The 82,184-nt window shown below is 49.3% G+C and carries 57 protein-coding genes and 2 pseudogenes (1 of these 59 only partly in view); 43 read left to right on the top strand and 16 right to left on the bottom strand.

The features are described from left to right. Window positions 1-563: 563 nt before the first annotated feature. From T500_RS0104735 to T500_RS0104695, 9 genes are all read left to right on the top strand, one after another. The gene (locus tag T500_RS0104735) at window positions 564-932 is read left to right on the top strand and encodes a YccF domain-containing protein (RefSeq protein WP_028907154.1); all 369 of its coding nucleotides are present in this window, start codon (window positions 564-566) and stop codon (window positions 930-932) included. 96 nt (window positions 933-1,028) lie between these two features. Further along, the gene (locus T500_RS15185) at window positions 1,029-1,604 is read left to right on the top strand and encodes a TlpA family protein disulfide reductase (RefSeq protein WP_051611874.1); all 576 of its coding nucleotides are present in this window, start codon (window positions 1,029-1,031) and stop codon (window positions 1,602-1,604) included. A gap of 312 nt (window positions 1,605-1,916) precedes the next feature. After that, entirely contained in the window at window positions 1,917-2,327 is a 411-nt protein-coding gene (locus tag T500_RS0104725) for an Hsp20/alpha crystallin family protein (protein WP_230580845.1), read from the top strand. Window positions 2,328-2,757: 430 nt separating this feature from the next. Continuing rightward, on the top strand, window positions 2,758-3,183 hold the full coding sequence (locus T500_RS0104720; RefSeq protein WP_028907152.1) for a hypothetical protein: 426 nt from the start codon (window positions 2,758-2,760) through the stop codon (window positions 3,181-3,183). Window positions 3,184-3,499: 316 nt separating this feature from the next. Beyond that, on the top strand, window positions 3,500-4,342 hold the full coding sequence (locus T500_RS0104715) for a prephenate dehydratase (protein WP_028907151.1): 843 nt from the start codon (window positions 3,500-3,502) through the stop codon (window positions 4,340-4,342). A 63-nt stretch (window positions 4,343-4,405) separates the two neighbouring features. After that, window positions 4,406-5,572, top strand: coding sequence for a pyridoxal phosphate-dependent aminotransferase (locus T500_RS0104710; protein ID WP_080694794.1), 1,167 nt, complete (start codon window positions 4,406-4,408; stop codon window positions 5,570-5,572). Between the two features lie 24 nt (window positions 5,573-5,596). Further along, a complete protein-coding gene (locus T500_RS0104705; RefSeq protein ID WP_028907149.1) occupies window positions 5,597-6,661 on the top strand; it encodes a bifunctional 3-deoxy-7-phosphoheptulonate synthase/chorismate mutase type II in 1,065 nt (354 codons plus the stop codon). Between the two features lie 18 nt (window positions 6,662-6,679). Continuing rightward, a complete protein-coding gene (locus T500_RS0104700; protein ID WP_013063524.1) occupies window positions 6,680-7,474 on the top strand; it encodes a prephenate dehydrogenase in 795 nt (264 codons plus the stop codon). 114 nt (window positions 7,475-7,588) lie between these two features. Continuing rightward, window positions 7,589-9,895: a transglutaminase domain-containing protein gene (locus T500_RS0104695; RefSeq protein ID WP_410543876.1), complete on the top strand. Its 2,307-nt coding sequence runs from the start codon at window positions 7,589-7,591 to the stop codon at window positions 9,893-9,895. Here the strand turns inward: T500_RS0104695 and T500_RS0104690 are convergent. The 6 genes from T500_RS0104690 to T500_RS0104665 are packed head-to-tail and all read right to left on the bottom strand — an operon-like array spanning window position 9,879 to window position 20,578. Continuing rightward, the gene (locus tag T500_RS0104690; RefSeq protein WP_028907147.1) at window positions 9,879-10,550 is read right to left on the bottom strand and encodes a copper homeostasis protein CutC; all 672 of its coding nucleotides are present in this window, start codon (window positions 10,548-10,550) and stop codon (window positions 9,879-9,881) included. The two genes, T500_RS0104695 and T500_RS0104690, sit on opposite strands and share 17 nt — an antisense overlap. A gap of 14 nt (window positions 10,551-10,564) precedes the next feature. Next, window positions 10,565-12,736 (bottom strand): GH92 family glycosyl hydrolase, encoded by a 2,172-nt coding sequence (locus T500_RS0104685; RefSeq protein ID WP_028907146.1) that lies wholly within the window; start codon window positions 12,734-12,736, stop codon window positions 10,565-10,567. Continuing rightward, window positions 12,737-15,085 carry a glycoside hydrolase family 3 N-terminal domain-containing protein gene (locus tag T500_RS0104680; protein ID WP_028907145.1) on the bottom strand — a complete coding sequence of 783 codons (2,349 nt, stop codon included), beginning with the start codon at window positions 15,083-15,085 and terminating at the stop codon, window positions 12,737-12,739. A 2-nt stretch (window positions 15,086-15,087) separates the two neighbouring features. After that, a complete protein-coding gene (locus T500_RS0104675) occupies window positions 15,088-16,893 on the bottom strand; it encodes an alpha-L-fucosidase (protein WP_028907144.1) in 1,806 nt (601 codons plus the stop codon). A gap of 11 nt (window positions 16,894-16,904) precedes the next feature. Beyond that, complete coding sequence (locus tag T500_RS0104670) at window positions 16,905-19,181, bottom strand: GH92 family glycosyl hydrolase (RefSeq protein WP_036908451.1); 2,277 nt, start codon at window positions 19,179-19,181, stop codon at window positions 16,905-16,907. Between the two features lie 26 nt (window positions 19,182-19,207). Beyond that, on the bottom strand, window positions 19,208-20,578 hold the full coding sequence (locus tag T500_RS0104665) for an alpha-L-fucosidase (RefSeq protein WP_028907142.1): 1,371 nt from the start codon (window positions 20,576-20,578) through the stop codon (window positions 19,208-19,210). Between the two features lie 115 nt (window positions 20,579-20,693). Here T500_RS0104665 and T500_RS15180 point away from each other — a divergent pair, with 115 nt between their 5' ends. After that, window positions 20,694-24,215, top strand: coding sequence for a glycosyl hydrolase 2 galactose-binding domain-containing protein (locus T500_RS15180; RefSeq protein ID WP_230580844.1), 3,522 nt, complete (start codon window positions 20,694-20,696; stop codon window positions 24,213-24,215). A 54-nt stretch (window positions 24,216-24,269) separates the two neighbouring features. Here the strand turns inward: T500_RS15180 and T500_RS0104655 are convergent, their stop codons facing one another. The 3 genes from T500_RS0104655 to T500_RS0104645 all read right to left on the bottom strand — a co-directional run bounded on the left by T500_RS0104655 (window position 24,270) and on the right by T500_RS0104645 (window position 33,016). After that, the gene (locus tag T500_RS0104655; RefSeq protein ID WP_230580843.1) at window positions 24,270-27,797 is read right to left on the bottom strand and encodes a family 78 glycoside hydrolase catalytic domain; all 3,528 of its coding nucleotides are present in this window, start codon (window positions 27,795-27,797) and stop codon (window positions 24,270-24,272) included. Window positions 27,798-27,882: 85 nt separating this feature from the next. Beyond that, window positions 27,883-29,598, bottom strand: a complete 1,716-nt coding sequence (locus T500_RS0104650; protein ID WP_028907140.1) for a SusD/RagB family nutrient-binding outer membrane lipoprotein — start codon at window positions 29,596-29,598, stop codon at window positions 27,883-27,885. Window positions 29,599-29,647: 49 nt separating this feature from the next. Next, window positions 29,648-33,016: a SusC/RagA family TonB-linked outer membrane protein gene (locus tag T500_RS0104645; RefSeq protein WP_028907139.1), complete on the bottom strand. Its 3,369-nt coding sequence runs from the start codon at window positions 33,014-33,016 to the stop codon at window positions 29,648-29,650. Between the two features lie 236 nt (window positions 33,017-33,252). On the opposite strand from T500_RS0104645, the gene T500_RS0104640 reads away from it, so the two are divergent. Beyond that, window positions 33,253-35,430, top strand: coding sequence for a GH92 family glycosyl hydrolase (locus T500_RS0104640; protein WP_028907138.1), 2,178 nt, complete (start codon window positions 33,253-33,255; stop codon window positions 35,428-35,430). 5 nt (window positions 35,431-35,435) lie between these two features. Then, window positions 35,436-36,893, top strand: coding sequence for a glycoside hydrolase family 125 protein (locus tag T500_RS0104635; RefSeq protein ID WP_028907137.1), 1,458 nt, complete (start codon window positions 35,436-35,438; stop codon window positions 36,891-36,893). A 40-nt stretch (window positions 36,894-36,933) separates the two neighbouring features. Here the strand turns inward: T500_RS0104635 and T500_RS0104630 are convergent, their stop codons facing one another. The 3 genes and pseudogenes from T500_RS0104630 to T500_RS15175 all read right to left on the bottom strand — a co-directional run. Beyond that, window positions 36,934-39,183: a family 20 glycosylhydrolase gene (locus T500_RS0104630; protein WP_028907136.1), complete on the bottom strand. Its 2,250-nt coding sequence runs from the start codon at window positions 39,181-39,183 to the stop codon at window positions 36,934-36,936. Window positions 39,184-39,211: 28 nt separating this feature from the next. Next, window positions 39,212-40,849 (bottom strand): family 20 glycosylhydrolase, encoded by a 1,638-nt coding sequence (locus T500_RS0104625; protein WP_036908445.1) that lies wholly within the window; start codon window positions 40,847-40,849, stop codon window positions 39,212-39,214. Window positions 40,850-40,874: 25 nt separating this feature from the next. Further along, window positions 40,875-41,999: pseudogene (locus T500_RS15175) on the bottom strand (PIG-L family deacetylase); the annotation flags it as partial. Between the two features lie 125 nt (window positions 42,000-42,124). On the opposite strand from T500_RS15175, the gene T500_RS0104615 reads away from it, so the two are divergent. From T500_RS0104615 to T500_RS17465, 10 genes and pseudogenes are all read left to right on the top strand, one after another. Beyond that, complete coding sequence (locus T500_RS0104615; protein ID WP_036908444.1) at window positions 42,125-42,736, top strand: epoxyqueuosine reductase QueH; 612 nt, start codon at window positions 42,125-42,127, stop codon at window positions 42,734-42,736. A gap of 57 nt (window positions 42,737-42,793) precedes the next feature. Continuing rightward, a complete protein-coding gene (gene ffh, locus T500_RS0104610; protein WP_028907133.1) occupies window positions 42,794-44,155 on the top strand; it encodes a signal recognition particle protein in 1,362 nt (453 codons plus the stop codon). An 11-nt stretch (window positions 44,156-44,166) separates the two neighbouring features. Next, window positions 44,167-45,045, top strand: coding sequence for a bifunctional methylenetetrahydrofolate dehydrogenase/methenyltetrahydrofolate cyclohydrolase FolD (gene folD / locus T500_RS0104605; protein ID WP_028907132.1), 879 nt, complete (start codon window positions 44,167-44,169; stop codon window positions 45,043-45,045). 30 nt (window positions 45,046-45,075) lie between these two features. Beyond that, the gene (locus T500_RS0104600) at window positions 45,076-45,255 is read left to right on the top strand and encodes a tetratricopeptide repeat protein (RefSeq protein WP_013065546.1); all 180 of its coding nucleotides are present in this window, start codon (window positions 45,076-45,078) and stop codon (window positions 45,253-45,255) included. Window positions 45,256-45,268: 13 nt separating this feature from the next. Further along, complete coding sequence (locus T500_RS0104595) at window positions 45,269-45,499, top strand: ferredoxin family protein (protein WP_028907131.1); 231 nt, start codon at window positions 45,269-45,271, stop codon at window positions 45,497-45,499. A 2-nt stretch (window positions 45,500-45,501) separates the two neighbouring features. Further along, window positions 45,502-46,584: a 3-methyl-2-oxobutanoate dehydrogenase subunit VorB gene (locus T500_RS0104590; protein ID WP_028907130.1), complete on the top strand. Its 1,083-nt coding sequence runs from the start codon at window positions 45,502-45,504 to the stop codon at window positions 46,582-46,584. A 33-nt stretch (window positions 46,585-46,617) separates the two neighbouring features. Further along, on the top strand, window positions 46,618-47,388 hold the full coding sequence (locus T500_RS0104585; protein WP_028907129.1) for a thiamine pyrophosphate-dependent enzyme: 771 nt from the start codon (window positions 46,618-46,620) through the stop codon (window positions 47,386-47,388). Window positions 47,389-47,465: 77 nt separating this feature from the next. Further along, window positions 47,466-48,011 carry a 2-oxoacid:acceptor oxidoreductase family protein gene (locus tag T500_RS0104580; RefSeq protein WP_013063811.1) on the top strand — a complete coding sequence of 182 codons (546 nt, stop codon included), beginning with the start codon at window positions 47,466-47,468 and terminating at the stop codon, window positions 48,009-48,011. Beyond that, a pseudogene (locus T500_RS17470) lies at window positions 48,012-48,797 on the top strand (inositol monophosphatase family protein); the annotation flags it as partial. Beyond that, on the top strand, window positions 48,771-49,388 hold the full coding sequence (locus T500_RS17465) for an HD domain-containing protein (RefSeq protein ID WP_410543875.1): 618 nt from the start codon (window positions 48,771-48,773) through the stop codon (window positions 49,386-49,388). The pseudogene T500_RS17470 and the gene T500_RS17465, both read left to right, overlap by 27 nt. A 1-nt stretch (window position 49,389) precedes the next feature. Here the strand turns inward: T500_RS17465 and T500_RS0104570 are convergent, their stop codons facing one another. Then, the gene (locus T500_RS0104570) at window positions 49,390-50,784 is read right to left on the bottom strand and encodes an ammonium transporter (RefSeq protein ID WP_230580842.1); all 1,395 of its coding nucleotides are present in this window, start codon (window positions 50,782-50,784) and stop codon (window positions 49,390-49,392) included. A 216-nt stretch (window positions 50,785-51,000) separates the two neighbouring features. Between T500_RS0104570 and T500_RS16845 the strand changes: the two genes are divergently transcribed. The 12 genes from T500_RS16845 to T500_RS0104515 all read left to right on the top strand — a co-directional run bounded on the left by T500_RS16845 (window position 51,001) and on the right by T500_RS0104515 (window position 67,697). Next, window positions 51,001-51,138: a hypothetical protein gene (locus T500_RS16845; RefSeq protein WP_155267432.1), complete on the top strand. Its 138-nt coding sequence runs from the start codon at window positions 51,001-51,003 to the stop codon at window positions 51,136-51,138. Window positions 51,139-51,169: 31 nt separating this feature from the next. Further along, window positions 51,170-51,583: a DUF4890 domain-containing protein gene (locus T500_RS0104565; protein ID WP_028907127.1), complete on the top strand. Its 414-nt coding sequence runs from the start codon at window positions 51,170-51,172 to the stop codon at window positions 51,581-51,583. Window positions 51,584-51,714: 131 nt separating this feature from the next. After that, on the top strand, window positions 51,715-52,110 hold the full coding sequence (locus T500_RS0104560) for a hypothetical protein (protein WP_028907126.1): 396 nt from the start codon (window positions 51,715-51,717) through the stop codon (window positions 52,108-52,110). Window positions 52,111-52,273: 163 nt separating this feature from the next. Further along, on the top strand, window positions 52,274-56,137 hold the full coding sequence (locus T500_RS0104555; protein ID WP_028907125.1) for a two-component regulator propeller domain-containing protein: 3,864 nt from the start codon (window positions 52,274-52,276) through the stop codon (window positions 56,135-56,137). A 197-nt stretch (window positions 56,138-56,334) separates the two neighbouring features. After that, entirely contained in the window at window positions 56,335-59,382 is a 3,048-nt protein-coding gene (locus T500_RS0104550) for a SusC/RagA family TonB-linked outer membrane protein (protein WP_410543874.1), read from the top strand. Window positions 59,383-59,421: 39 nt separating this feature from the next. Next, complete coding sequence (locus T500_RS0104545) at window positions 59,422-61,371, top strand: RagB/SusD family nutrient uptake outer membrane protein (RefSeq protein ID WP_028907123.1); 1,950 nt, start codon at window positions 59,422-59,424, stop codon at window positions 61,369-61,371. 95 nt (window positions 61,372-61,466) lie between these two features. Further along, window positions 61,467-64,028 carry a glycosyl hydrolase 115 family protein gene (locus tag T500_RS15165; RefSeq protein ID WP_230580841.1) on the top strand — a complete coding sequence of 854 codons (2,562 nt, stop codon included), beginning with the start codon at window positions 61,467-61,469 and terminating at the stop codon, window positions 64,026-64,028. A 201-nt stretch (window positions 64,029-64,229) separates the two neighbouring features. Then, entirely contained in the window at window positions 64,230-65,186 is a 957-nt protein-coding gene (locus tag T500_RS0104535) for a glycoside hydrolase family 43 protein (RefSeq protein WP_410543873.1), read from the top strand. A 1-nt stretch (window position 65,187) separates the two neighbouring features. Next, the gene (locus tag T500_RS0104530; RefSeq protein WP_155267431.1) at window positions 65,188-65,469 is read left to right on the top strand and encodes a hypothetical protein; all 282 of its coding nucleotides are present in this window, start codon (window positions 65,188-65,190) and stop codon (window positions 65,467-65,469) included. A gap of 196 nt (window positions 65,470-65,665) precedes the next feature. Continuing rightward, entirely contained in the window at window positions 65,666-65,959 is a 294-nt protein-coding gene (locus T500_RS0104525) for a nucleotidyltransferase family protein (RefSeq protein ID WP_028907120.1), read from the top strand. Further along, entirely contained in the window at window positions 65,952-66,350 is a 399-nt protein-coding gene (locus T500_RS0104520) for a DUF86 domain-containing protein (RefSeq protein ID WP_028907119.1), read from the top strand. Before T500_RS0104525 ends, T500_RS0104520 begins: the two co-directional genes overlap by 8 nt. A 267-nt stretch (window positions 66,351-66,617) precedes the next feature. Further along, window positions 66,618-67,697 (top strand): hypothetical protein, encoded by a 1,080-nt coding sequence (locus T500_RS0104515; RefSeq protein WP_028907118.1) that lies wholly within the window; start codon window positions 66,618-66,620, stop codon window positions 67,695-67,697. A 98-nt stretch (window positions 67,698-67,795) separates the two neighbouring features. Here the strand turns inward: T500_RS0104515 and T500_RS0104510 are convergent, their stop codons facing one another. Next, entirely contained in the window at window positions 67,796-70,561 is a 2,766-nt protein-coding gene (locus tag T500_RS0104510) for a DNA methyltransferase (protein WP_028907117.1), read from the bottom strand. A 649-nt stretch (window positions 70,562-71,210) separates the two neighbouring features. Here T500_RS0104510 and T500_RS0104505 point away from each other — a divergent pair. From T500_RS0104505 to T500_RS0104495, 3 genes are all read left to right on the top strand, one after another. Next, window positions 71,211-71,651, top strand: a complete 441-nt coding sequence (locus T500_RS0104505) for a hypothetical protein (RefSeq protein ID WP_028907116.1) — start codon at window positions 71,211-71,213, stop codon at window positions 71,649-71,651. Continuing rightward, entirely contained in the window at window positions 71,593-73,368 is a 1,776-nt protein-coding gene (locus T500_RS15160) for a VapE domain-containing protein (RefSeq protein WP_080694791.1), read from the top strand. Before T500_RS0104505 ends, T500_RS15160 begins: the two co-directional genes overlap by 59 nt. 95 nt (window positions 73,369-73,463) lie before the next feature. Beyond that, entirely contained in the window at window positions 73,464-73,679 is a 216-nt protein-coding gene (locus T500_RS0104495) for a DUF4248 domain-containing protein (protein ID WP_028907115.1), read from the top strand. 29 nt (window positions 73,680-73,708) lie between these two features. Here the strand turns inward: T500_RS0104495 and T500_RS0104490 are convergent, their stop codons facing one another. Then, a complete protein-coding gene (locus T500_RS0104490) occupies window positions 73,709-74,602 on the bottom strand; it encodes a helix-turn-helix domain-containing protein (protein WP_028907114.1) in 894 nt (297 codons plus the stop codon). 142 nt (window positions 74,603-74,744) lie between these two features. Here T500_RS0104490 and T500_RS15155 point away from each other — a divergent pair, with 142 nt between their 5' ends. Both T500_RS15155 and T500_RS0104480 read left to right on the top strand, forming a co-directional pair. Next, window positions 74,745-75,551: an MBL fold metallo-hydrolase gene (locus T500_RS15155; RefSeq protein WP_051611871.1), complete on the top strand. Its 807-nt coding sequence runs from the start codon at window positions 74,745-74,747 to the stop codon at window positions 75,549-75,551. Then, the gene (locus T500_RS0104480; protein WP_028907113.1) at window positions 75,538-76,404 is read left to right on the top strand and encodes a radical SAM mobile pair protein B; all 867 of its coding nucleotides are present in this window, start codon (window positions 75,538-75,540) and stop codon (window positions 76,402-76,404) included. The genes T500_RS15155 and T500_RS0104480 overlap by 14 nt, the downstream gene beginning before the upstream one ends. A gap of 50 nt (window positions 76,405-76,454) precedes the next feature. On the opposite strand, the gene T500_RS0104475 is transcribed toward T500_RS0104480, so the two are convergent. Then, window positions 76,455-77,801, bottom strand: a complete 1,347-nt coding sequence (locus T500_RS0104475; protein ID WP_028907112.1) for an anaerobic C4-dicarboxylate transporter family protein — start codon at window positions 77,799-77,801, stop codon at window positions 76,455-76,457. 395 nt (window positions 77,802-78,196) lie between these two features. Between T500_RS0104475 and T500_RS16300 the strand changes: the two genes are divergently transcribed. The 4 genes from T500_RS16300 to T500_RS0104455 all read left to right on the top strand — a co-directional run. Further along, complete coding sequence (locus T500_RS16300) at window positions 78,197-78,787, top strand: hypothetical protein (RefSeq protein WP_051611870.1); 591 nt, start codon at window positions 78,197-78,199, stop codon at window positions 78,785-78,787. Between the two features lie 114 nt (window positions 78,788-78,901). Next, window positions 78,902-79,327, top strand: coding sequence for an N-acetylmuramoyl-L-alanine amidase (locus tag T500_RS0104465; protein WP_028907111.1), 426 nt, complete (start codon window positions 78,902-78,904; stop codon window positions 79,325-79,327). Window positions 79,328-79,471: 144 nt separating this feature from the next. Then, entirely contained in the window at window positions 79,472-81,862 is a 2,391-nt protein-coding gene (locus T500_RS0104460) for a DUF3943 domain-containing protein (RefSeq protein WP_028907110.1), read from the top strand. A 48-nt stretch (window positions 81,863-81,910) separates the two neighbouring features. After that, window positions 81,911-82,184 carry the beginning of a DapH/DapD/GlmU-related protein gene (locus T500_RS0104455; RefSeq protein WP_036908436.1) on the top strand. The gene runs 293 nt beyond the window's last position, so the window shows 274 of its 567 coding nt (coding positions 1-274); the start codon lies at window positions 81,911-81,913; the stop codon falls past the right edge of the window.

Here is an 82,184-nt window from a genome sequence, read left to right as displayed (position 1 = left end):
CCTTCTTTCTCTTTGTCAAACTTAAGCAGTCGCTCAACTGCCTTAACTTTAAGTGCCATAATTTTGTTTTAAATAAAAGGGTTTGTTAAAATCTTTCCTTTTCCTTAAAACCTCTTCCTTAGTCGTGTTTGAGCGGGTGTAGCCATCAATAATTTTCTGGTAGGCCTACGGAAAATTCTTCTCTGGCTTGAGCGCTCTTTTTTGTTGCCTTTCAACAACATTGCAAAGGTACAAAAAATATTTGAATTGTGCAAATATTTTGGTAGTTATTTTAGTCCACAAAGCTACTTTTTTTTATCTGATGATGGTTTTGCGCTTTTGCACTTTTGCAAACTTGACATTAAGGTATTGGATATTTCAGTAAAGTATCTCTATTATTATATAATATATATATTATATAATAATAGGCTTAGTATTATAGATTTCTAAAAACCTTTAAGTCAAGTTTGCAAAACCGCAAAACTGCAAAAGTTATTCCGCTTCAGAAATTTATTTTCGTATCTCATGCAACTTTTCTGCCATTTCATACGTCTAAAAGTTGAAGACTTTTAAAATATTGGAATATGAAAATATTAGGAAACATTATCTGGCTCATCTTCGGTGGCATTAATATTGCCCTCGAGTACTTCATTGCAGGACTTATCCTGATGCTCACCATCGTAGGCATACCGTTCGGTTTGCAAAGCTTCAAACTTGGCATACTTGCTTTGTGGCCTTTCGGCACCAAGGTAGAATGGATGCAGTCGCAACCAGGTTGCCTGAGCACCTTTATGAACGTACTATGGTTCTTTGTTGGTGGAATCTGGATTTTCCTCACACATATATTCTATGGCTTTATCCTCTGCATCACCATCATCGGTATCCCATTCGGAAAAATGCACTTCCGCCTGGCCAAATTAGCCCTCTCGCCATTTGGTAGAGTGGTTATCTAATAACAAAGTGCCGGAATGATAGAATTTTGACTGAAAAGTTTGGAGTTTACGATATTTTCCTTATCTTTGCACCGAAAAAATAAAAATGCTTATTAAATGAAAACAATCATTCTCCTGGTAGCGCTGACATTATCATTAAGTGCTTCCGCCCAAGATATTGAGCGGGATTCTGTTGTTCAGCATTTCCTAAATCTTTCAGCCAAGCTGAAATCTGCCACGCGAATTGGTGTAAAATCCGACGGCTCATTCTATTGGCCCAAGACAGGTGAAAAGTTTCCGGCTTTCTCTGATAAAGATATTGATGGCAACATCTGGAACTCCGATAGTATTCGTGGTCGCGTTGCTGTATTTAATCTATGGTACTCTGGTTGTGGACCTTGTCTAGCTGAAATGCCGATTCTTTCGGAATGGAAACAGCAGCTGCCCGAAGTATTGTTCTTTTCTGCAACATTTCATGATGCCGCTACCACGAAACGTATCACCGACAAGCGTCAATTTAACTGGATTCATCTTGTTGAAGATAAGACCATGATGCCATGGATTGGTACCAAGGGCTTTCCCTTCACGATAGTAGTCGACAAGCAGGGTATTGTAAGGTATGCCGTTCACGGTACCTCTGAGCAGAAGCGCGCTGAAATCCTTGATGCTATCAAAGCTTCCATCGCAGAATAAATTCATTTTTTATCCAATTTCATAATTATTGGATATTTTAATTATTGGTTATTATATCAATGGCTGGCTGTGAAGCTCGCCATTTTTTTTGTATTATCTTCAAAAACCAATGTTTAAACGAGTTTAAAGAATTGGCAGTAATGTTTATCATGGTTTAAAATCAGTGCCATCCTGTCTATCAATAAATGTCAATTTGGCACTGGGCACGTATATTGCATTTTGATATGTGAGCGCTGGAGCTAAGAAGCAAAGGTACTCATAACATTGTTGAACTAAAAGTATAATTAGGAGGTATTGATTATGTTACCAGTAATGTTTAAAAACAGTTGGTTCCCAACAGTATTTGACGATTTCTTGAACACTGATTTTATGCCTCGTGCCAACAGTACAGCACCCGCAGTCAATGTCAAGGAGAGTGAGAAGGCCTACACCATGGAACTTGCAGCTCCAGGCATTAAGAAAGAATATTGCCGTGTAGCCATCAACGACGAGGGCAACCTCACCATCGCCATTGAAAACAAGGCTGAACACAAACATGAGGACAAACACCATCACTATCTGCGCCGCGAGTTTAGCTACTCGAACTACGAGCAGAACTACACGCTGCCTGATGATGTGGTAAAGGATAAGATTTCTGCTAAGGTTGAGGACGGCATCCTAACCATTACGATGCCAAAGACTGAGCCTAAGGAGAAAGTTACGAAAGCTATCGAGGTTTCATAAAGTGATTACGTGGCATCTTAAACTATTGGGAGCAACATCCATCAGTGGTGTTGCTCCCTTTTTTTCGTTGGCAATATTTTCCAAGAATTATTGGATAAATTCTTTGTATCTTTGCATTTGGTTTTAGGCCGTGGGCATTTTGCCCATACCCATTCATCCCCTGTGAAGGGCAAGAATGCGCGAGTGCAGGTTTTATTCCTGCCTCGGGGTTATTAATATTTTAAATTTTAGTAATGGCTAGCTGCGAAGCTCGCCATTTTTTTTGCGCTTTTGGAAAATCCCATGTTTTAGGTATTGCAAATGTCGGAGAATCACCGTACCTTTGTACCCACAATATTTTAGCCAAAGTATCTACATGTTTGAATAACTTCCAATTGAAGAGCCTGTCGTGATGACAGGCTTTATTCATTTTCTATACAGATACTTCCAGATGTCAATAGCATCGTCGCTGAAGCGTATCCCATACTACGGTATCGGCATCTCGTTGCCCTTTATCCTGATGCGCCATTGGAACGAGTGGCAGGAGCACCACACACTATCCATGGATGAGACAGATAAGCGTTTTTGTCGTGTGGTGATGGACATTCAGTATCAGTCTCAGAAGTTCTTCTTCGGCGAGATGGCGTTTAACTATTTTGCCGATCAGAACAAGGAGTTTATTCAGCGCCGTCGCACCACCCGTTATGAGGAATGTTTCTACAAGCTACCCGACGAATTCAAAACACAGCAGTTTAAGGACTGTTTTGGTACGAGTGATGCAGCCACATCGCGAGCCTTAAAACGTTTGAAAGAGGATGGTGTGATCGAGAAAGTTAGTTATGGCGTTTATCGTAAAAATTTAAAAGTACTACCATAAATATATAGGTAAAAGCACGAAAAATAACAATTTGTGGCAGAAATTGCAAAATTTCTGCCATTTTATTTGTTTATTTCGCAAAAATACTATACTTTTGCAGCCGTAAACAAAAAAACGAGAGAATTATGTCAATGTTGAATGCGTGGTTTTACGGTTATTATTTTTACTTTGCAGGACACTGTGAAGCGGGAAGTTGCGTGTAAAGTTCAACTTATGACAATGGAAGATAAAACAACAAGGTCCCGCTTCACAAACAAGTGATAGCGGGACTTGCTTTTTTAAAGTGTAAAAATTAGAAAATGTAAAAATTGAGATAATGAAGAGAATTGCAATACAAGGATTAATCGGGTCGTTCCACGATATCGCGGCGCACCTTTACTTCGAGGGAGAACAGATACAGCTGATTTGCTGCTCAACCTTCGAACAGGTGTTCCAGGAGATGCAGAAGGATCCTACCGCCATAGGTATGCTGGCTATCGAGAATACCATTGCGGGTAGTCTGCTGCATAACTACGAGTTACTGCGTGATAGCGGTACTGCCATCGTGGGCGAGCATAAGCTGCACATCACCCACAGTATCTGCTGTTTGCCTGAGGACGATTGGGACACCATCACCGAGGTACACTCGCACCCCGTGGCCCTGATGCAGTGCCGTAACTTCCTGGCACAGCACCCACAGCTTAAGAATGTGGAAGCCGAGGATACCGCCGGTAGTGCCAAGATGATAGCCGAGGGCAAGAAGCGTGGATGGGCTGCCATCTGTCATGCCGAGGCTGCCAAGCTGTACGGACTGAAGGTGCTTGAGGATCATATCGAGGACAACAAGCATAACTTTACCCGATTCCTGGTAGTGAGCAATCCTAACAAGGCCGATATGATGCGTCCGCTTACCGAGACCAACAAGAGCAGCATGGTATTCTCGCTGCCTCACGAGCAGGGCTCGCTGGCACACGTACTGGCCATCCTCTCGTTCTATCACATCAATCTCACAAAAATCCAGTCGTTGCCTATCATCGGTAAGGAGTGGGAGTACCTGTTCTATGTAGATGTGATGTACGATGATCTGACACGTTACCGTCAGGCAGTGGATGCCATCATCCCGCTGACAAAAGCACTGAAGATTCTGGGTGAGTACAGAGACGGAAAGCAGACGAATTGATTGATAATTCTTGCTTAGGCAAGCGTACTAAAGAAACGATTAGACAATTGATAATTGAGAATTATGATACAACCAGCAGATAGATTAAGTTTGGTACAGGAGTACTACTTTAGCAGAAAACTGAAGGAGGTGGCGCAGATGAACGCCGAGGGTAAGGATATTATCTCATTGGCTATCGGTAGTCCCGACATGCCACCATCGGAGCGCACCATTAACACATTGTGCGAGGTGGCTAAACAGCCCGATGCGCACGGTTACCAGATAACAGTAGGTACACCCGAGCTGCGCGAGGCAATGGCCAACTTCTACAAGCGTTGGTACAACGTGGATCTCGACTGGAAGACCGAGGTACTGCCACTGATTGGTTCGAAAGAGGGTATTCTGCACGTAACCCTGGCCTTTGTAAACCCTGGCGACGAGGTGCTGGTGCCCAATCCAGGCTATCCCACCTACACATCGCTCAGCAAGATTCTGGGTGCTAAAATCGTGAACTACAACCTGCGCGAGGACAACGGTTGGCAGCCTGATTTTGACGAGCTGGAGAAGATGGACCTCTCGAAAGTGAAGCTGATGTGGACCAACTATCCCAATATGCCTACAGGCGGACGTGCCCGTATGGAAACCTACGAGCGACTGGTGAAATTTGCCCAGGATCATAATATTGTGGTGGTGAACGATAACCCTTACTCGTTTATCCTGAGCGAGGAGCATATGAGCATTATGCAGGTGCCAGGCGCCAAGGATTGCTGTATTGAGTTCAACTCAATGTCGAAGAGTCATAACATGCCCGGCTGGCGTGTAGGTATGTGCTTGTCGAACCCACAGTTTATCCAGTGGATACTGAAAGTACAGAGTAACATTGAGAGTGGTACCTTCCGTGGCATTCAGCTGGCTGCTGCCGAGGCACTGAACAACAACGACGAGACTTGGCATCGCGAGTTCAACATCGATAACTACAAGCGTCGCCGCCAGTGGGCCGAGAAGATTATGGATGTGCTGGGTTGTACCTACGATAAGAATCAGGTGGGTATGTTCCTGTGGGGAAAGATTCCCGCTGATATCCAGAACGTTGAGGACCTGACAGAGCGTGTACTTCACGAGGCCCGCGTGTTTATCACCCCAGGCTTTATCTTCGGTAGCAACGGCGAGCGCTATATCCGCATCTCGCTCTGTGCCAAGGAGGAGAAAATCAAAGCCGCTCTGGAGCGCATTGAGAATATCGTAAATTAGTGAAATAATAAAAAATATATAGTCATGGAATTAGAATTATCACCATTGAATTTACCAAGTGACAACGAACGTCCCTTCGTGATTGCAGGCCCATGTAGTGCCGAAACCGAGGAACAAGTGATGACAACCGCTAAGCAGCTGGCTATGAAGGGCTGCCATAACTTCCGCGCTGGTGTGTGGAAGCCTCGTACCAAGCCCGGTGGCTTTGAGGGTCACGGCGAGCCTGCTCTGGTATGGCTGGAGCAGGTGAAGAAGGAAACCAAGATGCTGGTTTCTACCGAGGTGGCTACACCTGAGCACGTAGAGTTGTGCCTGAAGCACGGCGTAGATATCTTGTGGATTGGTGCCCGTACATCGGCTAACCCATTTGCCATGCAGGCCATTGCCGACTCGCTGAAGGGTGTGGATATTCCTGTGTTTGTAAAGAACCCCGTGAACCCCGATCTGGAGCTCTGGATTGGTGCGCTTGAGCGTATCAACCAGGCTGGCGTAAAGCGCCTTGGTGCTATCCATCGCGGTTTCTCAAGTTACGAACAAAAGATTTATCGTAACGCACCTATGTGGCAGATACCCATCGAGTTACGTCGTCGTATTCCTGAACTGCCTATCATCAGCGACCCCTCACATATCGGTGGACGTCGTGAGCTGGTAGCCCCCCTGTGTCAGCAGGCTATGGACCTTGGTTTCGACGGTCTGATTGTGGAGAGCCACTGCGATCCTGACAAGGCCTGGAGCGATGCCAAGCAGCAGGTAACACCTGATGTGCTCGACTACATCCTGAGCCTGTTGGTAATCCGCGACGAGAAGACCACTACCGAGGGTATTACCCAGTTGCGTAAGCAGATTGACGAGCTGGATAACCAGCTGATGGATCTGTTGGCTAAGCGCATGCGTGTGTGCCGTGAGATTGGTCAGTACAAGAAGGAGCACAACATGACAGTACTGCAGGCTAACCGCTACAACGAAATCCTGAATAAGCGTGGTGCCCAGGGCTCACTCTGTGGCATGGATCCCGAGTTCGTAGCACATGTGTTTGAGAACATACACGAGGAGAGTGTTCGCCAGCAGATTGAAATCATTAACAAATAAAGCATAAAACCAAGTTTTATGAAGATATTAGTAATGGGCGCAGGAAAGATGGGATCGTTCTTCATCGACCTGCTGAGTTTCGACCACGAAGTGGCTGTGTTTGAGAGAGATGCCAAACGCATGCGATTTACATACAACTGTCAGCGTTTCACCACATACGATGAGATTAAGGCCTTTGAGCCCGAACTGCTCATCAATGCGGTAACGCTGAAATATACCATCCCTGTGTTTAAAGAGGTGATACCTTACCTGCCTAAGGAGTGCATTATCAGCGATATCGCCAGCGTAAAAACCGATCTGAAGGACTTTTACGAGCAGACCGGTATGCGCTTCGTATCTACGCACCCTATGTTTGGTCCTACCTTTGCCAATCTGCAACAGCTGAGCGAAGAGAACGCCATCATTATCCAGGAGGGCGATTGCATGGGTCGTTGCTTCTTTAAGGAGCTGTATCGCAAGCTGGGCTTGAACATCTACGAGTACACCTTCGAGGAGCACGATAAAACGGTGGCTTACTCGCTGAGTATTCCATTCGTTTCTACGTTTGTATTCGCTGCTGTGATGAAGCATCAGGATGCACCAGGTACCACTTTTAAGCGCCATATGCGTATTGCCAAGGGTGTGCTGAATGAGGACGACTACCTGCTGCAGGAAATTCTGTTCAACCCTTACACGCACGACCAGGTGGCACAGATACGTACCGAGCTGAAGGAGCTGCTGGAGATTATCGACCAGAAGGATGCCGCCGGTATGAAAGGCTATCTGACGAAGATTCGCAACAACGTAAAGAACGACATAGAGATTAAACGCTAACTAGATATATACATGTACAAAACGCTAACTATTTTCACCATTCTGCTGAGCAGCCTGTGCCTACAGAGTCATGCTCAGACTCGCTATGGCTATGTGGACTTCCTTTACCAGTTTATGCCACAGCCCGACAAGACTGATTACACACGCGAGTTCTACCAGCAGAACGTTGCCCTGTCGCTCAAAGCACGCGCTGAGATGCCATGGGGCAAAACCATTCCAGAGCGCGAGTTCCGCCACTTTGTGGTGCCCGTGCGAGTTAACAACGAGAATCTCGACAACAGTCGTGAGGTGTTCTACAAGGCCCTCAAGCCCCGCGTTGAGAAACTGAGTATGAAAGAGGCTATCCTCGAGGTAAACCACTGGTGCCACGAGCATGTAACGTACCGTCCGTCGGATGGCAGAACAAGCAGTCCGCTGGCAACGCTCCGTACGGCTTATGGACGCTGTGGCGAGCAGAGCACCTTTACGGTGGCAGCCCTGCGTGCCGTGGGTATTCCTGCCCGACAGGTGTACACCCCGCGTTGGGCACATACCGACGATAACCATGCGTGGGTAGAAGCCTGGGCCGATGGCAAGTGGTACTTTCTGGGTGCCTGCGAGCCTGAGCCCGTGCTGAACCTGGGCTGGTTTAACGAGAGTGCTTCGCGTGGTATGCTGATGCACACCAAGGCTTTTGGTAACTACGACGGACCCGAGGAGGTGATGAGCCTGACGCCTTGTTACACCGAGATCAACGTGGTAGATAACTATGCACCTACCGCCCAGGTTAACGTGCAGGTGGTAAATGCCAAAGGTAAGCCTGTTTCAGGTGCCCGTGTGGAGTTTAAGCTGTATAATTATGCCGAGTTCTACACCGTGGCCAACAAGACTACCGACAAGCTGGGCCATGCTTCGCTGACTGCCGGTAAGGGCGACATGCTGCTGTGGGTATCGAAAGGTGGCTTGGTGGCTACCCGTAAGGTATCGTTCGGTAAGGACAAGCAGGTGAAAATCGTGCTGAATAGCAAGGAATTGCCTGATTTGGTGGATCTCGACATCGTGCCTCCACCCGTAAGTGCGCAGCTGCCTTTGGTAACACCCGAGCAGCGAGCCGAGAACAACCGCCGTTCGGCTTACGAGGACAGTATCCGTCATGCCTACGAGGCTACTATGCCGGTTGAGGACTGGCGCGGTAACCACCGTACCATCCAGCAGTTTCTGGGCGAGGCGCCCAACAAGCTGATGGCTCAGAAACTGCTTGGCGTACTGGCTAAGAAAGATCTGCGTGATATCGAACTGGCTGTGCTGAAGGATAACCAGGTGGCTGCTGTGGATACATCGGATATCTATCTGAAGTATGTGCTGTGCCCCCGTGTAGAGTTGGAGTGGCTTACACCTTACAAGACTTTCTTCCGTGAGCACATGGGTAGCATCAAGAATCCTGCTCAGTTGGAGGCCTGGTGCAACCAGAACATCCGTATCGACAACGATCACAACCCACAGGGCCTGCGTATGCAGCCTATGAGTGTGTATCGCGAAAAGCTGACCGACGATCTGGGACGTAACATCTTCTTTGTATCGGTGGCTCGCAGCTTAGGCATGCCAGCCCGTATCAATGAGGTGAACGGTAAGCCCCAGTACTATGCTGATGGCAGATGGATAGATGTGTTTGCCAAGGCCCAGAACGCCAAACAGGCTAACACCGCTAAGTTGAAGCTGGATTACAAGCTGTCGGCTCACAACGATAATCCTAAGTATTACATCCATTTTACGCTGAGCAAGGTGGTGGATGGACAGCTGCAGTTGCAGACCTTCCCCGAGGAGGCAACCCAGCAGGATTTCGTGAACGGACAGGAGTTGGATAAGGGCGAGTATATCCTTACTACTGGTGTACGTATGGCCAGCGGTAAGGTGCTGGCTCGTATGCAGCGCTTCACGCTCACCGGCGACACTACCATCAGCTACGCCTTGCGCGAGAATCAGGAGGATGTACAGGTGATTGGTTCGCTGAATGCCGAAGATATCTATCACGATAAGGCTACTGATAGTGATAAGAGTCTGCTCTCTACTACTGGTCGCGGGTATTATGTGCTGGCTATTGTGGCACCTAACCAGGAGCCTACCAACCACGCCATGCGCGATATCTCGGTTTACAAGCAGCAGTTTGAGGAGTGGGGTAGAAAGATGATTTTCCTGTTCCAGAACGACGACGAGGCACAGCGCTTTAACTTTGCCGAGTTCGACAAGCTGCCTAACACCGTGGTATGGGGAACCGATGTAGAGGGTAAAATAAAACAGGAAGTGTGGCAGCAGATGAAACTGCAGAGCCCAGCACTCCCTGTGTTCCTGATTTGCGATTCGTTTAACCGCGTGGTATTTGTTCAGCAGGGCTACACCATCAACTTAGGTGAGCAGCTGATCAAGGTTATTCGTCAATTGTAGAAAGCACGTATTTCACGTCGTCGGCACTGGTAACACCACTGCCAGCCGAGAATGAACCGTGAATTTCCATACAGCCCGTCTGGTCGATGATCAGGCGGGCATTTTTTGTAGTAACGCCACCGCCTGGCATGATGATGATACGTCCAGCTGCCTGTTCTACGAGTTTACGCAGCAAGGGGATACCCTTTTCGGCTGATGGCTCATGACCTGAGGTAAGGATGCGGGCACAACCGGCAGCGATAATCTGCTCGAGGGCCTTCTCAGGCTCACGACAACGGTCGAAAGCACGGTGGAAGGTAAAAGGTTTGTTGCCCGAAGCCTCAACCATCAGCTTCAGTGCCTCTACGTCGATATCGCCATCGGCAGTGAGGGCGCCGCACACGATACCATCGCAGTAAGGCAACGACAGACGGATATCCTCGAGCATCGCCTCGATATCTGCCTTGTTATACACAAAATCGCCCTCGCGTGAACGGATGAGTACCTGAATCTTGAGTTCGGGATACTGCTGGCGAATCCACTTCATCATACCTATGGTGGGGGTTACACCGCCTAATGCCAAAGCTGTACACAGTTCGATGCGCTCGGCACCGCCCTCTGCAGCTGCAATCACACTGGCCATATTGCCAGTACATACTTCTAATGTTCGTTTCATATAAAAATTAATGTTTAATCTACCAATTCGCTATGCGAGATGCGATGTTTCTTGAGTGGTTTGGTGCCATCGATAATGATGTCGCCCTTGGGGTAATAACGCTTGTCGAGATGTAGCGTTACCTTATCGAATACCGGTTTGGTAAGTGCATAGCTGGGTGTGCCAGGACAATCAGGATACAAGCCCATCATCGAGAAGATGAGCCATGTTGACATGGTGCCGCAATCGTCGTTGCCTGGAATACCGTTGGGCTGATCGTTAAAGTACTTGTTAATCAGGCTGGTAACAATCTTCTCGGTGCGCCATTCCTCGCCCTTAAAGTAGGTAAACAGGTAAGGATAGGCAATGTCGGGTTCGTTGGCTGGGTCGTACAATCCCTCGTCGAACACGCGCTGCAGCTTCTGTACAAATTTCTTGTCGCCACCCATCAGACGTGCCAGTCCCTTGATATCGTGGGGCACATAGAAGGTATAGTTCCAGGCGCTGCCTTCGTGGAATCCGGGGGCATTCGAGAAGTCGGCACCATCCTTAGGATCGAAAGGTGTGAGGAACGTGCCATCCTGATTGATGGGGCGCAGCGTACCCGACTCCTTAGAATAGTAATGACGGTAGCCCAGACTCTGCTGACGGAAACGCTTGGCATCGGCTTTCTTACCCAGAGCCTCGGCCAGGTTAGCCAGCGAGGCATCGGCAATATAGTACTCCAAGGCGTGCGATACCGAGTTGTCGCCCGACATATCAGCGGCATATTCGCCCATCGGCACGTAGCCGCGCTTGTAGTAGTTATCTACATCGGGACGCATCTTGTTATCCTTGCCAGGCAGCGTAGCCGACTTATAGAAAGCCTCGTAGGCGGTGTCGATATCGAAATCGCGCAAGCCCTTCAGCCAGGTGTCGGCAATAAAGGGGATGGCAGGATCGCCCTCCATCGTCCAGGTTTCGCGACTATACAGTTCCCACTTCGGCATCCAGCCCCATTCCTTGTACATGCCAATCATAGAGCGTACCATATCCAACTGCTTGTCGGGGTAGAGCAGCGTCATCAGCTGACCCACGTTACGGTAGGTATCCCAGAGTGAGAATACGGTGTAGCGGTTACCCTTGGTGGTGCCAATCTTAAAGCTCTCCATTTCGGGGTACTGGCCGTTTGCATCCTGTAGGATGTTGGGGTGAATCTGGGTGTGATACAAGGCGGTATAGAACATGCGGCGCTGGGCCTCGGTGCCACCATCGACAGTAACACGGTTCAGCGTCTCGGCCCAAGTCTGACGGGCCTGCTTGCGGGTGTTGTCGAAAGCAAACTGGGGCTGTTCGGTGTTCAGGTTCTGTCGGGCATTCTCGATGGATACAAACGATACGCCCATCTGCACCTCAATCTGTTCGCCTTCAGCACAATCGTAGTTGAAATAGTAGCCCACTTCATCGCCTGCCAACTCTTTGCCGTAGGTGGTGTAGAGTTTGTATTTACCCTGGTCGGGATCCCAGTCCTTCTCGGGACCGTCCATCGGTGGCTGCTTTTTCCAGTAACCTGCCGAGGCGGGCTGCTTGTTTACTCGCATCACAAAGTAGATGGGGAATACGGCCTGCGGGTTATAGCAGAAGGTGCCCACCAGGCGATAACCCTCAATCTCGGTATCGCTGACACGGCGCACCATGCCACCCACCTCGTTGGTGAGTCCGTTACCCAGATTCAGCAGGATATGGCCCTCGCCTTGAGGGAAGGTGAAACGCTCAGCTGAACAACGGGTGGTGGCACTTACCTCGCAACGGATGCCGTACTTCTTCAGACTTACGGCATAGTAACCAGGTGTGGCCTGCTCATTGCTGTATTCCGAACCGTAGTGGCGGTAATCCACATCCAGCTTGCCGGTGGTAGGCATGGTGAGCATCGTGCCCAGTTCTGGACAGCCTACACCACTTAGCGTTACATGGGCAAAGCCGGTGAAATACTTGTTGTTATACTCGTAAGGCGCCGACCACCAGCGCTTATCTTTATCGTACATGTTCAGGTCGCTCCCCATCACGTTAAAGGGTACCACACTCATCATGCCATTGGGGCATACGGCACCCGGATTGCACACGCTGTAGTTGGTGGTGCCGATGAAGGGATCGACGTAATCCACGGGCTGCTGGGCAGCAGTGAATAGTGAACAGTGAATAGTGAATAGTAAAATGTACTTTTTCATTTAATTCTGGGTAAATGTGGCTTTAAGAATAATGTTATCCGAGCTGGGACCTACCATCACGGTAAAGTCGCCAGTCTCAACAACGTGGTTCATCTCTTGATCTACAATCTCCAGGTCCTCGGCTTCGAGGGTGAACTCAACCTGCTTGGTCTCGCCCTTGGGGATGAAGATACGACTGAACTTCTTGAGCTGCATCATAGGCTGGGCGGTAGAGGCAAACTCGTCGTGCAGATACAGCTGCACCACCTCGTCGCCATCCATATCACCGGTGTTGGTAACGGTAAAGGTTACCTTAAACTGGGTGTCGCCAGTCTCTTCGATATTCAGGTTATCGTATTTGAATGTGGTGTACGACAGACCGTAGCCAAAGGCATACAGCGGACGGGCACTCATCTCTACATAATCGTGTGGCATAGGTGGCTTCTTGTTGTAGTAAACAGGAATCTGACCTACGTTGGCGGGTACCGATACGGGCATGCGTCCGGCTGGGTTGTAATCGCCAAACAGCACATCGGCAATGGCGGTACCACCTTCCTGTCCGGGATAGTAAGCCGTAAGCAGGGCATCGGCATGCTGGGCAGCCCAACTCTTATCCATGGGGCGCCCTTCGATATACACCACTACCAGTGGCTTGCCGGTTGCCTTGAGGGCCTTGAGCAGCTGCATCTGGTGTCCTAGTGGGGTGAGGGTGGCACGGTCGAATCCTTCGCCGCAATCCATATCGCTGATAGTCTTGCTGTCTGTCACAGCCGCTCCTGTCTCCTTATAGCTGGTCTTGAAGTCGCGAGCACTCGAGCCACCTACAGCTACCACGATGACATCAGCCTCTTTGGCTGCAGCTACAGCCTCGGCAATATTCGAGGTAGTGGTGTCGCGTACGGCACAACCTTTCACGTAGGTTACCTGACTGGCAGGCAGTTTGGCGCGGATACCTGTGAGGATGGTTTTTACGTTGCCTTCTTCCTGTGGGGCGGTATAGTCGCCCAGCATGTTATATACGTTGTCGGCGTTAGGTCCGCACACCAGCACCTTCTGGGTTTTGCTGAGTGGCAGCACGTGGTTCTGGTTCTTTAGTAGAGTGATGACCTCGCGGGCAACCTGCAGGGCTACAGCCTTGTTGTTATCGCAGCGTACCAGCTGCTTGGCCTGAGCTACATCGACGTAGGGATGCTCGAACAGGCCCATCTCGAACTTCATCTTCAGGATGCGCTTCAGGGCTACGTCTATCTCGGCCTCACTTACCATGCCTTTCTCCACGGCATCTTCCAGTCTGCCGAAAGCCAGAGCGCCCAGGTCGGCATCAACACCCGCCTGCAGCGCCATTACACCTGCCTCCTGCTTGGTCTGGGCCACACGGTGTGTGCCCTGGATACCGTCGATGCTATACAGGTCGCTCACTACAAATCCGTTGAATCCCCACTGGGTACGCAACAGATCGGTAAGTAGCGCCTTGCTGCAGGTGCTGGGGATACCATCCAGCGAGTTATAGCTGGTCATCACCGACAGAGCGCCGGCATTAATGGCTTTCTTGAATGGGGGCAGGAAACTCTCCTGTAACTCACGTGGACCGGCAATGGTGATACCGCCGTTCTGTCCGGCTTCGGTGGTGCCGTAGCCGATAAAATGCTTCAGTGTGGCAATGGTGCTATAGGGCTTTGATAAATCGCCGCCACCCAGACCTTTTACCATGGCAGCACCTAACTCGCCTGCCAGAACAGGATCTTCACCCATCGTCTCCTCGACACGTGACCAACGGGGTTCGCGGGCCAGATCCAATACCGGACCGTAGCTGATGTGTCCGCCCTGCAATCGGATTTCCTGACCTATCACCTCGCCGGTTTTCTCAATCAGGGCAGGGTTCCATGTAGCAGCCATACCGAATCCGGTAGGGAATACGGTGGTACCGATAGCCATGTGTCCATGTGGTGCTTCTTCGGCTAAGAACAGGGGGATACCCAGGCGGGTGTGCTCCATCACGTACTTCTGCAGGGCATTACCTGCTTTGGCAGCCATTTCGGGGGTGAGGCCGTTCTCGAGCGACTTCTGTGTCCAGGGGTCGGCACGGTAGGTGCCCCAGAGCATACCTATCTGTCCCTCGGCAATATCTTTCTTAAACAGCTCCGAGGGTTCTACATTCTTTCCTTTGATGGTGTAGTAGTTCCATGCCAAGGTGCAGCGTAGCTGTCCCACTTTCTCCTGAAGAGTCATACGACTAACCAGATCGTTTACACGTTGTTCTACCGAGAGTTTCGGGTTCTGGTAGGGTAGCAGCTCCTTAGCTTTCTTTTTGGCGGCTGACAGGCTCAGGGCCATGCAGCAAGCCATTGTTGATATCAGTATTCGTTTCATGTTTACAGTATGATGAGTTTATCGTAAGATGCTGATTCAGATTCGTTCACCAGGTGTACGGCTTTGAGCTGTACGTAACGGCAGTCGGCGGGTGCGAAATACACATCCTGCATAATGGGGTTGTTGCGGATGTTTGAGAACTCGCCGGCGGCAATACACTTCATGTTGTCGGGGGTGTTGCCAGCCCATATCTCGTAGTGCGAAATCATACCAGTTGTGGTGGGCTTGTAATGCAGCGAACGTATCTGACGGGTGCGACCCAGGTCGAGGGTGATGGTGTTGGCATCCTGTTGCTGGATGGTGTAATCGATGCCTTTCACATCCAGTTCCTTCTGCTGGTAGCTCTCCAAAGCCTTAGGAGCATAGTAGGCGCCGATGCCGTTGATGCAGAGTGGACCGCGAGCCTCATCGAAGCATACACGCAGCTTCTTGGCAGTAATCGCCTGGAAGCGGAGCAGGCGCTTATAACCGATGGTGGTGGTAGCCTCCTTGATACTGATGGGCTGCCATTTGCCACCGTTAAAGTACTCTAAGTGGAATTTGCTAACACGCTGGCCCAGAGGAATATACTCCTGCAGCATGATGCGGTTAATCTTCTGTGTTCCCTTGAGAGCAATCTCGAGTGTGGCGGTGGTAACACCATCCTCGGTAGCCCAGTAGGTATCGTAGTTGTCATCGGTCAGGTTTGCCGTTCCATACAGTTTTTTATCACGTACGTTCGAAGCTTTGATACTGACTTTACGCAGCAGATTGTTACTCAGTTCGGCAGCTACCTGCTGGTGGTAGTTTACGGCATTAGCCGAGTCGATGGGGTGAATGAGTCCTTCCTTATCCACGGGGAAGTTAAGCAGGAACGTGCCGTTATGACCCACGCTACGGTAGTATAGGTCGGTAAGCTGTGGGATGCTTTTCACACGTGTGTCCTCACTCTCGTGGTAGAACCAGCCCGGACGGATACTGGTGTTGCACTCTGAGGGTACCCAGGTGTCGCCATCGGCATGTCCGCTGGTCAACTCGTAATATTTGTCGTAACCAGGATAAACCTCGTTGATTCGCAGGAACGACCAGTTAGTGGCATCGGCATAGCCCTCCTCGTTACCAACCCAACGGCAACCGGGGCCGCCGTCGCTAAAGATAATGGCCTGGGGCTGATGCTTGTACACCAGCTTGTGGGCACGGGGGAAATCATAGTAGGTGCGACGATTAATCTTGCGCTGTTCCTTGGCACCGCCATACCAGCCATCGCCACCGTTGGCACCATCAAACCACACCTCGAAAAGCTCGCCATATTGGGTGAGCAACTCCTCGAGCTGGGCATAGAAATACTCTACGTAGAGTGGGGTGCTGTAGAATGCCTGATGGCGATCCCATGGCGAGAGGTACAAACCCAGTTTCAAGCCGTACTTCTTACAGGCGGCTGCCAACTCGCCTACAATATCACCCTTACCATTTTTGTAAGGCGTATTGCGTACACTGTAGTCGGTGTACTTGGTGGGCCACAGACAGAAGCCGTCGTGGTGCTTGGCGGTGAGTATCACACCTTTCATGCCAGCTGCCTTGACGGTCTTAGCCCACTGCTCGGTATCAAGCTTGGTGGGGTTGAAATCACTCAGTGGCGCATCGCCATAGCCCCACTCACGATCGCCAAAGGTGTTGGGACCGAAGTGGATAAAAGCATAAGTCTCTAACTTCTGCCATGCCACCTGATGGGCTGTTGGCAGAGGTGCAACCGGTGCGGGTGCCTGCTTCTGGGCAAAAGTAGGGAGTAGTAGAAAGTTAAAACTGAATAGTAAAAAAAGCTGTTTCATATTTTGTGTTATTATTGTATATTCGTAAACGAATAGGGGGCATCCTCGGGGTGAGTACCGCGCTGTTTGTTGGCGGTGGTTCCCATACCGAAACGGATGGTAGCACCCTGCATCAGCAGGTTGTGATCCAGGTAGTTATGCTGGTAGTCGGTACCATTCAATGTCATCTGCTGGATATAGCAGCCTTCGCCCTCGGCACCGATAGATAGCGTGTTGCCGTTCTCCAGGTGTACGATGGCCTGCTTGAAATACGGTGTGCCAATCACATACTGGTTGCTGCCGGGACAAACGGGATAGAAACCCAAGGCCGAGAACACATACCAGGCCGAAGTCTGTCCGTTGTCCTCATCGCCGCAATAACCATCGGGGTTGGCATTGTACATACGCTTCATTGTCTGGTTAATCCAATACTGGGTCTTCCAAGGCTCGCCGCTGTAGCCATACAGGTAAATCATGTGCTGTATGGGCTGGTTACCATGGGCATAGTTGCCCATATTCATAATCTGCATCTCACGGATTTCGTGAATGGTAAAGCCATAGTAGCTGTCGTCGAATACAGGTGGCAGGGCAAATACCGAGTCGAGCATCTGATTGAACGCAGCCTTACCGCCCATCAGGTTGATGAGTCCCTGAGGGTCGTGGAATACCGACCAGGTGTAATGCCATGAGTTACCTTCGGTAAAGGCGTCGCCCCATTTCAAGGGGTTGAAGGGCTTCATGAACTCGCCATTCTTCAGGCGTCCTCGCATCAACTTGGTCTCGGCATCAAACAGGTTCTTATAGTTCATGGCGCGCTTGGCAAACACGTCGATCTCCTTTTTCTTTTTTCCTAAGGCTTTGCCCAACTGATAGATGCACCAGTCGTCGTAAGCGTACTCCAAGGTGCGGGCGGCATTCTCATTAATCTTCACATCGTAGGGTACATAGCCTAATTTGTTGTAGTACTCGTAGCCCAATCTACCCGTGCTGCTCACCTCGGGGTGTACAGTCTGGGTGCCGTGCACCACAGCTTCCCAAAGCTTGTTGATATCGTAGCCACGTAGCCCCTTCAGGTAGGCATCGGCAACAATCGAGGCAGAGTTGTTACCCACCATGCAGCCACGATGCCCGGGACTGGCCCACTCGGGTAGGAAGCCGCTCTCCAGATAGGCATTTACCAGTCCCTCCTGAATTTTGACATTCATCGAGGGATAAACCAGGTTGAGCAGCGGGAACAGACAGCGGAAGGTATCCCAGAACCCCGTATCAGTAAACATATAACCCTTACGAACCTCGCCGTTGTAAGGACTGTAGTGGATGGGCTCGCCCTGGGCGTTGAGCTCGTAGAAACTACGTGGGAAGAGCACGGAGCGGTACAAGCAGCTATAGAAAGTGCGCAGGTGGTCGATATCGTTATCTTCGATCTCGATACGTCCCAAAACCTCGTTCCAGCGTTGGCTGCCTGCAACTTTTACCTGCTCCAAAGAACGTTTGCCAATCTCGTTCAGGTTCTGCTCAGCCTGCTCCAGACTGATAAACGATGATGCCACACGGGCACATACCTTCTCGCCTTTACGTGTCTTGAACGATACGATGGCACCGGCATGATTGGCTGTCATCTCCTGCTGTTTGGTAAAAATGCTATCCTGCACCGTTACGCAGTTGGCGAATGGCTTATCGAACACCATCACAAACCAGTTCTTGAAGTTCTCGGGTACACCGCCGCTGTTCCTGGTGGTGTAGCCTATCACCTTATTCTCGGTGGGGATGATTTTTACGTACGAACCGTTATCAAAGGCATCAATCACCACGTTGGCCTCATCAGTCTCGGGGAAGGTAAACTGCATCACGGCGGCTCGCTCGGTAGGAGCCACCTCGGCAGTTACATCGTAATCGGCCAGATACACGCTGTAATAATAGGGTGTGGCTATCTCGGCCTTATGCGAGAACCAGCTGGCACGCTTGTTTTCGTTGAATACCTTCGGCCCCACCGTTGGCATTAGCGAAAACTGTCCGTAATCGTTAATCCAAGGACTGGGCTGGTGGGTTTGTTTCAAGCCACGAATCTTGTTGGCGGTATAGGTGTACTGCCAGCCATCTCCATTCTTACCGGTCTGTGCCACCCAGAAGTTCATACCCCAAGGCATGGCAACGGCAGGGTAGGTGTTACCTGTTGAGAGGTTGTAGTTCGACTCAGTACCTACCAAGGTACTCACGTAATCGACGGGCTGCAACTTGGCAGTTGCTGTCGACTGGCATGCTATGAGCAACAAGGCTGCAAATGCCTTTTGGATGCGATGTATCCTCATAAGTTCAGGGTTTAGTTCAACCTGCGTTATTCGATTTCAAGTGCAACCGACTGCTGTGGCAGCTGCTTGGGCAGATATACAGTTACCTGGTTGCCCTGCAGTTTGTATTTTACACGTTTGCCATTGCTTACCAATCGGATGGATTTCTTCGGCAGATTCTGACTCCAGGTGATGCTGGTGGGCAGCTTCTCGCCATCGTTTAAACGGTAGATGGCGTAATAGCGACTGCTGTCCTTGGCCTTGGTGAACCATACGTTACCCTCGTTGTAATAGGGGGTGATGGTGGTGTTGTAGATGGCCTTGCCGTTTTGTTTGAGCCAGGCACCGATGGCATTCAGGCGTTTTACACTCTCGGGCTCAATCAGTCCCTCTGGAGTAGGACCAACACCTAACACCAGGTTACCACCCTTGGCTACAATCTCGATGAGAGTACCAATTACTTTCTCAGGACTCTTGAAACGTGGGCGTGGTACCCAGCCCCAGTCATCGCTCAAGGGGATACAGCTCTCCCAAGGGAAATCCAACTGTGTTTCGGGGATGGTGCGCTCGGGTGTCTGGTAGTTCTCGTAAGGACCATGGATGGTACGGTCTACGATGATGATGCCAGGCTGATTCTTACGGGCGATACGGGCCACCTCGGGCATATCCAGATCCTGACCGCGGTTTTCCTTAGCTACCCAGCCGCCATCGAGCCACAGGATATCTACCTTACCGTAACGTGACAGAATTTCGTTCATCTGATTGTGGGTGAACTTCTTGAACTGCTGCCAGCGCCAGGGGTGCTGATCAACGGGATAGTTCACGTTGCGACCTTTCTTGGCATATACATCCCACCAGTAGTACTGCGAGTGCCAATCGGGCTTTGAAAAGTAGGTACCGATGGTAAACTGCTTCTGGCGGAAGGCATCCAGCACATGCTTCAGCACATCGCGACGTGGATCGTCCTTAAAGGCGTGCTTGGCAATTGTAAAATCGGTTTCCTGTGAGTCCCACATACAGAAACCATCGTGGTGCTTGGTGGTGAAAATCATATATTTCATACCCGCATTGCTGCAGGCCTCGGCCCACTGGGTAGGATCAAACTTGGTGGGTTTCAGCTCATCGGCCAGTCCGAAGTACCAGTCCATATACTGCTGATAGGTGCGTGTAGAGTCGCGGGTAATCCAATTCTCGTCGCAGATAGCCCATGATTCTACCATGCCAGGTACGGCATACAATCCCCAATGAAACAGCACGCCGAACTTCAGGTCCTGCCATGCTTTAAGATTCTTTACTACCAGCTGGTCGGTTGGCCACTCGTAGGTTTCGGAACGCTGATGAATTTCGTTATCCTGTGCGCCTACCGTCAGGCACACTGCCAGCCCTAAGGCCAGACATATCTTTCTAGTTTTTTGCATGAAATGAAATTGTTTATTAGTTATGGGTGCAAAGATAGCAAAAAAATGACGAAAGTTTAGTATGGTATCCATTTTTTTTGTACTTTTGCCCACAAAAATCAGAAACTACGACAATATGAAGTATCTTACAGCAATTTTTTCGTGTATCGGCATGTGCGCTGTGGCTGCACCTCAACCAACTGATTACACGCGTGGCATCGGACAGTATCCGGGTGCCAAGAGTGAGTATTACGCACCCACACTGAGCTGGGTGGAGAATGGCCAGACATTAACAAATGTAGCACGCCACCGTGCGGCTTGGGCTTCGTCGGCTATCGACTACAACCTGACGGCACATCTGGTAACAGATGGCATCTGCGACACAGCCGAACCCATCATGCTCAAGGTATCAACACAGGATGGTGTGCTGCCACGTAAGGAGGCAGAGTGGGCTATCGATGGCGGTGCCTATTCGAAGAACATCCTGATGGGTGAGAAGACCTGGCTGCAGTACGATTACAGCGGTGCCATGAAGGTAAAGACTGCTGGGGTACGTGTGGTAGGTATGATGGCCTATAACGACCAGCTGGCTACCGAGGGCTACAGCATTCGATGCGAGGCTTCGGAAAACGGAAAAGACTGGCAGGTGGTTGGTGAGTTGAAGGGCGTCAAACTGCCTGGTAAGCCACTGTACTATAAGTTACATTCCGACCCCAACAAACAGACCGAGGAGAGTCTGTTGCCAGCCCGTCAGTTGGATGAACTCATCAAATTCAAGACACCTGTAAACACCCAGCATCTGCGTGTGGTAATGGATATGACTGGTGCTGCCCACTGGGACGTGTACGAGTTGCAGTTCCAGAATGCCATCGGCGAGTATGTAGAGTTGTTGCCTTCGCAGCAGTTCAGTAGCTTGTGGATGAGCGATGGTGGCGGCGAGCAGTGGATATACACCGACTTAGGAAAGAGTCTGCCTATCGAGCAGATTGCGCTGGATTGGCTCTATGCTCCTAAAAAGGGTATCATCCAGGTATCAGACGATGCTAAAACCTGGACAAAGGTGGCTGATATTGCCGATCGCGTGAATGTAAAGGCTACAGCGCGCTACGTGCGTTTGTTGCTGCAGGAGCCTGGTGAGGCAGGTTGTTATGCGCTGCGTGAGCTGGAGGTTCTGTCGAAGCAGAAGCAGGTTTACACCCCACATGCTGTGGCTGGTATGAAGAATGGACGCTACGAGTTGAGTGGCGGCATGTGGCAGTTGCAGCGTGCCTCGGAGGTAGATGCCCGTGGCGAGCAGATTGCATCGGCCGACTATGATAGCAAGAGCTGGATTGCTGCTACCGTACCTGGTACCATACTGGCTTCGTATATGAATATCGGCGCTGTACCCGATCCAAACTATGCTGATGATATCAATCAGATTTCAGAATCATATTTCCGTTCGAACTTCTGGTACCGTCAGGAGTTCAATGTAGAGCGTATCGATGGTGAGCAGCAGTGGCTCAACTTCGATGGTATCAACTGGAAGGCTAACGTATATCTGAACGGACAGCGTTTGGGACGTATCGAGGGTGCCTTTATGCGTGGCAAGTTCAACGTAACCGGACTGCTGCATACCGGTAAGAACTACCTGGCAGTAGAGGTGGAGTGCAATAAGTACTTTGGTGCTGTGAAGGAGAAGGACCGCAACACCACCCAGCTGAATGGTGGACTGCTTGGTGCCGATAATCCTACCTTCCATGCTACGATTGGTTGGGACTGGATTACGACTGTACGTGGACGCGAGGTTGGTATCTGGAACGAGGTTTATCTCACCTCAACAGGTAATGTTACCGTAAGCGATCCATACGTAAAGACCAAATTGGCTGCCGATGGAATAACAGCCAGCGTAAAGCCTGCTGTGTTTGTACGCAACAACGATAACAAGCCCGTATCCGGTACCCTGAAGGGCTGGATTGGCGATGTGAAGTTTGAAAAGAAGATGACGCTACCTGCCAACACTGAGCAGGAGGTAAGCTTCTGTCCTCATTGCAACAAGCAGTTGACCAGCAGCGACTTCAAACTGTGGTGGCCTAATGGTTATGGCGAGCCCAATCTGTACGAGGCTGGCTTTACCTTCACACCTGATAACGGCGTGGCTACCACTATCAACTATAAGGCAGGTATCCGTGAGATGAAATACGAGGGACTGAAGGATTCGCTCATCATGTATATCAATGGTCGACGCTTTATTCCACTGGGTGGTAACTGGGGTTTCGACGAGCACAATCTGCTGTACCGTTCACGTGAGTACGATATTGCGGTGGGTTACCACAAGCAAATGAACTGCACCATGATTCGTAACTGGGTAGGCCAGATAGGCGACGAGGCTTTCTACGAGGCTTGCGATAAGCATGGTATCATGGTATGGCAGGACTTCTGGTTGGCTAACCCTGCCGACGGACCCGATCCTCATGATGATTTGCTGTTCCTGAGCAATGCACAGGATTACCTGCGTCGTATTCGCAGTCATGCCAGCATAGGTATCTGGGTAGGACGTAACGAAGGATTCCCTCCCGAAGCTATCGATCGCAAGTTGCGTGAGTATGTACACACCCTGTCGCCAGGTCTGGAGTTTATCTCAAGCTCAGCTGATGATGGTGTGAGTGGTCACGGTCCATACTGGGCACTGCCTATGAAAGAGTACTTCTCTCGTCAGAGTGGTAAGATTCACACCGAGCGTGGTATGCCTAACGTAATGAATATCGAGAGTCTGAAGCGTACGTTGAGTCCCGATTCACTCTGGCCGCAGAGCGTACAGTGGGGTATGCACGATTACACCCTGTTAGGTGCCCAGCGTGCCCGCGAGTTTAATGGACTGGTTGAAGAGGGTCTTGGCAAGGCTAGCAGCGCCGATGAGTTTACCCGTTGGGCTCAGCTCATTAACTATAATGGCTATCGTGGTATGTATGAGAGCACGAGCAAGAGTCGTGCAGGACTGTTGATCTGGATGAGTCATGCATGCTGGCCCTCGATGGTTTGGCAGACTTACGATTACTATTTCGATCCCACAGCGGCTTACTTTGGTGTGAAGAAGGCTTGTGAGCCATTGCATATCCAGTATAACGCCCTGACAGACAGCGTTGAGGTGGTTAACCATTCGGCTGGTAACGTGGCAGGTATCACCGCTACCGTTGCTGTTTATGATCTGAACGGTAAAAAAGTGCGTCAGCAGAAGTTCCGTCTGAATAGCAACGAGGATACCACCAAGGCCATCCTTAAGTTGGCTAAGTTGCAGGCTCAAGCTCCATCGGATGTATGGTTCCTGCGTTTGACACTTGCCGATAAGCGTGGCTTGATTTCGGAGAACGAGTATATTATGGGTCGCGAGGAAAATAATTACCGTGCCCTGAATACCCTGCCAAAAACAGCATTGCAGCAGAACGTACGAGTTACTGGTACCAAGGCTGTTGTGACAGTGAAGAACACTGGTAAGTCGGTTGCTCCATTCCTCCGCATCAATCTGAAGGGTGCTGATGGCGAGCAGATTCTGCCAGTTATCTATAGCGATAACTACTTTACCTTGATGCCTGGCGAACAGAAGGTGGTTACCATCGAATGGAAAGCCGAGGATGGTAGAGGACAGAGTCCTGTAATCGAGGTGACACCGATTAACTAATCAGATAACCAAAAAGAAAGCCGCTCTTCAATTTGCTGAAGGGCGGCTTTTTTGTTAGAGTTTCTTTTGTAAGTGGTAAGTACCACTTGGATATGTCTTTGAGGTTGTATCGCCGGGTAGGGTAACGATGGCGGTGGCACCTTCGGGAACAGTGAAGTTCCACAGCCACAGGTCGCCCTCGTATTTCCATTCGCTCTTGATCAAACCGGCAGCCGACTGGTATTCGGCTACCATAAAGCCTAAGCGCTTATCAGGGATAGGTTTCATGATTATCTGTTTAAAGCCTGGCACCTGGGTATCGGTGGCGATTCCGGCAGCAGTCTCCCAAATCCACTCGCATACGGCACCGTAGGCATAGTGGTTAAAACTGTTCATGCCGTTAGGTCCTAAGCCATTATCGCGGCGGTAGCTGTTCCAGCGTTCCCAGATAGTGGTGGCACCGTTGTCGATAGAGTAAATCCAACTGGGGTTCTTACGCTGGAAGAGCAGCTCATAAGCAATATCTACCATGCCGTTCTCGGTGAGTGTAGCCATCAGGATGCTGGTGCCTAAGAAACCGGTCTGCAAGCAGTTACCATGCTCCACAAAGTTCTGGCGTAGGCGCTGAATCGTACGCTCCTTAGCAGCACCCTCAACCAGACGGTTCTTCAACGCAAAGAGGGCAGGGGTTTGCATGGTGTTCAGCACGGCAGTCTTAAAGGTACCATCCTGATTCAGGAACTGCTGTTTCAGATAATTCTGGGCAGCCTCTGCCATCTGCTGGTATTTTGTGGCATCGCGACCTGTTGCCAGTGCCATGTCACGCATCATCTCGGCATCAATCTGCCAGTAGCAAGCACTCAGGTAATTCCAGTAGGCGATGGCATCAGGACGTGGCTTCCAGTTCTCGTCGAAAGCCAGGTTGATACATGTTTCCAATGCCTCACAGCTCAGCCAGTCGGCCCATTGGTAGTTACCATTCTCTTTTACGAGTGCCTCGTGGTTGTATTTCACCTCATTGATGTGGTTCATGAAGCGTTCCATCGCCTCCCAGTTCTCATCCACGATGGCTTTGTCGCCAAACTGCTTCCATACCGTCCAAGGCACAATCACACCGGCATCGGCCCAACCCAAACGCATCATCTCATTACCATACTGGGCAGTAGGCGATACACCTGGGAATCCACCTGCGGCACTCTGTGAGTCGCGTACGTCGCGGGTCCATTTATGGAAGAATCCGTCGGTATTAGCAAAGAATGAACCTGCCTCTGTAAATACTTGAGTATCAGCCATCCAACCTAATCGTTCATCACGCTGTGGACAGTCGGTAGGTACCGAGAGATAGTTAGAACGCTGGCCCCAAACAGTGTTCGAAATCAGCTTGTTAATCAGGTCGTTACCTGTGGTGATTTTTCCTATTTCCAGACCTTTGGCAATACTGGTTACAGGCAACGATTCCACGCGTTGAATCTCCACCTTATCGGTAGCGGTTACCGAGATGTAACGGTAGCCAAAGAACGTGCAGTGGGGATAGTAGCTTACAAAGCTTGGGTTGTTGGCAAAGGTGTAATCGATGCGAATACCTGTGTTCTGGATACGCAGGTTGCGACGATGTACACTACCTTCAGGCCCATCCATACCACGACGCTCGGCACCGTTGCCATCGTTCAGAATCTCTGCAGGCAAGCAGGTCAGTGTGGTACCTTCATTCGCTTTAAAGCTAAAGAACGGTACACCCGATGTGTTCTGTCCGAAATCCACAATCAGCGTTTCGCCAGGATTCAGAGTGATGGTTTCGCCCAGGGCATAGTTTCGTTTGATGATAACCTTACCATATTCGATATCCTTCTTGTCGGCAGCTTTTTTCTCGCCGGTAACGCCTTGCCAGATATAGGTGCTGACGGGACGTAATGCCAAGTCGCGACGCAGATAAACCTCTGCACCCTCTGATGGAACTATCTCACCTGTAAACTCGGTGTTTACTTCGGGAGTTGTGAGTTTTTCGATAGTAGCAAACCCAGGCAATTCGCGGGCATCAAAAGCTTCGCCATCAAAGATACCGGCATGCTTTACCGGACCTGCAATACCTGCTTTCCAATCCTTGCAGTTGGTACCGTAGTACTGTTTGGTACCATCGGCAAATGTCAGCTCCAGCACACCACGGAAGGCGCATTTCTTACCAATCATACCTTCGTGATCACCAGGGGTGATAATCTTGTCGGCCCACCAGCCCGGAGTTACCTGAGCCGAGAGCACATTCTCGTTACCTGTCTGCTTCTGGAAAGCATCGGTGATATCATAGGTAAACGAACGCTTGGTCTTGGCGTAATGCGTAAATCCTGGCTTCAGGATTTCCTCGCCTACAGGTTGTCCGTTCAGGTAAAGCTCAAACACACCTAATCCCGTTGTCATCCATTTGGCTTGTGTAACGGGCTTTTCGTTTTTGATGGTAGATACAAACCAACTGGCACCATCGGCAGCACGAATCACCTTATCGGCACGTCCTGTTACTACGGGGGCGTTCACTACCGAAATCCATTCGGCATTCTGCCAGGCTGATGCGTTGAGAGCTGTGGTTTTATGGCCTACCGTGGTGGGCTGCTCCAACAACATTTTACTCAGCAGCGAACTGAATTCACCAGTTCGGTCGTTCGAGTATTCCCAGTACATACCGCCACGCAGGTTGTTTTCAAGGATATACTGACAGATGGCGCCTAAGGAACGGGTTGTTTCGTAGGCCCATACAAACTCGCCTTTTTCGTTGGCAATATAATCGGCTTGGGCCACATCGCTCCATTGACGTGTGTAGCCAACGGGCAGGATACCCGTACGCAGGTATTCGTCAACACCAGCATCCTGTCTTCTGCCTTTTTGGTAGAAGGGCATACCCATTACCAGTTTCTCCTTGGGTACACCTGCCTTCAGGTGTGCCTCGACAGCTTCAGAGCCAGTGCAGTAACCTGAGATAGGCGAGGGGTAGAGGGCTGCATGGTGTGCCTTGTTGGGATCACTCATGTCGTACGACATTACATTCACCAAGTCGAGATAAGGCAGACATTTCTTAAAGTCGATATACTTTGCGGTGCAGATGGTGGCGATGGTAAGCAGCTTCTGTTTACCTAACACGCGGCGCAGTTCCTTCATCAGCAGCGTAAAGTTATCGATATCGTCGGGTGACGACGAGATACCAGCCTCGCTGGATGACGGGTATTCCCAGTCGATATCGATACCATCCAGTCCGAACTCATCTACAATGCGTTTGCAGTCCTTAGCAAAGGCAGCGCGGTTCTGTTTGGTGGCAGCCATTTCGCTGAATCGTCCTGCTGTCCATCCACCAATCGACAGCAGCACCTTCAGTTCCGGGTTCTGCTGTTTCAAACCAGCAATCACCCTTAGGCGTTCTGGCTTTTGGATATCTACACCATTAAATGTTTTGTTAACTGTTCCGAACGCATAGTTGATGTGTGTCATCAACGTAGGATCGGGAATCTCTGTTGTACCTGCGGTAACATAAGCTACCACTACACGATTTGTTACCTGCTTTCCGGCATAACTATGCCAGAAAACGCATAATGCGACAATTAGTAATAGAAGTCTTTTCATTTCAGTTTTGGGTTTGTTGGGTTTTAATAAAAATCCCGAAACCCGCAAAGGGTCTCGGGATAATTATTGTGTTTCAATCTATTTTTTAATAGAGTGAATAGTAGGTCTGCTTAGCCCAGAACAGGTTAGTGTAGTAACCAGTGCTTTCTGAGTAGTTGATAGCCTTAGCAGCCTCGCAGTTGTCCTTGTTGAAGTTCAACTCGTCGCTTGGGTAAGGCAGACGGTTTGGAGGAGTAGGATAGTCAGCCATCTGGGTATCCTTAGCAAACTTCACGTTGGGGAATCCAGTACGACGGTTCACGTTCCAAGCCTCCAGCTCGTTCAGGTAGGCGAAGTTCAGCCAGAGCTGAGTAGCAACGCACTCCTGAGTAGCCTTCCAGATCTTGTTGGCATATGCCTCGAAGTCGGCTGATGTAGGAACGGTCAGTGCACGGAAACCGCTGTATGAGTCGTTACCCTCCTTGTACAGTGAAGAAGTAGTCTTCATGTTCCAGTAGTATTCGTTAGAGAGTACTACACCCTTGATGAAGTTCTCCTTAGCTGTTGCCTCGTTAGCAGCTACACCGTAACCCATCAGGTAAGCCTCGGCCTTGCTCAGAGCTACCTCAGCAGCGTTGATCCAAGTACCATTCAGGTTAGCGTTGCCCTGATAAGCAGCCCAACCAGCGAAGGCGATGGTATCGATACGACAATAGTAATTTGAAGAGGTGATACCACGCTCCACATACTCCTTGTTCTTCTCATCGGCGATATTGTCAATCTCGCTGCTGGTGAGTGAGTTGTCGTAAGCAATGTACTCGTTGTCGGGGTTGCAATCGTAAATAGCAGCCAGACGTGGGTCGGTATTCTCATCGGGGATACCATTTGCAGGAACGTTCATAGCGTCGAGCATAGCCTGAGAACCAGCTGCCATAGAACTACCAGCCAGAGCCTGAGAAACACCCTTACCATAGTTGAAGTGGTCGGTAGCTGTATCACCGTTTACACCGATGTTCTGATCGTTGCTCTCAATCAGAGGATACTGTGTTGGGTTGCTCAGAATCTCCTGGATAGCGCTCTTAGCGTCGGCAGTCAGGTCACCATTGGTAGCCAGATGCAGAGCGATGCGCAGACGGAGTGAGTTAACATAACGCTGCCAGATGTCGGTAGAACCAGCGGCAGAAGTATAGTCCTGACGCTTCAGTGCGCTGACACCAGCTGCATTCAAGTTGCCAGCGGCGAAGTAATCGCCAACTTCCTTCAGGTCGGCCAGAATCTGCTTGTAGATCTGTACGTCGTCGTCGTATGTAGCTGCTGTCTTAGCGGCATCGTAGTTACCGGTCTTCCACAGAGTTCCTGCACCAGAGTAGGGAGCATCGCCCCAGATAGAGATAACCTCGTGGAGCTGAGCCTGCATCAAGGTACGACCAAGATAGAAGAAAATCTTGTTAGCAGCCTTCTCGTCGTCAGAGAGGTTGTTATAGGTATCCTCCAGCACACGGAACTGAGTCAGCATGTTGTAGAAATCCTGCCAACGGATATTGAAGTAACCCTCGCTGGCTCCACGGAAACGACCGCGGCCGTTAGCGTTACCGATTACACCCGAGAAGCAACCTGATGTGGTTGACTGGGTGTAATAGCGCCAATAATCCAGGTTCATCCAACGGTTACCTGCATCAAGCACGCCGGTGAACACCTGTGGAACGCCTACTGTTGTAGTCTTTGATGGGTCAGCATACTTCTCGTCAAAGTCTGAATTAGAACAAGATACGAGAGACATCATTCCCACTGCAGCAAAGACTGTAAAAAATATCTTTTTCATAAATCTTATAATCTTTTAGTTAGTTTCAAATGTTCTATTGCACCATCTATTAGAAGCTTGCACGGAGTGAAACACCGAATGTGCGTGCGCTGGCAGTTGAACCACCAACCTGTGCCTGATAGATCCAGTTAGTTCCATCGGTAGTCTCTGAATCGAACAGCTTCAGTGTACGATAGAGATAGAATGGGTTACGTGCAAATGCAGATACTGTGAGGTTGCTGCATCCGAAACGCTTGGTCCACTGTGTAGGCAGCTGATATGACAGGCTGATCTCACGGCACTTCACGTAGCTGTTCTTCTGGATAGCCTCCTGATAGCTCTGAGTAGCGCTGGTACCCCAACCGTACTGCATATCGTTGATAGCAAACTGAGTGGTGATGATGTCGTTAGGAGTTCCGTCCTCCTTAACACCTGGCTGGATAACACCGTTATCCCATACATAGTGACCGTCGATCATGGTTACACCACGCTGGTAGTTAGGAACCTGTGAAGGATCAACACGTACGATGCTAGCCTTATCGTCAACACTTCCTGTTGTGCTGTAATAGAACAGACCGCCTGAGAGGTAGTCACGAGCACCAACAGCATCCTTGATGATACCAGTATCCATATAGTACTGCCAAGGCTGGTTGATAACGTCGCCACCGATACGGTAGTCGAAACTCATATCCAGTGTGAAGTTCTTGTAGCTTACCGAAGCAGCGAATCCACCAACGGCATCAGGCATAGCGTTACCTACCTTGTGACGCTCAGAAGTATCGGTGATGTACAAACCATCCTCGCCTACGATACGGTTACCGTTCTCGTCGGTCTTCCAAGTGTATGTGTAGAAGTCACCCATAGGCTCACCAACGTGTGACTCAAGGGTAGCTGCACCGTTATCCCAGTTAGCGTGTGAAAGAACATCCAGACCATCGGCCAGTTTCTTTACCTTATTCTTATTAACGGCGATGTTAGCACGCAGGTCAACACGCCAGTCCTTATTCTCGAATGGAGTACCATAGATACTGAACTCAGCACCTGAGTTAGTCAGCTCACCTACGTTCATCAGCATGCTCTGAGCACCCATAGAGTAGGCAGAAGTTGTCTGCAGAATCTGGTCCTTGATATCATTGTGGTAGTAAGAGAACTCGAAACCTAAGCGGTTGTTGAAGAACTTACTCTCGAGACCAATCTCGAACTCGTACTTCTTCTCAGGCTTGATGCTCTCGTTACCTACAGATGTACTCATGTAGTTGTAGATGTAAGTATCACCGTGCTGCAGGTTGCCCTGGCTGTATGCCAAGTTAGCGCGGTAGATCTCAGGAGCGTTACCTACGATACCGTAAGAAGCGCGAATCTTACCATAGTCGTACCAAGCTGGCTTGTTGTCCTTCATCAGCTCTGTGAACAGAATGCTGGCACTGGCTGATGGATACCAGAATGAGTTGTTGCCCTTCTTCAGGGTAGAGGTCTTCTCGTTACGGATAGTACCCTCGATGTATGCCCAGTTATCGTAGCCGTAGCTAGCGGTGAGGAACATACCTGTGCGAAGCATATCCTGCTTGTTCATGTTGGCGTTCTTGGTTCCTACAGAAGCTGCGAGGTTAAACCAGTTCTCCTGGCTCAGACCCTGACTGGTGCTAACGCTTGACATGTAGTATGTCTCCTGACGGGCGTTGTAACCGAAGTTAGCCTGTACGTTGTGAACATCAGCAAATGTCTTGTCGAAGCTCAGCATTACGTCACCGTAAACAATCTCGTACTTGCTGTTCTCGAGTGCGTATGCATCGCTGTACTGACCGTTAGAAGAGAAGATATGTGCATTCTCTGCACGGTTCTTATTCTCAATCTTATCTGATGTCAGGTCGGTAGCAATACGTGCACCAAGTGTCAGACCAGGGATAATCTCCCATGTTGGGTTGATACTGCCGATGAAACGCTGGTGATCCTCAAGCTGCTCCTTACCAAGGATGTTCCAGAAGTACTCGCTGATCAATGAGGTAGAACCCATTGGGCTGTACAGGAACTGCTCGTCGGGAGTCAGAGTATTGGTAGTACCACCGTTTGCAGCATATACGCTGTTCAGATAACCGAGACTTGTCATAGTGTGCTCACGGATGTACTTAACATCGGTGAAGCTACCGAACATACCAGAGTAGTTCTGGACGATACGGCTGATACGATAAGGACGGTTCTTAATGAACTGCTTCTGATAAGTAGCGGTATAGTTCAACTTAATGGTGTTGGTAATATCAAACGAACCATTTACATTAAAGTTGTGCTTGTGGTTAGCAGAGTTGAACTGCATGGGCTTCACATCGTTGAAGTTGTATGAGAAGCGGATGTTGCTACGCTCAGAACTGTTAGTGATAGCAACATTGTAGTTCTGGTTGAAACCTGTGCGGAATACCTCGTTCCACTGGTTGCCACCGATAGGCGAGTAAGGACGCTTGGTGCCATCGAAATAGGTTATCTCTCTGCCATTGTAGCGGGGGCCATATGAATAGTAACGTGGCTGAGCTGGTGTTACGATGGTATTGCCATTGCGATCAAACATAGTCTGCTTGAAACCTGTAAGACAGTCCATATTATCGTCTGAACCATAGGCCCAGTTGTCGAAACCAGGACCGAACTCTGTCTGCATGTCAGGCATGTAGGCAATCTTATCCCAGCTTACGTTAGCGCTGAAGTTTACACGTGTACCAGTACCCTTGGCAGCCTTCTTGGTGGTAATCATTACAACACCGTTGGCAGCCTCAGATCCGTACAGTGCAGAAGCGGCAGCACCCTTCAGGATTGAGATGTTCTCGATATCCTCTGGGTTGATATCAACCAAACCGTTTGAACGGATACGCTGGTTGTCCCAGTAGCCTTCGTTATTGGTATTACCGTTGTGGATGGGCACACCGTCCATAACGATCAGAGGCTGGGTGTTACCAGTGATTGATGACATACCACGTACCGAGATAGATACAGCAGATGTGTTACCACCAGGGGCTGACTGGATGCGAACACCAGGAGCCTTACCATACAGGGCTGATGCGAAGTTAGAAGCACCAGTCTTGATCAGCTCGTCGCTGTTGATCGAGCTGATGGCGTAACCCAGTTTCTTCTGGTCTTTCTTGATACCAAGAGCTGTTACAACCACCTCGTTCAGGGTAGTAGCTTCTTCCTCAAGAACAATTTTGAGAACTTTGCCTGTCTCGGCTTTTACCTGTTTTGGGGCAAAGCCAATGTAGCTGACATTAAGCGTAGCTCCATTGCGACAAGAGATGGTGAAGTCGCCATCGTAGTTAGTAACCGTTCCGGCTTGGGCGCCTTCGACCTTAATAGTGGCTCCAATAATGGGGTCACCCTTAGTGTCGAGAACACTTCCCTTAACCGTAACATTCTGTGCATTGACAACTGCTGCAAAAAGCAGACAAATGGCCATCATACACGCTCTCATGTGAGAGCTAAGAAAGTAATTTCCCATTTTCATGTTGTTGGTTTTAATTAATTGAATAGTAATTATAGTTATAAAAACGGTGCAAATCTAAACATAATTATACAAACTAGCAAGACTTTTAGGTTAATTTAGGTTAAATTCATATAATAATCTTGCATTTTGTTCTGTTATCGTGCACTATTTTATAATTTTGTAAGCGAATTGCTAATATACCTATTTAAATTATGAAATGCTTAAATAAATTTATTCTGGCGTTGACCATGACTGCAGTGTCTGGTCAGGTTATGGCGGCAGATGCTTGCCAACACAAAAACGAGTTTACTAATTATGTTAATCCCTGGATTGGTACCGGAGGTCACGGTCACGTATTCCTGGGTGCAAATGTGCCCTTTGGCGTGGTACAGCTTGGCCCCACAGAGCACACCCACGGATGGGACTGGTGTTCGGGCTATCACATCAGCGATTCGGTACTGGTAGGTTTTGGTCATACCCACCTGAGTGGTACGGGTATCGGCGATCTGGGTGATATCGGTTTCCTGCCAGTGGCTCATTGCAGCGCTACCGAGACTAAGTTCTCACATGCCAACGAGTCGGTTCGTCCAGGCTACTATGCCATCCGTTTGCAGCAGCCTAATGTTTTTGTTGAGCTCACTGCTACAAAACGCGTTGGTTTCCACCGTTATACATTCGGTGCCGACAATCATAAAGGTATGCTGCGTATCGATTTGCGACAGGGTACCGGTTGGGACAACTGGCGTAAGAGCGGTTTTTCTGTAGAGAGTCCTACCATGGTTACCGGCTTCCGTCAGTCGTCGGGTTGGGCCCGTAATCAGCATGTGTTCTTTGCAGCCGAGTTCTCAACCCCTGTAAAAGTGAAGAAGCAGGTAGGCGACTCTATCATGGTGCTTACCTTCGAGGATATCTCAAAGCCTGTGATGGTAAAATGTGCCATCTCGGCAGTAAGTGTCGAGGATGCCAAGGCTAACCTCAAGGCCGAGCTGCCAGGTTGGGATTTCAGGGCTACCGTAGCTGCTGCTAATCAGGCATGGAACGACGAGTTGGGTAAGATTGATGTAGATACCGACGATGAGACCGTTCGTACCATCTTCTATACAGCCCTTTATCACACTATGACCGCACCATCGGTGTTCAGCGATGTTACAGGCAACTACCGTGGTGCCGATGGTAAGGTGCATCATGGCGACTTTACCAACTATACCACCTTCTCGCTCTGGGATACCTATCGTGCAGCTCATCCTTTGATGACACTGATTCATCCTGAGAAGCAGAAGGATATGGCTGCCACTTTCCTGCACATCTTTGAGCAGCAGGGCAAGCTGCCTGTATGGCACCTGATGGGTAACGAGACCGACTGTATGGTGGGTAATCCCGGTGCTGCTGTGCTGGCCGATATGGTACTGAAAGGTTTTGTTGCCGATAAGGAGGCTGCCTTTAATGCCATGAAGACATCGGCTATGCTTGATGAGCGCAGTATGGATCTGCTCAAAAAGTATGGCTATCTGCCTTACGATAAGGATTCTACTTTCCAGACGGTGGCTAAGGGCTTGGAGTATGCACTGGCTGACGACTGTATCGCTAAGGTAGCTAAGCTGTTGGGTAAGAAGGCTGATTACAAGTACTTCTACAACCGCAGTCGTGGCTATAAGCATTATTTCGATCGCAAGACGTTGTTTATGCGTGGACGTGGTAGCGATGGTAGTTTCCACGAGCCATTCAATCCATTCAAGAGTGTACACACCGCCGACGACTATACCGAGGGTAATGCTTGGCAGTACACCTGGCTGGTACCTCACGATGTACACGGACTGGTTAGTTTGTTCCCCAGCGAGAAGCGTTTTGTTGAGAAGTTCGACTCACTCTTCATCGTCAGTGGCGATATGGGTGCCGAGGCTTCGCCCGATATCTCTGGTTTGATTGGACAGTATGCACATGGCAACGAGCCTAGTCACCACATATTATATATGTATAACTACGTAGGTCAGCCTTGGAAGGCAGCCAAGTTGCTGCGTCAGACCATGAGCGAACTCTACTTCAACGATTTCGACGGTCTGTCGGGTAACGAGGATGTAGGTCAGATGTCGGCTTGGTATGTCATGTCGTCGTTAGGTCTGTATCAGGTAGAGCCAGCAGGTGGTAAGTACATCATCGGCAGTCCACTCTTCAACGAGGCTAAGGTTAACGTAGGTGGCGGTAAGACATTTACTGTTAAGGCTCATAACAATAGCAAGGAGAATATCTACGTACAGAGTGCCAAGTTGAACGGCAAGCCTTATGCTAAGTCGTATCTGATGTTCCAGGATATCGTGAAGGGTGGTGTACTCGAACTCGAGATGGGTAACCAGCCTTCAGCATGGGGTACTCAGATTAAGAACCGTCCTTAATGCTTATGCGTAAAAGTTTGATAGTATGGTGCTGCATGCTTTCGATGGCTGCAGCAGCGCAGGAAAACGCAGAGGTTAGTGTCAGCAATCGATACACCTCTGTGGTTTCCGATAATACGAAGGTGTATGCTTCCAAGCGTCCACCAGTAGCCGAGCGCCTCTTTACGTCGGATGCCGTAGAGGCTAAGATCCGCGAGGTGCAGAAACTGCTGAGTGGCAATCCCCGTCTGGCTTGGATGTTTGCCAACTGCTTTCCAAACACCTTGGAATCTACCGTGCATTACCGTGTGGTAGATGGCGAGGATGATACCTTTGTATATACCGGCGATATTCCTGCTATGTGGCTGCGCGATTCGGGTGCTCAGGTATGGCCTTACGTGCAGTTGTGTGCCAAGGATAAGAAACTCAGAAAAATGCTGCGTGGTGTGATTCTGCGCCAGCTGAAGTGTATTAATATAGATAGGTACGCGAATGCCTTTAACGATGGTCCTACCGGTGCCGGTTGGCAGAAGGATGTGACCAAAATGACTAAGGATGTGTTTGAGCGCAAGTACGAGATCGACTCACTGTGCTATCCCGTGCGTCTGGCTTATTGGTATTGGCTGGTAACGGGCGATGCCACTATCTTTGGCGACATCTGGCTTCAGGCAGTAGATAACATCGTAAAAACCTTCCGCGAGCAGCAGCGTAAGGATGGACATGGTCCATACCAATTCTTCCGTATGACCGATCGTACTTACGATACCGTAGGTTGGAATGGCTATGGCGCCCCTGTAAAGCCCGTTGGCCTGATAGCCTCGGTGTTCCGTCCTTCCGACGATCGCACCTCATTGCCTTTCCTGGTGCCTTCTAACTTCATGGCAGTGTCATCACTTAAAAAGATGGCCGAGATTTTGACCAAGGTTAACGCCCAGACTGAGAAAGCCGCCGAGTGCAAGGCATTGGCCAGTGAGGTAGAAACCGCTCTGAAGCAGTATGCGGTGGTTAGTCATCCCAAGTACGGACCTGTTTATGCGTACGAAGTGGATGGTTTTGGCAATCATCTGCTGATGGACGATGCCAACGTGCCCAGTCTGTTAGGTATGGGATATTTGGGTGATGTGCCGATGGACGATCCCATCTATCAGAACACCCGTCGTTTTGTATGGAGCGAGGATAACCCCTGGTTCTTCCGTGGCAAGGCAGGCGAGGGTATAGGTGGTCCGCATATCGGCTACGATATGGTATGGCCTATGTCGATTATGATGAAGTGCTTTACCGCAACCGATGACGACGAGATTCGCTGGTGCATGCGAACCTTGTTAGCTACCGATGCAGGTACAGGTTTTATTCACGAGAGTTTTAATAAGGATAATGCCAACGATTACACCCGTCCGTGGTTTGCTTGGCAGAACACACTCTTTGGCGAGTTGGTATTAAAACTCATAGCTGATGGCAAAACCGAGTTATTGAATAATCTATAAAAAGAATCCCGCTTCAAACAAACTGAAGCGGGATTTCTTTTTATTTAAAGTATATGTCGGCAGGTTGCATCTTTTGGCCTTTGGTATCAAATACCCAGAGGCGTAGCATACCACCGTTGCTATCAAAATAGCGAACTTCAATCTTGTGCAGACCGGCTTTCAGTGCCTGCTGACTTACTTCCTCGTGAGGACTCTGTGGACGGTCGTTATCAACCACCATGTTGCCATCAATCTTCAGCCAGCTACCGTCGTCGCTCATCAGCGAGAAGGTATAAACACCATCCTCGGGCACACGCAGGTAACCGGTAATAATCAGTCCGATGTTACCCTTTACGCCCTCGGGAATTACCACGTCGTTAGCGGGATAGTTGCCGTTGAAGGGTGCCTTGTGGATCTCACGACATTTCTCACCGCGATAGTTATACCAGGATGCGTTCAGTCCCTGTGTCAGCTTGCTGGCATCTGCCTTTACAGGCTCCAGCAATCCCTGCTTCAGGAAGTCGGCCTTCAGCATCTCCCCAGCCTGTCCGTTAGGTGCAAAGGTACGCAGAATAAAGTGCGTGGTCTCATCAACCTTAACCGGTCCGTTATACAGCTGCGAGTTCTTATTGGGGAAACTTCCATCGGTGGTGTAACGTACCGTTGCCAATGGGTCGGCACAGCTCACTGCCATAGTACCCTCGTTAGTAAAGGCATTTACGTGGTAAACACCATCCAGACTAGGTGTACGGAAAGGCACATTCAGCTTGTGCAGCATGGCAAACTGTTTGGGCAGGCGACTGTAGAACTGATCGTAATCCTTCAGCTCGGGCTTGGTCCATGCCAGCTCCGAGAGTGCTAAGATACGAGGGAAATACTGGAACAGCACACGCTCGCGGGTAGGGATATACTCGCACCACATATTGCCCTGCACGCCAATCACGTGCTGCTTCTGCTTGGCGTTCATGTTCTTTGGCATGATGTCGTATTCATAGATGCTACGCATGCTGGTTTTCTCTTCAGCCTGCGAGAAATACATGGGTGCACCAGGACAGAACACCACGTCGTTTCCCTGAGCTGTTACCTGCAGTGGAGCGTCGGGCACCCAAGTGCGCCACCAGGTGACGGTAGCGGTCTTCGAGAGTCCACCCTCCAGGATTTCGTCCCAGCCCATCATCTTCTTACCGTTCTTGTTGATGAAAGCCTCCATCTGATGGATAAACCACGACTGCAGTTCCTCCTCGTTCTTCAGATGGTTATCCTTGATACGCTTCTGACAGTCGGGACATTCCTTCCAGGTATCCTTACGCACCTCGTCGCCACCTACGTGTACATACTCGTAGGGGAACAGCTTGAAAATCTCGCTCCAGATATCCTTGCAGAAATCTAGCACCTTCTGTTTACCGGGACAGAGTGGGGTGGTAAAGTACTGGCCCCAGCCGATGGTGGGGAAGCACGACAGTCCCTCGTAGTTCTCGATGGCACTCAGGAAATGACCTGGCATGTCAATCTCGGGCACAATCTCGATACCGCGCTGCTTGGCATAGGCCACCACGTCGCGAATCTGATCCTGTGTGTAATAGCCACCATACAGGGTGTCGCCGTTCTCCACGCGGGTATTCTTCTTCGGAATCAGCAGATCGGGATTGTCATCGCGGGCAGCCAGCTGCATGCAGGCGGTGTCCTGGTTGTTGTAGATACGCCAGGCACCCTTCTCAGTGAGCAATGGGTACTTCTTAATCTCGATGCGCCAGCCCTGATCGTCGGTCAGATGCCAGTGGAATCGGTTCAACTTGTACAGCGCCATCAGGTCGATGATCTCCTTCACCTCATCCACGGTAAAGAAGTGACGTGATACATCCAGATGGAATCCGCGCCAGTTAAAGCGTGGAGCATCGGTAACCGCAACTGCAGGGATGGCAGCTTTGCCGTCGTTCTGCAGCAGCAACTGGTTCAAGGTGGCAATGGCCGACAGGGTTCCGCTGTAGTTGGCAGCGTTGATGTCGATACCGTTGGCCTTTACACTCAGCTGATAGCCATCCTTGGCTATACCTTTTTGGGTAGTCAGGCGGATGTCGCCCTGTTTGCCGGCAACCAGCGTGGTGTTTACCTTTGCATAGCGTTGCAGACAAACCTGCAGGTACTCAGCAGCAGGCTTCAGTGCTGCCGATGAGTAGGCAATGGTAGTGCCTGGTGCTAGGTTAAACTCGCCTGTGCCAACAGTTACTTTCTGTGGTGCAGGTACCAAGTTAACCTGAGCCTGGATGCCCAGACTCAGGATACTAAATAGCAGTAAAATGATTTTCTTCATAAAAGTGTTGGTAGATGTTTTGAATTTGTTAGAATTGCCAGCGACTGGGCAGCTGACGCTCTGGCCACAGATGCTTGGCATATTTGTAGTTGTAGAACTCGAACAGCTTCGTGAATCGTGTCAAACGCTCCTTAAAGGCGTCGTAGTTCTTCAGCTCGGGCTGTGTCCACTGTACCTCCGACAGGGCCGACATACGTGGCAGGGCCTGATACTCCACCAGTCCCTCGGTGAGCAGATACTCCGACCAGAGGTTTGCCTGTGCACCCAGGATGTGCTTCTTGGCTTCGGCCGAGAACGACTCGGGAGCAGGCTCCAGCGAATATACTTTCTCTACAGGGATGAATCCACCGCAACGCGAAGGTTCGAAACGTGCATCTTCCGACTGCAGATAGTCGAAATAGCAGTGCGATGTTGGTGTCATCACCACATCGTGTCCGGCCTCGGCAGCCTTGGCACCAGGCTCGCTACCACGCCACGACATAATCATGGCATCCTGTGGACAGCCATCCAGAATCTCGTCCCAACCCAGGGCACGGCGCTGATGGGCTGTCAGGTAGTCGAACACCTTCTGTGTAAAGTGGGCCTGCAGCTTATCCTTGCTTAAACCGAGGGCCTGACACTTAGGACAAGCCTCCCATTTTACGGTTGGAGTCTCGTCGCCACCTATATGGATCACCTCCGATGGGAAGATATCCATTATTTCGGCCAGCACACCCTCTACAAACTCGTAAACCTTAGGATTGCCTACGCACAGCACATCGGTATAAACACCCCAGTAGTGCCCCACCTCGTACGGACCGCCTGTGCAACCCAGTTCGGGATAGCAAGCCAGTGCAGCCAGCATGTGGCCGGGCATGTCAATCTCGGGGATGATAGTGATGTGGCGCTCCTGAGCATATTTTACAATGTCGCGAGCCTCCTGCTGGGTGTAGAAACCACCGTGGGGAATGCCATCGTCCAAATCGGAGTTGGTGCCGAGAATCGTACCCGAACGCTGCGAACCGATTGTGGTAAGCTTAGGATACTTCTTGATCTCGATACGCCAGCCCTGGTCGTCGGTCAGATGCCAGTGGAAGATGTTCATGTTGTGCATGGCCAACAGGTCGATGAACTTCTTTACGAAATCCACGCTCCAGAAGTGGCGCGAGCAGTCGAGGTGCATGCCGCGATAGCCAAAGCGTGGTGCATCGGTAATCGTTGCGGCAGGTAGACTTCCTCCTTTATGCTTACCGCACTTGCAGGCGATAGGCAGTGATTTGCGCAGGGTCTGGATACCATAGAACACACCAGCAGCAGTACCACCCTGGATGGTAACACCCTTCTGGTTGATATTCATCACATAACCCTCCTTGGCAGTCACCTTAGGCGATACGGCCAGTTCGATGTAGCGCACTTTCTTGGCACGCTTGTTCACGATGCTCAGGTCGATCTTGGTTAGTTCTGTGATGTACTGCTTCAGGAATTCTGCCTCGTTCTGCAATTCGGCAGGTGCCAGTATCTGCACGTTACCGTCAAGTTCGAAGGCAGCGCCTTTCGCCATCTGGATGGATTGTGGCAATGGAACCACGTTGTAGTTGGCAGGTCCGCCAGCTGTAGCTGTGGTCGAACCTAAAGAGATGAGTGCTGTCAACACCATTCCTTTAAAATACTTGTTAATAGTCTTCATATTGTTATTCAGTTTGGATCGTTGTCTAGAATTTGTATTCCACGAAAGCCTCCATGGCCTCGTAGCAAGCCAGTCCGAGGTTGTCGTAGCGCTTGGCTGTTTCGCGGTTGCGATCCTCGGCGCGCTGCCAGAACAGGCGCTCGTCGTTACCCAGGAATGGGGCACTCTCCATCTGGCTCTGGTGGCGCAGGATGGCATTTCGCTTCTCGCGCAGCTCCTCAGGACTCATTGGTACGCACATCTCGATATCAGCAACATCCCATTCAGCCCAAGCACCACGGTACATCCATACGCGGCAGTCCTTCAGCCACTCGGCGCCAGCCTTCTTGCTTTCGTCGATGGCAGCCAGCACAGCATCGGTACACTTACGGTGTGTGCCGTGTGGGTCGGCCAGGTCGGCAGCCACATAAATCTGGTGAGGCTTAATTTCGTTAATCAGCTCGATGATGGGTGTAACGTCGGCCTCGGTCATAGGCAGTTTTTCAATCTTACCGCTCTCGTAGAAAGGCAGGTCGAGGAAGTGGATATGCTTACTGTCGATACCGCTGTACTCGCAAGCCAAACGGGCCTCGCCACGACGAATCAGACCCTTCAGACGCAGAATCTGCTCGTTGTCCAGATCACCTGGCTTCTTACCTTTGATAAAGGCCTTTACTGCCTGGTATGAGTGTTTAATCACTTCGTCGCTACCATTGGCAAAAATGGTATTAAAACCATTGATGAAGTGCATGAAACGGCGTACCTCTTCGTCGCCTACAGCAATATTACCAGATGTTTCGTAAGCCACGTGTACATCGTGATGCTGCTGCATCAGTCGGCGAATGGTTCCACCCATCGAAATTACATCGTCGTCGGGGTGGGGCGAGAATACGATCACACGCTTGGGGTAGGGGTTTGCGCGCTCGGGACGGGTGCTATCATCTACATTGGGTTTGCCGCCTGGCCATCCAGTGATGGTATGCTGCAACTCGTTAAATACTTCGATGTTAACTAGACCGGCCTGTCCGTCAAACTGCTCAACCAGGTGGCCCAGTCCATTCTCAACATAGTCCTTGGTAGAAAGCTTAAGCAGTGGCTTCTCTACCTTTTCACACAGTTCGATTACCTGACGTCTAAGCTCGTGGTTAGGCATCTTAATACTGTTAGTTAGATTTAAATTCATCATTGTTATATTAATGTAGTAAAGTAAAAATTTTCCGCGAAATTACACATTTTGCGCGAAATAAACGCATATTTTATGAAGATTAACAATAATAATGTGTAATTTTGCACCCGATGAAACAACCAGCTATTCAAAAACCCGAGGGATTGAGCCGCGTGCTGCTGCATGCTTGCTGCGCCCCATGTTCGAGTGCCATTGTCGAGTGGATGATGGCCAACGGTGTTATACCTGTTATTTATTATTTTAATCCAAATATCTGGCCCCGAGAGGAATACGAGATTCGTAAACAGGAGAGTAAGCGTCATGCTGAGAGCTTAGGACTGCGATGGATTGATGGCGATTATAACCACGATGAGTGGTTGGGTGGCGTATGCGGACTGGAGGCCGAGCCCGAACGCGGGCGCCGTTGCGAACGCTGTTTTACATTGCGCCTGATTGCCGCTGCCAAGCAGGCCAAGGCGTTAGGTATTAAGTATTTTACCACCACGCTGGCATCGAGCCGTTGGAAAAGTTTGGAGCAGATAGAATGTGCCGGCCATGCTGCCGAAGAGGCCGTTGAGGGCGCATACTTTTGGGCGCAGAACTGGCGTAAGGGTGGTTTGTACGAACGTCGCAACCAACTGCTGAAGGAGTATCAGTTCTATAATCAGCAGTATTGCGGCTGCGAGTTCAGCATGCGGCCAAAATCAACAGAAATAAAAGAAAACGAAAAAAACGACGAGTAAAATTTGGGTGTGTCGTTTTTTTATTGTAACTTTGCGCCCTAAAAATAGATTAGTAATATGTTTGAGAATTTAAGTGATAGACTAGAACGCTCGTTTAAGATACTGAAGGGTGAGGGTAAAATCACCGAGATTAACGTAGCCGAAACGCTGAAAGATGTACGTCGAGCCTTGTTGGATGCCGACGTAAACTATAAGGTAGCCAAAAGCTTTACCGATACCGTTAAGCAGAAAGCTTTAGGTATGAACGTGCTTACAGCCGTTAAGCCAAGTCAGCTGATGGTGAAGATTGTTCACGATGAGCTGGCCGAACTGATGGGTGGTAAGGCTGCCGAGCTGAAGGTTGAGGGCCGTGCCGGTGCACCTGCCATCATTCTGATGTCGGGTCTGCAGGGTTCTGGTAAGACTACTTTCAGTGGTAAGCTGGCTAAGATGCTGAAGGAGCGCAACCACAAGAAGCCTTTGCTGGTAGCCTGCGACGTATATCGTCCTGCTGCTATCGAGCAGCTCAAGGTAGTGGGTGAGACTGTAGGTGTTCCCGTATATTCCGAGCCTGATAATAAAAATGTGGTGGAGATTGCCAACCATGCTATCCAGGAGGCCAAGTCAAAGGCCAACGACGTGGTGATTATCGATACCGCCGGTCGTCTGGCTGTCGACGAGGAGATGATGCAGGAGATCGAGACCCTGAAGAAGGCCGTTAATCCTAACGAGACTCTGTTCGTAGTTGATTCAATGACCGGTCAGGATGCCGTTAACACCGCTAAGGAATTCAACGATCGTCTGGATTTCGATGGTGTGATCCTTACCAAGCTCGATGGTGACACCCGTGGTGGTGCTGCCCTTTCAATCCGCACCGTAGTTACCAAGCCTATTAAGTTTGTAGGTACGGGCGAAAAGATGGAGGCTATCGATGTGTTCTATCCCGAGCGTATGGCCGACCGTATCCTCGGTATGGGTGATATTGTTTCTCTGGTTGAGCGTGCCCAGCAGCAGTTCGACGAGGAGGAAGCAAAGAAACTTGAAAAGAAAATCCGCAAGAATAAGTTCGACTTCGACGACTTCATGGGTCAGATACAGCAGATTAAGAAGATGGGTAACATCAAGGATCTGGCTGCTATGATTCCAGGTGTTGGCAAGCAGATTAAGGATCTGGATATCGACGATAATGCCTTTAAGGGTATCGAGGCTATCATCAACTCGATGACACCAAAGGAGCGCGCCAATCCCGATATCATCAACCAGAGCCGTCGCCGTCGTATCGCAGCTGGTTCGGGTACCAAATTGGACGATGTGAACCGACTGATGAAACAGTTCGAGCAGACTCGCAAGATGATGAAGATGGTTACCGGCCTCAATTCGTCGAAAATGGCTCAGATGGCTGCAGCCATGAAGATGCGAGGTGGTATGCCCAAGTTCTAAATACAACACATATGCAACTGATTGATGGAAAAGCAACAGCGGCGGCTATCAAGGCCGAAATCGCTGAGGAGGTAAAAGAGATTGTTGCCCAAGGAGGCAAACAACCCCATCTGGCCGCCGTCTTGGTGGGTCACGATGGGGGATCGGAGACTTATGTAAAAAATAAGGTGCTGGCCTGCGAGGCTTGTGGCTTTAAGAGTACGCTCATCCGTTTCGAGGATAATATCTCGGAGGATGAGCTTTTATGTTGCGTCGACAAGCTCAACAAGGACGACGATGTAGATGGTTTCATCGTACAGTTGCCCTTGCCAAAGCATATCGATGAGCAGAAGATTATCGAGGCAATCGACTACCGTAAGGATGTCGACGGTTTCCACCCCATTAACGTGGGTCGTATGGCTATCGGTCTGCCTTGCTTCATCTCGGCCACACCCCTTGGTATCATCACTCTGCTTAAGCGCTATGGTATCGAAACCAGCGGTAAGAAGTGTGTCATCCTGGGTCGTTCAAACATCGTAGGTAAGCCAATGGCTCAGCTGATGATGCAGAAGCAGTATGGCGACGCTACCGTTACCGTATGCCACTCGCGTTCTAAAACCCTGAAGGAGGAGTGCCGTGCCGCCGATATTATTATCGCTGCCATCGGTCAGCCCGACTTTGTTACCGCCGACATGGTAAAAGAGGGTGCTGTGATTGTGGATGTAGGTACCACCCGCGTACCCGATGCTACCCGTAAGAGCGGATTCCGTCTGAATGGCGACGTGAAGTTCGACGAGGTTGCACATAAGTGCTCGTATATTACACCTGTTCCTGGTGGCGTAGGTCCCATGACCATCTGTTCGCTCATGAAGAATACCTTAGCCGCAGGTAAAAAAGAGTACTATAAATAATTGACAATTGATAGTTGATAATTGACAATTATGACGGCACAAGAGTATTACGAACAAGGCAATGAGGCCCGCAAGCGCGGTCAGTGGCACGAGGCTATCAACAGCTATATCCAGGCTATTGAGCTCGACCCTGAGAGTCCCGCTGTGGAGGCCAAGCGTATGCTCGACGACATCATGGCTTTCTATTGTAAAGATATGTATAATCCATAAACAAATACTGAATATGGCAAAAATGAAAGGCGCTATTGAGGTGAATACCGAGAGGTGTAAGGGATGCAGCCTCTGCATCGTTGCTTGCCCTCAGAAGGTTATCGCCCTTGCCAACAAAGTTAATCTGCACGGCTACCCCTACGTGGAGGCTGTCAACGAAGAGGCCTGCGTAGGCTGTGCTTCGTGTGGCATCGTCTGCCCCGATGGTTGTATCACCGTGTATCGTAAAAAAGTGGAGGAGTAATTATGGAAAAAGAGAAAGAAGTTGTATTGATGAAAGGCAACGAGGCTATTGCCCACGCTGCTATTCGATGCGGATGCGACGGCTATTTCGGCTATCCTATTACTCCGCAGAGTGAAGTGATCGAGACATTGGCTGAGCTGAAGCCTTGGGAGACTACCGGTATGCAGGTAGTTCAGGCCGAGAGCGAGCTGGCCAGTATCTACATGGTTTATGGTGCTGCCGGTGCCGGTAAGCGTGCCATGACCTCATCTTCGTCTCCTGGTATCGCACTGATGCAGGAGGGAATCACTTACATGGCTGGTGCCGAGGTGCCGGGTGTGTTTGTCAATGTTCAGCGTGGAGGTCCCGGTCTGGGTACCATCCAGCCATCGCAGGGCGACTATTTCCAGGCTACCCGTGGTGGTGGTAATGGCGACTACAAGGTTATCGTACTGGCTCCATCGTCAGTTCAGGAGATGGCCGATTTCGTAGATCTGGCTTTCGAGCTGGCATTCAAGTATCGTAACCCTGCCATGATTCTGAGCGATGGTGTTATCGGTCAGATGATGGAGAAGGTAGTTCTGCCTCCATTCAAGCCCCGTCGTACCGACGAGGAGGTGATTAAGGAGTGTCCTTGGGCTTCAACAGGTAAGCCAAAGAACCGCGAGCGTGTGGTGATTACATCACTCGAACTCAAGCCTGAGATTATGGAGCAGCGCAACCTGGCTCTGCAGGAGAAGTATCGCAAGATTCAGGAGAACGAGGTACGCTTTGAGCAGCAGCAGCTGGACGATGCCGAGTATGCTATCGTAGCATTCGGTAGTGCCGCCCGTATTGCAGAGAAGAGCGTAGAGATTGCCCGCGAGCAGGGTATCAAGGTAGGTCTGTTCCGTCCTATCACACTGTTCCCATTCCCCGAGAAGCAGATTGCCGAGCTTTCAAAGAAGGTAAAGGGTATCCTGGTAGCCGAGATCAATGCTGGTCAGATGGTACAGGATGTTCGCCTGGCTGCCAACGGCGCAGTGCCCGTAGAGCAGTTCGGTCGTCTGGGAGGTATCGTTCCCGATCCGGAAGAGATTGTTGAAGCGTTAAAGAAATTAATCTAGAAGTACTTGAAGTACTAGAAATACTAGAGAAATATGGATAGAAATCAAATAGTTCAACCAGAGAACATCGTCTGCAAGAAGCCGACGCTGATGAACGACAACAATATGCACTACTGCCCAGGCTGTAGCCACGGTGTAGTACATAAGCTCATTGCCGAAGTCATCGAAGAGATGGGTATGGAAGACAAGACCGTAGGTGTATCACCTGTAGGTTGCGCTGTCTTCGCCTATAATTATATTGATATCGACTGGCAGGAGGCTGCCCATGGTCGTGCACCCGCACTGGCCACAGGTATCAAGCGCACCTGGCCCGATCGCCTGGTATTCACCTATCAGGGCGATGGCGACCTGGCTTGTATCGGTACCTGCGAAACCATCCACGCACTGAACCGTGGCGAGAACATCGTGATTATCTTCGTTAACAATGCCATTTATGGTATGACGGGTGGTCAGATGGCTCCAACCACACTGATTGGTCAGAAAACCTCTACCTGTCCTTACGGTCGTGATCCTGAGATTCACGGTTATCCATTGAAGATGGCCGATATCGCTGCTCAGCTCGAGGGTACCTGCTATGTTACCCGTCAGAGTGTAGAGAGCGTGGCCTCTATCAACAAGGCTAAGAAGGCTCTGCGTAAGGCTTTCGAGGCTTCGATGGCTGGTAAGGGTTCATCGCTGGTAGAGTTTGTTTCAACCTGTAACAGCGGTTGGAAGCTTTCGCCCGCTAAGGCTAACGAATGGATGAAGGAGAATATGTTCCCCTTCTATCCCAAAGGTGACTTAAAAGATACGACAAATAAATAATGAATTATCGTGCAAACCGAATGCAGAGAGTTTACTCTTTGCTGAGGTGCAGCCGATGATGCATAAAACGTAGTTTTATGAAGAAAGAAATAATTATTTCAGGTTTCGGAGGTCAGGGCGTGCTCTCTATGGGTAAGATTCTGGCCTATAGTGGACTGATGGAGGATAAGGAGGTAACATGGATGCCTGCTTACGGTCCTGAGCAGCGTGGTGGTACAGCCAACGTTACTGTGATCGTTAGTGACGAGCGCATCTCTTCGCCTATCCTCAGCAAGTACGACATCGCTGTGGTACTTAATCAGCCCTCACTCGAGAAGTTTGAGCCCAAAATCAAGCCCGGTGGCATTCTGATTTACGATGGCTTCGGTATCATCAACAAGCCAACCCGTAAGGATATCACCGTATACGAGATCAATGCGATGGACAAGGCAGCCGAGATGAAGAACGGTAAGGTGTTCAACATGATTGTTTTGGGTGGACTCTTAAAGGTAGCCCCTGTGGTAAGCGACAAGGGTGTAGAGAAGGCTCTCTACAAAACTCTGCCTGAGCGCCACCACGGACTGATTCCTCTGAATATGGAAGCCCTGAAAGAGGGTGCTAAGATTATCCAGGAAATCAAATAAATGGAGTTAAAACAATTAACAAGCGCCGTCTGCCAGATTGCTAGGCAGGCGGGCGCTTATATTAGGAACGAACGAAGCAAGTTCTCGCTAGAGAGCGTGGAGCGCAAGCATGCGCACGATTACGTGTCGTATGTCGACAAGGGCTCCGAGCAACTGATTGTAACCGCATTGCGCCAGTTACTGCCCGAGGCAGGTTTTATTACCGAGGAAGGTTTGGCTGGTCACGATCAGGAGCAGCTTTTATGGGTGGTCGATCCGCTTGATGGTACCACCAACTTTATTCATCAGTATGCACCTTACGCCGTTAGCATAGCCCTGCTACAAGGTAGCGAGGTATTGTTAGGTGTGGTTTACGAGGTTTGTCACGACGAGTGTTTTTACGCCTGGCAGGGTGGGGGCGCCTATAGGGACGGCCAACTGCTACACGTAAGTACACAGAAAATCAACGATGCTTTACTCTGCTTGCAACTGCCTTATAACAGCGATGCTTATAAGCCGGTTATCAAGCGCTTAATCGATGAGCTTTACGGTCATGTAGGTAGCATCCGCATGTGCGGTTCGGCTGCCATGGCATTGTGCTATGTGGCTGCAGGCCGATACGACGGTTATGCCGAGCAGTACATCGGTCAGTGGGATTTCATGGCTGGTGCGTTGATAGTAAAAGAGGCAGGCGGCACCGTTACCAATTACGATGGCGAGGCCGACTTTACCCAGGGCAATAGTGTGGTGGCTACCAATGGTATCATCCAGCACGATTTGTTGTCGCACCTTACCAACGAGAAACCTCACGATAAGAAAAAGCAGACCATCGATTCCAGTCTGGTTGATCGTGCTATCTGTTTTGCCACTAAGGCCCATTCAGGCGTCGTTCGTAAGGGTACTAAAATCCCTTACATTGCGCATCCCCTCGAGGCTATGGCTATCGTGGGTTCTATTACCGACGATCAGGAATTGTTGGCAGCAGCCGTACTGCACGATGTGGTTGAGGATGCCGGTGTAAATGTGGCCGATATCCGTACCGAGTTCGGCCCTCGTGTAGCTGCTCTGGTTGATTCCGAGACCGACAGCGAGGTGCCCGGCATGAGTCATATCGACAGCTGGCAGATACGCAAACAGGCTGCTATCGATCATATCGCAGCAGCTAGTCGCGATGTTAAGATTGTGGCGCTTGGCGATAAACTGTCAAACATGCGTGCCATGCTCCTTCATTATCATGAGCAGGGCGAGCAGGTATGGCAGCGCTTTAATCAGAAAGATCCAGCGTGCCACGCCTGGTATTATCGCCAATTGGTAAAAAGTCTTTCGTCGCTCAGCGACACCGATGCTTTCCAAGAATTCGCAGCTCTGGTAGATCAGGTATTTTCTAGATACGCCTGATTTACTGGGCTTTGTATTTCTCACGAATATGCTCTTCGTACTCGGCTAACTCACGTTCACCAATGTGGGCTAGTCCGTAGTGCTCGTCGTGCTGCGAGAAGTCGAGTCCTACCTTCTCACTGTAGGCTGATACACGCATAGGAATCAGATGATCAATCAACTTGTAGCCCAACCAACTCATAATAAATGTATAAACAAAAACTATGACAATGGCTAGCAGGTGATACAGGAAGATGACGAAACCTTCCCAGGTACCGGCAATCAGACCCTCTTGAATAAAAATACCCGTCAGCACTGTACCAAAGATACCACCGGTTCCGTGTGTTGGGAATACATCGAGTGCATCGTCGATGCTGGTACGTGAGCGCCAGTACACGGCAATATTACAAATCAGTGTGATAACAAATGCAATAAAGATGCTCTGTCCTACGGTTACATAACCGGCCGATGGTGTGATGGCTACCAAACCAACTACACAACCCACGGCAGCGCCCATGGCCGATGGCTTACGACCGCGCAGACAGTCGAAGAAAATCCAGGTCATCATCGCAGTGGCCGATGCGGTGTTGGTATTCAGAAATGCCTTTACAGCTATACCATCAGCATGGAGCGACGATCCTGCGTTAAAGCCGAACCATCCCAGCCACAACATGGCAGCACCCAGCAGCACAAAGGGGATGTTGGCTGGCTCGCTCTTACGTGTCTCAGCCTTGCGGCGACCTAAGAAGATAGCACCTGCCAGTGCGGCAACACCACTCGATGCGTGTACCACGATACCACCGGCAAAGTCAACCACGCCCCAGCGCATAAACAGTCCCTCGGGATGCCACGTCATGTGTGCCAGCGGACAGTAGATGACGAAGAAAAAGAACATCATAAAGAACATGTAGGCCGAAAAGCGTACACGCTCGGCAAACGATCCCGTAATCAGCGATGGGGTGATGATGGCAAACTTCATCTGGAACAGTGCAAACAGTGCCAAAGGAATGGTAGCGCCACCTAATATATTACCTGCAGGTGTGGTATAAACCTCGCCACCTACACCCTGGAACATCAGGAACGTGAGCGGGTTACCGATAATACCACCGATGTCGTCGCCAAAACACAGCGAGAAACCTACTACTACCCACAGCACCGAAATCAGTCCCATGGCAATAAACGACTGCAGCATGGTAGAAATCACATTCTTAGCGCCTACCATACCACCATAAAAGAACGAGAGTCCTGGCGTCATCATCAACACAAAGATGGTAGCAGTAATAATCCACGCTACATCAGCTGCCGATATCACACGCCAGTCGCACTCAAATGTGGGTTCGCCCACAAACACACCCATGGCAGCAATCAGTGTCATTGCTGTCATCAGGATAATCCAACGTTTTTTTACCTTCATCATATTTATGTTGTTTGAAATTTCCGCCCGCAAAGGTACAAACATTCAAAATGATACAAGCATAAATCTTTCAGTTTGATTATAAAAACTCTTTCAAACTAACAATCTGTAATATAATACGCTTTAAAACGTGTACTTTTGAAATAAATTATAATTATAACCCCTACATTTTGTTACGATTTGTAACCAGTACCTAATGAATCCTAAAAAGATAACGGCATGACGGTAGCTCTGAACACCAGCACCGACAAGCAAGTGCTTGCTGAAGAAAAATACGGGTTGGCTGAAATTATTTGGCTGGTATTGAGTATATTACTATCTTTGCAGCGTCGAAATACAAACATCGACAATTATTGATAGTAATAACAATTATAAAAACTTAGAAACAATGAAGAAGATTATTGTAATGATGGTAGCTCTCCTGTCGATGACTACAGCGATGGCTCAGCCATCGGACCGAAAGGCACCTAAGAAGATGACGCATCAGGAGATGACAACCCAGATGACCAGTAAGCTGAAGCTGAACGATACACAGAAAAGCAAAGTGGCTGCGCTGAACAAGGAGTACCAGGATATTCTGATGCCACCAAAGCCACCTAAGATGGCTGATGGCAGCAGACCAGAACCACCCAAGATGGATGGCAACAAGGCTATGCCAAAGAAACCCGACAGTAAGCATATGGCTAAGCGTCAGGAATACGAGAAGAAGCTGAAGCAGATTCTTACCGACGAGCAGTATAAGTCTTACCAGAAGATGCAGCCACCACACGGCAAGCGCCCTGAAATGAAGGATAACAAATAAATAAAAACAGCGAAACGGCCGCCACCTGATGAGGGTAGCGGTCGTTTTTTTGCACCATTGTTTGATTTTTTGTTTCCATTCTTTTGATATTCCAAAACAAAATTGTACATTTGCCCTCAAAATATAAGTGTATGATATCAGCAAAAGGATTCTTTACATCTTTAATAGCGCTATTGTTGGTGACTCCTGTTGCAGGCTTGGCACAGAGCTTAACAGCCGAGATGCATCATGTCGACTCTGTGATGGTGGAGTTGCAGGCGAAGTACGATCCGTATCATTTGCTGCGTATCGAATCCGAGCATCAACAGTCGTTGCTTGTTAATCGCTATGGCCATCTTAAAGCCAATCCCAATGCCTTCAAAATCCCCGGCGTTGTATGGGTACCCGACCAGAAAGGTCTTTTTGAAGACCAGGAAGAACGCCAGGAGTGGTATGAAGATTACTCCTTTGGTGATGTCCTTCTCGACACCACCCTTAACATCATCTCCGAGCTCTTCACCCCCAAAAGAAAAACCAAGAAGAAATAATCTTAATGTATTTTAATACGAACTCTATCTTAAAGTTGCAACTATTTTCCTTTATTTTTATGATTGATGCTACTTTGTGTGTGTTAAAATTGAAAGAAAATGTGTCAAATAGAAAAGGTCAATTAAGTTTTTTATTGTAACTTTGCACCCAAATAAATAACTAATGAAGCGTGTAAGGTTTTCGATGATTGTTCTATTGATTCTGTTCTGGCTGCAACCAGAGCAGAGTGTGGCATGGCGTATCTTTACGGCCGAACAATTGTCGAGTACTACCATTTCGGCAGCCTCGGTTTGTCAGGATGCCGAGGGTTATATCTGGGTAGGAACCGAATATGGACTTAACAGATATGATGGTTATCATTTTGTGAGTTTCCTGAATAATCCTGCCGACCCTGGCAGTATCGCCAATAATCTGGTATCTACCGTTTTCTGCGAGCCAACGGGCGAGGTTTGGATAGGCACAGGTAAAGGACTTGATTTGTATAACCCATCAGCGCGTAATTTCTTGCATTTCAGATTCCCTGATGGTTTGAAACCCCGCGTCACCAAGATACTGCGCCTCACCAGTGGCGAGTTGATGGTTGGCACAGCAGGCTATGGCCTGTATAAAGCCGACAAGCATACCCTTACCTTGACGCGTGAAAAGGGGTTTACTACAGCCGATGACGACGAGTTTTATTCTAACCTGTTTGAGGATAGCATGGGCCGACTTTGGAAATGTGATGCCAGTCAAGGCCTATCGGTAAAAAAACTGCATAGTCATGCCTCCGTACAGAAGTATGTGTCGGTTTTAGGAACCCCTATGGGTTTTGCCGAGTCCGGCGGTAAGGTGCTGATACTCTGTATGCACGGTATTCTTTGTTATCAGAACGGCCAACTGCAGCCGATGGATTACGAGATGGACAGTGGCACTACATCGGGCCTGGTTTTCCGAACTATTTATAAGGATAAGACAGGCGATTTGTATATCGGCACCCGTGGTAGCGGTTTGTTCTGCATGAAGAAAGGCACCAACCGCATGACCAGGATTGAAACCGACACCCCCGAAACCGGCTTGAACACCTCGAAAGTGTGGAGCATCTTTAAAGACCGTCAAGACAATCTCTGGATAGGTTGCCAGCAGCGCGGTTTGCTCATGCTGCCGCAACGTGCGTTACCATTTTCCAGTTGGCAGATCTCGCCAGCGTCGCACGCCATAGGTGCCCCTGTCACAGCCATCTGTCAGGGCGATAACGGACTGATTTGGTGCTCGGTACAAGAAAATGGTATATATGGCTTTAACCTGCAGGGCAAGTTGGTTCAGCAGCCTAAAGCGCCCATGCCCATCGAGTCGATACACCGCGATGCGCAGGGACGCTACTGGGTGGGCACTGACAAGGCGCTCTATAGCTATGACCCCTTGACGGGCGCCTATAAGCAGGTGGCCGAGTATGACTGCGATAAGTTTAATGTGCTTGCCGATGATGGCAAAGGCAAGATATACATCTCTACTTTTTCGCGTGGATTCTGTATCTATGATGTAGCTACAGGCCGGCTGGTTAACTACAACTCCTATCAGAAGAATAGTAAGAAAGGTGAGTTGTGCAACAACTGGATACAAGCCATATTGCCCGACAGTAAAGGGCGCGTATGGCTGGCCACTTCTACCGGCGTTTCGTGCTTTGAGCCTGCTACAGGCAGCTTCAACTCGCTTGGTTGGTCGCATATTCTTAACGACACCATGTGCTACTCTCTTTGCGAAACCCACGAGGGCGACATCCTGATAGGCACCGGTCAGGGACTGTTTGTGTATCGCAACCAGAGCAACAGGGTAGAGGAGCTGGCTCATTCAGAACTGCTGCGCAACCGCATCATCAGTTATATGGTGTGCGACCGTAGTGGTGGCATCTGGTGCAGCACCTCTATGGGCATCTGTTACTACGACAACCGAAATGCCCAATGGACCAGTTATGTGCGAGGCAACGGACTGAGCAACCGCGAGTATGTGGTGGGGGCCGGTCTGCATACAGATGACAACAGCATCTATTTTGGCACAGCCGATGGTGTCACCACCTTCAAGCCCGACCGTGTGTTAATGCCCAACCAGTCATGTGGTCAGGTAGTGCTTACGGCGCTGGTAACAACCGATTATCATTACCCAACCCATCAGCTGGCGTATTTTGAGATACCTTACCAGACTAACTCCTTTACGATGGAGTTCTCGTTGCTGGATTTTATCCATGCCGATAATACCATTTATGAGTATAACGTGAACAACGCAGCCGACTGGACGGCGCTTGATGCAGGTAATAATACCATCAGTTTCAATCACCTTGCTTCGGGCACGTATCGTATCTGTGTCAGGGCCAACGTCAATGGTGTTTACTCGCCGGTTAGTATGTTTACCGTTGTCGTGCTAACTCCCTGGTATCGTTCGGCTTGGGCCATCGTGTGCTATCTCTTTATAGCACTGGCCATCCTGTTTTACCTTATTTATATTTATATACGTGAAAAGCGCAGGCAGATGGACGATGAGAAGATGAAATTCCTGATTAATGCCACTCACGACATCCGTTCGCCACTCACGCTTATCATGGCACCACTCGAGAAACTGAAACAGCGCCATCCGACTGCTCAGGATGCCGAAGAACTGGGACTGATAGAACGCAATACCCAGCGTATTCTGAACCTGGTGAACCAGATTCTGGATATGCGTAAGATCGACAAGCAGCAGATGCAACTGCAGTGCCAGCATACCGATATGGTGGCTTTTGCCGAGGGCGTGTTTAATATGTATAAATACAATGCCAACGAGCGCCATATTACTTACGAGTTCAAGCATCCCGACCAGCGCCTGATGGCATGGATAGACCATGCCCAGTTCGACAAGGTGATCAGTAATCTGCTGTCCAACGCTTTCAAATATACCTTTGATGGCGGGCATATCACACTTGGTTTGAGCGACACTGCCGACGGCCATATCTCATTGACGGTTGAGGATGACGGCATAGGAATCAGGCCCGAAGACCGCAAGCATATCTTCGACCGCTTCTACCAGAGTCATCCCTCTGGCGAGGTTCATCTGGCTGGCACGGGCATTGGGCTCAACCTGTGTAAGATGATTGTGGATATGCACCATGGCAGCATCGATGTAAGCACGGGGGCCGATGAGCATGGCAGCCGTTTTGTGGTGCGTTTGCCTAAGGGCCATGCCCATCTTCAGCAGCAAGAGATGATAACCGAAGTGGCAGAAAAGCCTGCCTGCAGCACCATCCGACCTGCCAATCACTATCGTATTCTGTTTGTTGACGATGATGCTGAGCTATGCAGTTTCATTGTGCGCGAACTGGCCAAGTATTATCATGTGGACACCTGCTATAATGGGCGTGATGCTATGAAGACGCTGCTCAATGCGCCTTACGATCTGGTGGTTAGCGATGTGATGATGCCCGAGATGGACGGTTTCACGCTGCTGCGTATGATCAAAAAGAATCCGGTCGTTAATCATATACCCGTGATTATGCTCACGTCGAAAGCCGATGTAGCCAACCGTTTGGAAGGCTTGGAGGGAGGTGCCGATGCCTTTATGGCCAAACCTTTCAATATCCATGAGTTGCACGTGGTCATCAACAGTCTGATCAGCAATGTGCTCCGCCTGAAGGGCAAATTCACCGGCGCCCAGCAACAGAAGGATAAGATAGAGGAGAAACAGGTGAAGAGCAACGACGAAGCGCTGATGGAGCGCGTGATGCAAGCCGTGAACAAGCACATGGATGATAGCGACTTTACGGCCGAGCAGCTGGCTACCGAGGTAGGCCTCAGTCGTACCCATCTGCAGCGCAAGATGAAGGATATCACCGGCCTGAACGTGAAGGAGTTTGTGCGCAACCTGCGCCTGGAGCAGGCCGCCCGTATGTTGCACGAACAGAAGTTGAATGTCTCGCAGGTGGCCTATTCGGTTGGCTTCAGCAATCTGGCCCACTTCTCAACGGTGTTCCGCAAGCATTTCGGGGTGTCGCCATCCGAGTATGTGGCGCAGCAAAAGTAATCTTTTGTTTGTTATTTGTATGATTTGGCACTGCGTGTCAAACAGAAAAGCAAATGGGTTAAACACAAAAACTCTTTTTTAGTAATCATTGTATCTTTGCAGCAGTTTTTTTTATTCACTTACAAAACTTATTAATTGAAATGAAAACTGCTTTCCTAAGAAGAACCACGTACATCGTGGGCATGTGCATGCTTGGCATGACCAGCGCACAGCAGGTTTCGGCAGCTACCACAGCAGTAGCTTCCGTTCAGCAAAACAAGCAGGCAACCGGTCAGGTATCCGACTCACAGGGTCCTTTGATTGGTGCCACAGTAATGGAGAAAGGTACTAATAATGGTACCGTTACCGATTTCGATGGTAGATTTTCTCTGAGTGTAAAACCCGGCGCCACGCTCGTTATTTCCTATGTGGGATATGTGCCCCAGGAGATCAAGGCTGGCAGCAACATGGCTGTCACCTTGAAAGAGGATGGTCATGTAGTCAACGAGGTGGTGGTGATCGGTTACGGTACCCAGCGCCGCGAAGCTGTAACCGGTTCGGTGGCCAACATCGGTGGCGAGAAGTTGAATCAGATTGCCGCTACCAATGCCGCCCAGGCACTGCAGGGCCGTGTGGCTGGTGTGCTGATGACTCAGACCTCCACCAAGCCGGGACAAGAGATGCAGATCCGTATCCGCGGTCAGCGCTCTCTCTCAGCCAGCAACGACCCGCTGATCGTGCTGGATGGAATCCCCTTCATGGGTCAGTTGTCGGATATCAACCCTGCCGACATCAAATCGATGGATATCCTGAAGGATGCCTCGGCCACCGCCATCTACGGTTCGCGTGGAGCCAACGGTGTGATCATTATCACCACCGCCAAGGGCGCACAGGGCACCCCCGCCAAAGTGTCGTACAATGGTTATGTGAGCTTTAAGAAAATCTTTAAGAAGTATCCCATGATGGACGGTCCTACCTATAGCAAGTTCCGCCAGTATGTAGGTAAGTACCAGAACTCGCTCGACGAGAGCGACAGCAACAACACCGACTGGCAGGACCTGTATTATAAGACCGGTATCAGTCACAACCATGATGTGAGCGTGGCCGGTGGTACCAATGGTGGTAGCTACAGTTTCGGTGCCGGTTACTATCACGACGAGTCGGTAGTGCCCACCGAGGGTTATGATCGCCTGAATGTGCGTGGCAACTTCGATCAGAAAGTAGGTAAGTACTTCCGCTTTGGATTGACCACCAACAACAGCTATCGTAAAACCCAGGGTGTGAACGATATGCATGCGGTGCTCACGATGAGTCCGCTGGCCAGTCCTTACGATGCCGACGGCAACATCAAGCGCTACATTGCCATGCCTGCCGATGATAAGGCCGTGGTGACCCGCGAGACCGTGGAGCGCGACAAGAATGTATGGCTGAGCGAGAACAAGGGTATCGGTTCATACAACACCTTGTTTGCCGAGGTAAAGTGCCCATGGGTTGAGGGCCTGAGCTATCGTGTAAACGTAGGTCTTAACTTCCGTAGCTCGAAAGGTGGCGGCTTTACCGGTACAGGTGTCAACAACAAGGATCCTAAGGCTGTGAACGGCGGCTGGATTTCTGAAGATCAGATGCGCAACTGGGCTGTAGAGAATATCCTGACTTACGACCGCACCTTTGCCGAGAAACACAACCTGAATGTGGTGGCTATGTATTCGGCTGAACAAACTACTTACGAATCAACTGGTGCCAACGCACAGGATATCCCAGCCGATTACTTCCAGTACTATGCACTCGACAAGGCCGTGGGTCAGGCCAACCTCACCGGTTACAACTACTGGCAGAGCGGACTGATCTCTTGGATGGGACGTGTGATGTATTCATATGATAATAAGTATATGATTTCTGCTGCCCTCCGTTCGGATGCTTCATCGCGCCTGGCCAAGGGTCATCAGTGGCACACATATCCTGCCGTAAGTGCTGGTTGGAATATCGCTCGCGAGCAGTTTATGGAGAATCTCTCTTGGATAGACAACCTGAAGCTGCGCGTGGGTTATGGTGAGACCTCTAACCAGAGCATCAACCCATATTCTACACTGGGCGGACTGGCTGTGCGCAACTACAATTTCGGCACCACCTATAAGGCTGGTTACTATGTAAACTCTCTGCCTAACCCCGACCTGGGATGGGAGTTCTCTAAGACCTGGAACTTCGGTCTCGACTTCTCGTTCTTCAATGGTCGCCTGTCAGGATCGTTTGAGTACTATACCCAGAAAACCAATGATATCCTGCTCGATGTGTCGCTGCCTTCAACATCAGGTGTAAGCAGCTTCACTGGCAACATCGGTAAGACCGAGAATAAGGGTTGGGAGTTCACACTGAATGGTATCATCATCGACAATAAGAATGGCTGGAGCTGGGATGCCGGCATCAACCTCTATGCCAACCGCAACAAACTGGTGGCTCTGGAGTCGGGTCGCGATGCCGATGAAGCCAACCGCTGGTTCGTGGGCCATCCTATCGACGTGATCTACGACTACGAGTATGTAGGCTTGTGGCAGAGGGACGATCCCTATCTGGATATCCTTGAGCCAGGTGGCAACGTAGGTATGATCAAGGTGAAGTATCGTGGCGATGCCTCAAAGGGCGACTTCAAGGAAGACGGTGTCACCCCAAGTCGCCAGATTGGTCCTGAGGACCGTCAGATTATCAGCATGGAGCCCAAACTGATGGGAGGTTTCAACACCACCGTGGGTTACAAAGGCTTTGACCTGAATGTGATAGGTGCATTCCAGGTAGGCGGCAAACTCATCAGTGCCCTCCACTCATCAAGCGGTTATCTGAACCAGCTCACCAGTCGTGTGAACAACATGAATGTGGACTACTGGACCGAGGAGAACACCGGCGCCAAGTATCCCAAACCCGGTGGCATCCAGAATGGTGATAATCCTAAGTATGGTTCTACACTCGGTTATTTTGATGCCGGCTATCTGAAGATCCGCGCCATAACACTGGGCTACAACTTCGACAAGCTGAAGGCTGTGAAAGATCTCGGTATCAGCCGTCTGCGCCTCTACGCTACCGTTCAGAACCCATTCGTATTCTTCTCGCCATTCAACAACGAGAGCGGTCTGGATCCCGAAACCAACTCATGGGCCAACCAGAATACGGCTGTGGCTGTAGATGGTTATACCGGTAAGCACAAGATGCCAATCGTGGGTTATAACACACCTTCTACCCGCAACTTCATCTTCGGCCTTAACGTAACATTCTAATTAAGAGTTAAGAATTAAGAATTAAGAAATTTAAGAGTTATGAAAACTAAAAGTATCAAATATATTCTTGCTGCGGGGCTCGTATGCTGTGGTCTTTCTACAACCATGACATCCTGCAATAACGTGCTCGACGAGCAGCCTCGCACGCAGTTCGACCCCACCTTCTTCAATACGAAGGCTGGTATCGAGGGAGGTCTTACCTCGCTTTATGCTCACCTGCGCTATTTCTATGGCAACGGTTATTATCTGAACAGTTTGGAAACTGGTACCGATGAATATACCTATGCACAGAGTGCTGATGGAAACTTTAAGGATGCCGACCTCTCGGGGGTGGGCTCGGTGACACCCAACAGCACAGTGGCTGGTGGCGCATGGGGCACACTGTTTGCCAATATCAATACCTGTAGTGGTATTATCGAGAACGGCGCTGCTGCCGGCATCGACGAGGCACTGCTGGCCGAGGCTTATTTCTTCCGTGCTTTCGACTATTTTATCCTGGTTCAGACCTATGGTGGTGTGCCCCTCGATCTGGGTGCCGGCGAACTGAAGTTTAATACTTCTACCATCCGTACCTCTGTACGCAATACTGTGCCTGAGGTTTATGCAGCTATCTTCGCCGACCTTGAGAAGGCTGTTAACGATCTGCCCGAGAACCCACGTCTCACAGGCACTGCTACCAAGAATCTGGCTCGCCTGTATCTCTCAAAGGCTTATCTCACCTATGGTTGGTGGTTGGAGAATCCTAACAACATTCCTACCTTCCCAGAGTGCAGCCGTGATGCCAGTCAGGCTAACAGCTACTTCCAGAAGGCTTACGACACAGCGATGGCTGCCATCAACAATCCTGGCCCATACGCGCTGCAGCCTACATTCTACGATGTAAACGTGGCTACCAACGACCGTAACTCTGAGATCATGCTCTATGCCGATCATGATGAGGACGAGAAGTTTGGTAACGGCGGTTCAGGCTACGGATGGGGTAGCGGTGGTTCTCCTGAGAACTTCGCTTACTGGATGGAGACCTGGAACTATACCGAGATGATTGCTAAAGCTGCTTCGGGTAACACTATCAACCCCATTCAGCGTGAGGCTGTTCAGGCACTCGGTCGTCCTTGGACTCGTATGGCTCCTATCGCCGACAACTTCATGGAAGGTGGTGTTTGGGAAGATGCTGTTAAGGCTATCGACTCTCGCTACGACGCAACTTTCACGCTGCGCTATCACACCAACTGGCATAAGACAGGCAATGCCGAGCCTTACGTGTTTGGTGCTAATGGTATGCAGGTAGGTCCCGATGAAGTTTACTTCAGCTGGGTTCCTGAGAGCGAGGATGCCAACATCAACTACACTGGTGCCGATGGTAAGCTCGGCTTCGGTGAGATGCCTGGACGTGCCGACTTCGTAGTGGCAGTCAATCACATCAGCCGTAAGAAGTACCCTATCAACTGGAAGATTGGTATCTATCGTACCGACAATGATGGTGGTCTGGGTTCAAAGGTTAACGGTGGTAGCCCACGTCCTTGGAATGTTGCCAAGTTCTCTGAGTTCTATCTCATCGGTGCCGAGGCAGCTGTGAAACTTGGCAAACAGACCGAGGCTAAGACACTGGTCAACGTGCTCCGTGCCCGTGCCGGTAAGCAGACTTTCAGTCAGAACGACAATGTAGCCGTATCTGTTGATAAGAGCGCTGAAATGGTAGCTGCTACACCCGCTGTTATTGATATCGACTTTATCCTCGACGAGCGTAGCCGTGAGTTCTGGGGCGAGGGATACCGTTGGTTCGATCTCGTTCGTACTCAGAAGTGGGCCGAGCGCGCCAGCACCTATCGCATCGCAGGAGCAGGTTATACCGACAAGGATTTGCAGACCGTTAAGCGTGATATTCCTGCAGGTTACTACATCCGTCCTATCCCACAAGGTCAGCTTGATGGCATGGAAATGAGCGAGGATGAGAAGTTGAATTACCAGAATCCCGCATACAGAAATTAGTAGATATTTGTGATAGTTGGTTAGTAAATAATTTGGCAGCGTGCATCCTGTCGTGAGATAGGATGCACTTTTTTCTTGATTAGAAACTTAAGTTTATGAAAAGAATCTATTTATTTTTCTTTTTTGTATGCGTATGCATGATATCTTCCGCCCAGCATGAGGCATTCACTATTGCCGATCATGGTGTGGTGTCGCCCATCATCATCGATGGTCGTGATTGGAAAGGCGTGGTTCGTGCTGCTTCCGATCTGGCCGACGACATCCGTAAGGTGACAGGCACTCCAGCCGAAGTCATCAAGTCTGGCAGCAACAGTCGCAAAGCCATCATCGTGGGCACCATTGGCAAGAGCCGTGCCATCAATGGGCTGATTGCCAAGCATAAAATCGACGTGAGTCAGGTTCGCGGCCAGTGGGAGTCATATCTGATTGATGTGGTGGATGGCAGTCTGGTGATAGCCGGTAGCGATAAGCGCGGCACAATCTATGGCATCTATGAAATCAGTCGCCAGATTGGTGTGTCGCCTTGGTATTGGTGGGCAGATGTGCCCGTGCAGCATCGCAGCAGTTTGATTTATCAGCAGGGCAGGGTAGTGCAGCCCTCGCCAAAGGTGAAGTACCGCGGCATTTTTATTAACGACGAGTGGCCATCGTTTGGCGAGTGGACCACCAATAAGTTTGGCGGTCAGAACTCCAAGGTATATACCCGCATGTTCGAGCTGTTACTGCGCTTGAAGGCCAACTATCTGTGGCCAGCCATGTGGAACTCGATGTTTAACGAAGACGATCCTCTGAACCCGTCCCTGGCCGACGAATACGGTATCGTGATGGGTACCTCGCACCATGAGCCGATGATGCGCGCCCACAAGGAATACACCTCGCGCAGAAAGGAAGTAGGCCCCTGGGACTATGCGGTCAACAAGCAGCGCCTGGATCAGTTTTTCCGTGATGGTATGGAGCGCAATAAAGCCTACGAAAACCTGGTAACCATTGGTATGCGTGGCGATGGCGACGTGGCTATGGGTAAGGGCGACGATGCCGATAATATTAAGACGCTGGGCAAGGTGATCGACGGTCAGCGACGAATTATCAAGGATATCTACGGCCGTCAGGATGCTGTGCCGCAGTTGTGGGCAATCTTCACCGAAGTGCAGCGTTACTATGATGCCGGATTCAACGTGCCCGATGATGTCACCCTGCTATTCTGCGACAACAACTGGGGCTACGTGCGCCGTACGGGTCCCGCAACCGAACGTCAGCGCAAAGGCGGCATGGGACTCTACTATCATATCGACATGAATGGTGGACCATGGAACGACCGCTGGGTAAACACCTCGCCCATCCCTAAGCTCCGCGAGCAGTTGAATCTGGCTTACCAGTCGGGATTAGATCGCATCTGGATCATCAACGTGGGCGATCTGAAACCCAAGGAACTGCCCATCGATTTCATCATGCACTATGCCTGGAATCCTGATGCTGTGCAGCCTGGCGACGAGCGTGGCTATGTGCACCAGTGGGCAGCCTCGATTTTTGGCGACGACCTGGCCGAGGAAGTCACCGATATCCTGGTGAAATATCCCAAGTATAACCTGTGGCGTAAGGCCGAGGTACAGGTGCCGGGCATCTTCAGTGCCGATCATTGGAACGAGGCAGAGCGTGTCACACTGATGTGGCGACAGTTGGCCGAGCAGGCCGAAGCCTTGCGCCTGCGTGTGCCTGCTGAGATGCAGGATGCTTACTATCAGCTGGTGTATTATCCGGCAGTGGCATCGGCAGGTGTGGCCGAGATTTATAACTGTGCCACCATGAACAGCTATTATGCCCAGCGAGGCGATATGAGGGCCAATGCCTATGCCGATCGCGCCAAACAATTGTATGAGAAAGATTCGCTGCTCACAGCCTATTATAATCATCAGTTGGCTGGTGGCAAATGGCAGGGCATGATGCAGGATAAGCACATGGGCTATCGCGAGTGGTTCATGCCTCAAAGCAACGAGTTGCCACACTTCACCTATGTGTCAGCCGATGATGCCCAGCCATCGGTAGTAACACCACCAACTGTTTCGGATGAGTATGCCATCGAAGCCATCCACTACAGTCGTATCACGGCTGCCGATGGAGTGACATGGAGATTGCTGCCCGATCTGGGCCGGAAAGAGGGCTGCATGGGTGCCAGCAAAGTAACGGCCGCCTCGGCACCAGTAGGAAGTGGCGCCCGGTTAGAATATGATATCGATGTCGATAAAACCGGTTTGCTGAAGGTGGCTATTGGCATTCTGCCCACACAGGATGTAAACCCCGAACGCGGTCTGCGCCTGGCAGTACAGTTGGACAACGATAGTATCCAGGTGCTGGATGCACGTCGCGGACTGGTTGACACCTTCCTGGAGTACACGCCCGATAATCTGGCACGCTCCTCGAAACTAAAGCCCCTGCCAGCACCAGGCACCATGGCTTTGAATGGTTATCGCAAGCTGCGCCGCAACGAAGTGTTTGATAATATCCGTTGGCTGGATGTTACGTTTAAAGTCGCCAGCAAGGGAAAACATATATTCAAGTTGATCATGGTTGATCCAGAGCTAGTGATAGAGCGTTTGATCGTGAATCCCGACGATTCGTGCTACAGCTATTTTGGCTCACCCGAAAAAAATCCTAACTAAACGTTAGGTTTGTTAGTTATTTAATGGAGAGAGTATTTTGCCGTGAGGTAAGATACTCTTTATTTTTGTTGTAAAAAGAGTGCTGTTTTTCCTTCATTTTATTATAGTTGTTTGTCTGTTTCAAGATAAAGTTGTAATTTTGCGGCAAAATTCATTGATTGTATGAAAAGAGTATTTCTCAGTATTGTCGCTTTGATGTGCATGACTATGGCACAGGCACAACCGCGAGCCTTTAAGGTTCGTAGTAATATACCAACCGACTCCATCCGTTTGAGCGATCCAGCCATCCTGGCCGATCAGAAAACAAAGATGTACTACATGACGGGTACTGGCGGTATGATGTGGCGTAGTGCAGATTTAAAACTGTGGGAGGGACCATTTCGCGTTACCGAGTTCGATGCCAACTCATGGATGGGTGCTCATCCTATGATATGGGCTGCCGAACTGCACCAGACAGGCGATGGCTATTATTACTATTTTGCTACGTTTACCAATCAGGATGTAAAGATTGATACCGTTCGTGGCAATGTTATCGAGCGCCGTGCCAGTCAGGTACTGCGTGCCGATAAGCCTATGGGACCATATCGTGCTTTTGGCGATGCCACCTATCTACCTGCCAATCGACCTACACTCGATGGCACGTTTTGGCGCGATACCGATGGCAAACCCTATATGGTGTTCTGTGGCGAGTGGCTGCAGAATTGGAACGGCACCATCGAGAAGATTGAATTGAAGCCTGACCTGAGTGGTACCATAGGTAATCCTAAGTTGTTGTTCCGTGCCAGCGATTCGCCCTGGAGTCGCGAAAAAGATGATAAGGGCAACATTACGTGGAATAAAGTAACCGATGGTCCATGGCTATTCCGCACCGGTACTGGTCGTCTTGGTATGTTATGGACCTCGTGGGTGTATGATGTCTATACCCAAGGTGTGGCCTATTCAGCCAGCGGCACCCTTGATGGTCCATGGATTCAGGAACCCGAGCCCATCACGCCTCCAACTTACGGTCACAGTATGCTGTTCCAGCGTTTCGATGGTCAGTGGATGATGTCGGTTCATAGTCATGCTAAAGATGCCCAAGGTCGCACCGTCCGCATTCCCCATTTCTTCGAAGTAGATCTCTCGGGCGACAAGCTCGTGGTAAAAAATCCAGATTGATATGTCACCAATATTTTCAATAGGCACAATAGTAATTGCGTTCTTATTGTTTTATATCTGCTATGTTATTCATTGCAGACAGAAAAAGAAAATAGTAACAGAGTCGTTTATCGATGATGATAGCTATATAGAGTCGATCCAGTATTTATCTGGTAAGGTAGGTATCTGGGGTTGGCAGCAGTACGATATCTTGTTGGCAGCTCAGCCGTATGTATGGGAAACCCTTATCCGTAGAACTTTCGGTACCCCCGATGCCATGAAACTAGCCAAACGCCAAAGATAAATAAACGACCACCACTCAAACAAGTGATGGTCGTTATGCTTATAAAACCTAGCGGCCGAGCCAATCACCACACATCGTGGATTTTTTCCTATTTTTTTGCCTTTATGCTTGTAAGTTTTAAAATAAAGTCGTAATTTTGCAGCAGATATGAGTCGAACTGAAATCATTCAGTCCATTATAGAAAACGACAAACGCGATGAAGACAAAAAACGAAATTTTACATCTGCTGAGTGTCTATAAGCCGACGGCAGAGAGCAAGTACGGACTGACGCGCATCGGTATCTTTGGTTCCGTAGCTCGTGGCGAACAGACCGACGATAGCGATGTTGATGTGTGCTATGAAGGCAAGGCTCCATCGCTGCTTACGCTCGACCTCATTCAGACAGAACTGGAGCGTATGCTGGGCAGTCGCGTCGATTTGGTCCGCATCCGTGATGGTATGAACAGTTTGCTCCGTGAGCGCATCAGAAAGGAGGCTGTCTATGTTTGATCACGAGATTGTGATGGATAGCCTGCGAAAAATCAGTAAGGCCATTGAAACAATTCTGGAGCGTTCAGCCGTGGTCAGCGACCCCAATGAACTTCTTAAATCGCCGGGAGGCATGATGCGCCTTGATGCCATCTGCATGAATTTGATTGCACTGGGCGAGGCAGTGAAGGGGCTTGACAAGCAGACGCACGGTGAGATGTTGTCCCGTTATCCAGAAATCTACTGGAGTGGCGTGATGCGGATGCGCGACAAAATAGCTCATCATTATTTTGAAGTTGACACCGACGTCGTGTTTCGCACTGTGCAGGAAGACGTGCCAAGGATGAAAAGTGTTATCGACAGGATGATTGCTGATGTAGAGGAAATAGACAATTTTTCCGGCAACAAATAGCCCTGAATAATAAATAGAAAACGCCCATCCCTCGATTGAGTGATGGTCGCTATGTTTATGAAACCAAGCGGCCGCTCCAGCTATGCTGGCTTGCTAACAGCGGGACGCAAGAAGGTCGAATTGCTCATCATCTCTGCATTACTGCAGCCATGCCACCGTTCCGCACATTATTCCCTAGAAACTAGACGCGTTTAAGGGCGAACTCTTAATAAAGAAGTAGGTGACTAAAAAACTAGTCCTATTTTAGGACATGTTTTTTCTTAAATAATGCTGAGTTTTAAAAAACTATTAGTATCTTTGCACGCAAAAATTACAATTAAACAAGTTACTATTTTAAAAATAAACCGAATTATGGATCAAATTCACAATCATTACTCAGAACCAGTTACGGTTCAGGGAGCAAATTATCAGAGTCACTACGTGCCCGCAGAAAAGCCCTATGCGGTCTATGCTTTCGTTTATGAAGGCCCGTTTACAACTATAGCGCAGTTGATTGGTACTATGCTAACAGGAAAAGTGAACGAGGAGGGTAAAATGTGTTTCGAGAGTAAAACTGTTTACCGTATGCCGAGTGAATATATGCTTGACTATGAGCATTGCTATATACCCGATGATATGGGTCCTATGGAAAGTGACCCTGAATTCTTAGGCTTTGTTGGTGACACAATCGGGAAGGACAAATTAGTCAAGATTGGATGGATGGATTTGTTCTGCTCTGATGGATATCTGACAATGAAGAGCATTATTAAAAGAATAATGATGACAGGATTAAAAGTTAACCTGGGTGATAACTGCAAGATGAAGGAAGTTGAAGGCGATATCCATTATTCTTATGGCGATAATGATAGCAAAAGTTATTATTTGGAGGTTAGAAAAGATATTGCTTTGAGAGTAAATATTTGGAATAGTTACGAAAAAAGGATATCTCCCAAAATTGTTTTAGGCGAAATATGGCGTCAGATTAATAGTTGGAAGGAAGTAGGTATTACATTTGAGAATATCAAGCTGAAAGACAGGTGTGCCGACTATCAGTCTCAGGTTGACGAACTAATAGAGTTGGCAAAGCTTTATGGCAAGTATATTGAAATTAAGGAAAATCGCGATCTTGTTGACATGCTATTGAGTTGCTTGGAAACGATAGGAAAAAGTCGTTGTTTTTACGACGACTTTGTGATGGCTATTAAGAAAGCTAGATGGGAAAGCTATAGTGGTTCCGATAAAGATCTGCAATTGGCTATTGATTTAGGCTATGTTTCTCGCGATGGCAATATCATCCAGTTCTCGCCTGATTTCGAATGCATGGCAAAATGGGAATGGAAATGGTTGCACGATGAAGATAAAAAATAACAAGAAAGCAGGGCAGTTAACTGCCCTGCTTCTTTATTATTCATTATTCCCTAAGAACGAGATGCGCTTTAGGGGGAGCATGTTTTTATCTTCGTCGCTCATTTTGTTAGTTGCTGATAGAGTTTGAAGAGGGCGGCGACGCACTGGCTTTCGGTCATGGTTTTGATGGGGAAACCATAGGCGGTCATAACGGCGCGGTCGTTCTCTTGGTGGGCTTTGCGTAGTTCTACGGGCATGGTTAGTTCGTCGTAGAGGTCGGCTAATGATGAGTCGGGGTAAAGGACTCTTGCATCTAAAATGGCTTGAGCTGTTTGCTCTATCTTTGCCTTTTGTTCGTCTGTTGGAGTAGGCCAGGGGAAGTTGTTGTAGACAATGTTTGCTGAATAACGATAGTCGCTTTTTAGACGGCCACAGATAACGCGCATCCATGCCATATGAACATTAGAAGTTAGTATACCGAAATGGTATAGAGTCGCATCTGGAACGAACTGTACCGCATTATTCGGGATGACACTCTTATCAACATAACCGATAGGGATATACCTTCGTTGTTCAGATGAAGTAGCAGGTATCAGTAAATAATTACTCTTAGGTTCTTTCACTTCCATAAATAATGTAGGTGTATCTGCACAACGACGAGTAGCCTCTTTTACACTTGCCAGACGGAACTCCTTCACCTTTTCAACTCTTGATATTGTTTCTGGCGCATGTTTCAAGTCAGTAGGATTCGCCCCAACTAACCAAATACAATATCTGTTTTTTTTGTTGATAAAATCATCTCCACTGGTGAAGGGTCTTATGTACTTCGCCATATGTGGCTCTTTGGTTAGAAGAGCGTTCTTTTCATCAGGAGATAGGATTAAGAATCCACCCTCTACCGGTTTGCCGCCACTACTCATCTGCGGAACATTGCACATGGGTTTAGTTTTACTTTCCAAATACACATCAGGTGCATCAATCAGATAAGCATTGATGTTATCAGCAATCTTTTGCTTATCGTTATCGTAGATTACCTTAGGAACATTTACATTGCTAAAGCCTACTATTACACAGTGCACGTGAGCTTTCAGTGAAGCCTCGCTGTCCCAACGGAATGTGCGATGAGCAAAATCGATGTGAACGCCAAACATTTCTTTAAGTGGCTTCCAAATAGCAGCCACCTGCTCGCCTTGTGTAATACTGTTAGTTGATACCAGGGCAGCACGTATATTAGTGTGCTGCATCAGTTGGGCTGCTTTGTAATACCAACCTGCTACATAGTCGATCTTGCCAGCAGTCTTAAACGGTTTGCCATCAACGTCAACAAATACACTAAGAATATCGTCTTTCTGCTCTTTACTTTGCAGCGAATATCCCACAAACGGGGGGTTGCCTATTATATAAGTAAGGTGGGATTTGGGTACTACGGTTTCCCAATCGGTGCGGAGGGCGTTGCCTTCGTGGATATTTGAATAGCTTTTTAATGGCAGGAAATTATCCTCAAATGTTACTATTTTCTCTGTTTCAGCCATCATCTGAGCCTCGCTGATCCATAAAGCTGTTGTGGCTACGGTTACAGCAAAGTCGTTAATCTCGATACCAAAAAATTGGTGGATGCTCACTTTGATGGGGTTCATAAATGCACCTATCATGGTTTGGTCGTGGTATTTAGAACGGATAGCCTCGTTCTCTAATCGGCGCAAACTCAGGTAGGTTTCGGTCAGGAAGTTACCTGAGCCGCAGGCTGGATCCAGGAAGGTGAGCGATGCTAACTTTTCTTGATAAGCATCGAGTTTACGAGCACGTTGCTTTTCAACCTTCTCATCCAATATCTCGTCGAGTTCTGTTCGCAGATCGTTCAGGAACAGCGGATCGATAACCTTATGGATGTTCTCTATCGAGGTATAGTGCATACCACCACTGCGACGCGTTTCTGGATTTAGCGTACTCTCGAAAACGGCACCAAATATAGTGGGGGAGATTTCGCTCCAGTCGAAATCCAAGCTGGCATTCTGTAGCAATGTTTGTTTCAGCTCTTCGGTAAACTGTGGTATCTCGATAGGTTCGGCAAACAGTCCGCCATTGGTGTAAGGGAATGCTGCCAGTTCTGCCTGCAGGTATTTGCTGCGTTGCTCTTTAGGGGTATTTAGAACCTCGAACAAATCGCGCAGTGCACGGCGAAGGTCCTTGGCCTCGTAAGTTACCAGAAAATCGTGGAATTGGTCGTGACTGAAAATGCCTGCATCCTCGGCATACAAGCAGAATACGATGCGAACGCAAAGGATGTTCAGCCAGCGCAGGGCTTCGGGCGAATTGTCGTCATACTGTTTGAGCAGTGCCTCGTAGATGCGGCCCACTATTTCGCCGGCCTGCATTGATACTTCCATCTCCTTGCGCAGGTGCTCATTCTTGGCATCTACCAAAAACTGCAGACGGTAATACTCTTTGCCCAGATTTTCGAGCAGTATCTGCTCGGGCTCGCCATTGGGCTGCTCCATATCGTAAACCAGAAACTCTGAGAAGTTGCAGGTGACAATCCATCGGGGATGTTCGGATACAGGCAGACTCACCACATAGCGGCGTGCCTGCTGGAATGGGTTAAGCAGCGAACCATCGCTTTGGTGGATGCCTTTACGCAGATCCTTACCCAGCGATTTCTGCTCGATGAGTACCTTGGTGGATGGTATGCGTCCATCGATAAAGTTTGAGCTGTCCACCATCCGATGGTCTTCGAAAGTGATAAAACCATTGGTAGGTGTATCGATTCCATACACGTTGCTCAGGAGGTCAATCCAGAATGGCTGCGATTCACCCCGTTCGTATCCTCTGCCTTTCCACCGCTCAGCAAAGGCTGCAGCGGCGGCTGACTGTTGTTTGTCGGTCATAGTTGCTATCATTCGGTTTATAGCACTGCCGACTTATCGGGATTTAAACGGGCTAAACTAATGGGGCCTCAAGACATAGAAAAAGCGTGAACCGCCTTATCTACATCTTGAGGCCCTAGGAAAGCCCGCGTAACCAGATAAGTCATGTCCACGCCATACGACGCAGACATCAGTGACTAATCATCGGTTACGCAATCAGTGAAATTTCCTAGGTTTCAAGATGTACCGAATAATCAGCTAATGCTGTTATTTTATTTACCCATATGTCACACCAACCTTCCTCTGAAGTTTTATGCTGGTGATCGAGTGCAAAGGTACGAATAAGTGCTGAAATAAGCAAGCTTTTGGGGCGAAAAATAAAAAGTGTTACATGAAAATGCTGGTTTTGTGCCTTACGCGTGAAAAAAATCTAAGATTTTTTTGCGGATATAAAAGGTAACCTGTAACTTTGTAGGAAAATTATCGAATTATGCAATTAATTCAAGTTATAAACCGCCAACCAGGCTCTATTTGCTGGGCTGCATTCTTAAAACTTGCAGCCCTCCTAGCCAAACCACCCACTATGATGTAGTTACTTATTTGCGACCAATTACGCATACGCCGGCCTTTAGTGGCGGGTATGTAATTATCAACTAAAAACAAATTAATTATGAAGAAATTGATAAAAAAGGAGCAATCCTTTTTAGGGCTGTTCTATGCCCCAATTTGCTGGGGCGATTTAAGGCCAATCCTTGAGATTTGGCGTACACACCTAAAAGAACCTAACCGTACACGCAAGTTTATGGACTGGGATAATCTTGAATTTGTTTTTGATGACAAATTCAAAAAGCAAAATCTATATTACGACTTGGCACGTATGATTGCTTATGGCTGGTTTAAGGACCGTAAAATCGATCGTATAAGCGTTTATCTGGCTAAACATACTAACCTGGATGATAATGAGAATATGTTTAGACGAAAAGAGAACATACGTCATGGTATTTATGGGCAAATTAATCAATTTAGAAAAGAAAGAAATCTAACTAAGAAAGATGAAAGTTTCATTATTACAACACAGCAAGGATTCACAACCGCAATGCGTATCGCTTGAACAGGTAGTAGAGTTAATTCGTACTGGTAGTCTGGTAATGCCGGTATGCTCGGTATCGGCTATTTTAGAGGGTGGCTACCGACCGAAGGATATTACGAGTTTTACGGGGCTATCGGTGGTTAGCTATCATGGTACTGATGGCAATAGTGTGGCGGAGCTCCGTGAGGAGGCACGAGCCGACCCGCACACGCTATTGCTGTTTGGTACCACAAATGTGCTACACATCGTGTTCAGTTACGAGCTTGATAAAACTTACGAGTTACGACAACAAAAGCTGTTTTATGCCAAGGCGTACGACTTTGGATGTGATTATTACGACCAGCTGATGGGTCAGAACTCCAACCGTATGGGTAAGGGGCGTATGGTGCAGCTGGTTCACGATGCCGAGGTGTATTATCAAACCTATGCCGAGCCGTTTTATGTGTGGGAGATAAAAGAGGCTAATGCGGCAAAAATCGAGGGGCGCAAACCGCGTGGCCAACCCAAGGAACGTAAACCTAACTGGAAAGAATTATATGCCAGTGTGCAGGAAATACGCGTGTTTCTGGATAACCACGTGATGCTGCGGCGTAATGTGATTATATCGCGTGTGGAGTTCCGTAAGCCTGATAGCTACATGGATTGGCGTCCTATCGACGACCGTGTAGTAAACTCGCTATGGGCCCAAATGTCGGACGATAAACCTGTGCGTGTGCAGGATATATATCGTGTGATTGAATCGGACTATGTGCCTGATTTTAATCCGTTTACCAGCTATCTCGAAAATTTACCGCCATGGGATGGGGGTAACAATATTCTGGTGCTGTCGCTGAGCGTGATGGTAAAGGGAGGTGAAGAGCAGCGTAAGCTGTTTTATGAATACCTGCGAAAGTGGCTGGTGGGCATGGTGGCTGGTTGGGTTGACCCTAACGAGGTGAACCACGAGATACTTGTGCTGATAGGCGATCAGGGTATTTACAAAACAACCTGGTTTCAATATCTGCTTCCACCAGAACTGCGTAATTATTTTTACACCAAGACGAATGCCAACCGTATGTCGAGAGATGACCTTTTGACATTGGCACAGTATGGTCTGGTGTGTTACGAGGAGCTTGACACCATGCGCCCAGCTGAGCTGAACCAGCTGAAAGCTGCTGTTACCATGCAGAGCATCGACGAGCGTGCTGCCTATGCCCATTATCACGAGCATCGCAAGCATATTGCCTCGTTTTGTGCTACGGGCAATAATGTACAGTTCTTAACGGATAATACCGGTAACCGTCGCTGGATGCCTTTCGAAGTGGAGGCCATCAATAATCCTCGTAACAATCCTATCGACTACGAGGGTGTATTTGCCGAGGCTTATGCTCTGTATAAGCAGGGCTTCTGTCACTGGGTGAAGTCGAACGAGATGGATCAGCTCTCGGAGCACAACGAAGCGTTTGAGAGTGCGATGCCTGAGCTTGAAATGATTGAGGAAAATTTCCGACTCCCCAAACCCGGCGATGCAGTTGAGTTTGTGACTCGTACCATCATTTTCCAGACTATCAGTTGGAACCCTACGCTTAAACTCAAGATAGAGAATATCGGTCCGGCTATGGCTAAATTGGGCTTTGAGCGCACACAGCATAACAGGAAGCGTGGCTACTGGGTGTACCGCTATAACGACATGGAAAAGAAGTATAATAAAAGCAATCGTATGGGTACTGCTGTTGAAGGCGAAGCACCGAAGCAGTGATATTTTAAACTTTCCTCGCGTACGTGCAGGAACTTTAAAATCGAAAAAATACTTCCTGCACGTACGCAGGAGAAAAATTAAAAATTGAATTGATTATGTTAGAAGTAAAAGACTATTCTAAGCAGGAACTGGCGGATGCGCTTTATGCTGGTAACATTAAACCTGAGAGCCGATTGCACAAGCTGTGGCGTGAAGTTAACGGGTGCCCCGACTTGTTGCGCGATCTGCAACGGCTGCACTACCATTCGGGCGATTCGGGCTTCACCGCCCAGATGGTGGAGCGCATCAAGTACTGGCTGTGTATTGACTAACGGGGTGGGGGCGATGCATCATAAAAGAGTTATTCAAACGTTCCATTCTCGTATTCTTGCTGGAATTGTGTACACGTCTTGCCTGTGGCTTTCTTGAAGAACCGCATCAGATGTGAAGGCTCTGAGAAGTGGAAGTCGTAGGCAATCTCGCTGACCGTCTTGTGGCTGAACAACAGTCCGTTCTTGATTTCGGCCAGCAGGCGTTGCTTCAGCAGGACGGTGGCTGGAACACCATATTGCGCCATGACGCTCTGGTTAAGCGTCACCCGGCTGACGTGCATCAGGTCGGCATATTCCTGCACACGCTGCAGGTCGCGGATGTGCTGCTCCATCAGCTCCACAAACAGGAAAGCGTAGTGGTTCTTCGGCAGTTCAAAGGGCAGACTATATGTCTCGGTATAGCGTCGGTTCAAGACGGCCAGCAGATAGTAGAGCACGGTGACGATGATATGGTAGCTGTCGGCTACAGGCTGGCGCAGTTCGCTGCGGATTTTCTTCAGCAGCCGTTCGTATTCCGCCAGTTCGTCGGCTGTTGCCATGAAGTATGGTGGCGTGTCGGTCTGCTGGCAGTACTGCAGGCGATAGACAAAGAACTTGTCGGCAATAAACGTACGCATGAAGTCGTTGCGGAAGATAAGGAAATCGTAGTCGAGGGCATCTTCGTCAATGTGCCATTCCTGCTGCTGGTGGGGCTTCAGGATGAGCACCATGCCATCGCGCAGTTCTATCTTCTGGTAGCCCAGCAACAGATAGCCATTGGCCTTACGGAAGAAGAACATCTCGAAAAAATCGGTCTTGAACACGGGGTATTCCGTCAGCACGCCCCTCCGCTCACTGCCATGGGCGGTGTTGATAAAGAAATCTACACCACATTCCGTCTTGCTGAAAGGCACCTCTACGAGCCTGTATGTTGTTTTTGCCATACCTCTTTATATGATTTCGGCTGCGAAGGTACGAAAAAAGCGTGATTTATCAAAATGGCATAACAACATGTTGTTCTGGTATAGACATCTTTAACATTTCGCCGTACCTTTGCACCCAGAAATCAAAAAAACAGAAAAGAACATGAAGATTCAACAGATTAGAAACGCTACGATTAAGATTGAGTATGCCGGTAAGGTGATGCTGATAGACCCCATGCTGGGCGAAAAGGGCTGTATGCCTCCGTTCCCGTTCTCGCACCATCAGGAATTGCGCAACCCGATTCACGACCTGCCGATGACGGTGGACGAACTATTAAGGGATGTGGACTGCGTGTTGCTGACCCATCTGCACACTGACCACATAGACGATGCCGCTTATGAGCAGCTGCCGAAGGAAATGCTCATCGTCGTGCAGGACGAGCTGGACCGTGAGGTGGTCGTGTCGCATGGGTTCAAGCAGGTGAAAGTGATTGAGGGCGAGATGCAGCTGGGCGATGTTCGTCTGTCGAAGGCTGAGAGCCATCACGGCCACTGGTGGATGCTGCCGAAGGCCGGCCACACCTGCGGCTATGTGTTCCAGCACCCTGCGGAGCCTACGACCTATCTGGCTGGCGACACCATCTGGTATAGTGGTGTGCGTCGCAACCTTGACCGCTGGCAGCCCGATGTGGTGATAGTCAATGCTGGCGGCAACAAGTTTCATGTGGGAGGGCATGTCATCATGCACATTCCCGATGTGCTGAAGACGATGGACTACGCACCGAAGGCCACCTTCGTGGCCACCCACCTGGAGGGCGTGAACCACAATCACGTTACCCGTGCCGCACTCCTTCAGGCTGCCAGGGAGCATGGAGTGGCTGGGCGCGTCCACATTCCCGAGGACGGTGAGAGCGTGTTGCCACAGGAATTTAAGGAAGTATTAAAACAACAGGGTTATGATTATAAATGACAAACAAGTGCAGTCGGTGATGACAAAGTCATCGCTGCCTGTGGGCGGTTATTCCGTCAATCCGTACGTGGGCTGTACCCATGCCTGCAAGTACTGTTACGCCTCTTTTATGAAGCGCTTCACAGGTCATACCGAGCCGTGGGGGACTTTCCTCGACGTGAAGTACTGGCCTGCCATAACCAATCCGCACAAGTACGACGGCGAGCGCATCGTCATCGGTTCGGTGACAGACGGCTACAACGAGCAGGAGGCTGAATACAAGCGTACCCGTGCACTGCTGGAACAGCTACAGGGTGCCGACTGCGAGATTATCGTCACCACGAAGAGCGACCTCGTGTTGCGTGACCTCGACCTGCTGAAAACGTTCAAGCGCGTCACGGTATCGTGGTCTGTAAACACCCTCGACGAGCAGTTCAAGGAAGCGATGGACGATGCGCCCAGCATCGAGCGACGACTGGCTGCAATGAAGCAGGTCTATGAGTCGGGCATCCGCACCGTCTGCTTCGTGTCACCCATCTTCCCAGGCATTACCGATGTCTTTGCCATCATCGAGCGTGTTAAGGATTATTCTGACCTTGTATGGCTGGAGAACCTGAACCTTCGCGGACAGTTCAAGCCCACCATCATGCAGTACATCCGCGAAGAGCATCCCGACCTGCTACCGCTCTACGACGACATCTACAAGTACAAGCGCCGTGACTACTGGCAGACGCTCGCCCTGCAGGTGGAAGCCTACACGAAGGAGCACCAGATGCCCTACGTCATCAACGACCTGCCCTATGGTCGCTCAGAGTATGGCCATCCCGTCGTGGTCAACTATTTCTACCACGAGGAAATCAGGCTGACGCGATAGCATGACTTCGATTATGCAGGTGCGCCATCACTTGCGAAACTTTAGTAAGTTTAATATAGGAATGTTATAATAAGATAGCCTACGCCAATGCTCACAAAAGTGGTGATAAAGCCCGAAAGCTGGAACGAGTGGTTAAGCACGTACTTGCCGATACGGGTAGTACCCGTGGTATCAAAGTTGATGGCTGCCACCTCGGTAGGATAGTTGGGGAAGAAAAAGTAGCCGTTGACAGCGGGGAACATAGCCACGAGTGCCAATGGCGGAATGCCCAAGCCAATACCCAGCGGGAAGAGCGTGCGTACCGTGGCTGCCTGCGAGAACAGCATGATACTCATGATAAACAGGGCCACGCTGAACAGGTACGGATACTGTGTTACCACGTCGGCTATGTGGCTCTTAAAGAACTCCAGGTTGCCATTAAAGAAGGTGTCGCCCATCCAGGCAATACCAAAGATGGCTATCATGGCATTCATACCTGCACTGAATATATTGCCGCTCACAGCCTGCTTCACACTGGCCTTACCAACCAGCAGAATCACTGCTGCCATCGACATCATCAGTATCTCGATGGTCTCAGGCATCGATAGCTGGGTAACCACGCCGTCAACCTCGAACGATGGGCGCAGCGAAGGGGCGCTACCAAAAACAATCACTAGCACAACGCCCAACAGGAATGCCAGCACACTCCACTTGGCACGTGGATTGGGACTCTGCTCCATCTGTGCCATCGCCATGGCTTCGGCTTCCGGGTCAATCAGTCCTTCACGTACACGGCGCTGGTATTCGGGATCATCTTCAAGTTCCTTGCCCACACGGTTCTGCACAAACGAAGCCACCAGGATGGCTATCAGCGAGGCTGGGATACACACCAGCAGAATATCCTTCTGTTCTATGCCCTGTCCGCCAAGCAAATCGGTACTAATCACAGCAGCCGTAGCCGCCGACATGGGCGAACCTGTGATACCTAACGAGGCCGCGATGGTGGCCACCGTCATGGGGCGCTCCGGACGTATCTTAGAATTCTTGGCAATCTCCGAGATAATAGGCAGCAGCGAGTAAGAGGTATGGGCTGTGCCTGCTACCAAGCAGAACAACCAGGTGGTGAGCGGACCATAATAAGTAATGTGTGTAGGGTGCTTACGCAGGAACCTGGCTGCCAATCCTACCAGGTAATCCAAGCCACCAGCAGCCTGCAGCGCCGCCGTAGCCGTAATTACCGATGCTATGATCAGCATCACATCAATGGGCACCTTGCCGGGATGCATGCCGAAGATAAACACGAGTATGAACACACCCACCATACCGTAGATGCCCAGTCCGATACCACCAACCCTGGCGCCGATAAATATAAGGGCCAATACGATAAACAGTTGTAAAATAACCAAGAATGTCACCATAGATTGTAAAATAATTGGTAGAGTAAGATTGTTATATTGCGCAAATATACGATTAATTATGATAGCAACAAAGAAAAAATCGATTTTTTTGAATGAATGTTAAATTAATGCAGAATCTGCCGATTGTACGGATAGTGCTGAATATGCAGACAAAACGCTTTCCGAAATGTGGTATCTTTGTAAGCGGTAAGCAAGATGAGCCGTGGGGATGGCACTTATGCCTCGCTCAGACGTCACGAACCACTCGTTCAGATTATCTCCATACCCCTATAGGGATTATCCGAACACCTGGTAAAGACTATCCGGATAGCACACGCAGACTATCTGAGCAACCCACACCTTACCTCGGCTGCCGAAAAATGTAAAAATTCAAAAATGTAACAATCAAAAAAATTATGAGTCAGAAATTTATTAAGCTCAAGAACAACAACCGCGCCAATGCCAAGGCTTATGGTAAGTATTATGCCACTGCGGTTTACGACAACCATTTTGTGGGTACCGACGAGATTGCCGAATTTATCCAGCGTCAGGCTTCGGTCAAGAAGAGTGATATCAAGGCTGTGCTGCAGGAGCTGGGCGAGGCCATGAAGCATTTCTTTGAGATGGGACAGAAGATTAAGCTGGAGGGAATAGGTATCCTGAAGGTGGGTTTCTCGAGCATCGGTGTGGCAAAGGCCGAGGAGTGTTCTACTTCTACCATCACTACACGTCGCATCCTGTTCCAGCCTGAGACAGAGCGTGTTGTGGTTGGTCAGCAGAAGAGCGGTGATGGCACCGTGAAGCAGAAGTATGTGACTGCCATCAGTCTGCTGAAGGATGTAGTGTTTGAGGAGACACATGACAACTCCATGAATACCGAGAGTGCGTCACCTGCTGCCGGTAATGGTGGTGGTAGCAACACCTCAGGCGGCGGTAATACCTCGGGAGGTGGCAGCACCTCAGGGGGTGGTAACCAGCCCGGTAGCGGAGGCTCTGACATGAATTAGTTTCTTCATTTAATCTAAAGTTATGGTAAGAGTAAATTGGAATAGAGTAGCAAAGGTGCTGCGATTTGTAGCAACAGTGATTACAACAGTTCTGGGAACTATGGTAGTACAGTCATGCGGACGATAACCCTCATTGTGATTCATTGTTCGGCAGTGAAGCCCGACCAGACATCGTCGGTAGCCCAGATAGACACCTGGCATCATGATAGAGGCTTTAAATTTGGCGTAGGCTATCATTACGTGATCCGTCGTAACGGAGAGATTGAGGCTGGCCGACCGGAATGGCTGATTGGTGCTCACTGCACGAACCATAACAAGTACTCCATCGGCGTGTGCTACGAGGGAGGCTTGAATGCCCGCGGTCAACCCGCTGATACGCGTACACCTGAGCAGAAGTCGGCCCTGCGCACATTACTCGAAATGCTGCATCGGCGCTATCCCAATGCGGTTATCGTGGGGCACCACGATCTTAATCCGCAAAAGGCCTGCCCGTGCATCGCCAACGTATCCCAGGAGTACGCCGACCTTCAGCCCAAGTAAATAAAAATCATTAAATCCCAAGGCATAGCGTTTTTGCCTTGGGATTTATTCTGCGATATTTTAGCTTAGATTTCTTTGTTTTTACATCCAAAATGTTTAATTTTGCAACCGATATGAAGCAAAGGAACCTATTTGAAGTTATATATGAAACGATACATATTTAGTTTGATATTACTGGTTTTAAATATTTCATTATGTGTAGCCCAGTTTGATTATGGTATCACTATTGACATGGGGAAGAACCATCAAGCCGACTCTGCCCATGTAACTCACTTCAGCATTGGTTTTAGTAACTATACCGACACGCTTAAGGGACTACAACTGAATGCCATATCTAACTATGCATATAGCACAAATGGTGTTCAGCTAACGGGATTTTCAAACATCTCGTCATCGCCACTGAGGGGTTTACAGTTAAGTGGCGTAACAAACATAGCGATGGGCGTGGATAAAGGTGTGCAGCTATCGGGCATACATAATATCTCATCGGGCTATATGCGCGGTATGCAGTTTGGAGCTTCAAACTATGCCGAGGAGCTGGATGGCGCACAGATAGGACTGCTGAATACTGCCCAAAAGCATACCAAGGGTTGGCAGATAGGACTGATAAACTATACTAAGGATACTAGCGGGCGCAAGATAGGATTTGTAAATGTGAACCCGCAAACCACCGTAGATTGGATGGTTTTTGGTGGTACCAGCTCGAAATTTAATGGTGCCATCAGATTCCGTAACAAAAGTACCTATAGTATATTAGGCGCAGGTACGCACTACATGGGTTTTGACGAGGATTTCTCGGGAGCTATCTTCTATCGTATCGGACAGTACAAGCAGCTGTCGCCCAAACTGTCGCTCAGTGGCGATATAGGCTATTTCCACATCGAAACATTTAAGAAACGCAGCAACGACGGCCCTTCGCAACTGTTCTCGATACAGGCTCGTGTAAATGCCGACTATCAGCTTTCGCCAACCGCTGGATTGTTTGCTTCGGTGGGTTATGGCGATACGCGCTATTATCATCACGAACAAAAATACCGTCGGCGTATGCTGGCCGAAGCCGGACTTACTATCCGCTATCCGCACAACGTCAACCGCGAGAGTGCCGTAATGAAGCGAACCGAAAAACGTGCGCCTGCCGACTCGTTGATGGCACCCGGACTTGGCAAGAAACACCCTTGGTGGGCACTGGGGCAGGTTACTGGTGTAAATGCCTTTGTACATCTGTTCGACCGCTTTGTCACCAATCAGGACTTTGCTCAAACCACACTTAACACCTGGGGACAGAACTTTAAGAACGGATTTGTGTGGGATAACGACCAGTTCTCAACCAATCTGTTTATGCATCCTTATCACGGTAATCTGTATTTCAACTCAGCTCGTGCCCAGGGGCTCAACTTCTGGGAGTCGGCACCGTATGCGATGATTGGTTCATTAGAATGGGAGTTTTTAGGAGAAATTGAACCACCTGCGCTTAACGACTTGATAGCCACTACCTTTGGTGGTATATGTATCGGCGAAATCACCAACCGCATCAGCAAGATTTTCCTGAACGACTCGAAACGCGGTTGGCCACGATTCTGGCGAGAGCTAGGTGCTACCATTTTTAATCCGATGGGCCAATTGAAGCGATTTGCCACGGGCGATGCCTGGACCGTACGTAGCAAAAATTATAGATACCACGATTATAACCGTAATCCTATCGATGTGTCGCTATCGTTGGGCGATCGCTATCTGGCTGATAATGGCAGTATGTTTAAGGGCGAACATAACCCATACGTCAACCTGTATATGCAGTATGGCGACCCTGTGAACGAAGGCGAACATAATGCGCCTTACGACTTTTTTGAGATGGAGTTTACGGGTGGTTTCTCCAGCAATCAGCCTGTGCTGAACCAGATACACCTATTGGGCCGACTGTGGAGTACACCGATGATTGAACGGAGAAATATCAAAGCCGAATTCGGCATATATCAGCACTTTGACTATTTCGACTCGAAACCTGTAAAAGATGGCTCCGACCTTACTCCTTATCGCATCAGCGAAGCGGCCGCCTTTGGTCCTGGTACCATTATACAGATGCCTCAGGTGGGTGCACTCTCACACCTTGAGCAGCGCATCTTTGCAAATCTGATACTGTTGGGTGGCACCAAGAGCGACTACTATAACATCATAGACCGCGACTATAATATGGGTAGCGGCTTTAGTATAAAAACCAAAACCCACATGGAGCTGCGCCACTTTGGACGTTTTATTCTTAACGCCCATTACTACCGCATTTTTACCTGGAAGGGCTACGATCCTGGCACGGATTTTGCCAATCTTACCCACGAGGATATGCTGCGCCTGAACGCACAAGGCGATAAAGGTAACGCTGCGCTGTTGGTGATTAATCCGATAACCGAGCTCGATATTGACCGTAACTGGAGCATCGTGTTTTCCGGTTCATATTACGCGCGCCGGACCCACTACAAATATTATAACGATGTGCAAGCCAATACCTTCGAGATTCGTCTCGGTGCCACTGTGCATCTGTAAGCCAAAACGACTATTTCTACAAATACACGCTAATAAAAACAATAAGGTATGTTTGATATCATAGATGCTACGGGTTCTGCCTACAAGAACGACCCTCGTATGCGCAACGTGGAGGGTGAGATGATAAGAAGTCATGAGCTGTGCCTGAAAATCTCTGCCAAAAAGCCCACTGATCCTGATTATAAGGGACTGTTGGAAGAGCTGTTCCAGTGCAAGATTGATGATAGTGTCGCTATCGTCTCCCCATTCTATTGCGACTGCGGATGTCGGATGACAATCGGCAAGAATGTCACTATCAACAAAGGTGCCACCATTCTCTCGC

The organism is Xylanibacter ruminicola Ga6B6 (assembly GCF_000687715.1).
GTDB classification, from domain to species: Bacteria; Bacteroidota; Bacteroidia; order Bacteroidales; family Bacteroidaceae; genus Prevotella; species Prevotella ruminicola_B.
This window is presented reverse-complemented; position numbering and strand designations above follow the sequence as displayed.

Excerpts from the sequence above, each read along its gene's own strand:
- T500_RS0104595 (WP_028907131.1), top strand. The coding sequence starts at position 45,269 with ATGGCAAAAATGAAAGGCGCTATTGAGGTGAATACCGAGAGGTGTAAG.
- T500_RS0104700 (WP_013063524.1), top strand. The coding sequence starts at position 6,680 with ATGAAGATATTAGTAATGGGCGCAGGAAAGATGGGATCGTTCTTCATC.
- T500_RS0104570 (WP_230580842.1), bottom strand. The coding sequence starts at position 50,784 with ATGATGAAGGTAAAAAAACGTTGGATTATCCTGATGACAGCAATGACA.
- T500_RS0104510 (WP_028907117.1), bottom strand. The coding sequence starts at position 70,561 with ATGACCGACAAACAACAGTCAGCCGCCGCTGCAGCCTTTGCTGAGCGG.
- T500_RS0104490 (WP_028907114.1), bottom strand. The coding sequence starts at position 74,602 with ATGGCAAAAACAACATACAGGCTCGTAGAGGTGCCTTTCAGCAAGACG.
- T500_RS0104480 (WP_028907113.1), top strand. The coding sequence starts at position 75,538 with ATGATTATAAATGACAAACAAGTGCAGTCGGTGATGACAAAGTCATCG.
- T500_RS15155 (WP_051611871.1), top strand. The coding sequence starts at position 74,745 with ATGAAGATTCAACAGATTAGAAACGCTACGATTAAGATTGAGTATGCC.
- T500_RS0104720 (WP_028907152.1), top strand. The coding sequence starts at position 2,758 with ATGTCAATAGCATCGTCGCTGAAGCGTATCCCATACTACGGTATCGGC.
- T500_RS0104695 (WP_410543876.1), top strand. The coding sequence starts at position 7,589 with ATGCCACAGCCCGACAAGACTGATTACACACGCGAGTTCTACCAGCAG.
- T500_RS0104505 (WP_028907116.1), top strand. The coding sequence starts at position 71,211 with ATGAAGAAATTGATAAAAAAGGAGCAATCCTTTTTAGGGCTGTTCTAT.
- T500_RS0104600 (WP_013065546.1), top strand. The coding sequence starts at position 45,076 with ATGACGGCACAAGAGTATTACGAACAAGGCAATGAGGCCCGCAAGCGC.
- T500_RS0104705 (WP_028907149.1), top strand. The coding sequence starts at position 5,597 with ATGGAATTAGAATTATCACCATTGAATTTACCAAGTGACAACGAACGT.
- T500_RS0104640 (WP_028907138.1), top strand. The coding sequence starts at position 33,253 with ATGAAATGCTTAAATAAATTTATTCTGGCGTTGACCATGACTGCAGTG.
- T500_RS0104635 (WP_028907137.1), top strand. The coding sequence starts at position 35,436 with ATGCGTAAAAGTTTGATAGTATGGTGCTGCATGCTTTCGATGGCTGCA.
- T500_RS0104645 (WP_028907139.1), bottom strand. The coding sequence starts at position 33,016 with ATGATGGCCATTTGTCTGCTTTTTGCAGCAGTTGTCAATGCACAGAAT.
- T500_RS0104625 (WP_036908445.1), bottom strand. The coding sequence starts at position 40,849 with ATGAAGACTATTAACAAGTATTTTAAAGGAATGGTGTTGACAGCACTC.
- T500_RS0104545 (WP_028907123.1), top strand. The coding sequence starts at position 59,422 with ATGAAAACTAAAAGTATCAAATATATTCTTGCTGCGGGGCTCGTATGC.
- T500_RS0104560 (WP_028907126.1), top strand. The coding sequence starts at position 51,715 with ATGATATCAGCAAAAGGATTCTTTACATCTTTAATAGCGCTATTGTTG.
- T500_RS0104525 (WP_028907120.1), top strand. The coding sequence starts at position 65,666 with ATGAAGACAAAAAACGAAATTTTACATCTGCTGAGTGTCTATAAGCCG.
- T500_RS0104515 (WP_028907118.1), top strand. The coding sequence starts at position 66,618 with ATGCTGAGTTTTAAAAAACTATTAGTATCTTTGCACGCAAAAATTACA.
- T500_RS0104565 (WP_028907127.1), top strand. The coding sequence starts at position 51,170 with ATGAAGAAGATTATTGTAATGATGGTAGCTCTCCTGTCGATGACTACA.
- T500_RS0104590 (WP_028907130.1), top strand. The coding sequence starts at position 45,502 with ATGGAAAAAGAGAAAGAAGTTGTATTGATGAAAGGCAACGAGGCTATT.
- T500_RS0104680 (WP_028907145.1), bottom strand. The coding sequence starts at position 15,085 with ATGAAACGAATACTGATATCAACAATGGCTTGCTGCATGGCCCTGAGC.
- T500_RS0104475 (WP_028907112.1), bottom strand. The coding sequence starts at position 77,801 with ATGGTGACATTCTTGGTTATTTTACAACTGTTTATCGTATTGGCCCTT.
- T500_RS0104520 (WP_028907119.1), top strand. The coding sequence starts at position 65,952 with ATGTTTGATCACGAGATTGTGATGGATAGCCTGCGAAAAATCAGTAAG.
- T500_RS0104495 (WP_028907115.1), top strand. The coding sequence starts at position 73,464 with ATGTTAGAAGTAAAAGACTATTCTAAGCAGGAACTGGCGGATGCGCTT.
- folD (WP_028907132.1), top strand. The coding sequence starts at position 44,167 with ATGCAACTGATTGATGGAAAAGCAACAGCGGCGGCTATCAAGGCCGAA.
- T500_RS0104535 (WP_410543873.1), top strand. The coding sequence starts at position 64,230 with ATGACTATGGCACAGGCACAACCGCGAGCCTTTAAGGTTCGTAGTAAT.
- T500_RS0104735 (WP_028907154.1), top strand. The coding sequence starts at position 564 with ATGAAAATATTAGGAAACATTATCTGGCTCATCTTCGGTGGCATTAAT.
- T500_RS0104615 (WP_036908444.1), top strand. The coding sequence starts at position 42,125 with ATGAAACAACCAGCTATTCAAAAACCCGAGGGATTGAGCCGCGTGCTG.
- T500_RS0104665 (WP_028907142.1), bottom strand. The coding sequence starts at position 20,578 with ATGCAAAAAACTAGAAAGATATGTCTGGCCTTAGGGCTGGCAGTGTGC.
- T500_RS0104465 (WP_028907111.1), top strand. The coding sequence starts at position 78,902 with ATGCGGACGATAACCCTCATTGTGATTCATTGTTCGGCAGTGAAGCCC.
- T500_RS0104555 (WP_028907125.1), top strand. The coding sequence starts at position 52,274 with ATGAAGCGTGTAAGGTTTTCGATGATTGTTCTATTGATTCTGTTCTGG.
- T500_RS15160 (WP_080694791.1), top strand. The coding sequence starts at position 71,593 with ATGAAAGTTTCATTATTACAACACAGCAAGGATTCACAACCGCAATGC.
- T500_RS0104670 (WP_036908451.1), bottom strand. The coding sequence starts at position 19,181 with ATGAGGATACATCGCATCCAAAAGGCATTTGCAGCCTTGTTGCTCATA.
- T500_RS0104580 (WP_013063811.1), top strand. The coding sequence starts at position 47,466 with ATGAAGAAAGAAATAATTATTTCAGGTTTCGGAGGTCAGGGCGTGCTC.
- ffh (WP_028907133.1), top strand. The coding sequence starts at position 42,794 with ATGTTTGAGAATTTAAGTGATAGACTAGAACGCTCGTTTAAGATACTG.
- T500_RS0104725 (WP_230580845.1), top strand. The coding sequence starts at position 1,917 with ATGTTTAAAAACAGTTGGTTCCCAACAGTATTTGACGATTTCTTGAAC.
- T500_RS0104690 (WP_028907147.1), bottom strand. The coding sequence starts at position 10,550 with ATGAAACGAACATTAGAAGTATGTACTGGCAATATGGCCAGTGTGATT.
- T500_RS0104530 (WP_155267431.1), top strand. The coding sequence starts at position 65,188 with ATGTCACCAATATTTTCAATAGGCACAATAGTAATTGCGTTCTTATTG.
- T500_RS0104585 (WP_028907129.1), top strand. The coding sequence starts at position 46,618 with ATGGATAGAAATCAAATAGTTCAACCAGAGAACATCGTCTGCAAGAAG.
- T500_RS0104685 (WP_028907146.1), bottom strand. The coding sequence starts at position 12,736 with ATGAAAAAGTACATTTTACTATTCACTATTCACTGTTCACTATTCACT.
- T500_RS16300 (WP_051611870.1), top strand. The coding sequence starts at position 78,197 with ATGAGTCAGAAATTTATTAAGCTCAAGAACAACAACCGCGCCAATGCC.
- T500_RS0104710 (WP_080694794.1), top strand. The coding sequence starts at position 4,406 with ATGATACAACCAGCAGATAGATTAAGTTTGGTACAGGAGTACTACTTT.
- T500_RS0104630 (WP_028907136.1), bottom strand. The coding sequence starts at position 39,183 with ATGAAGAAAATCATTTTACTGCTATTTAGTATCCTGAGTCTGGGCATC.
- T500_RS15180 (WP_230580844.1), top strand. The coding sequence starts at position 20,694 with ATGAAGTATCTTACAGCAATTTTTTCGTGTATCGGCATGTGCGCTGTG.
- T500_RS0104650 (WP_028907140.1), bottom strand. The coding sequence starts at position 29,598 with ATGAAAAAGATATTTTTTACAGTCTTTGCTGCAGTGGGAATGATGTCT.
- T500_RS0104675 (WP_028907144.1), bottom strand. The coding sequence starts at position 16,893 with ATGAAACAGCTTTTTTTACTATTCAGTTTTAACTTTCTACTACTCCCT.
- T500_RS0104715 (WP_028907151.1), top strand. The coding sequence starts at position 3,500 with ATGAAGAGAATTGCAATACAAGGATTAATCGGGTCGTTCCACGATATC.
- T500_RS0104460 (WP_028907110.1), top strand. The coding sequence starts at position 79,472 with ATGAAACGATACATATTTAGTTTGATATTACTGGTTTTAAATATTTCA.
- T500_RS0104655 (WP_230580843.1), bottom strand. The coding sequence starts at position 27,797 with ATGAAAAGACTTCTATTACTAATTGTCGCATTATGCGTTTTCTGGCAT.
- T500_RS15165 (WP_230580841.1), top strand. The coding sequence starts at position 61,467 with ATGAAAAGAATCTATTTATTTTTCTTTTTTGTATGCGTATGCATGATA.
- T500_RS0104550 (WP_410543874.1), top strand. The coding sequence starts at position 56,335 with ATGACCAGCGCACAGCAGGTTTCGGCAGCTACCACAGCAGTAGCTTCC.
- T500_RS16845 (WP_155267432.1), top strand. The coding sequence starts at position 51,001 with ATGACGGTAGCTCTGAACACCAGCACCGACAAGCAAGTGCTTGCTGAA.
- T500_RS15185 (WP_051611874.1), top strand. The coding sequence starts at position 1,029 with ATGAAAACAATCATTCTCCTGGTAGCGCTGACATTATCATTAAGTGCT.